Genomic DNA, 95,939 nt, shown 5'->3' with positions numbered 1-95,939 from the left:
AAGGTCACCGAAGGGCCGAAAAACCACTCAATGTGGTGAGTAGGTTCTCCAGTGGTGGTCGCGCTTGAGTTCAGGCAATCTGAAAATCCGACTTTTTCAACAGAATCGGCCGACTGCTGCCCTTCGAGGTAGGCAGCTTAGGATCCCATACGACCGCAGGGAAGCCAGCTAAAGGATCCGTCCGATAATGGATTGGACGTAGTCCTCCCCAAAGCCGCCACTAGCCCTGCTTTCGAGGCATTGAGCGGCCACTCTCGTAGCAATTTCTAAGCAAGCACCAATTTACTAGGCCGCTGCTATGCTTAGACCATTTAGGGCTGGGTGACACACATGGCAGGGGAATACTCACTCCCAGATTTGCTTGAACGAATGTACGAGAATCAGCTGGCGTTGGAAGCAGCTCTGATGGAGTTGGCTCTCCAAAGCGAAAAGAAAGGCATGGATGAGGTTGATGACAACGTCCGTGGTGCGCTATTCGTGATCGGCGAAAATGCTGGGCAAATCAAGCAGGGATTGGCGAAGCTACGAACTAATCGTCTCTGACAAAGCACACCCCGATTGTGTAGGAGTATGTGTGAGATTTTGGGGGATAGGCCCGTGGTTACTGGCTGTGACGCTCGCTAAAGGCAGGTTGCATAAATGCATAATGGGCATTGGATGGCATAGATTGGCGTATGGTTTGCCCAATTTTTGCCCCATTTCTTTCGATCTTCAATCATCTTAATACTGCGCAGGTAAGCCCGATGGCGCGCATTTCGGAACAATTTTAAGGGCATTCTCACAATGCTCACGCCAAAATTCAGAACCTAAAATCTTAGCTGCCCACTTGCTTTCAGATTTCTAGAAGCTGAGCAGACCCGATTTACCATACCTAACGTAATGTTTGTCAGCACAACTAATTCAGCTCTATCCTAGCCTTACGATCAAGATCAAGTAAGGAGCGCTGACGTGGAAGATAGAGAACATCTGTATACGCTGTTGGCCCAGAAGGACTGGGAAGCGATAGGTAAAATCATCTACAAAAATAAAAAAGCCAGAACTCAAGATCCCTTTCTGGCGCAAGTGACTACCTTCTTTGAAGCTGAATTTTTTGCCTTCGCAGACCCCTTGCCTGCTGCCGAGCGCGCTAAACAGTTTGAATTTACAAACTTGATTATCGAGCTAGGTCAGCACGGATTTAGCCATGCCTTTGTGGATCGTTTTGTGGATGAACGTTTGAAGCTAATGCAAGAAACTAACCACTCTGCTCTCCTCAACTACGCACAGTCGTACCAAAACCGTCCCCTGGCGAAGCAGATTATTCAGTCTTTTCTGCACAAAAAACCAGAGATGGTTGCAGCTAGCCTGCGTGAAAACTTAACGATTCGGGCAACAGACGTGGTGGCGGGTAACGCGAAAACTATTCGCCTATTCAAATCTAAACAAGAAGAACACTTCTATGAAGCAGTGCGTCGTGTATTTCCGACTTATCACCCCTACCCTAACGTCGCCCTAAGCTGCGTATTAGATTATTCGGCCATCAAGAATCAGTTGACCTCAAATGCTAGGACATACTTCTTCCAGGCTATCATTGACAGTGTGGTGTTTGATGTGGGTAGCGGCTATGAACCGAGATACTTTATTGAGCTGGATAGCAGCTTTCATGACACGCCTCAGGCCCAAGCTAATGACCATCTTAAGGACTCAATTTTTAGGGCAGCAAACGCCAAGCTCATTCGGATTCGACCTCTGAATTCCAGCGCCTCGTCGGTTGAGGAGTTTGAAAGGCTGGTACGGGAAGTGATGCGTCAATTTTAAAAAAATCACTTGATTATCACAGCGCCGTAAGTCAACAGGTAAACTAAACCGAGGTTGACGCCGACTGCGCTTTATAGTTATAGATCGGCGCTGATCCTTGACCAACTTAGGTCATAAGCGGAGCACTCACAATTCACTTATTGGGTGAACATAAATCCCTCCGCTCGTTTTTAATAACACTGAAGACGTTTTTTAATACAAGTTCGTTCTGCCTAGCTGTAGATGAGTTTTCCCCGTACAGCCCGGTCGCAAGCAGCGGTGGTAAGCATCATCGACTAGACTGCTGATTCGATTCATCAACTATTAGTGATTGACGTAAGCCGTCGAGCACCGTATTGGTGGCATTTCGCCATGAAAAAAGGAAGTTTTGGGATGAGCCAACAAGACGATTTTGAAGGTGACAAAGATCAGGATGTTGCGAATCTAGCCACCAAAGCACGCAATGAAGCCGAGAAAATACGCATCTTATCTGCAATCGCGGGCAATAGCCCTGACCGGGCAATTGATAGGGTCGCTTGGATACTGAACCATTATCCGCAAGCACGAGACTCTGACATTAAATGCCAGCTTCTCTATTGGAAAACATTCCAACAAGACTTGTATAGCGGGGGTGATATTTCAATTGACAATTACCCCAGCCTCGAGCGTCTTCCGTCAATCGCTCGTGCTCGTGCCTTTATTCAAAATACCCATGGATTATTCATTGCGTCCCCTGAAGTTAGGCGATCTCGAGGCAAGCTTGAGGAAGAAGAAAAGCAACGAATTCTTGACGCTAGACCAGCTCATCCCGTGTATTGCATTTATGCAGATGAGAGTGGCAAAACAAGTAAATACCTTCTAGTTGGAAGTTTATGGGTTCTTCGCAGCTATGACACCATGAAAATAACCCGCGCCATCAACCAGAGAAAAGAAGAGTTAAATTTCAAAGGAGAAATGCACTTCAAGGATATTAACAATGGAAACATTGAGGTATACCTCGAGCTACTCGGCTCCATTGTAAAAAACTCCGAAGCAGTTTCCTTCAAGGGTCTCGCCACCGAGCGCCGCGGACTTAAAAACATTGACGACACCCTAGACAAATTATTTTATCACATGACGATTCAGGGTATTCAAGAAGAAAACAAGTCAGGAAGAGCCGTTCTTCCTAGGAATCTTCAGTTTCGGAAGGACTCAGAGGAAGCTTCTAAGGATAAGTTATCTATCATGGAGATTGAGTTGCAACTCAGGAATGCCGCAAAAAATCTTTTCAATGACAATGTTTATATTGACCTTGTTGAATCCGAAGACTCTTCGATATCTCCCTTAATGCAAATCGCCGACTTATTCGTCAGTTCCATTTCGCGCATACTAAATAAGGAGGAAGGAAAACTGGGACCTAAAGACATTTTTGCTAAGAAATTTCTGGAATCTTTCGGAGTGCGAACATCAAACGCAGACCTGGATATTTTTGGTGACTGCGTTCGTTTCTCTTGAGTACAATGTGGTCCAACACTCACGACTTTCACTCCACATACCCCAATAATTTTGAGGTGTGTGGAAGATTATAAAATTCAGCGTAAGACTTCCGCATAATAGATCGCATAACACAGATCGCTCTTAAATGGCGTATCACCTCACTCTCTGCTCAGCGGAGATTATTTTGTTCCCGCTGCTCGCGCTTGCCACCTACTTTTGTTTACAAAAATAGAAATACCATCTTTTTTTCTTCTTCTTTGCTTTTTTCTGAAAGCCAGAAGTCCAAGCCTCATAATCTTTGGCTGCTGGAATAAGCCCTTGATCGTGTGCCTTTGACAAATCAAACTCAATAAAATCCGGCGTCTTCCCTCCCAACCTTTTACATTTATAGTCCTTAATAAGCTCCTTCGCATGCTCACGTAAATCGAAGCAAAGCTCACTACCAAAAAAGATTATATCATTGCTATAGAAATCAATACCCTTAATTGAATCACCATACTCTTCATTTGTCTCTCCATTGCCATACGGCAACCCGAAGCAGAAATGCTCTTTTCTAGCTCCAGCCGGAAAGTCATTTTTTTTGAACATGGATATGAGTTCATTTCTACGCTTAAGGGCCGCATTCAGATTAAACACAGCATCAGTAAGTTCCGTCACTGCCGCTAATGCTCTGCCCGTGGTCGAAAGACGACTTAAAACAATTTCCTGTAAATGATTAACGGGGGGAGCCACCTCTTGCAGCTCTAGAAGATTGATTAGCGGGACTTCTGGCTGCGCTTGCCCTTTTTCCATTAAGGCAATCATCTCCCTACATTTCGCTCGCTGTTCAATATAGTTTTCTACGAGAGCCTTAACATGCTGCCTTTTTAAGCCTATACCAAGATTCATCATACCTAAGGCAAGTACAATTGCCGCATTCGTATCGCGGATTTCTTTAGTCAATTGCTCCCGGAGTTTATTTCTTTCTGAGATGTAGCCAGCAGCCCAAGCACCAATACCTGCTCCTGCCAGCGCACCTACGACTGCGGTAATTATATCGCTGAATTCTACTGTCCAACCAATGTGCGGCAACAGTGGAGCATTGCGCCAGAACACACCAGCTACTGGTTCCCATAGATCTGCCATTGCATTCCCTTTCGTTCACGCCACGACGCTTTCGTGACGATTAGTTGGCGACCATAGCAATATTTTGCTATCTACATGCAACCGCCCACAGCTCATTAAGCTTGGTCGTATAGCTCTGGCTCATCATCTCACGACGCATGCACCAATCAGGGCTTTCTGGGACGCTAGCAGAGCGTAAAGTTCCCCTGCCCCATCGTTCGTTGATCTCGTCTAGCACGGTCATTAGCCGAGTTACCTCAACCGGCTGCGATGTTGCGAATAGATCACCCGTATATTCGCCAGGTTGGCATAGACTCAGCAACATTACTTCAGCCTTGCTGTACTTGAAACCCTGTCGAAAGATGCGATCTAGTGCGCTTAACGCTGCCTGAGTAAGAACGCGCACGTCGTCAGTGGGATAGGGCATATCAACCACTACCCCATTGCCGTACTTTGCCTCTTGAGGATTGAACATACCGGTACGGATGCTCACGCGCACCTTCTTGCACAGCGAGTTCTGGGCGCGGAGCTTTTCAGAAGCACGCATCATGTAGGTCGCCACCGCCTCCTTGATGGGCTGCAGCTCCGTCAACCGCTTACCAAACATGCGACTGCAGCAAATCTCTTGCTTTGGCGGATCGGGCTCATCCAATTCCAGACAAGGCGTGCCGCCCAGCTCCCTAGCCGTCTTCTCCATCACCACACTGAACTTCTTACGGAGCGTCCATGGGTCCGCCTTAGCCAGATCCATGGCCGACTTGATGCCCATCGCTCCGAGGTGGAGTTTCATCTTGCGGCCAACACCCCACACTTCCGCCACGTCCGTATTGCGCAGCACCCAGTCCCGCTTAACCGGGTCGGTGATATTGACCACACCACCGGTCTGCGATTGCAGTCGCTTCGCAGTGTAGTTTGCCAGCTTCGCCAGTGTCTTCGTATGAGCGATACCAACACCGACAGGAATGCCGGTGCAACGAAGTACCTGGGCGCGAATCTGTCGGCCCAAGGCATCCAGTCCACCGATACCAGTCAGGTCGGCAAATGCCTCGTCGATGCTATACACCTCAACTGCCGGCACCATCGCCTCGATCAGACTCATCACGCGCTCGCTCATGTCGCCGTACAGCGCATAGTTGGAGGAGAACGCGACAATGCCGTGCTGCCTGAGCTTGTGCTTGATCTGGAAATACGGCTCGCCCATCTTGATGAAGGGCTTAGCGTCGTAACTGCGTGCGATGACACAACCATCGTTATTGCTCAGCACCACGATGGGCACCTTCGCTAGGTCCGGCCGGAACACCCGCTCGCAACTGGCATAGAAGCTGTTGCAGTCGATCAGCGCAAAGGTCGGTTCTTGCTTAGACATGGCTGCGCACTGTGCTGGTAATCACGCCCCAGATTGACAGCTCATCCCCTTCAAGAACGTAACGCGCCGGGTATTTGGGATTCTCTGATAGAAGGATCACCTCCCGGCCGCGCTTGCATAGGCGCTTGCAGACGGGCTCATTGTTCAGCAGCGCCACCACTACATGTCCGTGAGCAGGCTCAATGGCACGATCCACCACCGCGAGGTCACCTTCGAAGATACCAATCCCTTGCATGCTTTCCCCGGTGATTGCTACCAGGTACACATGCGGTGCGCGGATAATCCCATCTAAAGACAAACGCTCAGTGCACCAGAGAGCCGTGGTGGTCGCCCATTGGTCGGACGCATGTACGCTCGCATGAAGCTTGGCATGACCAATCCAACGTCTGCAGAGCAGCTCACACCGCCGCCGCGACCAGCTTGGACACCTGACTTCTGCAGGGTGAACTGAGATGCGACCTCGAAACACTGAGAACAGAGACTTACCGCCGGGAATGGTGCGAAGAAAGCGCCCTCGCAAGAACGGTAAAGTGTGGGTTGGTTATTACTACAGAGACTCAACGGGTAAGGAAATCCCGCTTGGGGGAGACTTGAGCAAAGCCCGATTGAAGTGGGCAGAGCTTGAGTCCAAGGAAAAACCAGCCGATCTGACGATGATGAAGGGGATCTTTGATCGATACGTTCGCGACGTCATTCCGAAAAAAGGCGAGCGTACCCAGAAGGACAACCTAGCCGAGCTCAAACAATTGCGGCCCATGTTCGACGGGGCGCCCATCGACTCAATCACACCAGCCAATATCGCCGGATACCGCGACGCTCGTACAGCCAAGGTACGGGCCAATAGGGAGATCGCCCTTCTCTCCCACGTGTTCAACATGGCGCGGGAATGGGGCCTGACCGAGCGGGAGAATCCGTGCCAGGGCATCCGCAAGAACAAGGAAACGCCACGTGATTACTATGCCAACGCCGCGGTTTGGGATGCGGTCTACGGGATGGCTGAGCCGGAACTCAAGGAAGCCATGGACCTGGGCTACCTGACAGGCCAGCGGCCAGCAGACGTGATCGTCATGCGCAGGGACGACGTTGAGGGCGATTACTTCTTGGTCACGCAAGGCAAGACAGGGCTGAAGCTTAGGATCCTGATGTGCACAGAGGAGGGAGAAAACAGCTTGGGCAGGTTGATTCGGGAAATTACGGAGAGGAATGCCGGCCACGTCTCAAAGTACCTGCTGATAAACAGGCACGGAAAGCGAATGACGAAGGGAATGCTGCGCTTGCGCTGGGACAAGGCGCGGGAGAAGGCTTGTGCGAAAGCAATCGAAGAAGGCGATCCGCTCCTCGCCGCGAAGATTGGCGGTTTTCAGTTTCGCGACATCCGACCGAAAGCAGCATCGGAAATCATCGATATTGGCGACGCGAGTCTCCTGTTGGGACATAGCAAACAGGAGATCACCAAGCGGGTTTACAGACGGATTGGCGCCACCGCTAAACCCTCCAAATAGGCAAAGTTTCGGAACGCCTACCCGTAAGTTTCGGAACCCCTCTTAGAAACCGCCTCTGCCTATCCAAACCCCGAAAACGCAAAAGCCCCGCAATCGCGGGGCTTTTGTGTAAATCTTGGCGGGAAACCAGGGATTCGAACCCTGGAGACGCTATTAACGTCCGCCGGTTTTCAAGACCGGTGCATTCAACCACTCTGCCAATTTCCCTTGTGCATCACAGGATTATAGTAGCCCATCCCGTGTCAGCGGGCGCCATAATACCCGAATGAAACACACTGTCAAACTCTCTGCATCGCTTGTTACAGAGCGTCTGTTATGATCTTTGCGACTGAACGTTTCAAAACTGAAGGAGTGTCGCCATGCGCGAACAGAATTACGCAGTGAATGGCAACGCGCAGGCTGAGCAGCTTGAAGTCAGCCGCGTGTTGCGCAATACGTACGGCTTGCTCGCCTTGACGCTCGCATTCAGCGGCGTGATGGCGTATGTGGCCCAACAGATGCGCGTTGGTTATCCGAATATCTTTGTCGTGCTGATCGGCTTCTATGGTCTGTTCTTACTGACCAACAAGCTGCGCGATTCGGCCTGGGGCCTGGTGTCGGCGTTTGCCTTGACCGGTTTCATGGGCTTTATCCTCGGCCCGATCCTCAACCGTTACCTCGGCATGGCCGGCGGTGCGGAAGTGGTCAGTTCGGCGTTTGCCATGACGGCGCTGGTATTTGGTGGCCTGTCGGCCTACGTGCTTATCAGCCGTAAGGACATGAGCTTCCTGGGTGGCTTCATCACCGCAGGCTTCTTCGTGTTGCTGGCGGCGGTGGTGGCCAGCATGTTCTTCCAGATCAGCGGCCTGCAACTGGCGATCAGCGCAGGTTTTGTGCTGTTTTCCTCGGTGTGCATCCTGTTCCAGACCAGCGCCATCATCCACGGTGGTGAGCGTAACTACATCATGGCCACCATCAGCCTGTATGTATCGATCTACAACCTGTTTATCAGCCTGTTGCAGATCTTCGGCATCATGAGCCGCGACGACTGATCAACCAACGCAATAAAAAATGCCCCGTATCACAAGATACGGGGCATTTTCATTTCCAGGCCTGAAAGATCAGTACTGGTTGGGTTCCATCTCCAGCTCAACCTTGAAACGCTTGAAGATATCCTGCTGGATACGTAACGCCAGGTTGGCAATCTCGCGCCCTGTGGCTGCGCCGTAGTTGACCAGCACCAGCGCCTGCATCTTGTGTACCCCCGCATCGCCGTCTCGAAAGCCCTTCCACCCTGCCTTGTCGATCAGCCAGCCGGCGGCGAGTTTCATTTGCCCGTCGGCCTGAGGGTATGCGACCAAGTCCGGGTATTGGCTTTGCAGTTCGGCAGCGAGGGCCTGGGACACCAGTGGGTTCTTGAAGAAGCTGCCGGCATTGCCCAACTCTGCCGGGTCCGGCAGTTTCTCGCGGCGAATGCTGCAAATCGCCCGGCTCACATCGCTTGGTGTAGCGTGGGTGATGCCCTGCGCGGTCAGGCGCTGTTGCACCGGGCCGTAGTCGAGTTTCAGGTGAGTGGTGCGGCTGAGGGCAAAGCGTACCCGCAGGATCAACCACCGCCCGACTTCATGCTTGAACAGGCTGTCACGGTAAGCAAAGTTGCATTCGTCCAGGCTGAAATCCCGCAGTTCGCCTGTCTGGCGATCCAGGGCGGTGAGGCCGGCGAAGACATCCTTGATCTCCACGCCATAGGCCCCGATGTTCTGCATGGGTGCGGCCCCGACTGTGCCGGGGATCAGGCTAAGGTTTTCCAGACCGCAGAAGCCGTGCTCAAGGGTCCACAAAACGAACGGGTGCCAGGCTTCGCCCGCTTCGGCTTCGACCACCACGTGCACGCCATCGTCCTGCAGCACGCGAATGCCTTGGGTTGCCATGCGCAACACCAACGCCGGGACATCCTGGGTCAACAGCAAATTGCTGCCGCCACCGATCACCAGCAACGGCACCGCGTGTGCAGCGGCATAGGCGATGGCCTCGCGAACCTCGGCATCGCTGTGGGCCTCGGCGAATAATTGAGCGCGCACATCAATGCCGAAGCTGTTGAATGGCTTGAGCGATACCTGCGCAAGCACTTGCAAGGTCATAACCGCCCCTTCAATTCGATCACCAATAAATCACAGGCGCGCTCGATCAGGTCCAGGACCCGCTCGAAACCTTGTTCACCTTCGTAGTAAGGGTCTGGCACTTCGTCCACTTCGCCGTCAAAGCGGCGCAGGAACAAGTCCAGTTCCGCCTTGCCCTGACCCGGCTGCATGGCCTTGAGGTTGCGCAGGTTGCTGTGATCCATGGCCAGGATCAGGTCATAGCGCGCAAAATCGGCGCGGGAAACCTGCTGGGCACGCTGGGACGACAGGTCGTAACCACGCACCAGCGCCGCACGCTGGCTGCGCTGGTCCGGCGGGTTGCCGACATGCCATTCACCGGTGCCGGCAGACGCCACCTCGATCTGGCCGGCCAAGCCCGCCTCGCGCAATTTATGGCGCAGGACGCCTTCAGCGGTTGGCGAGCGGCAGATATTGCCCAGGCATACAAACAGAACTTCCATCAGGCGCCCAGCAGGCGACGGACGCGTTCGAGGTCTTCCTGAGTGTCGACACCCGCCGGCGGCGCTTCCAACGCATCGCCCACATGGATCCGCACGCCGTGCCACAGGGCACGCAGTTGTTCCAGGGATTCGGTGTTTTCCAGCCAGCACGGGCCCCAGCTGACAAAATCATGCAGGAAACCCGCGCGGTAGGCGTAGATGCCGATATGGCGGCGATACGGCACGCCTTCCGGCAACACGTCGCGACTCCTGGCAAAGGCATCCCTCGCCCACGGCAAGGTAGAGCGACTGAAGGTCAGTGCCAGGCCGTTGATGTCGCTGACCACTTTCACCACGTTCGGGTTGAACAGCGTCTCGATGTCTTCGATCGGTTCGGCCAGGGTCGCCATACGCGCCTCGCCATGGGCCGCGAGGTTGGCGGCGACCTGGTCGATGACACCCGGCGGTATCAATGGCTCGTCACCTTGCACGTTGACCACGATGGCGTCGGGCGCCAGGCCAAGCTTGGTCGCCACCTCGGCCAGACGATCAGTGCCGGAGTTATGGTCTTCGCGGGTCAGGACGGCTTCGGCACCGAACCCTTTGCACGCCTCGATGATACGCGGGTCATCGGTGGCCACCACTACCCGCTCGGCGCTGCTCTTGCACGCTTGTTCCCACACCAGCTGGATCATCGGCTTGGTGCCGATCATTTGCAGCGGTTTGCCCGGCAGGCGCGTCGAGGCATAGCGCGAGGGAATGACGACGGTAAAGGCGGTGGTCATTTATCCAGGCGCTCATCGGTGGTCAGGGTACGGGCTTCGCTTTCAAGCATCACCGGGATGCCATCACGTATCGGGTAAGCCAGGCCGGCACCTTTGCTGATCAGCTCGGTTTTGTCGGCGCTGAGCTTGAGCGGGCCTTTGCAGATCGGGCAAGCGAGGATGTCGAGCAGTTTGGTGTCCATGAGTGATTCCTGGAAAGAAGCGTTAAGGCAATAGACGGTTGGGCAGCAGACGCATCAGCTGCGTGTCGAACCAGGCGACAAACGCCGGCGACGGCACCGCATCCACCGCAAGGTACCACCAGTCGGGCTGGGCAAAGGCGCGGCACTTCACCGCGTCCTTTTCGGTCATGACCAGCGGCAATGACGGGGTAAAATTCAAGACCTCAGCGCTGTACGGCGCGTGGTCGGCAAAAGCATGGGGCAGCGGCTGCCAGTGTAGCGTTTCAAGGGTATTGAAGAAACGTTGCGGATTGCCGATACCGGCGACCGCATGCACCTGTTGGCCCGGCGCAAAGTGCGTGACGGGCTGGCGCTCGCCGCTGTGCAGGTTGACCAGCGCGGTGGGCTGCAGCCGGAAGGCAAAACCATCCTTACGGTCCGAACCGGCACCGTTATAGAGCAACGCATCCACACTTTGCAGGCGCTCCACCGGCTCGCGCAACGGCCCGGCCGGCAGGCAGCGACGATTGCCGAGGCCACGGGCAGCGTCGATCAGCACCAGTTCGAGATCGCGGGCCAGGCGGTAATGCTGCAGGCCGTCGTCGGAAAGGATCAAGTCCAGGGGTTCACTGGCCAAGAGGGCCTTTACCGCGCGGCTGCGGTCGGGGTCGATCATCAGCGCTACGCCGCTGCGCTGCACGATCAGCAAGGGCTCGTCGCCGGCCACCTCGGCACTGTGGCTGGCCTCGACCCGCCACGGCAACTGCGGCGGCTTGGCACCGTAGCCACGGCTGACCACGCCCACGCGCAAACCGCTACGACGGCAATGCTCGATCAACCACAGGATCAGCGGCGTCTTGCCGGTGCCTCCCACGGTGATATTGCCGACCACCACCACCGGCACCGGCGATTGATAAATCTCGCCCTCACCTGCCACGAAGCGCGCACGCTTGCGTTGCACCACCCGGCGATACAGTGACTCCAGCGGCCGCAACAGCACCAGTGCCGGATGGCCCTCATACCAGGCCTTGAGCAAACGATCGGACATGGCCATCAGGGCGGGCTCGCCGCCTCGACGGTGGTCATGCGCAAATGGCTGAAGCCGAGCTTGCCGGCCGCGTCCATGGCGGTGATCACCGCTTGGTGCTGGGTCTTGCCATCAGCACTGATCGACAGCGGTAGCTGGGTGTCGCCACCGGACTCTTTCTGCAAGGCCTCCATCAGGCTGGCGAGATCGTTTTTCTGCAGCAATTGGTTATTCACTGAAAATACGCCGTCTGCGCTGATGGCGATATCCAGTTGCTTGACCTGCTGGTCTTCGGCAGGTGAACCGCTCACCGCCTCCGGCAAGTCGACACGCAGCTGGGTTTCCCGGGTGAAGGTGGTGGTCACGACAAAGAACAGCAGCAGGATGAACACCACGTCGATCAATGACGCGAGGTTGATATCGACATTTTCCCGTTGCTTGCGGCGAAATTTCACGCTTTGCCCTCGACCAGATCTACGTCACGATCGCCCTGCACCACTTCCACCAGCTTGATGGCCTCCTGTTCCATGCCAACCACCAGTTCGTCGATGCGACGCTGCAGGAAGCGGTGGAAGAACACCGAAGGAATCCCCACCATCAGGCCGGCGGCGGTGGTGATCAATGCCTTGGAAATCCCCCCGGCCAATACTGCCGCGTTGGTGGTCATGCCCGAGCCCATGAACGAGCTGAAGATATCGATCATGCCCAGTACCGTGCCGAGCAAACCGAGCAGCGGTGCCATGGCGGCAATGGTGCCGAGGGCATTGATGTAGCGCTCCAGTTCATGGATAACCCGGGCAGCCGCTTCTTCGATGCACTCTTTCATGATCTCGCGACCATGCTTGGAGTTGGCCAGGCCGGCAGCGAGGATTTCACCCAGCGGCGAATTGGCGCGCAGCTCCTTGAGTTTTTGCTTGTCGAGCTGTTTGTTCTTGATCCAGCCCCAGACCTGCCCCAGCAGGTGTTCAGGGGTTACGCGACTGGCGCGCAGGGTCCACAGGCGTTCGGCGACGATGCCGAGTGCGGCGATGGAGCTCAGAATGATCGGCAACATCATCCAGCCGCCGGATTTGACCAATTCCCACACAGTGAATGTCCCCTCGAAAAAGTGCGCCACTTTACCATATAGGTTCGGCAGCGGGGTTCGTCGGCAACAGGCCCGCCTGTCGCGCCCCTGAGTCTTTGGTAACGCTGGGTTACGGTAACGGTTCGCGCCAGAAACGACGTTGACTGCGCGCAACCGTTGGTGGCGTGAATGCCCCCAGGCGCAGCTGTACAGCGCCTTGCTCGGCACTGTCATATACCCGGCTACCCAGCGCCTGATAGCGCTCCAGCACCTGCGGATGCGGATGACCGAACGCGTTGCCGCGCCCCCGGGAAATCAGCACCGCGGTTGGCGCCAGCCGCTGCAGGAAAGGCCAGGACGAAGAACTGCGGCTGCCATGGTGCGGGGCTTGCAGCCAGTCGGTCGGAACCGCCAGCGGCGAGGCCAGAAATGCTTGCTCGGCGGCGCGATCAATATCACCGGTGAGCAGCAAGCGTTCACCGTTGGCCTGGACCTGCAATACACAGGATTTCGGATTGCCCTCGATAGCACCAGGCCATTGCCACAGTTCGAATGCCACGCCGTCCCACTCCCAATGTTCACCGCTCCTGCAGGGTTGCGTAGCAAGAAACGCTGGCAGCCCTTCGGTTTCACCGCCTACTACACGCTTTATGGGCAGGCCACGGCCCACCGCCGTCGCACCTCCGGCATGATCGGCATCGGCATGACTGAGCAGCATCATGTCCAACCGCCCTACCCCGAGCTTCTGCAACGACGGCAAGACCACGCGCGCGCCCAGATCGACAGGCCCCGAGCGCGGGCCGGCATCGTAGAGCAAGGTGTGATGGCGGGTACGCAGGATCAGTGCCTGGCCCTGGCCGACATCCAGTTGCAACACCTCCACCTGGCCATGGGGCACCCCATCCCTGGGTGGAAACACTGCCACCAACAGCATGGGCCAACCCAGCACTCGGAACGGCAGCCCCTTGGGCAACAACACAATCACTGCGCCCGCCAGGCTCACCAGCCAATACCTCAAAGGTACCTCAGCCGGTACCCAGGCCGGCAGTTGTGCAGCGAGCAGCGCCAGGCCCTTGAACAATCCGTCCAGTGCGCCACCGGCCAGCCACAACACGCCCTCGCCGACCAACGGCACCCACAGCAGCGCCGTGCCCAGCAGCGCCAAAGGCAGTACCACCAGGCTGATCCAGGGCACGGCGACCAGATTGGCCACGGGGGCACTGAGGCTGATGGGCAACCCCAACACCAGCAGGACCGGAAACAAGCCAATTGCGATCAACCACTGTGGACGGGTCCAGATTTGCCAGACGCTCCACGGTCCCAGGCGCCCGCTGAATGCCAACACCAACACCGCGACCGCCGCAAACGACAACCAGAACCCCGGCTGTAGACTGGCCAAGGGCTCGATGAGCAACACGCCATTCAATGCCAGCAACAACGGCCACCACACCCCCAAATGGCGAAAACGCAAACGCCACAGCAGCACCAGGCCCACCATCACACAAGCCCGCTGCACCGGCACGCCGAACCCTGCCAGCAGGCCATAGCCCAACGCCCCGGCAAACGCCAAGCCGCACGCCCATGGCAGCCATGGCCAGCCTCGCGGCCAGCAGCCATAGCGCGCCAACATAGAGATCAAGCCGTAGATCAACCCCGCCAACAAACCAATGTGCTGTCCGGAAATCACCAGCAGATGCACCGTGCCGGTGTTCTGCAACACCTGCCAATCCTCAGGTGCAAGCCCGGAACCGTCGCCCAGCACCAACGCCGCCAGGCCCGCCTCGCGGCCGTGCGCTTCCACGGCCATCAGGCGCTGGCGAACGGCATCGCGCCAGGCATTGCGCGCCGGCGCCAGGCGCTCACCATCCTTCACCGTCGCGCTGGCGCCGATACGCTGGGCCAGCAGCCAGGCTTCGTGGTCAAAGCCATGAAAATTGAGCAGGCCGGCGGGCCGCTTGAGCGTCAGTGCCAGACGCCAGTACTCGCCGCTGTTTACGGTCGGCCCGCCGTGCCAGGACACCCGGATACGTTTGGGCAGCCGTGCATTGCGCGACCGACTGTCGGCCAACTCGAATCGCACGCCCGTGCCGGTCTGCTGCGGCAAGCCGATGACACGCCCTTGTACCCAGCGCGTCTGCCCGTCCAGCGTCGGTTGCAATCGATCATCCAGCGCCCACTGTGCGCTGATGCAGGCCCAACTCAGGCCGACCAGAAAAAACGCCACGGGATAGGTGCGAAAAGGCAGCAGCATCAAGGCCAGTATCAGCATGGCCAGCAACCCGGCGCCAGACGGCAATGCGGGTAACCAGCGCAACACCAGCAACCCCAGCGCCAGCGCGAACATCCCTGTTTTCATGAATCATCCTTTTCCAGTGATCCATTCAGTCTTAGCCGGCTGACCGAGAGCGCCTATGATGTTTTGTCACAAAGTCTGAATTTTCTGTTTATAGAATCCGGGCATACTTGCCCTTCAAATTGACCTGGACCCCTTATGCCCCGGCGCTTATTCAAACGGTACATGCCCGATCCCAGCAGCATCAGGGAACACAAGTCATTACAGTTTCTTGGCACCCTGCTGCATGATCCGAACCTCTGGCACCTGAACCGGCATTCGGTGGCTCGCGCCATGGCGGTGGGTTTATTTGCGGCGTTTATACCGATTCCGTTGCAGATGCTGCTTGCGGCGATCCTGGCGATCACCGTGCGCGGCAATATGCCGATAGCGGTCAGCCTGGTGTGGCTGACCAATCCGGTCACCATGCCGGTGGTATTCGTCTGTACCTACCTGACCGGCGCCTGGCTGATGAATGTGCCGCCACGCAGCCTGCCCGACGACCTGACATGGGAATGGATCAGCGGCCAGTTGAGCACACTCTGGCAACCGTTTCTGCTGGGTTCGGTGGTACTGGGGCTGGTGCTGGGGGCGCTGGCTTATTGCTTGACCATGGCCTACTGGCGCTGGTGGGTCGCGCACCAGTGGAAGAAACGCAAGCTGCGTCGCCGTTGACGGTTAACGGGCCGGCAAGCGTATATGTACGCGCAAACCCGGCCCGCAGTTCTGCGCCCATAAGCGCCCGCCCTGACGCTGCACGGCGTTGCGGGCAATGCTCAAGCCCAGGCCGAACCCGCCATCGCCGGGCCGCGAGCCGTCCAACCGGGTAAAGGGCGCGAAGATAGTTTCCAAATCCTGCTCATCAATACCGCCGCCCTGGTCCTGCAGCCAGATATGCCAATAGTCTCCTTCGCGGCAGCCGTCGAGTAGCACGGTGCCCTCGGCTGGCGAGTGGCGTATGGCGTTGCGCAGGATATTCTCCAGGGCCTGGGCCAGTGCATTCAGGTTGCCGCGCACCCAACTGTCCGGCGGTAATAAGCACGGCAAGCGCGACGCCGGCCAGTGGCTTTCGAAACAGGCGTTTTCCCGCAACATGTCCCACAGCGCCTGGAGCTGAATGTCTTCCTGGGGCAGCGGCGCTGTTTCACTGTCGAGCCAGGCCAGTTGCAGGCTGTCTTCCACCAGGCGCTGCATGGCGTCGATTTCCCGACCCAGGCGCTCACGCAGCCTGGCCGGGTCTTGCTCGCTGTCGCAGGCCACCCGCAGGCGACTCAAAGGCGTGCGCAATTCATGGGACATGTCGCGCAGCAACTGCTGTTGCAAGCGCACCGTACCCTGCAAGCGTTCAGACATATGGTCAAAGGCGCGCCCCAGCTCCCCGAGCTCATCCTGTCGACTGGTCGCATCCCGGGACATACGCGTATTCAACTGATCTGCACGCCAGGCATTGGCCTGCTCGCGCAATTGATTGAGGGGCATGATCAGCAGCCGATAGAGGCCGATGCACAGCAACAAGGTAAACAGCCCCGGGATGACGCCATTGGTCACCACCCGCCAGAACAGTTGATAACGCCCCGGCATAAAGCGCTGCGGCAACTCGATCACCAGCGACCCCATCCCAGGATCAACCGGAAACGGTACCTTCATCCACGGCAAACCGATGACATGTCGGCTGACCGGCCAATCCAACCCGCGTAAGAAGGTCAGGCGCTGGCTTTCCTTGTCGCTAAGCGGCGTGCTGCCCAGGGATTGCAAATCGTTGCCGATCACACCCACCCAGGTGGTTTCACGCTTGGCCATCAGTTGCAACCAGGCATCCACGCCGGCGCGGCCTTGTGTACTCCACGCCAGTTCGGCACCTGCGGCGTAACCGCTGAGGATCTCCCGCGACTTGTCGGACAGGTAAGCACTCTGCTGCTCCATGTAGCGGCCCCACGACCAACTAAGCCAGATCATCAGCAAACAGAAGGCGATCAACAGGCAGGCCAGCTTCCAGAACAACGAGTGTTTGCCAGGCAGCCGCTCAAAGCCCTTCATCATGACCGCTCAGCACATAGCCTTTGCCCCACACTGTGCGTACTTCTCGCTCGGCGTAGCCGATGGCCTTGAGTTTGCGGCGAATCTGACTGACGTGCATGTCGAGGCTGCGGTCATGGGGTGCATAACCGCGCTGCAGCACGTGTTGATACAGGAAGGCTTTGCTGAGCACTTCTTCAACATTGCGCTGCAGGGTTTCCAGCAGCCGGTATTCGCTGCGCGTCAACCCGGCCCAGTGTTGCTGGCAGGCCACATCACAGCGCTCATCGTCAAACTGCAACACCCGGGCATCCTCACGCATCACCGGGCGCGGCGGCTCGGGTCGGCGATCCAGGGCCACGCGGCGCAGGATGGCTTCAATGCGCACACGCAGCTCTACCATGCTGAACGGTTTGGGCAGGTAGTCGTCCGCCCCCAGGCGAAAACCGCTGATGCGATCGGCTTCAGCGCCCAGGGCCGACATCAGGATCACCGGCATGGCATGGCTCTTGCGCAAATGGGTGAGGATCGACAAGCCGTCGAGCCCCGGCAGCAGGATGTCCATCAACACCAGGTCGAACGCCTGCTCGCAAGCCATTTGCAGGCCCTGTTGGCCGTTGCGGCACCACGTCACCTGAAAACCACTGCGGCCAAGTTGCTCATGCACGTAGGCACCCAGCACAGGGTCATCTTCGATGGTCAGGATTGTGGGTAGGCCAACTGCTGCGGGAGTCATTAGCGTCTGCAAGTCATTCTCAATCACTGATTATTCAAGATTAAACGTTCACAGGCAATCGCCACCCGGCGCCGAATGGCCCGAAGATTGCCGCATGTCATTAATTTGCAAGATTCCAGGCCGTGCAAATGGCTACACTGCGCAGGTGGCGCGGGCCGGATGCCTGTGTGGATAATGGATAACAACGTGGTAGCAGGAGAGTGGCGTGCTTAGAAGAATGGGGATAAAAGGCCGCGTACTGTTGCTGACCTTATTACCGACCAGCCTGATGGCTCTGTTGTTGGGAGGCTATTTCACCTGGATGCAACTTTCGGAGTTGCAGAGCCAGTTGCTGCAGCGCGGCGAAATGATTGCCGAGCAATTGGCGCCATTGGTAGCGCCGGCCCTGGGCCACAAGAACGCCGAGCTGCTGGAGCGCATCGCCACCCAGTCCCTGGAGCAACCGGACGTGCGCGCAGTGTCGTTCCTGGCGCCAGACCGTTCGTCCCTGGCCCACGCCGGCCCGACCATGCTCAACCCACCACCCACCGGCAACAGTTCGCGCCTGTTGCAGCGCACCGGCAACGATGCCACCCGCTATCTGCTGCCGGTATTCGGCCGTCATCGCAACCTCGCCGGCGACGTGATCCCGGATGAGGCAGACCGCCTGCTGGGCTGGGTCGAAGTGGAGCTGTCCCACAATGGCATGTTGCTGCGCGGCTACCGCAGCCTGTTCGCCAGCCTGTTGTTGATCGCCATCGGCCTGATGTTCACCGCAGCGCTCGCCCTGCGGATCAGCCGCACCATCAATTCGCCGATTGGCCAGATCAAGCAAGCCGTGGCCCAGCTCAAGGACGGCAACCTGGAAACACGCCTGCCGCCCCTGGGCAGCCAGGAACTGGACCAGCTCGCATCGGGCATCAACCGCATGGCCGAAACCCTGCAAAACGCCCAGGAAGAACTGCAACACAGCATCGACCAGGCCACCGAGGACGTACGCCAGAACCTGGAGACCATCGAGATCCAGAACATCGAGCTGGACCTGGCGCGCAAGGAGGCCCTGGAGGCCAGTCGCATCAAGTCCGAGTTCCTGGCCAATATGAGCCATGAGATCCGCACGCCGCTCAACGGCATCCTCGGTTTTACTCATCTGCTGCAAAAAAGCGAGCTGTCGCCGCGCCAGCTGGATTACCTGGGCACTATTGAAAAATCCGCCGATAACCTGCTGGGCATCATCAACGAAATCCTCGACTTCTCAAAGATCGAGGCCGGCAAGCTGGTGCTCGACAGCGTGCCCTTCAACCTGCGGGACTTGCTGCAAGACACCCTGACCATCCTCGCCCCCGCCGCCCATGCCAAGCAACTCGAATTGGTGAGCCTGGTGTACCGCGATACGCCGCTGGCGTTGGTGGGCGACCCGCTGCGGCTCAAGCAGATCCTGACCAACCTGATCAGCAACGCGATCAAGTTCACCCGCGAAGGCACCATCGTCGCCCGGGCGATGGTCGAGGACGAACAGGAGGACAGCGTGCAATTGCGCATCAGCGTGCAAGACACCGGCATAGGCCTGTCCAACCAGGATGTGCGCGCGCTGTTCCAGGCGTTCAGCCAGGCCGACAACTCGCTGTCGCGCCAACCTGGCGGCACCGGCCTGGGCCTGGTGATTTCCAAGCGTTTGATCGAGCAGATGGGCGGTGAAATCGGCGTCGACAGCACGCCGGGTGAAGGCTCGGAATTCTGGATCAGCCTGAACCTGCCCAAGACCCGCGACGACGTCGAAGACCTGCCCGCCCCGCCGCTGCTGGGTCGCCGCGTGGCCGTACTGGAAAACCACGAGCTGGCGCGCCAGGCCCTGCAACACCAACTGGAAGACTGCGGCCTGGAAGTCACACCCTTCAATACCCTGGAAAGCCTGACCAACGGCATCACCAGTGCGCACCAGACCGAGCAGGCCATCAGCCTGGCGGTGCTCGGCGTGACGGCCAATGACATTCCGCCCGAGCGTCTCAACCAGCACTTGTGGGACCTTGAACACCTGGGTTGCAAAGTGCTGGTGCTGTGCCCGACCACCGAACAGATGCTGTTCAACCAATCGGTACCCAACCCCAACAGCCAATTGCAGGCCAAGCCGGCCTGTACACGCAAGCTGCGCCGCTCCCTGGCCGACCTGATCAGCCCCCGCCCTTCACGCAGCGAGCCGGGTGAGCCGCTGTCCAGCCGTGCGCCGCGTGTGCTGTGCGTGGACGACAACCCGGCGAACCTGTTGCTGGTACAAACCCTGCTGGAAGACATGGGCGCCAAGGTGCAGGCGGTGGAGAGCGGTTACGCGGCCATTGATGCGGTGAAGCAGGAAACCTTCGATCTGGTATTGATGGATGTACAAATGCCCGGCATGGACGGCCGCCAAAGCACTGAGGCGATCCGCCAGTGGGAAAGCGAGCGCCACGGCACGCCGCTGCCGGTGGTGGCCCTCACGGCACACGCCATGGCCAATGAAAAACGCGCCCTGCTGCAGAGCGGCATGGACGACTACCTGACCAAGCCCATCAGCGAGCGGCAACTGGCCCAGGTGGTGTTGAAGTGGACCGGCCTGGCCCTGCGTAACCAGGGCCCGGAACGCGTCAACGACGGCCCGGCTCAAGGTGTGCAACTGCTGGTGCTCGACCACGAGGAGGGTCTGCGCCTGGCCGCCAACAAGGCCGACCTCGCCGCAGACATGCTCGCCATGCTGCTGGCCTCCCTGGAAGCCGACCGCCTGGCGATTACCGTCGCCCGCGAAGCCAATGACAATCACGCCTTGATCGAGCGCGTGCACCGACTGCACGGCGCCACGCGCTACTGTGGCGTGCCGCAATTGCGCGCGGCGTGCCAACGCGCTGAAACCCTGCTCAAGCAGGACGATGCCAAGGCCATGGCCGCACTGGATGAACTGGACATGGCGATTGCGCGGCTGGCCAGTGAAGCCAGAGTCAGCGCCTGAAGCAATTTTATGGACAACACCAGTCAAAATATGGGAGCAAGCCCCCTCCCACATTTAGTCAGCATCTCCAACGTGTACATTGCAGGGAGCCTTTTTAATGCGCGTCATTCTTTTCAGCAGCCAGACCTACGACCGTGACAGTTTTCTCGGTGAACCGCTCCCCTCGGGCCTGGAACTGCAATTCCAACCCGCCCGCCTCAACCTCGACACCGTAGCCCTGGCCGAACACCATGAGGTGGTCTGCGCCTTTATCAATGACGACCTCAGCGCCCCGGTGCTGGAGCAACTGGCCAAGGGCGGTACACGCCTGATTGCCCTGCGTTCGGCCGGCTACAACCATGTCGATTTGGTCGCCGCCAAACGCCTGGGCCTGAGCATCGTGCGCGTGCCCGCCTATTCGCCCCACGCCGTGGCCGAACACGCCGTGGCGCTGATCCTGGCTCTCAACCGCCGCCTGCACCGTGCCTATAACCGTACCCGTGATGGCGACTTCAGCCTGCATGGGCTCACCGGTTTCGATCTGGTCGGCAAAACCGTCGGCGTGGTTGGCACCGGGCAGATCGGCGCGACCTTCGCCAAGATCATGGCCGGCTTCGGCTGCCAATTACTGGCTTATGACCCCTTCCCCAACCCACACGTCCAGGCCCTGGGCGCTCGCTACGTCAGCCTGCCCGACTTGCTGGCCGAGGCGCAGATCATCAGCCTGCACTGCCCGTTGACTGCCGACAGCAAACACCTGATCAACGCCCGTTCCCTGGCGCACATGCAGCCCGGTGCAATGCTGATCAACACCGGCCGCGGTGGCTTGGTCGATACGCCCGCGCTGATCGAAGCCCTCAAGGAGGGCCAATTGGGCTACCTGGGGCTGGACGTTTATGAAGAAGAAGCCCAGCTGTTTTTCGAGGACCGCTCGGACCTGCCCCTGCAAGACGACGTACTCGCGCGTCTGCTGACCTTCCCCAACGTGATCATCACTGCGCACCAGGCATTTCTCACTCGTGAAGCCCTGGCGGCGATCGCCGGTACGACGCTGGCCAACATTGTGGCGTGGGCCGATGGTCGGCCACAGAACCTGGTCGAGGGTTGATCAGCGGTCACATACCAGGCTCATGATGGGCCGGCACCCGTGATAGGATGCCGCGCCTATTTGGAGGATCCATGGCCGAACACGATTTCCGCTTCAGCTTGCTGAGCCCGCAACACACCCTGATCGAATGCCGCGCCCTTGTGCCGGGCCGTTACCAGGTCACCGGCAACGGTGGTTCGATCAAGCACGGTGACGTGCTGATCGTCACCCTGCGCGGCAGTAAAACCCTGTCGATGCGCCTGACCGTCGAAGGTGACGCACGCTACTCCATACGCCCGGCGGGCCAATGGGTCGCCATGGCCCAGGGGCCGAAGTTCGGCGAACTGGAAATTCACACCTGGAAGGTCAACTGCGACAGCTGCGACACCGTGCTGGAGTTTGAATTTGCGGTGGAAACCAAGCTGACCAAGGAGCCACTGCAGCCGGCTGCCAACGCACGCATCAAAGAACTCGGCTGGGCCAGCGAAGGCGACAAGCACCGCTGCCCGAAATGCCAGCAGGCCGCACAATGAAGGGCCCGCTGCTGCTCGCCGCAATCGGCGCGGCTCTGACGGGTTGTGCTGCCGACGGCCCGAAGCTCGAACGCGACCACAGCTACGTGGTGGAGTGGATCGGTGAGCGCCCGCTGATGGACTACGCGCACCTGACCGTCACCCTTGGCGCTGATGGCCGCGCCTACGGCAACGGCGGCTGCAATCACTGGTTTGCACCGTATACCGTCGAGGGTGACAAGCTCAGCTTCGGACCTATCGGCAGCACCCGCAAAATGTGCGCCGAGGCGTTGATGGAGCAGGAGCACCGCTTCTTCCAGGCCTTGCAAGGCGTGCAGCGCTGGGACATCTCGCCGATCGAACAGACGCGGTTCTGGCCGGCCGAGGGCAAGCCGATTCGTTTGTGGCTTGAAGAGGGCTGATATCCCCAGTCTTTGGATTGATGGGATCTCAATGTGGGAGGGGGCTTGCTCCCGATAGCAGTGTGTCAGTCAATACATCAATTGACTGTTACACCGCTATCGGGAGCAAGCCCCCTCCCACACTTTCTCTGAGGTGTTGCTTTAACCGCGCAGGGCCTTGAGCTTGGCCAGCACCCCTTCTGCAGTCTGCTCACCCATCAACTGCTCACGCACCTTGCCCTTGTCGTCGATGATGTAGGTCACCGGCAACGCCTCGCTGCGTGGAATTTCGAAGATCCCGTCCGGGTTCTGGGCCAGGACCGTGAACTTGATCCCCAGCTTGTCGCTGGCGGCCTTCAGTTCCTCACCCTGCACGTTGTCGAAGTTAACACCGAATACCTCCACACCCTGCCCTTTCAGTTGCTCGGCCAAGGCATTGAGCTCGGGGATTTCCGTGCGGCACGGGCCACACCATTCGGCCCAGTAATTGACCACCAGCCACTGTTTGTCCAGGCGTTCGGCCGCCACTTTCTGGCCATATTGGTCAACGCCGTAATCGTTACCGCAGCCGCTGAGCAGCAGGGTTGTGATGATCGCCAATGCACCGATCAGTCGCCTTGTCATGGGGTATTCCTTCGCAAAAATGAACGTTGGCTGCGACCTATCGCCTCTTACGGTTTAAGGACAGGCGCCAGCGCAGGTAGAATACCCGCCACCTTACGCAAGATGCGACCCGCACATGACCGATCTGACGCTTTATCACAACCCGCGCTGCTCGAAATCCCGCGGTGCGCTCGAACTGCTTGAAGCTCGCGGCCTCAACCCGACCGTGGTGCGCTACCTGGAAACCCCGCTGGACGCCGCGCAAATCCAGGCCCTGCTCAAAAAACTGGGGATCAGCGCGCGCCAACTGCTGCGCACCGGCGAAGAGGAATACAAAACCCTCAACCTGGCCGATGCCAACTTGAGCGAAGCGCAATTGATCGCCGCTATCGCCGGGCACCCCAAGCTGATGGAACGCCCGATCCTGGCAACTGCCGACAAAGCCATCATTGGCCGCCCACCCGAGAACGTATTGGAGATTCTGCCGTGACCACGCCCTATGTGCTGGTGCTGTATTACAGCCGCAACGGCTCGGTAAGCGAAATGGCCCGGCAGATTGCCCGGGGGATCGAGCAAGGCGGCATGGAAGCACGTCTGCGCACCGTGCCGGCGATTTCCACCGAGTGCGAAGCGGTGGCGCCGAGCATTCCCGAGGAAGGCGCGCTGTATGCCAGCCTGGATGATCTGAAGCACTGTTCAGGCCTGGCCCTGGGCAGCCCGACACGCTTTGGCAACATGGCTGCACCGCTCAAGTACTTCCTCGACGGCACCAGCAACCTGTGGCTCACCGGTGCTCTGGTCGGCAAGCCCGCCGGCGTGTTCACCTCTACCGCCAGCCTGCATGGCGGCCAGGAAACCACGCTGATGTCGATGTTGCTGCCGCTGCTGCACCACGGCATGTTGATCACCGGCCTGCCTTACAGCGAACAGGCACTGCTTGATACCCAGGGCGGCGGCACGCCATACGGCGCCAGCCACCATTCCGGGCCTGACGGCAAGCGGATGCTCGATCAACATGAAATCACCCTGTGCCGGGCCCTGGGCCTGCGCCTGGCCAAGACCGCCACGCTGCTGGAGCACGGCCGTGGCCAGGAAGCCTAAAGTCCTGCCGCCCCAGGCGTGGCTGGAACCGCGGGTAAACATTGCACGCGCACTGAGCCTGCTGGCGTTTTTTGCCCTGGTGGGCTTGTTGTGCGTGTACTACCTGTTCATCGCCGACCTGCATGGGGCGCGCCCATGGGTGATCCTGCTGATCGAACTGGTGCCGCTGCTGGTACTGGCGCCAGGGATGATGATCGGCAGTGCGCGCGGGCATTCGTGGATGTGCTTTGTGGTGAATCTGTATTTCATCAAGGGCGCGCTGGCGGCGTACGACCCGAACCGCCAGTGGTTCGGGGTGTTGGAGATGCTGGCGAGCCTGGCGGTGTTTTGCACGGCGCTGTTGTATGTGCGTTGGCGGCATCAGTTGAATCGGCGGTTGGCTGCAGAACCTGTATCGGCCTGAAGTCCGCTATCGCAGGCAAGCCAGCTCCCACATGTTGATAGGCGGCGCGGTCAAAATGTGCGGGCTGGCTTGCTCGCGAAGGCGTCACCTGGGTCTCAATGGTTGACGGTGTACGCCAACATCATCGACAACTGGCACATCGGCCGCCCACTCTCGGCATGCCACTGGTTGAAGGCGCCCTGTACTGTGGCCAAATCCCGCAGGCTGGTCGGCGCCTTGTCGACGATCTTCTGCGCATTCAACGCCGCCACCACGTCATAGCTCGGCACAAACGTATCCTTGCCCACCATGCGCAGGAAACGCGGTGCCGACAGCCCGCCCAGTTGGTGGCCATGCTTGCTCAGGTATTTCCATAGCCCGACGATATCGGTTACCGGCCAATCGGCGACAAACGCACCGAAGCTGCCCTTTTCCTGCTCTATATCCAGGATCATCTGCGCATTGCGCGGCACACTCTTGAGCTTGCCCAGGTGGCGGATGATGCGGGTGTCCTGCATCAGGCGTTCCAAGTGCTCGGCGCCCATCAGCACGACTTTTTCCGGATCGAAGCCGAAAAACACCTGTTCAAACGCCGGCCATTTCGCGTCGACCACACTGTGCTTCAAGCCCGCACGGAAGACCCGCAGCGCCAGGGTCGACAGGTAACGGTCATCGGTGATCTTGCGCAATTGCGCCGGGGTCTTGGGCACAGGCAGGTGGGCTTCCAGCTCGGCCGCCGAACCGAAGCGGTTCAGACAATATTCGTGCAGCCACTTGTAATCGCGCATGCCCTCTCCTGGCAGTTGAATTGAAAACGGCGCCCGCAAGCGCCGTTTACTAGAGCCTCGACGAGGCTTAGAGGTTCACTACATTGACGAAACGCGAAGCAGCCGTCTCATCGATTTTCAAGCTGGTGAAATCGAACAGGTTGCGATCAGCCAGTTGAGACGGGATCACATTTTGCAGGCTGCGGAAGATGCTCTCGGTACGCCCGGGGGTCTTGCGCTCCCAGTCCAGCAGCATTTCCTTGACCACCTGGCGCTGCAGGTTTTCCTGGGAGCCGCACAGGTTGCAGGGGATGATCGGGAATTGCTTGAAGTCGGAGTACGCTTGGATGTCCTTCTCGTTGCAATACGCCAGCGGGCGGATTACCACATTGCGCCCGTCATCGGCGCGCAGCTTGGGCGGCATGGCCTTGAGCGAGCCATTGAAGAACATATTCAGGAAGAAGGTCTCGACGATGTCATCGCGGTGATGACCCAGGGCCATCTTGGTCGCGCCGATCTCGTCGGCAAAGGTGTAGAGCGTGCCACGGCGCAGGCGCGAGCACAGCGAGCAGGTGGTCTTGCCTTCCGGGATCAGCTCCTTGACCACCGAGTAGGTGTCTTTCTCGACGATGTGGTATTCAACGCCCAATTCCTTGAGGTAGGCCGGCAATACGTGCTCGGGGAAGCCGGGTTGCTTCTGGTCCATGTTCACCGCCACGATCTCAAACTTGATCGGCGCGACCTTTTGCAGGTGCAGCAATACGTCGAGCATGGTGTAGCTGTCTTTGCCACCAGAGAGGCAGACCATGACCTTGTCGCCGTCCTCGATCATGTTGAAATCGGCGACCGCTTCACCGGCCAGGCGACGCAGGCGTTTTTGCAGTTTGTTCTGGTTGACCGTAAGAGTGCCCATGGCGCTTGGATCCGCTGAAGGTGTGTGACGAAAAGCGCAGCATTTTACCGATATGAGCGGCCGAGTTCCAATGTGGGAAGGGGCTTGCTCCCACATTTGACAGACCCCACCGCGATTAAGCGCCCTGTTTACAGCGCAATTTGCTCTAAAGGCCCTACAGTTATTCCGGTCATCCCTTCCTATACTGCGACTTGAGGTCGCACACATATCCAGACCTTTCAGGCCATCTGGCCGGTGGGCGCTCCGATGGGGGGCGATGGTAATAACGACAGGAGTGACTGGCATGATCCATCACGTCGTGGGGCTTTTTACCCATCCCGACCAGGAATGGCGGGAAATCCGTGGCGATAAAGAAGAAAGTATCGGCCACATGTACCTCACTCACACCCTGATTCTCGCGGCGATCCCCGCCGTGTCCGCCTTTATCGGCACCACCCAGGTTGGCTGGGTCATCGGCAACCGGGCGCCGGTGATGTTGACCCAGGAAAGCGCACTGTGGATGACGCTCATGTCGTACGCGGCCATGCTTGGCGGCGTGGCGGTGATGGGCGCGTTCATTCACTGGATGGCCCGCACCTACGACGCCAGCCCCAGCATGGCACGCTGCGTGGCCTTCGCCACCTATACCGCAACGCCACTGTTTGTCGGCGGGCTGGCGGCACTCTACCCGCATATGTGGCTGGGCATGGTGGTCGGCACGGCGGCCATTTGCTACACGGTGTACCTGCTGTATGTGGGGCTGCCGACCTTCATGAGTATCGACCCGGACGAAGGCTTCCTGTTTTCCAGTTCGGTATTGGCCGTGGGCCTGGTGGTACTGGTGGCGATCATGGCGTTTACCGTGATTGTTTGGGGCCTGGGCGTAGGGCCCATCTACACCAACTAGGCAACTCAACCCGCAGGCAAGGCCACCGCAAGGTGGCTTTGTGCGTTATGCATGACCATTCGGCGCCTGACAGATTCGGAAACACCCTGCTTTGCGGCATACTGGGCGTCTCTGGAGATTTGTACAGCATGCCCGAGCAACTCAATACCCGCGTCGAAGATTGTTTCCTGCAAGCCGAATCCTTTTTCAAACGAAGCTTCAAACGCCCCCAGGTCAGCCTCAAGCTGCGGGGCCAGAAAGCCGGTGTCGCGCATTTGCACGAGAACCTGCTGCGCTTCAACCCTCAGTTGTACCGTGAAAACAGCCAGCATTTTCTCAAGCAAACCGTGGCCCACGAAGTGGCGCACCTGATTGCCCACCAGTTGTTTGGCGAGCGTATACAGCCCCATGGCGAGGAATGGCAGTTGATCATGCGTGGGGTTTACGAATTGCCGCCGGACCGCTGCCATACCTATGAGGTCAAGCGCCGCCAGGTGACCCGTTATATCTACCGCTGCCCGTGCGCGGACAGTGACTTCCCGTTCTCGCCGCAGCGCCATGGCCTGGTGAACCAGGGGCGGCGGTATTTGTGTCGGCGGTGTCGGCAGACTCTGGTGTTCACCGGGGAAACTCGGGTGGAATGAGGGCCTCTTCGCAGGCAAGCCAGCTCCCACATCTGGATCTGTGAACGCAATCAAAATGTGGGAGCTGGCTTGCCTGCGAAAGCGTCGGCTCAGTCAACCTACAACCTTGGCCTGACGCAATTCATCTATCCGCTGAGCACTGATCCCCAACTCCACCAACACCTCGTCACTATGCGCCCCCACCGCCACCCCAATATGCCTGGGCGCCGGCAACCCTTCTGAGAACTTCAGCGGGCAAGCCAATTGCGCTTGTGTCGAGCCATCCCCCCGGGGCACATGGCTGACCAACTCCCGCGCCTTCAACTGCGGATGCTCAACAGCCTCCGCCAGGCTCAACACCGGTTCCACACACGCATCCACCCCGGCAAACAACTCACACAATTCTTCAAAACTGCGCTTCTCGAATTCCACCTGCAGGGCCTGCTTGAGCACTGCCTGCTGCTCTGGCTTCACGCTGTGGGCCGCCAGCTCCGGCCTGCCCAGTGCCTCGCACAACTGCTGCATAAAGGCCGGCTCCAAACTCCCCACCGACATCCAGCGCCCATCGCGAGTGCGATAGTAATCGTAAAAACTGCCACCATTGAGTACATGGTTCTCCCACTCCGGCTCCACTCCGCAGGCTAGATAGCCAGCCCCGACCATGGCGTTCAGGCTGAACGAACAATCGGTCATGCTCACATCCAGGTATTGCCCCACTCCGCTCTGCTGCCTGGCAATCACCGCCGCCAGCAAGCCCACCACCGCATGCAGCGAACCACCTGCCACGTCCGCCAGTTGCACGCCCAGCGGCAACGGCCCGCTGTCCCGCCGCCCGGTGTGACTGGCCACACCGGCCAACGCCAGGTAATTGATATCGTGCCCGGCGCGGTCCTTGTAAGGGCCGGTCTGGCCGTAGCCGGTAATCGACACATAAATCAACCCGGGATTGATCGCCTTCAGCGCCTCATAACCCAGCCCCAGGCGCTCCATAACCCCAGGGCGAAACTGTTCGAGCAGGATGTCATGACTCTTGACCAGCTCACGCACGATCTCCACCGCCTCGGCCTGCTTGAGGTCCAGGGCCAGGCTGCGCTTGTTGCGGTTCAAATACGCGTGGCTCGCCGAGGTACCGCGGTCATGGGGCGGCAACACCCGCAACAGGTCCATGCGCGTGGGCGATTCGATACGCAGCACCTCGGCGCCCATGTCCGCCAGCATCAACGAGGCAAACGGGCCGGGCAGCAAGGTGGAAAAATCCAGCACTTTAAGGGACGCCAAGGGACCAGACATAGAGACTCCATTCGGGTTGCGATCACCCACAGACTAGGCAGCCTGGCGGCTGCCGGCAATCGTCAGAACGATCAGCGACAGTGACCGTTTTGATCACGGCGGGCTTTTTCGCGGCGGCGGCTTTATCATTGGCCGACGTTTGTTGGCAGAGTCTCCCATGAAGTTCGCGATTGCACTGTATAGCGCCGCCCACGCGCCCTCCTCGCGCCGCGCCCTGCTGTTCGCACAAGCAGCGCTGGCGGGCGGGCATGAGATTGTGCGGCTGTTTTTTTATCAGGATGGCGTGTACAGCGCGTCCAATAACATCGTAGCGCCCCAGGACGAGCCAGACATTGCGCGCCAATGGCGCGAGTTTGTCAGCCAGCACCAGCTCGACGGCGTGGTGTGCATCGCCGCCGCCTTGCGCCGTGGTGTGCTGAACGCCGAGGAGGCCGCACGCTATCAACGCAGCGCGGTCAATCTGCAGGCGCCATGGGCGTTATCGGGCCTTGGGCAATTGCATGACGCGATCCAGGATGCCGACCGCCTGATCTGTTTTGGAGGGCCGTGAGATGTCCAAATCCTTATTGGTGATCAGCCGACAGGCGCCGTGGTCCGGGCCAAGTGCGCGGGAAGCACTGGATATCGTGCTGGCTGGTGGCGCGTTTGATCTGCCCATTGGTCTGCTGTTTCTGGATGACGGTGTGTTCCAGCTGGCGCCGCATCAGGCCGCCAAGGCCGTGCAACAAAAAGACCTGAGCGCCAACCTGCAGGCATTGGGCCTGTTCGGCATTGATGACGTGTTCGCCTGCGGCCACAGCCTGTCCGCACGCGGGTTGCTGCCGCCCGCCAATGCGCAGACGCTGCACAGCCAAGCCATTTGCGAGCTGATTGATCGTTACGACCAGGTGATTACCCTCTGATGTCGACTCTACATGTGGTGTCTCACTCTCCCTTTACCGACAGCCGCCTCGACAGCTGCCTGCGCATCTGCGGCGCTCAGGACGCAATCCTGCTGTGTGGCGACGGTGCCTACGCGCTGCACACGCCCGCCCTGCAAAGCAAAGGCGTGAAGGTCTTTGTACTGGCCGAAGACATGCAGGCGCGCAACCTGCCGCTTCCCGACTGGGCTGACAGCGTGGATTATCCAGGTTTCGTGCAACTGTCGATCGACTACGACAAGGTCAACACCTGGCTATGAACACCCTGACCGTCGGCACACGCAGCCTCGAACTGGACAAGGACGGTTACCTCGTCGACCTCAATGACTGGTCCGATGAGGTGGCGCACGCCCTGGCCGCTGCCGAAGCCCTGGAGCTGACCGCGGATCACTGGGAAATCCTCAAGCTGCTGCGCCAGTTCTATACCGAATTCCAGCTGTCCCCTGCCACACGCCCGCTGATCAAGTACACCGCCTTGAAACTGGGCCCGGAAAAGGGCAACAGCCTGCATCTAAACAAACTGTTCAACGGCACTCCCGCCAAACTCGCCGCCAAGCTGGCGGGCCTGCCCAGGCCGACGAATTGCTTATGACCGACTTCGCCCCCTTGACCCTCAACACGCCCGAAGAGCACCCTTTTGCCCAGTTCGTACGCATCCTCGGCAAAGGCAAGCGCGGCGCACGCAACCTCACCCGCGAAGAAGCGCGGCAAGCCATGGGCATGTTGCTCGACGAAAAGATCGAAGACACCCAGCTCGGCGCCTTTTTGATGCTGCTGCGTCACAAAGAAGAGAGCCCGGAAGAACTCGCCGGTTTCACCGAAGCGGTACGTGAACGCCTGGATGCACCGGCGTTGAACGTGGATATCGACTGGCCGACTTACGCCGGCAAAAAGCGCCATCTGCCCTGGTTTCTGCTGGCGGCCAAGTGCCTGGCGCAAAACGGTGTGCGCATTCTGATGCACGGCGGCGGTGCCCACACGGCGGGCCGGCTGTACACCGAGCAACTGCTGGAGACGCTGCAGATCCCGCTGTGCCGCAATTGGCAGCAGGTGGGAAGCGCCTTCGAGCAGGGCAACCTGGCCTTTATCCCGTTGGGCGACTGGGCGCCGCAATTGCAACGCATGATCGACCTGCGCAACACCCTCGGCCTGCGCTCGCCCATTCATTCCCTGGCGCGGCTGCTTAACCCGCTGAATGCGCGCTGCGGCCTGCAAAGCATCTTCCACCCGGGCTACCAGGGCGTACACCGCGATGCCAGCGGCCTGCTCGGGGACAATGTGATCGTGGTCAAGGGCGACGGCGGCGAGATTGAAATCAACCCCGACACCCTCAGTCACCTGTATGGCACCACCGGCGGCCAGAGTTGGGACGAAGAGTGGCCCGCGCTCTCCGCCCAGCGTCACGTCAAACCGGCGACGCTTGAGCCTGAACAGTTGAAAGCGTTGTGGCGTGGCGAAGTCGAGGACAGCTACCCGCAACTGGCGCTGATCGCCACCATGGCCCTGGCGTTGCGCGGTCTCGGCCACCCGCGGCAACAGGCCTTCGAACTGGCCCAGCAATACTGGGATGCACGGGATAAATCGATTTAGTCGATCATTCACCCCCGGTCTTTGCGCTTTTAGTTCGAACTCATCCCTTTAGACTGGACTCCAACGTTTAACAGCCAAGGAGCCAGTCATGGGTTTGCTGATTGAAGGACAGTGGAAAGACCAGTGGTATGAAAGTAGCGCAGATGGCGCTTTCCAACGGGAACAGGCACAACGCCGCAACTGGGTGACCGCCGATGGCGCGCCCGGCCCGAGTGGCGAAGGTGGCTTCAAGGCTGAGGCTGGCCGCTATCACCTCTATGTGTCACTGGCCTGCCCCTGGGCGCACCGCACCTTGATCCTGCGCAAACTCAAAGGCCTGGAAAGCCTGATCGACGTGTCAGTGGTCAGCTGGTTGATGCTGGAAAACGGCTGGACCTTCGACAAGGCCCACGGCTCCAGCGGTGACAAACTGGACGATCTGGCCTTCATGCACCAGCGCTACACCGCCGATACGACCGACTACACCGGGCGCGTCACCGTGCCGGTGCTGTGGGACAAAAAACTCAAGCGCATCGTCAGCAATGAATCGGCGGAAATCATCCGCATGTTTAATAACGCGTTCAACGGGCTGACCGGCAATACCCTGGATTTTTATCCCGACACGCTGCGTCCGACCATCGACGCCCTGAACGAACGTATCTACCCGGCCGTGAACAACGGCGTATACCGCGCAGGTTTTGCCACGTCACAACAGGCGTATGAACGTGCGTTTGATGATGTGTTTGCCGAGCTGGATCATTTGGAACAACACCTGGGCCAGCATCGTTATCTAGCCGGTGAGTACCTGACAGAGGCGGATGTGCGGCTGTTTACCACGTTGATTCGCTTTGACGCGGTGTATTACAGCCACTTCAAGTGCAACCTGCGGCGGATTGCCGATTATGCGAATTTGTCGAATTGGCTAAGGGAGATGTATCAGTGGCCGGGCGTGGCCGAGACGGTGGACTTTGCCCATATCAAGGGGCATTACTATGCCAGCCATCGCACGATCAACCCGACGGGGATTGTGCCGAAGGGGCCGTTGCAAGAGTTTGACAACAGCCATGATCGGGCGCGACTTTCAGGTAAAGGTGTCTTTAGCTGATCTGGATTATCGGTTGTATTTGATGGCCTCATCGGGAGCAAGCCCCCTCCCACATTTTGACTGTGTTCACAAACCAAAATGTGGGAGGGGGCTTGCTCCCGATGCTTTTAAGGCTCAGACCTGAGACTGAGCCCCTTCGAACCATTTGAGCTTCTCGCGCAACACCACCACCTCACCCACGATCACCAGCGTCGGCGCATGTACTTCATGCTCCGCCACCATGCGCGGCAAGTCCGCCAGGGTGCCGGTAAACACACGCTGGTTGGAAGTGGTGCCCTGCTGGATCAAAGCCGCCGGTGTGTCCGCCGAGCGCCCGTGCTTGATCAACTGCTCACAAATGATCGGCAAGCCAATCAAGCCCATGTAGAACACCAGGGTCTGCGACGGCCCGACAAGGTCCTGCCAGGGCAGATCCGACGTATTGTTCTTCAGGTGCCCGGTGATGAAGCGCACCGATTGCGCATAGTCACGGTGCGTCAGCGGAATCCCGGCATACGCGGCACAACCACTGGCCGCCGTGATCCCTGGCACCACCTGGAACGGGATGCCATGGGCCGCCAATTCCTCGATTTCTTCGCCACCGCGCCCAAAAATGAACGGATCACCGCCCTTGAGGCGCAGCACGCGCTTGCCTTGCTTGGCCAGGTCGACCAGTTGCTGGTTGATCTTATCCTGAGGCACAGCGTGGTCAGCACGCCGCTTGCCGACGTAAACTCGCTCGGCATCACGACGGCACAGTTCCAGGATCGCCGGCGCCACCAGACGGTCGTACAGCACCACGTCGGCCTGCTGCATCAGGCGCAAGGCACGAAAGGTGAGCAAGTCCGGGTCACCCGGGCCTGCACCCACCAGGTACACCTCGCCGGGTGCATAAGGTGGCGCGCCATTGACCTTTTCGATCAACAGGCGCTCAGCTTCATCGCCCTGCCCGGCCAGTTGACGGTCGGCAATCGGCCCTTGGAACACCTCTTCCCAGAACGCACGGCGCTGCTGCACATCCGGGTACAAACCTTTGACCTGGGCGCGAAAACGCGCGGCCAAACCGGCCAATTGGCCGTAGGTGGACGGAATCCAGGTTTCCAGCTTGGCGCGGATCAAGCGCGCCAGCACCGGCGCGTCGCCGCCGCTGGACACCGCAATTACCAACGGCGAACGGTCGACAATCGCCGGGAAGATCACGCTGCACAAGGCCGGCGCATCTACAACATTGACCGGCACGCAACGGCGCTTGGCCTCACTGGACACTTGCGCGTTCAGCGGCTCGTCGTCCGTTGCCGCGATGATCAGGGTGCAACCCTCCAGGTCAGCCTCCTGATAACCGCGCAAAATCAGTTCCCCGCCACTGCCCAGTACCAGTTCACGCAACTGGTCTTCGATCTGGGGAGCAACCACCCGCAGCAACGCACCGGCGTCGGCCAGCAGCCGGGATTTGCGCAAGGCAATCTCCCCGCCACCGACGACCAACACTCGACTGCCGCGCAGGTTATGAAACAGCGGCAGAAATTCCATTTAGGCGATGACCTCAACGCCGCCCATGTACGGCTTGAGCACCTCAGGTACACGGATCGAACCGTCAGCCTGCTGGTAGTTTTCCAGCACGGCCACCAAGGTACGGCCTACGGCCAGGCCAGAACCGTTAAGGGTGTGCACCAACTCCGGCTTGCCGGTTTCCGGGTTGCGGAAACGCGCCTGCATACGACGGGCCTGGAAATCACCGCAGTTGGAGCACGACGAAATTTCGCGATACTTGTCCTGGCTCGGTACCCACACTTCCAAATCGTAGGTCTTCACAGCGCTGAAGCCCATGTCGCCGGTGCACAGCGCCAGTACGCGGTACGGCAGCTCCAACAGTTGCAGAACGCGTTCGGCATTGGCGGTCAGGCCTTCCAGGGCTTCCATGGAAGTCGACGGCTCGACCACCTGCACCATCTCGACCTTGTCGAACTGGTGTTGGCGGATCATGCCGCGCGTATCGCGACCCGATGCGCCGGCTTCACTGCGAAAGCACGGGCTGTGGGCAACCAGCTTCAACGGCAGTTGCTTGGCATCGAGGATTTCGCCGGCGACGATATTGGTCAGCGACACCTCGGCGGTCGGGATCAGGTACAGATCGGCTTCGCCGTCGCGAGTGATCTTGAACAGGTCTTCTTCGAATTTCGGCAACTGGCTGGTACCCATCAGCGCCGGCGCCTGGACCAGGTACGGGGTGTAGGCTTCTTCGTAGCCATGCTCACCGGTGTGCAGGTTGATCATGAACTGCGCCAGCGCACGGTGCATACGGGCGATCGGGCCACGCAGCAAAGCGAAACGGGCACCGGACATTTTTGCCGCGGTCTCGAAATCCAGGCCACCGGTCAATTCGCCCAGGGCCACATGATCCTTGATCTCGAAATCGAAGGCTTTGGGCGTGCCCCAGCGGCGTACTTCAACGTTGCCGTCTTCATCTTCGCCTACCGGCACGGATTCGTGGGGCAGGTTCGGAATGCCCAGCAGGATCGAGTCCAGCTCGGTCTGGATGCCTTCCAGCTCGGTTTTGCCGTTGGACAGCTCAGTGCCCATACGCTCGACATCCGCCATCAGCGGTGCGATGTCTTCGCCGCGCTGTTTGGCCTGGCCAATGGACTTGGAACGCGCATTACGCTCAGCCTGCAGTGCTTCGGTGCGGGTCTGGACGGTCTTGCGCTGTTCTTCCAGCGCTTCGATGCGCGCAACATCCAAGGCAAAGCCACGGGATGCCAGGCGGTCCGCTACGTCCTGAAGGTTGCTACGTAACAGTTTGGAATCGAGCATGTCGGTCTCTCGTTATCAAAGTTTGGTCAAGGACAGGCCGGCCCAGGTGGCGAGCAGCCCGCCGAATACGCTGATGCCCAGGTACCCGAAGGCGACCAGGGCCTGCCCGCTTTCCAGCAGCCGCAGCGTATCCAGTGAAAAGGATGAAAAGGTCGTCAGACCGCCTACAAAACCGACAATCAAGCCGGCGCGAATTTCAATCGGCACTTCCGGGCGCAACAGGAACCAGCCGTACAACAGCCCGATAATCAAACAGCCCACCAGGTTGACTGCCAGGGTCGCCGCATAAAAATGCTTCGGCCACTGGGCGCTGACCCAGGTGCTGGTGGCGAAACGCAATAATGTACCAGCGATGCCGGCTGCGGACACGGCAAGAATCGTCTTGAGCACTACTTTCTCCGCTGACGGGGGCTGAGACGGTCGAGTTGGGCCAGATGGTTGAGCTTTTCGCCGATCTTCAGCTCCAGCCCACGGGGCACTGGCTGGTAGAGCGGCAACGGTTCCAGAGCATCGGGGAAGTAGTCTTCGCCGGCTGCATAGGCATCCGGTTCGTCATGAGCGTAGCGATATTCGTCACCGTAACCCAGCTGCTTCATCAGTTTGGTCGGCGCGTTGCGCAAGTGCATCGGCACTTCCAGCGAACCATGTTCAGCCGCCGCTCGCAGCGCCGACTTGAAGCCCATGTACACCGCGTTGCTTTTCGGTGCGCAGGCCAGGTAGGTGATGGCCTGGGCCACCGCCAACTCGCCTTCCGGGCTGCCGAGGCGCTCCTGCACCTCCCAGGCCGCCAGGCACAGGCTCAGGGCTCGCGGGTCGGCATTGCCGATGTCTTCGCTGGCCATGCGCACCACGCGACGGGCCAGGTACAACGGATCGCAACCGCCGTCGATCATGCGTGCGAACCAGTACAGCGCACCGTCCGGGTTGGAGCCGCGCACGGACTTGTGCAGCGCGGAAATCTGGTCGTAGAAAGCTTCACCGCCCTTGTCGAAGCGCCGGCGCGTATCACCCAGCAGGCTTTGCAGCAGATCGACGCCAATTTCACCGCCGTCTTCAGCCAGGTCCGAAGCGTTTTCCAGCAGGTTGAGAAAACGCCTGCCATCGCCATCTGCGGCGGTGAGCAGGATCTTGAAGCCTTCTTCACTGACGCTCAGATGGCGCTTGCCCAGGCCCTTGTCTTCACTCAAGGCCCGCTGCAGCAGCTTTTGCATCGCCGCCTCGTCCAGGCTTTTGAGCACGTAGACACGCGCTCGCGACAACAAGGCGTTGTTGAGTTCAAACGAAGGGTTTTCAGTGGTGGCGCCGATAAAGATCAAGGTGCCGTCTTCAACATACGGCAGGAACGCATCCTGCTGCGACTTGTTGAAGCGATGCACTTCGTCGACAAACAGGATGGTGCGCTTGCCGTACTGGCCGGCCTGCTGCTTGGCGACTTCCACCGCCTGGCGGATTTCCTTGACCCCGGCAAGCACCGCCGAGACCGTTTCAAAGTGGGCATCCGAGACTTTCGCCAGCAGCCGCGCCAGGGTGGTCTTGCCCACGCCCGGCGGGCCCCAGAAAATCATCGAGTGCAGCGCGCCCTGCTCCAGCGCTTCGCGCAAGGGCTTGCCGCGAGCGAGCAGGTGTTCCTGACCGACGTACTCATCCAGGTTGGTCGAACGCAAGCGTGCGGCGAGGGGCTGGGCAATCGGGTCACTTCGAAACAGATCCATGGGCAGCGCTTGAAACCTCTCGGCAGGTTATTCCTGGATCACGTCGGCACCCTTGGGGATGGCGAACTTGAACTTGGACGCGGGCACCGGCTGGTTGGCCTTGACCCCGGAAAACAGGATATCGGTGCGCTGGCCAACGCTGTCGACCAGGCGCATGTTATTGATCACACCGTTGCCGAACGACAGGGACAGCGTGTCAAACAGCGTGTCCTTGGATTTTGGCTTGAGGGTGAACTCGATCACGTTGCTGGTCTGTTTGGAAGTGATGTCGAAGCTGTCGTTGATTTTCGACACGTCACCCGACAGCAGCAGTGCGGGTGTCTGGTTCAGGCGTGGATCGAGCTTCTTGATGGTCGCCTGTTCCAGGTCCGGGTCCCACAGGGTGACCTTCTGGCCATCGGAAACGATGGTCTGCTCAGCCTTGCCTTCGGTATGCCAGTAGAACAACCCAGGGCGCTGCACAGCCATCTCACCGGCGGTTTCCTGCAACTGGGTGCCACCGGCATCCAGGGTCAGTTGGGAGAAGCGCGCGGTCAGGGTCTGGGATTTGTCCAACAGATTCTTCAGGCTGGCGACGGAAGCCGGGTCAGCGTGAGCCGAAACAGCGGTCAGGGCCAGTGCCGGCAACAACAGCATGCGGATAAAGCGCATGGGAGTCCTCATTGAGTAGTCAGGGCGGTGCCGCGTGTTACCACGCGGCACCGGGGTCAGTCGCGCATCTGCCCGGGGGCGATGATTTCACGCGAGCCGTTGGTGTTCATTGCAGTGACGACGCCGGCGTGTTCCATGGCTTCGATCATGCGGGCAGCGCGGTTGTAGCCGATTTTCAACTTGCGTTGCACTGCGGAGATAGAGGCGCGACGGCTTTCCAGCACGAAGGCCACGGCCTCATCGTACAGCGCGTCGGTTTCGGCATCATCGTCGCCACCGCCGCTGCCACCGTCAAAACCGCTGCCGGCCTCTTCGACGCCTGCGAGGATGTCGTCGTTGTATTCCGGGGCGCCGCGCAGTTTCCAGGCTTCGACCACGCGGTGTACTTCGTCATCGGACACAAAGGCACCGTGAACGCGAATCGGCAGGCTGGTGCCCGGCGGCATGTAGAGCATGTCACCGTGGCCCAGCAGTTGCTCGGCGCCACCCTGGTCGATGATGGTCCGTGAGTCGATCTTGCTCGATACCTGGAACGCCATGCGTGTCGGGATGTTGGCCTTGATCAGGCCGGTGATCACATCCACCGACGGGCGCTGAGTCGCGAGGATCAAGTGAATCCCGGCGGCACGTGCCTTCTGGGCAATACGCGCGATCAGTTCTTCGACCTTCTTGCCGACGATCATCATCATGTCGGCGAATTCGTCGACCACCACCACGATGGTCGGCAGCTTGGTCAGCAGCGGTGCCTCATCGTGAATGTTTTCGCGCTTGTACAGCGGGTCGGTCAGCGGTTCGCCGGCGTCCTGGGCTTCCTTGACCTTGGCGTTGAAGCCCGACAGGTTACGTACGCCCATCTTGGCCATCAGCTTGTAGCGGCGCTCCATCTCGGCAACGCTCCAACGCAGGGCGTTGGCGGCGTCCTTCATGTCGGTAACCACTGGGCAGAGAAGGTGCGGAATACCTTCGTAGATCGACAGCTCCAACATCTTCGGGTCGATCATGATCAGCTTGGCGTCATCCGGCCCGGACTTGAACAGGATCGACAGGATCATTGCGTTCACACCCACCGACTTACCGGAACCGGTGGTACCGGCTACCAGCAGGTGAGGCATTTTCGCCAGGTCGGTGATCACCGGCTTGCCGCCGATGTCATGGCCGAGGGCCAGGGTGACCGGCGATTTGAAATTGTCGTACTCGGGGGTCGACAGCACTTCGGAGAAACGCACGATCTGGCGGTCTTCGTTGGGAATCTCGATACCCACGGTGGTCTTGCCCGGGATCACTTCCACCACGCGAACGCTGGTCACGGCCAGGGAACGGGCCAAGTCTTTGGCCAGGTTGGAAATGCGGCTGACTTTGACACCGGCGGCCGGCTGGATTTCGTAACGGGTAATCACCGGGCCGGGATGGATCGAATCCACCGACACTTCGACGCCGAACTCCTTGAGCTTGATTTCCAGCAGATGGCCAACGGCCGCCAGGGATTCGGGGGAATAATTGAGCTGTTTCTTTTCTGCCGGGTCGAGAATCGAGATCGGCGGCAAGGTGCCTTCGACGGCGCTGTCGATAAACAGCGGGGCCTGTTTCTCTTTCTGTACGCGATGGCTGGGTTCCGGCGCCTTGGGCGGTGCCGGCGCGATCACCGGCGGCACCTGCTTCTCGCGGTCCGACATGTGCTTGCTCAGGGCTTGCTCACGCTCGATCAAGCGCTCCTTGACCTTGGCCTGCTCGCGCCGGTCCGGGGTGCTTGGGGCCACCACCTCGTTGACACGAGTGTCCACCTCGCGAAGCTGCGCAACCATCTGCTTGCGCTCCACACGGGCAGCCCACCAGCGGTTGGCGGCGCCTTGGAACAATTCGAACAGATCAAGGGTGATCTTGCCGGTCACGTCCATCACCTTGAACCATGACAGGTCGGTAAAGACCGTGAGGCCGAACAGGAACAGCGCGATGAACATCAAGGTGCTGCCCTGGATATTCAGCGTGCGCCGCGCCAGGTCACCGAGGCTCTCGCCCAGCGCCCCGCCCGCACCCGCCGGCAGGCCGGTGGGTGCATGGAAGTGAATATGCGCCAGCGCCGCGCCGGACAGCACCAGGAACACCAGGCCGATCAGGCGCCAGGAAAACAGCCAGCCGCTCCACTGCCACGGCTCGTGACGCTGGCGGAAGATCTGCCAGGTCTTGATCGCCAGCAGCAGCGGGAAAATGTACGCGAAATAACCCAGGATCATGAACAGGATATCGGCGCTGTAGGACCCTACCGGCCCACCGAAATTCTGCACGTCGTCGATCTTGCTGTTATGGCTCCAGCCTGGATCGTCCTTGCCATAGGTGAGCAAGGCCATCATCAGGAACAGGCACAGGGCACCGATGGCAATCAGTGCGCCTTCCTTGAGTCGGTAATGCAGGTGCTGGCGCCAGGCCGGTACGACTGCTGCTTTGGGTGCTGCGGCGGATTTCTTCAAAACGGGTCTTTTCCTGCGCCTTTAGCGCGTCCATCTGTTGAATGACTACACATGACTGCCCTATCCCGAGCAGCTGAAAAATGAACGTATGTTGCTGAATCTACTTTTAACACCAGGTCACGGATAGGTGAAATGGCGATAACGCCACAATGGGCGCATTGTACGGGTTTGCGTGCGCGATGCCACACACTTGCCCTCCACCTGGCAGCCTTGGCAATCGAAGTGTCAAAGCCTGTTCAATTTGAGCATGCATTGCCTTTGCTGACAAAGGCTTATGAGCTGTATCTGGCAATCCAGGCAAACTTGGCAAATGGCTGGCATGTGCCAGCCCCGATTACGACCGCGCCTTATGCGCAGAGTTGCAGAAACACCCGCTCATGCTAATCCGGCCTCACGGCTTAATCGGGCTGGCCCCTTGGCGCCGGGTCGACAATAATCAACGCTTATGCGGCAGATGCCTTGTCTGCCACTCCCCTCCCCTTCCGTAAGCCTGGATGCCATGCTGACCTGGTTACAACGCGACAACCTGACTTTCCCGCCCCTGGCCAAGGCCATGCGCGAACCCAATGGCCTGCTCGCCGCCGGTGGCGACCTGTCGGCCGAACGCCTGATCCAGGCCTATCGCCATGGCTGCTTTCCGTGGTTCTCCGAAGGCCAGCCTATCCTCTGGTGGTCACCCGACCCACGCACGGTGATCTTCCCCGACGAACTGCATGTGTCCCGCAGCCTCGGCAAACTGCTGCGCCAACAGCGTTATACCGTGACGTTCGACCAGGATTTCGCCGCCGTCATCCAGGCCTGCGCTGCACCGCGCGCCTACGCGGACGGCACCTGGATCACCGAGGGCATCCAGAACGCCTACCTGGCGCTGCACAAGCGCGGCTACGCCCACTCCGTGGAAGTGTGGGACCAGGGCGAACTGGTAGGTGGCCTGTATGGCCTGGCGATGGGCCAGCTGTTTTTTGGCGAATCCATGTTCAGCCGCGCCGACAACGCCTCGAAATTCGGTTTCGCCACATTGACCCGTCAATTGCAGGCGTGGGGCTTCGTGCTGATCGACTGCCAGATGCCCAATGACCACCTGCACAGCCTGGGCGCCCGCGCCATACCGCGCAGCGACTTCGCTGACTTGCTGCGCAAGCATTTGGACCAACCCAGCTCTGGACCGTGGGTTTCGTAGGCGACTTTCGCCTACCTGGCTTACACTTATTCCAAAGCTTATCCCGAGGGTTGATCATGACCGAGCTGGCGCGCTTGAAGTTCTATGCCACTCAAGCCCACTCTTGCAGCTATCTGCCCGATGAGCAGGCCACCACGCTGTTCCTCGATCCCAGCCAGCCGATGGACGTGCATGTGTACGCCGACCTCTCGGAGATGGGGTTTCGGCGCAGCGGCGATCATCTGTACCGACCTCACTGCCAGAATTGCAACGCGTGTGTGCCGGCGCGCATCCCTGCCGCGCAATTTTTGCCCGATCGCAATCAGAAACGCATCCTCAAACGCAACGCCGACCTGACGGTAAACGCGGTCAAGCCGCAGTACAGCGAAGAGTATTTCGATCTTTATCAGCGCTACATCGAGCAACGCCATGCCGATGGCGACATGTTCCCGCCCAGCCGTGATCAGTTTTCCACCTTCCTGGTACGTGACCTGCCGTTCTCGCGCTTCTACGAGTTCCGCCTCGATGGACGGCTGCTGGCCGTGGCGGTGACCGACCTGCTGCCCAACGGCCTGTCGGCGGTGTACACCTTCTATGAACCCGAAGAGGAACGCCGCAGCCTCGGGCGCTTTGCGATCCTCTGGCAAATAGGTGAAGCGCTGCGCCTGGAACTGGAAGCGGTGTACCTCGGATACTGGATCAAGAACTGCAAAAAGATGAACTACAAGACCCAATATCGGCCCATTGAGCTGCTGATTAATCAAAGATGGGTCACACTTAACTAGAACCCCTTGGCTTGAACCCTCTTTTTCGGGCACAATGCACGCCGCTTTTGCCTGGCGCAGTTGCACCGGGCCATTCACTGGATACCGAGGGCTTTACTGCATGTCGAAAGAAGACAGCTTCGAAATGGAAGGCACTGTCGTCGACACCCTGCCCAACACCATGTTTCGTGTGGAGTTGGAAAATGGGCACGTCGTAACCGCGCATATCTCCGGCAAGATGCGCAAGAACTACATTCGTATTCTTACCGGTGACAAAGTGCGCGTCGAGCTGACGCCCTATGACTTGAGCAAAGGGCGCATCACTTACCGCGCTCGCTAAGCAAGTCAATACAAAACGCCCGGTTATGCCGGGCGTTTTTGTGTGTGCGCCATTTGCCCCAACAACACAAATCCCTGTGGGAGGGGGCTTGCTCCCGATAGCAGTGGGCCAAGCAACTAAGCTGTTGCTGAACCACTGCTATCGGGAGCAAGCCCCCTCCCGCATTGGATCTCGATTGTTCTGAGAATTGCATTTCAAGTCAGCAAAAAGGCGCCTTTCGGCGCCTTTTTGTGTTGCTGCACAGCGATCAGGCCATTTCTGCCGTGGTCTCGAACTCGAAGGTCAGCTCGCCGTCCTTCAGGTCGATATGCACCACGCCGCCATGGTCGGAGAGTTCGCCGAACAGGATCTCTTCGGCCAGCGGCCGCTTGATCTTGTCCTGGATCAGACGCGCCATTGGGCGAGCGCCCATTGCCGCATCGTAGCCGCCCTCTGCGATCCAACTGCGAGCCGCTTCCGTCACATCCAGCTGCACGCGCTTGTCTTCCAACTGCGCCTGAAGCTCGGTGAGGAACTTGTCCACCACGCTCTTGATAACCTCATGGCTGAGGCGACCAAATTGGATAATGGTGTCCAGACGGTTGCGGAACTCCGGCGTGAAGCTCTTCTTGATCACTTCCATTGCATCGGAAGAGTGATCCTGATGCGTGAAGCCGATAGACGCTCGCGCAGCAGTTTCAGCACCGGCGTTGGTGGTCATGATCACGATCACATTACGGAAGTCCGCCTTGCGCCCGTTGTTATCGGTCAGCGTCCCGTGATCCATGACCTGCAACAGCAGGTTGAAGACTTCCGGGTGAGCCTTTTCGATTTCATCGAGCAGCAGTACGCAATGCGGCTGCTTGGTGATCGCTTCGGTCAACAAGCCGCCCTGATCGAAACCGACATAGCCCGGCGGCGCACCGATCAGGCGCGACACGGTGTGACGCTCCATGTACTCGGACATGTCGAAACGGACCAGCTCGATACCCATGGCCTTGGCCAACTGCCGCGCCGCCTCGGTCTTGCCGACGCCGGTAGGCCCTGCGAACAGGAACGAACCGACCGGTTTGTCCGGCGACTTGAGGCCCGCGCGGGACAATTTGATAGCCGTGGACAGCGAGTCGATCGCCGCATCCTGACCGAACACAGTGAGCTTGAGATCGCGCTCCAGGTTACGCAGCAGCTCCTTGTCGGAACTGGTGACGTGCTTTGGCGGAATCCGCGCGATCTTCGCCACGATGTCCTCGACCTGAGGCACATCGATACGCTTCACACGCTTCTCGACCGGCTGCAGGCGCTGGTAGGCGCCCGCCTCGTCGATCACGTCGATGGCTTTGTCCGGCATGTGCCGGTCATTGATGTAGCGCGACGCCAGCTCGGCCGCCGCACGCAGGGCCTCATCGGTGTACTCGATGCCGTGGTGCGCTTCAAAACGCCCCTTGAGCCCACGCAGGATGCCAATGGTGTCTTCAACCGAAGGCTCGGACACGTCGACTTTCTGGAAGCGTCGCGCCAGGGCACGGTCTTTTTCGAAAATGCCGCGAAACTCCTGGAAGGTGGTTGAGCCGATGCAGCGGATATCACCCGAAGACAGCAATGGCTTGAGCAGGTTGGAGGCGTCCATCACCCCACCGGAGGCCGCACCGGCACCAATGATGGTGTGGATCTCGTCGATGAACAGGATCGCCTGCGGGCGTTTTTTCAGCTCGCCGAGCAGCGCCTTGAAGCGCTTCTCGAAATCGCCACGGTACTTGGTCCCGGCGAGCAATGCGCCCAGGTCAAGAGAGTAGACGACGCTGTTTGCCAGCAGGTCCGGCACCTGGTTGTCGACAATGCGCTTGGCCAGGCCTTCGGCAATCGCGGTTTTACCCACGCCCGCCTCACCCACCAGCAACGGGTTGTTCTTGCGACGCCGCGCGAGAATCTGCGCTACACGCTCGACCTCGCTCTCACGCCCGACCAGCGGATCGATCCGCCCCTGTCGCGCCATCTCATTGAGATTGCTGGCATAGGCATCCAGCGGGTTGCTTGAAGAAGAAGACTCACCGCCCTCGTCGTCCTGCATATCCTGCTCACCCTCGGAATGATCGCCGTGCCCGGGCACCTTGGAGATACCGTGGGCGATGTAATTGACGACATCAATACGGGCAACGCTCTGCTGCTTGAGCAGAAACACGGCCTGGCTTTCCTGTTCGCTGAAAATTGCCACCAGCACGTTTGCGCCTGTGACCTCACGCTTACCGGAGCTCTGTACGTGGAAGACAGCACGCTGCAATACCCGCTGGAAGCCCAGGGTTGGCTGGGTCTCGCGGTCCTCGTCATGCACGGGGATCAGTGGCGTGGTGGAGTCGATAAACTCCTGCAGATCATGCTTGAGTTTGTCGAGGTTGGCGCCGCACGCACGCAGAACGGTGGCGGCAGCTTCATTATCCAAAAGTGCCAGCAAAAGGTGCTCGACGGTCATGAACTCATGACGCTTCGAACGAGCCTCCTTGAAGGCAAGATTGAGGGTGACTTCGAGCTCGCGGTTTAACATAGCTTCACCTCATACCCAAGTGGTCGGCGTTAACCGTCCTTCTCGATTTCACAGAGTAGCGGATGCTGGCTTTCCCTGGCGTACTGGTTGACCTGCATGGCCTTTGTCTCGGCGATGTCGCGGGTAAACACTCCACATACTGCCCGTCCTTCTGTGTGAACGGCCAGCATTACCTTGGTCGCCAACTCGCGGTTCAGGTTAAAAAACACCTCGAGCACTTCGACGACGAAATCCATCGGTGTGTAGTCATCATTGAACAAAACCACCTTGTACATCGGCGGTGCCTGTAAAGCAGGCTTGGCCTCCTGAACAGCAATGCCTGCAGAACCGTCGTCGTCATGTTCCTGATCCGGGCGATCCTGATTGAATGTTAGTCGAATCTGGCTATTTGCATGCATGGAAAGAAAGGTTCGTCAGTGGTTCAATTACAGTGGTGGGGGCGAGCTGTCAGAATTTCAACTCTGACCGACTGGTCGCCTTGACTATCGGCAAATCGGTGTTACAACCAATAGAGCCCACAGTGGGTAAAAAAGGTCCGCGCAGTCAACCTTATTTATTCGGGTTAGGACGGATAAACTGGATGATACTCCAGTGATGGAGTCTGGTGCAGAGGGATATGGGAATGGCTAGTGGTAAGGTCAAGTGGTTCAACAATGCCAAGGGGTACGGCTTCATCAATGAAGACGGCAAGACTGAAGACCTTTTTGCGCATTATTCGGCGATTCAAGTGGAAGGCTACAAAACGGTGAAAGCGAATCAGCCTGTCACCTTTGATATCGTTCAAGGCCCAAAGGGTATGCAGGCCACGAATATCGTTCTCGTTGATACGCCTGCCACTACGAACGTCGAAAAGAAAAGCAGAAACACCGACTTACATTCAAAAAAGCAACACGCCTGATCAATTATTGAACAAAGCATTGAAAGCAAACCGGCCACCCCGAATCATCAGGGCGGCCGGTTTTCTCTGCCTGCTTACATATGCTTGATCAGCGCATCACCAAAGCCCGACGACGACACCAACGTAGCGCCATCCATCAGGCGCTCAAAGTCATAGGTCACGGTCTTGGCAGAAATCGCACCATTGGTGCCCTTGATGATCAAGTCAGCCGCCTCGACCCAGCCCATATGACGCAGCATCATTTCTGCCGACAGAATCAATGAACCCGGGTTGACCTGGTCCTTGCCCGCATACTTGGGCGCAGTACCGTGAGTGGCTTCGAACATCGCCACGGTGTCCGACAGGTTGGCTCCCGGCGCGATACCAATACCACCAACCTCCGCCGCCAAGGCATCGGACAAGTAGTCACCATTGAGGTTGAGCGTGGCAATCACATCATACTCAGCCGGACGCAGCAGGATCTGCTGGAGCATGGCATCGGCAATCGCATCCTTGACCACCACATTCTTGCCGGTCTTGGGGTTCTTGAACTGCATCCACGGGCCGCCATCGAGCAGCGTCGCGCCGAATTCTTCAGCCGCCACTTCGTAGGCCCACTCCTTGAAGGCACCTTCGGTGAACTTCATGATGTTGCCTTTATGCACGATGGTCAGCGAGTCGCGGTCGTTATCGACTACATACTGCAGGGCCTTGCGCGCCAGGCGCTTGGTACCCTCTTTCGACACCGGCTTGACGCCAATCCCGCAATCCTGGTCGAAACGGATCTTGGTAACGCCCATTTCCTCCTTGAGGAACTTGATCACCTTGATCGCCTCAGGCGAACCGGCTTTCCACTCGATACCCGCGTAAATATCCTCGGAGTTCTCACGGAAGATGGTCATGTCCACATCGCCTGGCTTCTTGACCGGGCTGGGCACGCCTTCAAACCAGCGCACCGGGCGCAGACACACATACAGGTCGAGCTGCTGACGCAGAGCCACGTTCAGCGAGCGAATACCACCCCCGACCGGCGTGGTCAGCGGGCCCTTGATGGACACCACGTAATCCTTGACCGCGTCCAGGGTTTCCTGGGGCAACCAGGTGTCCTGGTCGTAGACCTGGGTCGCCTTTTCGCCGGCATACACCTCCATCCACGAGATTTTGCGCTTGCCGCCGTAAGCCTTTTCAACAGCTGCGTCGACTACCTTGATCATCACCGGGCTGATGTCGACGCCAATACCGTCACCTTCGATATAGGGGATGATCGGTTGGTCAGGAACATTGAGAGAATGGTCTGCATTGACGGTGATTTTGTCGCCGACTGCCGGAACCTGAATCTTCTTGTATCCCATGCTGAACTCCATCTATGGATTGAACATCTGGCTGCGTTCGAGCCTACTCCAGATAAATGGCGACCGAAACCTCGCGCCATGCTCATTTGCATCGAAAACAGCATAAATTGTCGCCTACAAGCCTGAAAGCAAAGGGAAAAGTGCCAATCTTGAGCACATCATTCAACTTTCGGCGCAACCCCGCCCCTGCGACCTTTAGACCAATGGACGACACACCTTTTGTATGAAGGCTCTGCGTAAGCATAGCGACCTATGTATAATGCCGCCGCTGACCAAAGAGTCACGACGGTTGACCGCTCTAGACAGTAGCCTTCAGCCAGAAAGCAGGACTATTACAATAGTCCAAACGCTTGACGCTCGACTGATGCAACCCAACATCACCGCGAAGAAACCTCGACATTTCGCTCATGGATGACTTTGAACGAACGCGCTCCACCCGGCGCATCTCGAGTTTCTGCGCACGCTTTCAGCAAAGAAGAGAGTTAATCCGAATATGCCCACCCGCTCGAAGATCATCTACACCTTCACCGACGAAGCTCCAGCCCTCGCCACCTATTCACTGTTGCCTATCGTAGAGGCCTTCACGGCTTCCGCTGATATTGCCGTTGAAACCCGCGACATCTCCCTCGCAGGGCGCATCCTCGCAAGCTTCCCCGAGCAACTGGGCACCAAGGCTATCCCGGACCACCTCGCCGAACTGGGCGACCTGGCCGTAACCCCTGAAGCCAACATCATCAAGCTGCCTAACATCAGTGCCTCGACCCCGCAGCTGCAAGCCGCGATCAAGGAACTGCAGGCCCAGGGCTACGCCCTGCCGGACTACCCGGAAACCGTAACCACCGACGCGGAAAAAGAAACCCGTGCACGTTACGACAAGGTCAAGGGCAGCGCCGTGAACCCGGTACTGCGCGAAGGCAACTCCGACCGCCGCGCGCCGCTGTCGGTCAAGAACTACGCACGCAAGCACCCGCACAAGATGGGCGCCTGGGCTGCCGACTCCAAGTCGCACATTGCCCACATGAGCAATGGTGACTTCTACGGCAGCGAAAAAGCCGTACAGATCGAAGCCGCCGATGCTGTCAAAATTGCGCTGGTTGCTCAGGACGGCACCACCACCGTCCTGAAAGAAAAGACCAGCGTCCAGGCCGGCGAGATCATCGACACCGCCGTGCTGAGCAAGAAAGCGCTGCGCAGCTTCATCGCTGCTGAAATCGAAGACGCCAAGAAGCAAGGCGTGCTGCTGTCGGTTCACCTCAAAGCCACCATGATGAAGGTCTCCGACCCGATCATGTTCGGCCAGATCGTTGCCGAGTTCTATAAAGATGCCCTGGCCAAGCACGCTACCGTGCTTGAGCAGATCGGCTTCAACCTGAACAACGGCATCGGCGACCTGTATGCCCGCATCAAGGCCCTGCCGGCCGACCAGCAAGCGCAGATCGAAGCCGACATCCAGGCCGTCTACGCCGCTCGTCCTGCCCTGGCGATGGTCAACTCCGACAAAGGCATCACCAACCTGCACGTGCCGAGCGACGTGATCGTCGACGCCTCGATGCCGGCCATGATCCGTGACTCCGGCAAGATGTGGGGCACCGACGGCCAGTTGCACGACACCAAGGCTGTGATCCCGGATCGCTGCTACGCCACCATCTACCAGGCGGTCATCGAAGACTGCAAGGCCAATGGCGCCTTCGACCCGACCACCATGGGCAGCGTGCCAAACGTTGGCCTGATGGCCAAGAAAGCCGAAGAGTACGGCTCCCACGACAAGACCTTCCAGATCAAGGCTGACGGCGTTGTTCGCGTCACCGACAGCCAGGGCAACCTGCTGATGGAACAGAAAGTCGAGGCCGGCGACATCTTCCGCATGTGCCAGACCAAAGACGCGCCGATCCAGGACTGGGTCAAGCTCGCCGTCAACCGTGCCCGTGCCAGCAACACCCCGGCTATTTTCTGGCTGGACCCCAAGCGCGCTCACGATGGCGTAGTGGTCGAGAAAGTTCAGGCGTACCTGAAAGACCACAACACCGAAGGCCTGGACATCCGCATCATGGCCCCGGTCGATGCGATGAAGTTCACCCTGGAGCGCACCCGCAAGGGCCTGGACACCATTTCGGTGACCGGCAACGTGCTGCGCGACTACCTGACCGACCTGTTCCCGATCATGGAACTGGGCACCAGCGCCAAGATGCTGTCGATCGTGCCGCTGATGAACGGCGGCGGCCTGTTCGAAACCGGCGCTGGCGGTTCGGCTCCCAAGCACGTTCAGCAGCTGCTGGAAGAAAACTTCCTGCGTTGGGACTCCCTGGGCGAGTTCCTGGCCCTGGCCGCTTCCCTTGAGCACCTGGGCGTGACCTACAACAACCCCAAAGCCTTGGTACTGTCCAAGACCCTGGACCAGGCTACCGGCCAGTTCCTGGACAACAACAAGTCGCCATCGCGCAAAGTCGGCAACATCGACAACCGCGGCAGCCACTTCTACCTGGCGCTGTACTGGGCCCAAGCCCTGGCCGCCCAGACCGAAGACGCTGCACTGCAAGCGCAGTTCGGCGAACTGGCAAAAACCCTGGCTGAGAACGAAGCAACCATCGTTGCCGAGCTCAACGCGGTACAGGGCAAGCCTGTGGACATCGGCGGCTACTACGCGCCGAACCCCGAGCTGACCAGCAAGGCCATGCGCCCAAGCAACACCCTCAATGCGGCAATTGCCAAGTTGAAGTAAGGTTGTAAGGATGCAAAGAAGCCCCGGCCCAGTGCCGGGGTTTCTGTTTGTAGGGACTTCATTGAAGAAACCCAATCAAATGTGGGAGCTGGCTTGCCTGCGATTACAGTCTGTCAGTTCATACAGGTGCAGCTGACCCACCGCCATCACAGGCAAGCCAGCTCCCACATTGACCGAGTCACCTTCCCGATACCGAGGTTTGCAATGACCTGGCTCCCCCACATCACCGTCGCCACCATCGTCGAAGACAACGGCCGCTTCCTGATGGTTGAAGAACTCAAGAGCGGCCGCGCCGTACTCAATCAGCCCGCCGGCCACCTGGACCCGAACGAAACCCTCACCGAGGCCGCGGTGCGTGAAACCCTCGAAGAAACCGGCTGGGATGTCGAGCCCACTGGCATCGTCGGCATTTACCTGTACACCGCACCGAGCAATGGCGTGACCTATCAGCGCGTATGCTTTATCGCCAAGGCGCTGAAACATCACCCGGACTATCAACTCGACGAAGGCATCCTGCGCGCCCGCTGGCTGACCCGTGACGAGCTGATGACCGTGCGCGATGACTGGCGCAGCGAGCTGATCATCCGCTGTATCGATGATTATCTGGCCGGCCACCGGCACAGTCTCGAATTGATCCGCCCTTCTCTTTAGCCTTAGCGGCTCGGGCCTGATAGAATCGCGTCCTTTTTCAAGACACCCGTTGAAACCCTATGCGTGATCCAGCCCCTTCTGACACACAAAAGAAGCGCGTCATCGTCGGCATGTCCGGCGGCGTGGATTCTTCCGTTTCCGCCGTTCTGCTCATGGAGCAGGGTTATGAGGTGGAAGGCCTGTTCATGAAGAACTGGGAAGAAGACGATGGAACCGAATACTGCACCGCCATGGACGACCTGGCGGACGCCCAGGCCGTGTGCGACAAGATCGGCATCAAGCTGCACACTGCCAACTTCGCCGCCGAGTACTGGGACAACGTGTTCGAGCACTTCCTGGCCGAATACAAGGCCGGCCGCACGCCGAACCCGGACATCCTGTGCAACCGCGAAATCAAGTTCAAGGCGTTCCTCGACTACGCCATGATGCTTGGCGCCGACCTGATTGCCACGGGCCACTACGTGCGCCGTCGCGATATCGATGGCCGCACCGAATTGCTCAAGGGCCTGGACCCGAACAAGGACCAGAGCTACTTCCTGCACGCCGTCGGCGGTGAACAGATTGCCAAGACCCTGTTCCCGGTCGGCGAACTGGAAAAGCCCGAAGTGCGCAAGATCGCCGAGCAACACGGCCTGGCCACCGCCAAGAAGAAAGACTCCACCGGGATCTGCTTTATCGGCGAGCGCCGCTTCAGCGATTTCCTCAAGCAGTACCTGCCGGCGCAGCCGGGCGAGATCAAGACCACTGACGGCGAAGTGATCGGCCGTCACCATGGCCTGATGTACCACACCATTGGCCAGCGCCAGGGCCTGGGCATCGGCGGCCTGAAAGACGCAGGTGAAGAGCCTTGGTACGTGCTGGTCAAGGATCTGCAAAACAACGTGCTTGTGGTCGGCCAGGGCAACGAACATCCGCTGCTGTTCTCCGGCGCCCTGCTCGCTTCCGAGATCTACTGGGTCAACCCGATCGACTTGAGCACGCCACGCCGCCTGACCGCCAAAGTGCGCTATCGCCAGAGCGACCAGCCGTGCACCCTGGAAAAAACCGCCACAGGTTACCGCGCGACCTTCGACGACCCGCAACGTGCGGTCACCCCAGGCCAATCCGTGGTGTTCTACGACGGCGAAATCTGCCTGGGCGGCGGCGTGATTGAAGTTGCGCAAGCCTGGAGCCATCCGGCATGAGCCCGACCCAGGAGCAATTGACGGCGCTTGGCGGGGTATTCCTGGCCGCCGTACTGGTGGACAAGATCGCCAAGACCGGCCAGGTCACCGAGGCAGGCCTGACCTGTATGCTCGGCAGCCTGCTGATCCGCGACCCCAAGGACACTCTGGAAGTCTACGGTGGCGACGACCTGGCCCTGCGTGAAGGTTATCGCGCCCTGATCGGCGCCCTCGAACGCGACCCAAGCACCCTGCAGCGCGAGCCGTTGCGCTACGCCCTGTCGATGCTCGGCCTGGAACGGCAGCTAGCCAAGCGCGACGACCTGCTGGAAACCATCGGCAAGCGCCTGCCGCAAATCCAGTCCCAGGTTGAGCACTTCGGCCCGGCCCACGAGAACGTAATCGCGGCCTGCGGGGCGCTTTACCAGGACACCTTGAGCACCTTGCGCCAGCGCATCCAGGTGCACGGCGACATGCGCAACCTGCAGCAACCCAATAACGCCTCGAAGATCCGCGCGTTGCTCCTGGCCGGCATTCGTTCGGCGCGGTTGTGGCGGCAGTTGGGCGGACATCGCTGGCAACTGGTGATCAGCCGACGCAAATTGCTCAAAGAGCTTTACCCGTTGATGCGCAACGAATAAGTCGCATCAGCAGGCCATTTTCAAGCCGTTACGCGTAATACGCCGGTCAGTTGGCAACGGACCGGCGGATTTTTTCATGTATGATACGCGCCCCATTTCGTTGCCCGACTGTCCGAGAACACCCCATGCAGCTCTCTTCGCTCACTGCGGTTTCCCCTGTTGACGGCCGCTACGCCGGCAAAACCCAGGCCCTGCGCCCTATTTTCAGCGAATACGGTTTGATCCGTGCGCGTGTACTGGTTGAAGTGCGCTGGCTCCAGCGCCTGGCCGCTCACCCTGCCATCGGCGAAGTGCCGGCGTTTTCCGCCGAGGCCAACGCTGTATTGAACACCCTGGCGGAAAACTTCTCCCTGGAGCACGCCGAGCGTGTGAAAGAGATCGAGCGCACCACCAACCACGACGTCAAAGCCATCGAGTACCTGCTCAAAGAGCAAGCGGCCAAGCTGCCGGAACTGGCCCAGGTCAGCGAATTCATCCACTTTGCCTGCACCAGCGAGGACATCAACAACCTGTCCCACGCCCTGATGCTGCGCGAAGGCCGTGATGACGTGATGCTGCCGCTGATGCGCCAGACCGCCAACGCTATCCGTGAACTGGCGATCCGTTTCGCTGATGTGCCGATGCTCTCGCGCACCCACGGCCAGCCGGCTTCGCCGACCACCCTGGGCAAAGAGCTGGCCAACGTGGTGTACCGCCTGGAGCGCCAGATCGCTCAAGTGGCCGCCGTGCCATTGCTGGGCAAGATCAACGGCGCCGTGGGCAACTACAACGCCCACCTGTCGGCCTACCCCGAGATCGACTGGGAAGCCAACGCCCGCGCCTTCATCGAAGACGAACTGGGCCTGGGTTTCAACCCTTACACCACGCAGATCGAACCCCACGACTACATTGCCGAGCTGTTCGACGCGATTGCGCGCTTCAACACCATCCTGATCGACTTCGATCGCGATATCTGGGGCTACATCTCCCTGGGCTACTTCAAGCAGCGCACCATTGCCGGTGAAATCGGCTCGTCGACCATGCCGCACAAGGTCAACCCGATCGACTTCGAGAACTCCGAAGGCAACCTCGGCATCGCCAACGCGCTGTTCCAGCACCTGGCCAGCAAGTTGCCGATCTCTCGCTGGCAGCGCGACCTGACCGACTCCACCGTACTGCGCAACCTCGGTGTAGGCTTTGCCCACAGCGTGATCGCGTACGAAGCCAGCCTCAAAGGCATCAGCAAGCTTGAGCTCAACGAGCAGAAAATCGCCGCTGACCTGGATGCATGCTGGGAAGTCCTGGCCGAGCCGATCCAGACCGTGATGCGTCGCTACAACATCGAAAACCCGTACGAAAAACTCAAAGAACTGACACGCGGCAAGGGGATCACCTCTGAAGCGCTGCAGACTTTCATCGACGGCCTGGACATGCCAGCTGCCGCCAAGGCCGAGCTGAAACTGCTGACCCCGGCCAACTACATCGGTAACGCTGTAGAGCAAGCCAAGCGCATCTGATTACCGCAAGACCCTTGAGACGCCCGGCCGCGCCGGGCGTTTTTATTCCAGTCTTAAAAGTGCTTTTTTTCAATAGGTTACACATGAATCCTGATATCCCTCTTCAACTTCTGGGCGGCATCACGGCACGGGAATTCCTGCGCGACTACTGGCAGAAGAAACCCCTGCTGATCCGTCAGGCCATCCCTGACTTCGAAAGCCCGATCGACGCCGACGAACTGGCAGGCCTGGCCCTGGAAGAAGAAGTCGAATCGCGCCTGGTGATCGAACACGGCGAGCGCCCGTGGGAACTGCGTCGCGGCCCATTCGCCGAAGATGCCTTCAGCGCCCTGCCAGAGCGTGAGTGGACCCTGCTGGTGCAGGCGGTCGACCAGTTCGTGCCGGAAGTCGCCGAACTGCTGGAGCACTTCCGTTTCCTCCCAAGCTGGCGTATCGACGATGTGATGATCAGCTTCGCCGCGCCCGGCGGCAGCGTCGGTCCGCACTTCGATAACTACGATGTGTTCCTGCTGCAAGCCCAGGGCAAGCGCAACTGGAAGATCGGCCAGATGTGCAGCTCCGAAAGCCCGCTGCTGCAACACGCTGACCTGCGCATCCTCGCCGAATTCGAAGAAAGCGCCGAATGGGTGCTGGAGCCAGGCGACATGCTCTACCTGCCACCGCGCCTGGCGCACTTCGGCATTGCCGAAGACGATTGCATGACCTACTCGGTGGGTTTCCGCGCCCCGAGCGCCGCCGAAGTGCTGACCCACTTCACCGACTTCCTCAGCCAGTACCTGACTGACGAAGAGCGCTACACCGACGCCGACGCCCAGCCGGTCAGCGACCCACACCAGATTCAGGTCGACGCTCTGGATCGCCTCAAGGGTCTGCTGGCTGAGCACATGAGCGACGAGCGCATGTTGCTGACCTGGTTCGGCCAGTTCATGACCGAGCCGCGCTACCCGGAACTGGTCGCTGGTGAAGAGCTGGGCGAAGAAGACTTCATCAACAGCCTGCAAGATGGCGCGATTCTGGTACGCAACCCAAGCGCGCGCCTGGCCTGGTCTGAAGTCGACGACGATGTATTGCTGTTCGCCAGCGGCCAGAGCCGTTACCTGCCCGGCAAGCTGCGTGAACTGCTGAAGCTGGTGTGCTCGGCCGACGCACTGCACAGCGAAAACCTCAGCGTATGGCTGGCCGACGAAGACGGCCGCGACCTGCTGTGCGAACTGGTCAAGCAAGGCAGCCTGGGGTTCGCGGATGAATAAGATTCACGTAAGTGTCGCGGACTGGCGAAAGGATATCGACGAGATTCGGCGCATTCGTGAAGCGGTATTTATCGCCGAGCAATCGGTTCCAGCCGAGCTCGAGTGGGATGCGGACGACGCTGGCGCCATGCATTTCCTCGCATTCGAAGGCGACTTTCCGATTGGTACCGCACGCCTGCTGCCCAGCGGCGAGATTGGTCGCGTGTCGGTGCTCAAGGACTGGCGCGGGCTGAAGGTGGGCGACAAGCTGATGGAAGCGGTGATTGGAGTGGCTGAAAAGCGCGGCCAGACCCGGCAGTTCCTCAGTGCGCAGGTGTATGCGGCGCCGTTTTATGAGCGGTTGGGTTTCAAGATCGTCAGCGATGAGTTTCTTGAAGTCGGGATTCCGCATGTGGATATGGTGCGCGGGGGCTGACTCAAGACCGAGTCGCCTATATCGGGAGCAAGCCCCCTCCCACATTTGACTGAGTCCATCCGTTGAAATGCGGTCAAAATGTGGGAGGGGGCTTGCTCCCGATAGCCATATCAGCAACACCTCAAAATGCCCTGCCTGCCAGGGCATTTTGCCGTCTACGATTCAACTTGCGCCCCGCCAGGCCGACAAACTGGCACTATCAAGCCAAATGACTCGCAGAGATAACGGACATGTCCCTACGCACCCTGCTCACCGCCCTGCTCCTGACCGCCAGTGTTTCGGCCCTGGCTGCCACCGAGGTCGTCAACCTGAGCAACCGCACCAGCGCCGACCTACTGCCCGTGGCGCAGAACTTCATCGGCAAGGACGGCACCGTCAGCGCCTACGGCAACCAGCTTATTGTTAACGCCGACCCTGCGAAGATCGAGGGCTTGCGTACCCTGCTCTCCCAACTGGACACGCCGGCCAAGCGCCTGCTGATCACCGTCGACACCAACGAAACCAACCAGCAGAACAGCGGCGACAGCCAGACCCGCATCATCAGCTATGGCACCGTCAGCCGCGATGGCGGCATCCAGCAGATCCAGGCCAGCGAAGGCGTGCCGGCGCTTATTCAGATCGGCCAGAGCGTACCGCTGACCACCACGCACCAGGATGGCTATGGCCGCCTGCAGAACCAGACCCAGTATCGCAACGTCACCCAGGGCTTTTACGTCACCGCCAGCGTCACCGGCGAGACCGTACACCTGGCTATCAGTACCAACCGTGACCGTATGAGCCAGGAACGTCCTGATGTAGTGAACGTGCAGAGCACCGACACAACCGTCAGCGGACGCTTGGGCGAATGGATTACCCTGGCAGGCATCAATGGCGAAACCCAGGCCGACAAATCTTCTACAACCCGCAGCTACTCTACTCAGGGCCGCGATGACCTGACGGTGCGGGTCAAGGTCGACACCCTGAACTGAAGCACCAAAAACTGACTGGCGAGTCGTATTAGACCAAAGATGTAGTGCCTTGAAAAAAGCACTACAAAACATTTGACGATCCAAAAAAGCATGGGCATGATGGCCTCGCTCCCGCTAATCAGGGGCCCTGGCAAGGGCCTTCGGATCGCCGCTCCAAGTTACCCACCTGAGCCGATTCGTGTCTGTACCGCCCACAAGGCACGTTGGACGAGGTTGCGACTGGAACGAAGTTGTCCCGAGGGACGGAAGCTAACCAGGTAACCCGGCTACGCACTGATGAATCGTACAAAGGCCCACGACGCCCGAAGACCGTTTGCAGTTTGCCCTTACCTGCTCAACTCCGCCTTGAGCCAATCGTTCATCCCGTCGCCTACCCCGCCGAACTTGACTTGAACACCCAAGCTTCTGGTCAGCGAGCAGCCATCACCACGCACTTTCTACGTGGCTGGCAAATGGAATTTTCCACCTAGACCTATGCGACGAGGTTTTTCCCCATGGCACTGACACGCGAACAGCAAATTGCAGCCCTTGAAAAAGATTGGGCTGAAAACCCACGCTGGAAAGGCGTGACCCGCGCTTATTCCGCTGCTGACGTCGTCCGCCTGCGTGGCTCGGTCCAACCTGAGCACACCTTTGCAAAACTCGGCGCCGAGAAGCTGTGGAACCTGGTCACCCAAGGTGCCAAGCCGTCCTTCCGTCCCGACAAAGATTTCGTCAACTGCATGGGCGCCCTCACTGGCGGCCAGGCAGTCCAACAGGTAAAAGCCGGCATCCAGGCGATCTACCTGTCCGGCTGGCAAGTGGCAGCGGACAACAACTCCGCTGAATCCATGTACCCCGACCAGTCGCTGTACCCGGTGGACTCGGTTCCAACCGTGGTCAAGCGCATCAACAACTCGTTCCGTCGTGCCGACCAGATCCAGTGGAAAGCCGGCAAGAACCCGGGTGACGAAGGCTACATCGACTACTTCGCGCCAATCGTGGCTGATGCCGAAGCCGGTTTCGGCGGCGTACTCAACGCCTACGAGCTGATGAAGAGCATGATCGAGGCAGGCGCTGCCGGCGTGCACTTCGAAGACCAGCTTGCGTCAGTGAAGAAATGCGGCCACATGGGTGGCAAGGTACTGGTACCGACCCAGGAAGCCGTACAGAAGCTGACCGCTGCGCGTTTGGCCGCTGACGTTGCCGGTACACCGACCATCATCCTGGCCCGTACCGACGCCAACGCGGCAGACTTGCTGACCTCGGACTGCGACCCGTACGACCAGCCGTTCGTGACTGGCGAGCGTACTCAGGAAGGTTTCTATAAAGTCCGCGCCGGCCTCGACCAGGCCATTGCCCGCGGCCTGGCCTACGCGCCGTACGCCGACCTGATCTGGTGCGAGACCGCCAAGCCGGACCTGGACGAAGCTCGTCGCTTCGCCGAAGCGATCAAGAAGGAATACCCGGACCAACTGCTGTCCTACAACTGCTCGCCTTCCTTCAACTGGAAGAAGAACCTGGACGACGCGACCATCGCCAAGTTCCAGCGTGAACTGTCGGCAATGGGCTACAAGCACCAGTTCATCACCCTGGCCGGCATTCACAACATGTGGCACAGCATGTTCAACCTGGCGCATGACTACGCCCGCAACGACATGACTGCCTATGTGAAGCTGCAGGAGCAGGAATTCGCTGACGCCGCCAAAGGCTACACCTTCGTGGCGCACCAGCAGGAAGTGGGTACCGGCTACTTCGACGACATGACCACCGTGATCCAGGGCGGCACCTCGTCCGTGACCGCGCTGACCGGTTCGACCGAAGAAGAGCAGTTCCACTGATCCACTGAGTACACGGCCACTGCGGCCCCAGGGAAGACCTAACCGCAGTGCCGCACAACAATCACGCCCCGACTGGTTCGGGGCGTTTTTTTGCCTGCACAAAACCTACCGATGCACTGCGGACCAAATGTGGGAGGGGGCTTGCTCCCGATAGCGGTGGATCAGCAACAGTTGGGTTGGCTGATACTCAGCTATCGGGAGCAAGCCCCCTCCCACAAGGAATTTTGCGCAAAACATTGATCCAGAGCGGTATTCGCACACATCCAATCGGTTAAAAGAACCGTTGCGACAACTAAGCGACACTCAAGCAAGTAACGGCAACTTCCCCCGCCACATGAGAAACAATCGCTTAAACCCCACGCAAACAATATTCATTATCATTTGGCGCCTGAAAACTTCGTTGCAGCTTAAACAAAACATAATTGATGAAAAGCCCGCTAATGCCCACGGTACAAGGGCTACAGCCCCAAGAAGGTGCACTATGTGCTTATTCCACCGAATAATTTCGCCCTGGGAATTTTACTTGCCCGGTGTTTAGCCATAAAATCACCGCGATTGATTGCAGTGCGACATATCGTCACTGCATCGTTACTTTTTCGAGCTCAGAGACCTTTGCTCTCTGTTAAGGATTTCCAGCATGACCGACGCGACAGGACTCATGGCCCACAACTGGGGCTTTGCCATTTTCCTCCTCGGTGTTGTGGGCCTTTGCGCCTTCATGCTTGGCGTCTCCAGCCTACTCGGGTCAAAAGCCTGGGGCCGCAGCAAAAACGAACCGTTCGAGTCCGGCATGCTACCTACAGGTGGCGCCCGCTTGCGGCTCTCAGCCAAATTCTATCTGGTCGCGATGCTCTTCGTGATCTTCGATATCGAAGCCCTCTTTCTCTTTGCATGGTCTGTGTCCGTCCGCGAAAGCGGCTGGACCGGATTCGTCGAAGCTCTCGTTTTCATAGCAATTCTGTTGGCAGGTCTTGTCTACCTGTTCCGAGTGGGCGCCCTTGACTGGGCTCCGGAAGCTCGTCGCAAGCGGCAGGCGAAGCTGAAACAATGAGGCTTTGGCAATGCAATACAATCTCACCAGGATCGACCCGGATGCTCCTAACGAGCAGTACCCCATCGGCGAACGGGAAACCGTTTCCGACCCGTTAGAAGACCAAGTCCACAAAAACATCTACATGGGCAAGCTGGAAGACGTGCTGAGTGGCGCGGTCAACTGGGGGCGTAAAAACTCCCTGTGGCCGTACAACTTCGGCCTTTCGTGCTGCTACGTGGAAATGACCACCGCCTTCACGGCGCCCCATGACATCGCCCGCTTTGGCGCCGAAGTTATCCGGGCATCACCGCGCCAGGCGGATTTCATGGTTATCGCCGGTACCTGCTTCATCAAGATGGCGCCGATCATCCAGCGTCTCTATGAGCAAATGCTCGAACCGAAGTGGGTCATCTCCATGGGTTCGTGCGCCAACTCCGGTGGCATGTACGACATCTACTCGGTCGTTCAAGGGGTGGACAAGTTCCTGCCCGTGGACGTCTACGTGCCTGGCTGCCCGCCCCGCCCCGAAGCATTCCTGCAAGGCTTGATGCTGTTGCAGGAATCGATTGGCAAGGAGCGTCGCCCACTGTCCTGGGTCGTCGGTGATCAAGGCGTGTACCGCGCCGAGATGCCGTCCCAAAAGGAACAGCGCCGCGAACAGCGAATCGCAGTCACCAACCTGCGCAGCCCCGACGAAGTCTGATCCAGCCCGCTTCTTTATATAGAACGAAAACCTGGCTTCATTCTTTACGTTGACCGAAAGCGATAAAAAACCATGACTACAGGCAGTGCTCTGTATATCCCGCCTTACAAGGCAGACGACCAGGATGTGGTTGTCGAACTCAATAACCGTTTTGGCCCTGACGCCTTCACCGCCCAGGCCACACGCACCGGTATGCCGGTGCTGTGGGTGGCGCGCGCCAGGCTCGTCGAAGTCCTGACCTTCCTGCGCAACCTGCCCAAGCCGTACGTCATGCTCTATGACCTGCATGGCGTGGACGAGCGACTGCGCACCAAGCGCCAGGGGCTGCCGAGCGGCGCCGATTTCACCGTGTTCTACCACTTGATGTCGCTGGAACGTAACAGTGACGTGATGATCAAGGTCGCCCTGAGCGAGAGCGACCTGAGCATCCCGACCGTCACCGGTATCTGGCCGAACGCCAGCTGGTACGAGCGTGAAGTCTGGGACATGTTCGGCATCGACTTCCCTGGCCACCCACACCTGACGCGCATCATGATGCCGCCGACCTGGGAAGGTCACCCACTGCGCAAGGACTTCCCTGCCCGCGCCACCGAATTCGACCCGTACAGCCTCAACCTCGCCAAGCAGCAGCTTGAAGAAGAAGCGGCGCGCTTCCGTCCGGAAGACTGGGGCATGAAACGCTCCGGCACCAACGAGGACTACATGTTCCTCAACCTGGGCCCGAACCACCCTTCGGCTCACGGTGCCTTCCGTATCATCCTGCAACTGGACGGCGAAGAAATCGTCGACTGCGTCCCGGACATCGGCTACCACCACCGTGGCGCCGAGAAGATGGCCGAGCGTCAGTCCTGGCACAGCTTCATCCCGTACACCGACCGTATCGACTACCTCGGCGGCGTGATGAACAACCTGCCGTACGTGCTCTCGGTCGAGAAGCTGGCCGGCATTAAAGTGCCGGACCGCGTCGACACCATCCGCATCATGATGGCCGAGTTCTTCCGCATCACCAGCCACCTGCTGTTCCTGGGTACCTATATCCAGGACGTCGGCGCCATGACTCCGGTGTTCTTCACTTTCACCGACCGTCAGCGCGCCTACAAGGTCATCGAAGCCATCACCGGTTTCCGCCTGCACCCGGCCTGGTACCGCATCGGCGGCGTGGCCCACGACCTGCCGAACGGCTGGGAGCGCCTGGTCAAGGAATTCATCGACTGGATGCCCAAGCGTCTGGACGAGTACCAGAAAGCCGCGCTGGACAACAGCATCCTCAAAGGTCGTACCATCGGCGTCGCCCAGTACAACACCAAAGAGGCCCTGGAATGGGGCGTCACCGGTGCCGGCCTGCGTTCCACCGGTTGCGACTTCGACCTGCGCAAGGCGCGCCCGTACTCCGGCTACGAGAACTTCGAGTTCGAAGTACCGCTGGCGGCCAATGGCGATGCCTACGACCGTTGCATCGTGCGCGTCGAAGAAATGCGCCAGAGCCTGAAGATCATCGAGCAGTGCATGCGCAACATGCCGGCCGGCCCGTACAAGGCGGATCACCCGCTGACCACGCCGCCGCCCAAAGAGCGCACGCTGCAGCACATCGAAACCCTGATCACGCACTTCCTGCAAGTTTCGTGGGGCCCGGTCATGCCGGCCAACGAATCCTTCCAGATGATCGAAGCGACCAAGGGTATCAACAGTTATTACCTGACGAGCGATGGCGGCACCATGAGCTACCGCACCCGGATTCGTACCCCAAGTTTTGCCCACTTGCAGCAGATCCCTTCGGTGATCAAAGGCGAGATGGTCGCGGACTTGATTGCGTACCTGGGTAGTATCGATTTCGTTATGGCCGACGTGGACCGCTAAGCATGAACAGCACGCTTATCCAGACAGACCGTTTCACCTTGAGTGAAACCGAGCGCTCGGCCATCGAGCACGAGCTGCATCACTACGAAGATCCGCGCGCGGCGTCGATCGAAGCCCTGAAGATCGTTCAGAAGGAACGTGGCTGGGTGCCCGACGGCGCCCTCTACGCCATCGGCGAGATCCTCGGCATCCCTGCCAGCGACGTTGAAGGGGTGGCCACGTTCTACAGCCAGATCTTCCGTCAGCCAGTCGGCCGTCACATCATTCGCGTGTGCGACAGCATGGTCTGCTACATCGGCGGCCATGAGTCCGTGGTCAGCGAAATCCAGGCCAAGCTCGGCATCGGCCTCGGCCAGACCACCGCCGACGGCCGCTTCACGCTGCTGCCGGTGTGCTGCCTGGGCAACTGCGACAAGGCGCCGGCGTTGATGATCGACGACGACACATTCGGTGACGTACAGCCTGCTGGCGTGACCCAATTGCTCGAGGGCTACCCATGACCCTGACTTCCTTCGGCCCGGCCAACCTGATCAAGCGTTCGGCCGAGACCCACCCGCTGACCTGGCGCCTGCGTGACGACGGCGAGCCGGTATGGCTTGACGAATACCAGGCCAAGAACGGTTACGCCGCAGCGCGCAAAGCCTTCGCCGATATGGCCCAGGACGATATCGTCCAGACCGTGAAGGACGCCGGCCTCAAGGGCCGCGGCGGCGCAGGCTTCCCCACGGGTGTGAAGTGGGGCCTGATGCCCAAAGACGAATCCATCAACATCCGCTACCTGCTGTGCAACGCGGATGAGATGGAGCCCAACACCTGGAAAGACCGCATGTTGATGGAGCAACTGCCCCATCTGCTGATCGAAGGCATGTTGATCAGCGCCCGTGCGCTCAAGACCTACCGTGGCTACATCTTCCTGCGTGGCGAGTACACCACCGCCGCCAAGCACCTCAACCGTGCAGTGGCAGAAGCCAAGGCCGCGGGCCTGCTGGGCAAGAACATCCTCGGTTCCGGCTTCGATTTCGAACTGTTCGTGCACACCGGCGCCGGGCGTTATATCTGCGGTGAAGAAACCGCACTGATCAACTCCCTCGAAGGTCGCCGCGCCAACCCGCGCTCCAAGCCGCCCTTCCCCGCCGCCGTAGGCGTGTGGGGCAAGCCGACCTGCGTGAACAACGTCGAGACCCTGTGCAACGTGCCGGCGATCATCGCCGACGGCGTGGACTGGTACAAATCGTTGGCTCGCGAGGGCAGCGAAGACATGGGCACCAAGCTCATGGGCTTCTCCGGCAAGGTCAAGAACCCGGGTCTGTGGGAGCTGCCGTTCGGCGTGACCGCACGCGAGCTGTTCGAGGACTACGCCGGCGGTATGCGCGACGGCTACACCTTGAAAGCCTGGCAGCCAGGCGGCGCCGGCACCGGTTTCCTGCTTCCTGAGCACCTGGACGCACAAATGTATGCCGGCGGCATCGGCAAGGTGGGCACCCGGATGGGTACCGGCCTGGCAATGGCGGTCGACAACACCGTGAACATGGTCTCGCTGCTGCGCAACATGGAGCAGTTCTTTGCCCGTGAATCCTGCGGATTCTGCACCCCATGCCGCGACGGCCTGCCGTGGAGCGTCAAGCTGCTGATGGCCCTGGAAAACGGCGAAGGCCGCGAGGGTGATATCGAAACCCTGCTGGGCCTGGTCGGCTTCCTCGGCCCAGGCAAGACCTTCTGTGCTCACGCACCGGGCGCCGTAGAGCCATTGGGCAGCGCAATCAAATACTTCCGCTCGGAGTTCGAAGCCGGCATCGCGCCCACCAGCGCCGCCGTCCCGCCTCTGGCGAAGCCGATCGTAGTCGGCGCGTAACGCTTAAACAGGCGAAGGGTCCGTGCCCTTCGCCTGCTCATGTGCTGACGCCGTAAAGGCTGTGTAGATGCACATGAATAACAAGATTCCATTAGCCACGCCCGCTGACAACGGGCCAACGAAGAACTTTGAACCATGGCCACTATCCACGTAGACGGCAAAGCGCTCGAAGTCGATGGGGCGGACAACCTGTTACAGGCGTGTCTGTCACTCGGCCTCGATATTCCGTATTTCTGCTGGCACCCCGCGCTCGGTAGCGTCGGTGCCTGTCGCCAGTGTGCGGTCAAGCAATACACCGACGAGAACGACACCCGTGGTCGTATCGTCATGTCCTGCATGACCCCAGCCACCGACAACACCTGGATCTCCATCGACGATGAAGAGTCCAAGGCGTTCCGCGCCAGCGTTGTCGAATGGCTGATGACCAACCACCCCCACGACTGCCCGGTCTGTGAGGAAGGCGGTCACTGCCACCTGCAAGACATGACGGTGATGACCGGCCACAACGAGCGCCGTTATCGCTTCACCAAGCGTACCCACCAGAACCAGGACCTCGGCCCGTTCATTTCCCACGAAATGAACCGCTGCATCGCCTGCTACCGCTGCGTGCGCTTCTATAAAGACTACGCCGGCGGCACCGACCTGGGCGTCTTCGGCGCCCACGACAACGTGTACTTCGGTCGCGTTGAAGACGGCGTGCTTGAGAGCGAGTTTTCCGGCAACCTCACCGAGGTCTGCCCGACCGGTGTGTTTACCGACAAGACTCACTCCGAGCGCTACAACCGTAAGTGGGACATGCAATTTGCGCCGAGCATCTGCCATGGCTGCTCCAGCGGTTGCAACATCTCCCCGGGCGAGCGCTACGGCGAACTGCGTCGCATCGAAAACCGCTTCAACGGTTCGGTCAACCAGTACTTCCTGTGCGACCGTGGCCGTTTCGGCTATGGCTACGTCAACCGCGAAGACCGCCCACGCCAGCCGCTGCTGGCCGATGGCGCCAAGCTGAGCCTGGACGCCGCGCTGGATAAAGCCGCCGACCTGCTGCGCGGGCGCAATATCGTCGGTATCGGTTCGCCGCGTGCCAGCCTCGAAAGCAACTTCGCGTTGCGCGAGCTGGTCGGTGCCGAGCACTTCTACTGCGGTATCGAAGCCGGCGAGCTGGAGCGCATCCGCCTGGTCCTGCAAGTGCTGAATGACAGCCCGCTGCCAGTACCGAACATGCGCGACATCGAAGACCACGATGCGATCTTCGTGCTCGGTGAAGACCTGACCCAGACCGCTGCGCGCATTGCCCTGTCGCTGCGCCAGTCGGTCAAAGGCAAGGCCGAAGAAATGGCCGACGCCATGCGCGTACAGCCGTGGCTCGACGCCGCGGTGAAAAACATCGGTCAGCACGCGCTGAACCCGCTGTTTATCGCCTCGCTGGCTGAAACCAAGCTCGACGACATCGCCGAAGAATGCGTGCACGCCGCACCGGACGACCTGGCCCGCCTCGGTTTCGCCGTGGCCCACGCCCTCGACGCCAGCGCGCCTGCCGTCGATGGTCTGGACACCGAAGCCGTCGAACTGGCCCAGCGCATTGCCGACGCACTGCTGGCGGCCAAGCGCCCATTGATCATCGCCGGCACCTCCCTGGGTTCCAAGGCGCTGATCGAAGCCGCTGCCAACATCGCCAAAGCCCTGAAGCTGCGCGACAAGAACGGCTCCATCAGCCTGGTGGTGCCGGAAGCCAACAGCCTGGGCCTGGCCATGCTCGGTGGCGAGTCCCTGGACGCCGCCCTGCAAGCAGTGACCGACGGCAACGCCGACGCCATTGTGGTATTGGAAAACGACCTGTACACCCGCACCGCTGCCGCTAAGGTTGACGCTGCGCTGGACGCTGCCAAAGTCCTGATCGTGGCCGACCACCAGAAGACCGCCACCAGCGAGCGTGCCGACCTGGTGCTGCCAGCCGCCACCTTCGCCGAAGGCGACGGTACCCTGGTCAGCCAGGAAGGCCGCGCCCAGCGCTTCTTCCAGGTGTTCGATCCGAAGTACATGGACGCCAGCATCCTGGTGCACGAAGGCTGGCGCTGGCTGCATGCCCTGCGTGCCACCCTGCTGAACCAGCCGATAGACTGGACCCAGCTCGACCACGTGACCGCTGGCACCGCCGCCAGCGCGCCGCAGCTGGCTCGTATTGTCGATGCCGCGCCGTCTGCCGCGTTCCGTATCAAGGGCCTGAAACTGGCCCGTGAACCGCTGCGCTACTCCGGTCGTACCGCCATGCGCGCCGACATCAGCGTGCACGAACCGCGTACCCCGCAAGACATCGACACTGCGTTCGCCTTCTCCATGGAAGGTTACTCGGGCTCGGCCGAGCCGCGTCAGCAGGTGCCGTTTGCCTGGTCGCCGGGCTGGAACTCGCCGCAGGCCTGGAACAAGTTCCAGGATGAAGTCGGTGGTCACATCCGTGCTGGCGACCCGGGCACCCGCCTGATCGAAAGCACCGGTGACGCGCTGAACTGGTTCACTGCGGTACCGCGTCCGTTCAACCCGGCTCCGGGTACCTGGCAGGTCGTGCCGTTCTTCCACCTGTTCGGCAGCGAAGAAACCTCTTCCAAGGCCGCGCCGGTTCAAGAGCGCATTCCTGCCGCTTACGTGTCCGTGGCCAAGTCCGAAGCCGACCGCCTGGGCGTCAACGACGGCGCGCTGCTCAGCCTCAACGTCGCCGGCCAGACCTTGCGTCTGCCGCTGCGTATCAATGACGAGCTGGGTGCCGGCCTGGTTGCACTGCCTAAAGGCATCGCCGGTATTCCGCCTGCCATTTTCGGCAAAACCGTTGACGGTCTGCAGGAGGCAGCGCAATGACTTGGTTCACGCCGGAAGTAATTGACGTGATCATCTCGGTGGTCAAGGCCATCGTGATCCTGTTGGCCGTGGTCGTCGCGGGCGCGCTGCTCAGCTTCGTCGAACGTCGCCTGCTGGGCTGGTGGCAGGACCGTTACGGTCCGAACCGCGTTGGCCCATTCGGCATGTTCCAGATCGCGGCCGACATGCTGAAAATGTTCTTCAAGGAAGACTGGACCCCGCCGTTCGCCGACAAGGTGATCTTCACCCTGGCACCGGTGGTAGCCATGAGCGCCTTGCTGATCGCCTTCGCGATCATCCCGATCACCCCGACCTGGGGCGTGGCGGACCTGAACATCGGCTTGCTGTTCTTCTTCGCCATGGCCGGTCTGTCGGTGTATGCGGTGCTGTTCGCCGGTTGGGCCAGTAACAACAAGTTCGCCCTGCTGGGCAGCTTGCGGGCCTCGGCCCAGACCGTGTCCTACGAAGTGTTCATGGGCCTGGCCCTGATGGGCATCGTGGTGCAGGTCGGCTCGTTCAACATGCGCGATATCGTCGAGTACCAGGCACAGAACCTGTGGTTCATCATTCCGCAGTTCTTTGGCTTCTGCACCTTCTTCATCGCTGGCGTGGCCGTGACTCACCGTCACCCGTTCGACCAGCCGGAAGCGGAGCAGGAACTGGCCGACGGTTACCACATTGAATATGCCGGCATGAAGTGGGGCATGTTCTTCGTCGGTGAGTACATCGGCATCATCTTGATCTCGGCCCTGCTGGTCACGCTGTTCTTCGGCGGCTGGCACGGTCCGTTCGGCATCCTGCCGCAGTTGGCCTTCTTCTGGTTCTTCTTGAAGACCGCGTTCTTCATCATGCTGTTCATCCTGCTGCGCGCCTCGATTCCGCGCCCACGCTATGACCAGGTGATGGATTTCAGCTGGAGATTCTGCCTGCCGCTGACCCTGATCAATTTGCTGGTGACGGCTGCCGTCGTGTTGTTGAACACGCCAGCTGCCGCGGTTCAGTGAGGATTTGACCCATGTTCAAATATATTGGCGACATCGTTAAGGGTACCGGTACCCAGTTGCGAAGCCTGGTGATGGTGTTCGGTCACGGCTTTCGCAAACGCGACACCCTGCAATACCCCGAAGAAGCGGTGTACCTGCCGCCGCGCTATCGCGGCCGCATCGTACTGACCCGCGACCCCGATGGCGAAGAGCGTTGCGTAGCCTGCAACCTGTGCGCCGTGGCGTGCCCGGTGGGTTGCATCTCCCTGCAGAAAGCTGAAACCGAAGACGGTCGCTGGTACCCGGACTTCTTCCGTATCAACTTCTCGCGCTGCATTTTCTGCGGCCTCTGCGAGGAAGCTTGCCCGACCACCGCGATCCAGCTCACACCGGATTTCGAGATGGCCGAGTTCAAACGTCAGGACCTGGTGTACGAGAAAGAAGATCTTTTGATCTCTGGTCCCGGTAAAAACCCTGATTACAACTTCTATCGTGTTGCAGGTATGGCCGTTGCCGGTAAGCCGAAGGGCGCCGCACAAAACGAAGCCGAGCCGATCAACGTGAAGAGCTTGCTGCCTTAAGGAAGAAAGATGGAATTCGCTTTCTATTTCGCATCGGGTATTGCAGTGGTGTCCACGCTTCGCGTGATCACCAACACCAACCCCGTGCACGCCCTGCTCTACCTGATCATTTCGTTGATCGCCGTGGCCATGACCTTTTTCAGCCTCGGCGCACCGTTCGCCGGTGTACTGGAAGTGATCGCCTACGCCGGCGCCATCATGGTGCTGTTCGTGTTTGTGGTGATGATGCTCAACCTGGGGCCGGCTTCGGTCGCCCAGGAGCGCGTCTGGCTCAAGCCCGGCATCTGGCTCGGCCCGGTTGTCCTCGCAGCATTGCTGCTGGGTGAACTGCTGTATGTACTATTCGCTCACCAGAGCGGCCAGGCCATCGGCCACACCACCGTAGACGCCAAAGCCGTGGGCATCAGCCTGTTCGGCCCGTACCTGCTGGTGGTCGAACTGGCTTCGATGCTGCTGCTCGCCGCAGCCATCACCGCCTTCCACTTGGGCCGCAACGAAGCCAAGGAGCAATGACGATGCCTGCTATCCCTTTGGAGCATGGTCTGGCGGTCGCCGGCATCCTGTTCTGCCTTGGCCTGGTCGGCCTGATGGTGCGCCGTAACATTCTGTTCGTGTTGATGAGCCTGGAAATCATGATGAACGCCGCGGCACTGGCGTTCATCGTGGCGGGCGCACGTTGGGGCCAGCCGGATGGACAAGTCATGTTCATCCTGGTGATCAGCCTTGCAGCCGCCGAAGCCAGTATTGGCCTGGCGATCCTGCTGCAGCTGTATCGTCGCTTCCACACGCTTGATATCGACGCTGCCAGTGAGATGCGCGGATGAACATGATCTTTCTGACTTTCGTATTCCCCCTGATCGGTTTCCTGCTGCTGTCGTTCTCTCGCGGGCGCTGGTCGGAAAACCTCTCGGCCTTGATCGGCGTGGGTTCCATCGGCCTGTCGGCCATCGTGGCCGCCTACGTCATCTGGCAATTCAACGTGGCGCCGCCAGAAGGCGGTCACTACACCCTGGTGCTGTGGCAGTGGATGTCGGTGGAAGGCTTCAAGCCCAACTTCGCCCTCTACGTCGACGGCCTGTCGATCACCATGCTCGGCGTGGTGGTCGGTGTAGGCTTTTTGATCCACCTGTTCGCGTCCTGGTACATGCGCGGTGAAGCGGGCTACTCGCGCTTCTTCTCGTACACCAACCTGTTTATCGCCAGCATGTTGTTCCTGGTGCTCGGCGATAACCTGTTGTTCCTGTACTTCGGCTGGGAAGGCGTGGGCCTGTGCTCGTACCTGTTGATCGGTTTCTACTACAGCAACCGCAACAACGGCAATGCGGCACTCAAGGCATTTATCGTCACCCGTATCGGCGACGTGTTCATGGCCATTGGCTTGTTCATCCTGTTCCAACAGGTGGGCACGCTGAACATCCAGGAACTGCTGGTGCTGGCACCGCAGAAATTCCAGGTCGGCGACTTCTGGATCACCTTGGCGACCCTGATGCTGCTGGGCGGCGCCGTGGGTAAATCCGCGCAACTGCCGCTGCAAACCTGGCTGGCGGATGCGATGGCTGGCCCTACACCGGTTTCGGCACTGATCCACGCCGCAACCATGGTGACCGCCGGTGTCTACCTGATCGCCCGTACCCACGGCCTGTTCACCCTGGCACCGGACATCCTGCACCTGGTAGGCATCGTCGGTGGCGTGACCCTGGTACTGGCCGGCTTCGCCGCGCTGGTGCAAACCGACATCAAGCGTATCCTCGCCTACTCGACCATGAGCCAGATCGGCTACATGTTCCTGGCCCTGGGCGTTGGCGCCTGGGACGCGGCGATCTTCCACCTGATGACCCACGCGTTCTTCAAGGCGTTGCTGTTCCTCGCCTCCGGTGCGGTGATCGTCGCCTGCCACCACGAGCAGAACATCTTCAAGATGGGCGGCCTGTGGAAGAAACTGCCACTGGCCTACGCCAGCTTCATCGTCGGTGGTGCCGCACTCGCAGCCCTGCCGTTGGTGACCGCCGGTTTCTACTCCAAGGACGAAATCCTCTGGGAAGCGTTTGCCAGCGGTAACCAGAACCTGCTCTACGCAGGCCTGGTGGGTGCGTTCATGACCTCGCTGTACACCTTCCGCCTGATCTTCATCACCTTCCACGGTGAAGCCAAGACCGAAGCACACGCAGGCCATGGCATCTCCCACTGGCTGCCACTGTCGGTGCTGATCATCCTGTCGACCTTCATCGGCGCCATGATCACTCCACCACTGGCCGGCGTATTGCCAGAAAGCGTCGGCCATGCCGGCGGCGCAGACAAGCACAGCCTGGAAATCGCCTCGGGCGCCATTGCCATCGCCGGTATCCTGCTGGCCGCCCTGCTGTTCCTCGGCAAGCGTCGCTTCGTGACCGCCGTGGCCAACAGTGGCATCGGGCGCTTCCTGTCGGCCTGGTGGTTCGCTGCCTGGGGCTTCGATTGGCTCTACGACAAACTGTTCGTCAAGCCATACCTCGCCATCAGCCATGTACTGCGCAAAGACCCACTCGACCAGACCATCGGTTTGATCCCGCGCGCCGCCAAGGCCGGTCACACCGCCCTGAGCCGCAGCGAGACTGGCCAACTGCGTTGGTATGCAGCGTCCATGGCGGCCGGTGCCGTGCTGGTGATCGGCGCCATCGTCGTGGTAGCGGTCTGACTATGTTTAAGTGCACTGCGTACTTTGCAAACTTGCGAAAGGAAACGAGCCCGTCATGATTCTGCCCTGGCTAATCCTGATCCCCTTTATCGGCGGCCTGCTCTGCTGGATGGGTGAACGCTTCGGCGCCACCCTCCCCCGCTGGATTGCGTTGCTGACCATGTCCCTGGAACTCGCACTCGGCCTCTGGCTGTGGGCCCATGGTGACTATTCATTCGCTCCGGCACCGGGTGTCGATCCGACCTTCGCGCTTGAATTCAAGCACGTGTGGATCCAGCGCTTCGGCATCAATGTGCACCTGGCCCTCGACGGCCTGTCGCTGTTGATGATCCTGCTGACCGGCCTGCTGGGTATCCTCTCGGTACTCTGCTCCTGGAAAGAGATCCAGCGTCACGTGGGCTTCTTCCACCTGAACCTGATGTGGATCCTGGGCGGCGTGGTCGGCGTGTTCCTGGCGCTGGACCTGTTCATGTTCTTCTTCTTCTGGGAAATGATGCTGGTGCCGATGTACTTCCTCATCGCGCTCTGGGGTCACAGTTCTTCGGACGGCAAGAAAACCCGGATCTACGCGGCGACCAAGTTCTTCATCTTCACCCAGGCTTCCGGCCTGATCATGTTGGTGGCGATCCTGGGCCTGGTCCTGGTCAACTTCAACAGCACCGGCGTGATTACGTTCAACTACGCCGACCTGTTGAAAACCAAGATGTCGCTGACCACCGAGTACATCCTGATGCTCGGCTTCTTCATCGCCTTCGCGGTGAAGCTGCCAGTGGTGCCGTTTCACTCCTGGTTGCCTGACGCTCACGCCCAGGCGCCGACTGCCGGTTCCGTGGACCTGGCCGGTATCCTGTTGAAGACGGCGGCCTACGGCCTGCTGCGTTTCGCCCTGCCGCTGTTCCCGAATGCCTCGGCCGAGTTCGCGCCGATCGCCATGACCCTGGGTCTGATCGGGATCTTCTACGGTGCGTTCCTGGCCTTCGCGCAAACCGACATCAAGCGCCTGATTGCCTTCTCGTCCGTTTCCCACATGGGTTTCGTACTGATCGGCATCTACTCCGGCAGCCAACTGGCGCTGCAAGGCGCAGTGATCCAGATGTTGGCCCACGGTGTTTCGGCCGCTGCCCTGTTTATCCTCAGTGGTCAGTTGTACGAGCGCCTGCACACCCGTGACATGCGTGAAATGGGTGGCGTGTGGTCGCGCATTGCTTATCTGCCGGCGATCAGCCTGTTCTTCGCCGCTGCATCCCTGGGCTTGCCGGGGACCGGTAACTTCATCGGCGAATTCCTGATCCTGATGGGTGCCTTTGTACAGACGCCGTGGATCAGCGCCATTGCTACCTCCGGCCTGGTGTTCGGTTCGGTGTACTCGCTGATCATGATCCACCGCGCCTACTTCGGCCCGGCCAAGTCCGACACCGTCCTGCAAGGGATGGATGCGCGCGAACTGATCATGGTGCTCGGCCTTGCGGTGTTGCTGATCTTCATCGGCGTGTACCCGCAACCGTTCCTGGACACTTCTGCCGCAACGATGCATGGCGTGCAGCAGTGGTTCGGCACCGCCTTCTCTCAACTCGCTTCGGCCCGGTAAGAGCGCTATGGAATTCACGATCCAACACTTTATCGCGCTTGCGCCGCTGCTGATTACCAGCCTCACCATCGTGGTGGTGATGCTGGCAATCGCCTGGCGCCGCAATCACTCGCAAACGTTCCTGCTGTCCTGCGCCGGGTTGAACCTGGCCCTGCTGTCGATCATCCCGGCCCTCAAGGTCGCGCCACTGGCGGTCACGCCATTGATGATGGTCGATGACTTCGCGTTGCTGTACATCGCCCTGATCCTGGTGGCGACCCTGGCCTGCGTCACCCTCGCCCACGCCTACCTCGGCGAAGGCGGCACCGGCTACCCGGGTAACAAGGAAGAGCTGTACCTGCTGATCCTGCTGGCTGCGGCCGGCGGTATCGTGCTGGTCAGCGCGCAGCACCTGGCCGGCTTGTTCATCGGCCTGGAACTGCTGTCGATCCCGACCTACGGCCTGGTGGCCTACGCCTTCTTCAACAAGCGCTCCCTGGAAGCCGGTATCAAGTACATGGTGCTGTCGGCCGCCGGTTCCGCGTTCCTGTTGTTCGGTATGGCCCTGCTCTACGCCGAAGCCGGCAGCCTGAGCTTCACCGGTATCGGCCACGCCCTGGCCGCCACCAACAGCCCGGCGCCAATCGCCCAGCTTGGCCTGGCGATGATGCTGATCGGCCTGGCGTTCAAGCTGTCGCTGGTACCCTTCCACCTGTGGACCCCGGACGTGTACGAAGGCGCCCCGGCGCCGGTGGCCGCGTTCCTGGCGACTGCGTCGAAGGTAGCGGTATTTGCGGTAATGGTGCGTCTGTTCCAGATCTCCCCTGCCGCCAACACCGGCGTGCTGAGCAACGTGCTGACCGTAATCGCCATTGCGTCGATCCTGTTCGGTAACCTGCTGGCGCTGACCCAGAACAACCTCAAGCGCCTGCTGGGTTACTCGTCCATCGCCCACTTCGGCTACCTGCTGATCGCCCTGGTGGCGAGCAAAGGCCTGGCCGTGGAAGCCATTGGCGTGTACTTGGTCACTTACGTGATCACCAGCCTCGGCGCATTCGGCGTGATCACGCTGATGTCCTCGCCTTACAAAGGCCGTGACGCCGATGCCCTGTACGAATACCGCGGCCTGTTCTGGCGCCGTCCGTACCTGACCGCCGTACTCACCGTAATGATGCTGTCGCTGGCCGGCATTCCGCTGACCGCGGGCTTTATCGGCAAGTTCTACATTGTCGCAACCGGTGTTGAAGCCCACGAGTGGTGGTTGGTAGCGTCCCTGGTACTGGGCAGCGCCATCGGCGTGTTCTACTACCTGCGCGTGATGGTCACCCTGTACCTGATCGAGCCAAACCTGCGCCGTGTGGATGCCGAGCTGCATTGGGAACAGAAAGCCGGTGGCGTGATGCTGCTGGCCATCGCCCTGCTCGCGTTCTTCCTGGGCGTGTACCCGCAACCGTTGCTCACCCTGGTGCAGCATGCGGTGCTGGGCGTTTGATCGCTTAGGTTGATGCAGTCAACAGAACGGCGCCTTTGGGCGCCGTTTTGCGTTTCCCAGGATCTGCTTTTCCCCTCCCCTGCTCGCTGAATTTTCCTCCTCGATCTGCCTCTTCATCCGGCATCTACCCGATGAAGCCGGCCGTATGGTGTTTGCGTTTTAAGAAAGTTCCCACAGCGCGGTCACTTGACCTAACGCGAGTGGGCCACCAAACTCTACGCAGGCTACGTACAGAACATGGATGCTCTATTTATCGAACTGCCGGCATTCGAGCGGCATCGCAAGGACTATCTGAGTGAGGAGCTTTTCCAGGGTTTTCAACAGGAGTTAATGAAAAACCCCGAAGCAGGAGATGTGATCGAAGGAACGGGCGGGTTGAGAAAGGTTCGCTTCGTTGATGAAAGGCGAAACAAAGGCAAGCGTGGTGGCCTGCGAGTCATTTACTACTGGTGGTCAGGCGGCACGCAATTCTGGTTATTCACCTTGTACGGCAAGCACGAACAGAGCGACCTGACACCCCACCACAAGAAAGCTCTTAAACACATGCTGGACAGGGAAATCAAAGCGAGAACACATTATGAAACGTGACATCTTTTCCGAACTGGTCGAAGGCTTCGACGCCCTGGCCGATGAGCGCCAGGGTAAAATCACCCTGCGCAACCACAAGGTCCACCTTAACAAGCTGGCGCCGCTCACCGCTGATGAGGTGATCGCCGTGCGCCAGCAACTCAACCTTTCCCGGTCGGTATTCGCCATGTACCTGCGTACCAACACCCGCACCCTGGAGAACTGGGAACAAGGCCGGGCCAAGCCCAACGCCCAGGCCGTCACCCTGATCCGTCTGGTAGCGCGTTTTCCTGAAACCGTGGCGCAACTTGCCGCATTGGGCTGACCTGCGAAAGCAAAAAAAAACGCCCCGATTATCGAGGCGTTTTTTGCAGTACAACAGCGTCAGAATGCAATACCGACCTTGAAGCCGTATTCGTCACGCTTGAGCTTGGTGTTGTCGGCCACATAGGAGTCGTCGTCGAGCTTGTACTCGGTGCGGGTGTAGTACAGGCCCGCCATCACTGGCAGGTCGCCCTTCTGGTTCATCAGTAGGCTGACTTCAGCATAGGGGTTGGTGCGGTCCTTGAGGTCCACGCTGTCGCTGCCAACGCCGTCTACCTTGAGTTTGGCACGGCCATCGATGGTGTGACGGGCGCCGGCTTCAACGCGCAGCGTCATGTCATCGAACTGGTGGTTGTAGCCCAGCGCAGCCTTGGCGAACGGCGACTTGTTGGTCAGCTTCATATCGTAGCCATTGGTGTCCGGCTCATAGCGGGTCCAGGTGTAGCCACCGCCTACGATCACGTCGACGAAGTTGCGCGCATCCAGCGCGGCACGCCAGCCGAGGTCAAGGTCGGCCTGGCCTTCCTTGAGCTTGTTGTCGCTTTTTTCGCCGTACTTGGCTTCGATACCGGCCTGGTAGATGAAGCCGGACTCGGCGGTGAGCTTGTTGCCGAAGTTATAGAACAGGCCCGCTTCAGGCATGTGGTCCTTGTCGCTTTCGCTACCGCCTTCCAGCTTGAAGTCGTTGTAGCTGCCCAGGATCCCGAACGTGGAGATCGGGTCGGTGGAAGGTGCAGCGAACACCACGCCAGGCGCAGCGACCAGGGCCAGCAACGAGGTGTTCTTGAGAAATTTTCCGAATAGTTTGGACATCGTTTTACATCTCCATTTTAAGGTGGGCAAAGTATTCAGGAATCGGTTCGAACCTTGGCGTTTGCAAAAAGTTCGAACGGATTTGCACCAAAATGGAGAAAAAACGGTTCAGCGAAGGCTCTATCTCAATATTCTTCAGGATTCGTGCGGATAAGGCTTTCAACGGCTTCGCGAAGTCGAGGCTGATCCGGCAGCTGAATCCCGAACGTGTCGTGCAATAGCGCCAGCAACTCGTCGGCGCTTTGAAGCGTGCGCTTTTCAATGGGCCGATCCAGGTAATGAAGCGCATAGTGGGCGTTGGCCAAGGTATGACGTTTACCGGGGGCAAGCAGCGCAGCCTTCAACTGCCCAACGAACGGCGACCCCGGGTGCGTGGAGACGTACCAGTTGCCGATTTCGTAGTCGATATCTGCCTGCACTTGCAGATCGAACACGTACAAGCCGCGCCACTCTTCACCGACCTGGGCCCACAATGTGTAGCTGCCCTGATTGCATGTCAGGCGAAAAGGCTCATGGGCAGTGGCTTGGGGCGCTTCGTTGTCCAGTTGCAACGGGCTGCTGGGGACCATGCCACCGAAGCCGACATCGGTGATATAGCGCACGCCGTCGAGGGTCACCAGGCTCAGACGATGAGTACGGCCGGTGTGGGCGTCCGGTGGCCCGCCAATCACCACACGACCGGTAATGCCGCGAGCCTCATAGCCCAGCTCCTGCAACAAGGCCAGGAACAGCTGGTTCAACTCATAGCAATAGCCGCCGCGTCCTTGGTGCAACACCTTCTGTGTGACGCTTTTCAGGTCAATCGGCACCGGCGCGTGCATCAGGGTCGACAGGCTTTCAAAGGCAAAGGTGCAGACATGGCGCAGCTGCAAGTCCCGCAGGGTCTGCAAGGTGGGTGCCGGTGGCGAGGCATAGCCCAGGCGTTGCAGGTACAGGCGGCTATCCGTGGGTGTGAGCATGGCGCGATCCTCGGGCGCAGGGCAAGAGCGTCACTATGCCGCGCCACTGCGTACGTTGTCATTTTGAATGAACCTTTTAGAACGCTGGCCTATCCATCTATAACAAGACAGGGAGGCAACATGAGTACCGCAAAAATCTACACCATCCACTATCAGCTACACGGTAAACCCAAGTCTTTCGTGGTGCGCGCCGAGGTGATGAATAACGCCGAAGCCTGGCACTGGGCGGCCGTTGATGCCGACATTGCCCATGTCAGCCGCATCGGCCGCGTCGGTCACGAGCAAGTGAAAAAAACCACCCGGCCCTGGGCGGAAAAATACGGCATCACCGACGTCAGTTGGACCCCACCCAAATAAACAAAGCCCCGCACGACGGCGGGGCTCGATTCACTTCTTCAAGTCGCCCAACGGATCGTAGGGCGGCTTTTTCTCAGATGACTTTTTCTCATCCAGCGGCGCAATAGCCGGACCTACCGGGTCGACCTGAGGGTCGGCCACATCTGGCGAGTCCGGGTCGAAACCCAGCTCATCCTTGCCACTGGCGTGCTCGTTGGAGTGGGGACCATCGGTACGTTTGTTCATCACAGACTCCTGCTAAAGCGGGCGCGCTTTGTCGTGGAGGTTTTCCAGGTCTTGTTCGACGTGCTCGACATCGTTGTCGGGGCCACGCTCTTTGGGATCGTTGGGGCGCAAAGCATTGTTGTCGCGCTCCTCCTCACCCGGCGTGCGGTTCGGATCCGGTGTACCTGGCGGTGGCTGCTTGTGTTCAGACATGATGGCTTACCTCATGAGGGGCTTCACAGGTTTAGAGAAACCGTGCGCAGTCATCGTTCAACTTCATTGCTGCAAGCATGAGAAGATGACCGCCCTTTCTGGAGACCTGACCCGGATGTTCGAGCTCAAACCCTGCGACCCTGTCACCTACCGTCAACAGACCCGCCGCAGCACGCTGATAGTGGCCGTGCTGTTCCTGGCCCTGGCCATGCTGCTGTCGAGCCTCGCGGTGATGCTGTTCGGTGAGCCTGGGGGGGACAACTTTCGCTTCAATGTCGGCGGTGTATTTGCCGGGGTGTTGATCACCGTCGCACTGGTGCGTGGCCCGTTCTGGTCCCAGCCCTGGCTGGCGCCGGCGGTGTATGGCTGGCAACTCAAGCGCAGCCTGATGAGCGTGACCAACGTAATGCACAAGGTCACCGAGCGGGTACAAGCCAACGACCCGGCCGCCATCAAACTGTTGCGTTTCTATCACATGGGGCTGACGCAAATGCATGAGCTGGATGCCAACTCCAGCGCCCAGGCGCAACTGGTCGGCGAGATCGACGCACACAAGACCAAGATGCACGCACTGGGGATCGATACCGAACAAACCCGGCTTGACCCCGCGTGGCTGGAAACGCTCAAAAGCGCTTGAGGCGTACGTCAGGGAGCAGGCAAAGGTCGTTAAAAAACCAAACTCAGGTCCAGACGCCCTTCCCTGACCGGGGGACACCAGTAATAGCCACCAGTCAATGGCTTACTGATGCGATACAAACCATCGACAATCCCATCCTCCAACCCGCTCATACGCCGAAGCTGCGCCTCAAACGCATCGAAGGAATGGCCAAACGCGAGGAACATCAATCCTGCCTGGCCATTCTCGGCCCAAGGCATCGAGCGTCGCACCACGAAGGCTTCCGGGGTGAAGCTTTCCTGGGCTGTGCGCTTGGTGTGGGCCGATTCCGGAGCGTCGTCGAGCTCTTCGTTGTCGCCATGGCGTCGGCCGATGATGTGATCACGCTCCTGGGCAGGCAACGCGGCGAACCCGTCGAGGTCGTGCTGCCATTGCTGGATAGCGGCAAAGCTGGCACCGCTGTCGGTCAAGGCGGCCTCCACGGCGGCATCGTCGTGAGGGTTTTCGGTGCCGTCTTCGTAGTCGGTCAGGTCAAAACCGGTCTTGTAGCGGAAGCCTTCAGTCGATTGCACCAGGCGAAACGCCGGGGCCAGGGCTTTCTCGATGGCACGACTACGCAGCAGCAACTCGCCACGATCCACCCCATGCAGCCATACCCACAGCGCCTGTTGAGTCGAAGGGTTGTCAGCGCCAGGGCCGCTGACGGCGGGGAATGCACGCAGCCCTTCAATTTCGGCGCCCAGCGCCTTTACCAGCGGTTCACCGAAACCGACCACGGCCGCCGCATCCGTCAACTGCACCAGCGCGTCCAGCGCCGCGGGCACGGCTTGCAGGGAATCGAGGGCGAAAAACAGATGGCGGGCCTGCAAAGGCACCGGTGCGGCAAGAATGCCCGGCTGATACTGACTCATGTGAACTCCTTCTGAAAAGCCGCGCAGTTTACCCGGCGCGCACCGCGCTGCGAACAACAATGCGCGTAAGCCTTGCCTTAGAGCCGCTAGTTGGGTGACTCTCTAGTCATGTTTTGCAACTATTCCAGGGGTAGCGACATGACCACCAGCAACCTGCTCGCCCAGCTGTTTCCCACTTCCGTCACCCAGATTCCCGAGCAATTTCGCCTGGCGGCGCCCATTGAGCAGCGTGATTACCTGGTCGATGGCCAGCTGCGGGTGTGGAACGGCCCGCTCGCTCGCGTGCAAAGCCCGGTGCAACTGGGCGACGAACGCGTGCATATCGGCAGCACGCCATTGCTGGACGCCGACACCGCCCTCACCGCCCTGGATGCCGCCGTGCGTGCCTATGACCGCGGCCAGGGTGAGTGGCCGACAATGCGCGTTGTCGAACGTATCCAGCACGTCGAGGCATTTTTGCGGCGTATGCGCGAACAGCGCGATGCGGTGGTGAAGCTGCTGATGTGGGAAATCGGCAAGAACCTCAAGGACTCGCAGAAAGAATTCGACCGCACCTGCGACTACATCACCGACACCATCAACGCCCTCAAGGAACTCGACCGCCGCAGCAGCCGCTTCGAGCTGGAACAGGACACACTCGGGCAAATCCGCCGTGTACCGCTGGGCGTGGCGCTGTGCATGGGGCCTTACAACTACCCGTTGAACGAGACCTTCACCACGCTGATCCCGGCGTTGATCATGGGCAATACCGTGGTGTTCAAGCCGGCCAAACTTGGTGTGCTGTTGATCCGCCCCTTGCTGGAGGCGTTCCGCGACAGCTTCCCGGCCGGGGTGATCAACGTGATCTACGGCAGCGGCCGCGAAACCGTGAGCGCGCTGATGGCCAGCGGCAAGATCGATATCTTCGCGTTTATCGGCACCAACAAGGCTGCCAGCGACCTGAAAAAACTGCACCCCAAGCCACACCGCTTGCGTGCTGCGCTGGGGCTGGATGCGAAGAACCCCGGGATCGTGCTGCCCGAGGTGGATCTGGATAACGCGGTGAGTGAAGCGGTCACCGGTTCGCTGTCATTTAACGGCCAGCGTTGCACTGCATTGAAGATCCTGTTCGTGCATGAAGATGTCGTCGATAGCTTTATCGAGAAATTCAACACCAAACTCGCGACGCTCAAGCCCGGTATGCCCTGGGAAGACGGCGTGGCGCTGACGCCACTGCCGGAAGTGGGCAAGGTGGATTACCTCAACGAACTGGTGGCCGATGCCGCCCGACACGGCGCTCAGGTGGTCAATAGCGAGGGCGGCAGCAGCCGTGGTTCGTTCTTCTATCCGGCGGTGCTGTACCCGGTGAACCCGCAGATGCGCGTGTACCACGAAGAGCAATTCGGCCCGGTGGTGCCGATCGTGCCCTACCGCGACCTGGAGACCGTGATCGACTACGTGCTGGACTCGGACTTCGGCCAGCAGTTGAGCATTTTCGGTACCAACCCCGTCGAGGTCGGGCGCCTGGTAGACACCTTCGCCAACCAGGTCGGCCGTATCAATATCAACGCCCAGTGCCAGCGCGGGCCGGACACCTTTCCGTTCAACGGGCGCAAGAACTCGGCCGAAGGCACGCTGTCGGTGCATGACGCCTTGCGCGTGTTTTCGATCCGCACCCTGGTGGCGACCAAGTTCCAGGAGAGTAACAAGGCGTTGGTCAGCGATATCCTGCGCAACCGTGACTCGAGCTTCCTGACGACCGACTACATTTTCTGAAGCCAACCCCGTTCCAATGTGCAGACAGGTCAGTGTGGGAGCTGGCTTGCCTGCGATGCCGGCGCCTCGGTCTTTCAGTCAGGTCGCGGTGATGCTATCGCAGGCAAGCCAGCTCCCACATTGAGTCGAGCACATTCATACATTTGAGGCCACTTCAATACCGATGAACCTGCCCATTTTTGCCCGGCGCCTGCTGCGCCCCCTGCTCGACCCGTACCGGCGCTTTCGCCACGCCAAGCTGATCCACGCCGCGCGCGTATCCGTCGGTTTGCTGGCGACCATCCTGCTCACCAGCGGCCTGAACCTGCCCCACGGCGAATGGGCATCGGTGACCATGCTGATCGTGATCGGCGGCTTGCAGCACCATGGCAATATCGGCAAAAAAGCCGTGGAGCGCGCTTACGGCACCTTGATCGGCGCCAGCGTCGGTTTACTGCTGGTGGTGCAACAGGCTTACTTCGGCCTGCCGCTGTTGACCTATCTGTTGATGTCGGTGGTGTGCGGGTTCTTTTCCTACCATGCCATCGGTAAGGGCGGTTACATCGCGCTGCTGTCGGCGATCACGGTGTTTATCGTTGCCGGCCACGGGGACAATCCGATCTCTGATGGCTTGTGGCGCACCGTCGATATCCTGATCGGCATCGTACTGGCCCTGGCCTTCTCCTTCGCCCTGCCACTGTATGCGGTGTACTCATGGCGCTACAACCTGGCCAGTGCATTGCGTGATTGCGCGCAGATCTACAGCCGCATCATCGGTGGCCAATCGGTGACCGATGATGAACACCTCAAGTTGCTCAACCGCCTGAATGCAGCAATGTTGCAACTGCGCTCATTGATGCCATCGGTGTCCAAGGAAGTGCGGATCTCCATGACCGAACTGGACGCGATCCAGCGTCACCTGCGCATGTGCATCAGTACCCTGGAGATTCTCGGCAATACCCGGCCAGACCCGCGCGACAAGCAGGCCACGGCGCGGATGCAGGTGATGCTCAAGGCCGAGCACCGGCAGATTCGAGTGCAGTTGGTGGGAATGGCGCGGGCGTTGAAGTCGGGGGTGACGGAGCGGTTGGAGCGTAGCAGTTACGCCACAGGCAGTGAGCCTGCGCTGGATGCGCCGGTTTACAGTGCGTTGGATGGGTATCGACTATTGACCTTGCAACTGGCGGCGAACGTGGATCAGATGCGTCAACGGCTTGCCAAAGGTGCCGCACGCTGGAAGATTTAGCGACAGCTGGACGGGAGCTTTACGCACATCGACACATTCACACTTTCTCTTACATATTTTTCACGATTTGTTCACATCCCAGAACGTAGGGTAAAGCCTCATCCGTTACAAACGTTGCATATCAAGCCCGCCGCCCCAGCGGGCTTTTTTTTGCCTGGGTTTTGCCTAGGCCACCCGAGTCGGTAGGAGCGAGCTTGCTCGCTCCTGCAAGGGGTCGGGGATTGGCTTCAGCGTGTGGCCTGTTCGCGAATGGCGCGCTGAGTCTCCAGCACCTTGGCCAGCGCCGTCTCAGCCTCGGCACTCTGCTGTGGCACTCGAATCGCCGCCGACACCAAGGTAATCAACTTCGCCATCACCTCCGCATCCGTCGCCGGGCGGCCCAGGCTCATGGAGTTCATCAGCAGGCGCAGTTCGGTGCCGGCCATGACCCCGGAAATCGCCTTGAGGGCAAATTGCAGGCGTACGCCCAGCTCATTGCGCGGCAGGTCTGGCAGTGCCAGGGCGAAGGCTTCGAAGAAGCGCTGGAACACCGGCTGGTAATGCACCTTGAGGTATTCCTGGATAAACGGCGAGGTGTCGCTGTAAACCCGGCCAAGGAAGCGAATGAACGAGCGCCCTTCCCCGCTGGCCGGGTCGCTGCGTTCCAGGCCCATGGCCGGGGCGAACAGCACGCCGAGCAGCGTGTCGCAATCCAGCGGGCCTTCGGATTCGGCTTCACAGCGCGCCAGCAGTTCCAGGCGCTGCTCGTTGAGCGGCTCCAGGCGTTGCATCAGCAGGGTTTTCATCAGGGAGTCCTTGTCCCCGAAGTGGTAGTTCACCGCCGCCAGATTGACCTGGGCGCGTTCGGTTATCTGGCGTAGCAACACGGCGTCGTAGCCGTACTTGATGAAGAGGGCCTCTGTCGCATCCAGCAATCGAGTCTTGGTAACGTTTGGAGCGCTGAGTTTCTTCGCGACCATAAGGGTTCCACGGCGGAAATATTGTTTTAAAAAATAATTTGATTTTTTATACCGGGGCGGCCCGGCGAAAGCAAGTAGTGACACTCCGCCATATCACTAAAAGCCTGTATAACCGGGCTATCGAGACCGATTGAAAGCATTTCTACCGGTCCGAAACCTGCATTCGGCAGAACGTTTCAAAGGGTAAAACCGCTCTACATCCATGGCTGGCGAAGCAGATTGAACGCAGGTACTATTCAAACAATATTTTAAAAACAAGAAATAAAACCAGTCCGTGACGCGTACAGGCAGCTCCCGAACTTGTTACAAGGATTTTCCGGGGGCATGGCAGTACCGTCGTGACTGCAGGCGTAGTCATGATGACAGACACCCCCACGCAACCCGGCTTGATCTCCCTGCAAGGCATCGGCAAGCGTTATCAGCTCGCCGGGCAGGAACTGAGCATTCTCAATGACGTGTGCCTGTCCATCGCTCGCGGTGACAGCTGCGGCATCCTCGGTGCCTCCGGTTCCGGCAAGAGCACCCTGCTCAATATCCTCGGCCTGCTGGACCTGCCCAACTGCGGCCAGTACCACTTTGCCGGTCACGATATTTTCAATGCCACGCCCGACGAACTGGCCGCGACCCGCAACCAGCAGATCGGTTTTGTGTTCCAGAGCTTCAACCTGCTGCCCCGCCTGAGCGCCCTGGACAACGTCGCGCTGCCCTTAAGTTATCGCGGCGTATCGCGGCATGAATCGGTGGAACAGGCCCAGCGTATGCTCGATCAAGTCGGCCTGGCCGAGCGCGCCCACCATCGCCCGGCCGACCTCTCCGGCGGCCAGCGTCAGCGCGTCGCCATTGCCCGCGCACTGGTCGGCAAACCCTCGGTGATCCTCGCCGACGAACCCACCGGCAACCTCGACAGCACCACCGCACAGGAAATCATGGACCTGCTGCTGAGCCTCAACCGTGAGCAGCAGGTGACGCTGATCATCGTCACCCACGACGCCCACATTGCCGAGCGCCTGGAGCGCAAGATCCTGGTGCGCAACGGTGTGGTGCACGAGGCCGAGCGCCCATGAGCCTGCGGGTCGAGCAGAGCCTCAGCCAACTGCTGCATGAAGCCTTGATCAGCCTGCGCACCCTGGGCAAACGTTCGATCCTGGCGCTGCTGGGCATTGTGATCGGCAGCTCCTCGGTAGTGGCGCTGATCAATATCGGCCACAACGCGGCAGTGGATGCCGCGATGATCTTCAAGGACATGGGCACCGATACCCTCATCGCCCAGTTCCCGCCCAAGGGCAGCAGCAATGTGCCGATGCGTACCCAACTCGACCTCGACGCCGTACGCCTGGCCGTACCGGGCATTGCCCATATCGGCGCGCTCAGCCTGTTCAGCGGGCCCATCGTGTTTCATGGGCGCACCACCAATGCCAACCTGGTCGGCAGCACGCCGGGTATACAGGCCGCCATGCGCCTGGCCGTGCGCGAGGGGCGCTTCCTGTCGGCCTTCGACGCCAGCGAAACTTTCGCTGTGATTGGTGACCCACTTGCCCAGGCCCTCAGTGCGCCGGGCGACCCACTGCAACTGGGCGACCGCGTGCGCATCAACGACTACCTGTTTCTGATCGTGGGCATCCTGCACGACCAGCCCCGGGCCATGCTGATGCCAGTGCAGGCCAACGAGTCGTTGTTTATTCCGGCCGAAGGTATGCGCCGCATCTATGCCACCCCGCAGATCAGCAATGTGATCATCCGTGCGGCGCCAGGGCAGGACATGGAGCGTATCGCGAGGGACGCCACCGCTGCGCTGCAACCCCAACTCAGCGACCACGACGTCAATATCACGGTGCCCCAGCAGATGATCGACGGCATGACGCGCCAAAGTCGCACCTTCGCCTACCTGCTGTTGGCCCTTGGCGCAATTTCCCTGGTGGGCGGCGGTGTCGGGGTGATGAACGTGATGCTGATGAATGTCTCGGAGCGCCGCCGCGAGATCGGCATACGCATGGCCCTGGGCGCACGCCAGCGCGATATCCGCAACCTGTTCCTGCTCGAAGCCGTCACGCTCACCGCCGTGGGTGCGCTGTGCGGTGCGGTGCTGGGCATGACCGCCGCCTGGCTGTATGCGTGGCTGTCGGGCTGGGCATTTGCCCTGGCGGTGGCCGCCCTGCCCCTGGGGGTGGGCAGTACGTTACTGGTAGGTTTGTTCTTTGGCATCTACCCGGCGGTCTCGGCCTCGCGGTTACAGCCGGTGGAGGCCCTGCGCGATGAATAAGTGCGGGCTGCTCCTTCTGCTGATCAGCCTGCCGGGCATGACTGCCGAGATGGTTATCAACCCTTCGGCGCCCAGCAGTACCCGCAGCGGTTACGAGCGCGGCGTGTCGCTGAATGCCCAGGCCACCACCATGACCCTGGGTGACGCGGTGTACCTGGGCCTGCGCAACAACCCGGCGATACGTAGCGCCTACCTGCAACGGGTGGCGCAGAAGTTTGACCTGCGTGTCGCCGAGGACGTGTTCAACCCCAAGCTGACCCTCAACAGTAACTACCGTACCTCCCGTGGCTCCCAGGACAACGTGCGCAACGCCAATCTGGCGCCGACCAGCAGCCTGCTCGGCGAATACGGCACGCGCTTGAGCATGGCCTGGACCCAGCAGTTGAACAACGCCAACCGCGCCGGCCGTTACCGCAGCGACGGGCTCGACCTGGCGATCATCCAACCGCTGATGCGCGGCGCCGGCTGGGACGCCACCACCGCGCCGCTGCGCCTGTCGCGCCTGGCCGAGCAGGCCAACCGCCTGAACCTCAAGGCCACCGTGGCGCAAACCATCAGCCAGATCATCGCCACCTACCGCGAACTGCTGCGTGCCCAGGAACAACTGGTGATCGTGCAGGACGCGCTCAAGCGCTCCAACACCTTGCTGGACGTGAACAAGGCACTGATCAGCGCCGGGCGCATGGCCGAGTTCGAGATAGTGCAAACCGAAGCCGACATCGCCACCCAGCAGTTGGGCGTGGAAGAAGCTCGCAATCAACTGGACACCAGCCGCCTGGCCTTGCTGCGCCTGCTGGCGCTGGACCTGTCGACACCAGTGCGCGCCACCGAAGCCCTGGAGGCCAACCCCATGGAAATTGACCAACGCCAAGCCTTCAACCTGGCGCAAAACCAGCAACCGGAATACCTCGCCGCCCTGCTCGGTAGCCAACAGGCCGACCTCAACCTGGTGATCGCCAAGGACTCCGGGCGCTGGCAAGTGGACCTGGTCGCCGGCGCCAACCAGGTGCGCGCCGCCACCGACAACAACAACGGCCATGACAATAACCGTACCTGGGACAGCTACGCCGGGGTGCAGGTGCAGATCCCCATTGGCGACATCAGCACGCGCCAGGCCGAAGTACGTGCGCGAGTGAACGTCGAGGACCAGGAAATCCGCATTACCGATGCGCGCCAGGAGCTGGAGCGCAACGTCAACAACGTGGTGCGTGACCTCGGCACCCGCTGGCGCCAATATGAAATTTCCAAGCGTGCCGTGGAGTTGTCACGGCGCAAGATCGAAATCGAACGGGAAAAACTCAGTGCCGGGCGCTCCACCAACTTCCAGGTGTTGAGCTTCGAAACCGACCTGCGCAACGCCGAAAATGCCCAGCTCAACGCGCTGATCGCTTATTTGAACGCCCAGACTCAACTCGACCTGACCCTGGGCATGACGCTGGAAAGTTGGGAAATCGCCCTCAATGACTACTAATCAAAAACGCTTGCTCGCCGTTGCCCTAATCGTGTTGTTAGCCGGCGCGGCCATCGGTCTGCTCAGCCAGCGCAGCGGTGCCGAGCAGGCTGGCACCGCCGAGCAGTGGCTGGCGGTGAAGCCTGACCCGCTGGTGCACCAGATCGGCCTGGTGGGCAAGATCGAGCCCGACACTACCGTCACCCTCACGGCGCCGTTCGACGGCAACGTGTTGGCCAACCTGGTCGAACAAGGCCAGCGCGTCGAGGCCGGCCAGGTGCTGTTGCGCATGGACCCGGCGACTCTTGAAGTGCAACTGCGCGATGCCCTCTCCGCCCAGCTCAAGGCCCGGCGCACTGTGCAGGAAATGCAGGACTGGGACAGCAGCCCCGCCGTCAGCCGCGCTCGTCGTAGTTTACGCACCGCCGAAATGACCGCCGGCAATACCCAGCGCAAACTTACCGAGAGTGAAAACCTGTTCAAACGCGGCATCATTCCGCGCAACGAACTGGACGATCTCAAGCAGCAAACCCAACAGCAGCAACTCGACCTGGCAGCGGCGCGCGGCGAACTGCAACAGGCCCAGGACCAAGGCAGAGGCGAATACCGACAGATTGCCGAAATGGAGCTGACCAATGCCACGGTGAAATACGAAGCCTTGCAAAAACTCCTTGAAGGCAAGGAGGTCAAGGCACCGTTCTCCGGCATCGTAGTGCCCGCGCCCGGCAGCAGCAACAACGCCCAAGGGGGTGGCAACAACAACGCGCCGGTGCAGGCCGGCAGCAAGGTCAGCCAGGGCCAAGTGCTGTTTGGCCTGGCCAATATCGAGCGGCTGAAAATCGTCGCCAAGGTCTCCGAGCTGGACATCAACCAGTTGCACCAGGGCCAGGCGGTGGAAGTAATGGGCGATGGCTTCGACGGCGAACGGCTGACCGGCTCGGTCAGCGTGGTCAGTGGCTTGGCCATCGCCAGCGACAACCAGGGCAGCGCGCAATTTCCGGTGACCCTGTCGATCCCCAAGCTGACGCCGCAGCAGCTGCAACGGGTGCGCCTGGGTATGAGTGCGCGGCTGACCATCGTCACCTACAACAATGACCAGGCGCTCGTGATTCCCAGTCAGGCGATCCAGGCCGACATGACAGTGGAGTATCGGCCAGCGATGGATAAACCGGTCGAGCGGGTGAAAGTCACCACCGGGCAATCGACGCCCCAGGGCGTTGAGGTATTCGGACTCAAGCCAGGCTTCGTGAAAACCTCAAGATAAGCGCAGATCAACCTGTGGGAGGGGGCTTGCTCCCGATAGCGGTGCATCAGCCACAAATGTATTTACTGACACGCCCTCATCGGGAGCAAGCCCCCTCCCACATTTGATTTTCGTTGCTTTGAGCATTGACGTTCACTTCGCGGATCAGGGCTTGCTCACCTCCCCCATTTAGATCTGTGTGAGCTTGGTTGCCAGTGCCTTGGCCTGGAGCGCCACATCCGTCACCGCCGTACTCTCCCACCACATGCCCCGCAACGGCGGCCCCATGGCAAACAGTCGCTGGCTGGCATGGCCCTGGGCATCCAGCACCGCGCCGGCTGCATCCGCCGCAATCCCCAACGCCAAAGGCCCAGGCCGGATCAACCCACGCTTGAGCAGTTGTTGCGGCAATGGCCGGGCGACACGACGCCAGTCGTACTCGATGCCGCTGGAGTTGATCAGCGCCGCTCCCGAAACCTGTGTGACCTCCTGCCCGCCACGATAGCGCACCGCAATGGCAACGCCCTCATCCGACGGCACCAAACCCTTGAACGACACTGCGCGAATCCGCAGCCGCTCTTCTGCCTGCAAGCGCGTCACCAACTGCGCACTCAACGGTGGCGAGCGGTGGTGATGGCTTTCCCACCATGGCCGCACATGTCGTACGAACTGGCGCTTCTGAGGCTCACTGGCCTGACTCCACAAGCGTGCGATGTGCCCGCGCACGGTGTCCAACGGCGCCTGCCAGTCGATGCCTTGCGCCAGCGCGAACTGACATTGGCGTCGCACCTCACGCAGCAATTGCCGAGGGCTGCGCAGGTTGTAATCGGCGGCCAGGAAGTCATCCCAACTTGGCGGCTGTCTGCGCACATGGGGCAACAGGCCGTGGCGCGAAAAGATCTCGATGGGACCGCGATGCCCGGCCTGTTCCAGCGACACCACGGCATCGACCATGGTCAACCCGGAGCCGATGATCAGTACCGTTGATTGCGGGTCGAGTTGGGTCATCGCTTGCACGTCCCATGGGTCCATGGCTGCGGCGTTCAAACCGCTGGACTCGGTTAGGGGCGTGCGCGCTGCCGGGAACATGCCGGTGGCCAATACCGCAAAAGTGCCACGCAGTTGCTCCCCATTATCGAGGGTCAACAGCGTGGAGGCTGCGTCGACTTGCAGGTCCACCCCTTCGGCGCGGATATGCTCGACGGTCGACGTAGACAACGCCTTGGCCTCGGCCAAGCGCTGTTGCGCGTACAGCCCGAAAATCCCGCGTGGCGGGAACAGTTCGCTGATGGGCACATGCTGCTGATCCGACTCCGGCCAACCACCGCCAGCGATGTAGTCAGTGAGCCATTGGGTCAGGTCGTCGGGGTTGTCCGGATCGACGCTCATGCGCGCCGCATTGCCGTTCAAGGTATGACCCAGCTCGACCGCGCTATAGGCCTCGCCCCGCCCCAGCTCAGCACGCGGCTCAATCACCAGGATGCGCCGCGTGCCCGGCAGGCGCAGCAGTTGCACGGCCAGCATCGTACCGCTCAGGCCGCCGCCGATGATCAGTACATCGGCAACGCGGGTGGATTCACTCATGCCAGTTCGCCCTTATTGTTGCTCAAATCACCACATTTCGAACAAACCGTACCGCCGCGTTCCCATCATTGCGATAAGCATGGGGCTGGTGGCTGGCGAACATAAAGAACTCTCCAGCCTCGATGACATTTTCCTGATCACCTATCACCAGCGTCAGGCTGCCCTCGAACACGAACAGTTGTTCGCTCCACCCTTCCAAATCAGGGTCCGGGCAATAACGATCACCGGGTTCAAGCCGCCACTCCCACAATTCGACTTCACGCCGTGCCGTGGCCTTGGCCAGCAGCACCGCCTTACTGCCGACAATCTCGCCCGCCCAGGCCAGCTCGTTGATACGGCTATGGTCCCGCACATCCGGCGCCTGAATCAGATCACTGAACGCCACGTCCAACGCTTCAGCCACACGATCCAAAGTGGACAAGCTGACGTTCTTCTCCCCCGCTTCAATCGCCACCAGCATGCGCCGGCTGACCCCGGACTTTTCCGAGAGCGCAGTCTGGCTCAGGTCGGCGGCGTGGCGCAGGCGACGGACGTTCTGGCTGACGTGCTGCAGGACCGAGGCCCGTTGCGGATTTTCTTTGTGCACTATATTGCTCAATAGGTGGGTGTGCGCAGTATACTGCCCAGCGTGCGGCGCATTGTGCGGTCCGTGCCTTTCCCTTGCAAGACCGAGCCGCCATGACAGCCCCGACCTCCCCTTCGCGATTCAACCGCTTCAGCAAAGCCGAATGCATCCTGGTGGTGATCACCATGATCTGGGGCGGTACCTTTTTGCTGGTGCAACATGCCATGACCGTCAGCGGGCCGATGTTTTTTGTGGGGCTGCGCTTCGCGGCGGCGACAATTGTGGTGGGGTTCTTTTCCTTGCGCACCCTGCGCGACCTGACCCTGTTCGAATTGAAGGCCGGGGTGTTTATCGGGGTGGCGATCATGTTTGGCTACGGTTTGCAGACGATTGGCTTGCAGACCATCCTGAGCAGCCAGTCGGCGTTTATCACCGCGTTGTATGTACCGTTCGTGCCGCTGTTGCAGTGGCTGGTGCTGGGCCGTCGCCCCGGGTTGATGCCCAGCATCGGCATCATGCTGGCGTTTGCCGGGTTGATGCTGTTGACTGGCCCGGCGGGGGCTTCACTGAACTTCAGCCCAGGTGAAATCGCTACGCTGATCGGTGCCGTGGCAATAGCGGCCGAGATCATCTTGATCAGTGCATTTGCCGGCCAGGTAGATATTCGCCGGGTGACCGTGGTGCAACTGGCCACCGCTTCGGTGCTGTCGTTCATGATGGTGGTGCCCATGGGCGAGGCGTTGCCGGGCTTTTCTTGGCTGTTGCTGTTCAGCGCCGTGGGCCTGGGCTTGACCAGTGCGGTGATCCAGGTCGCGATGAATTGGGCGCAGCAGAGTGTGTCGCCAACCCGGGCTACCTTGATCTATGCCGGCGAGCCGGTGTGGGCAGGCGTGGTCGGGCGAATTGCCGGAGAGCGCTTCCCGCCGATTGCAATGGTCGGGGCGGTGTTGATTGTGGTAGCGGTGATTGTGAGTGAGATGAAGACGAAGGGGCAGAAGGCAATTGAACTCGCAGATGCCTTGGAACAGGAGCGTCAGGGATAACCTGCAAACCCCGTGGTGCCCGCTCTATCGTCATCGCGGGCAAGCCCGGCTCCCACAGGGGTTAGCGTTTCAATTCAAGGGTTTTGAACCAGTGCTGAATGAGAGGTTTCGGCCTACCTTGTAGGATCCTGCCACATCTTGCCGTTTGGTGATCGTGAAAGCGGCACGTATGATGCATCCCAAACTCCCGCAGATTAGAAGCCTATGTCCCTGATAGTTCTACTGCTTCTGCCATTCATTGGCAGCTGTCTGGCGGCCTTGCTGCCGCACAACGCACGTAATACCGAATCCCTGCTGGCCGGCCTGGTGGCATTGGTCGGCACTATTCAAGTCGCACTGCTCTACCCCCAGATCGCCCATGGTGGCGTGATACGCGAAGAATTCATGTGGTTGCCCAGTCTTGGGCTTAACTTCGTGTTGCGCATGGACGGCTTTGCCTGGCTGTTCTCGATGCTGGTGCTCGGCATCGGCACGCTGGTGTCGTTGTATGCGCGTTATTACATGTCGCCGGACGATCCGGTGCCGCGCTTCTTTGCGTTCTTCCTCGCGTTCATGGGCGCCATGCTTGGCCTGGTGATTTCCGGCAACCTGATTCAGATCGTGTTCTTCTGGGAACTGACCAGCCTGTTCTCGTTCCTGCTGATCGGCTATTGGCACCACCGCGCCGATGCGCGGCGTGGTGCGTACATGGCGCTGATGGTCACTGGCGCCGGCGGCTTGTGCCTACTGGCCGGGGTGATGCTGCTGGGGCATATCGTCGGCAGCTATGACCTGGACCAGGTGCTGGCGGCGGGCGACCAGATTCGCGCGCACTCGCTGTACCCGGTCATGCTGGCCCTGGTGCTGATCGGCGCCTTGAGCAAAAGCGCGCAGTTCCCGTTCCACTTCTGGCTGCCCCATGCCATGGCGGCACCGACCCCGGTTTCGGCGTATCTGCATTCGGCGACGATGGTGAAGGCCGGCGTGTTCCTGCTGGCCCGCCTGTGGCCGTCGCTGTCCGGCAGCGAAGAATGGTTCTGGATCGTCGGCGGTGCCGGCGCCCTCACCCTCCTCCTCGGCGCTTACTGCGCCATGTTCCAAAACGATCTCAAGGGCCTGCTGGCCTACTCCACCATCAGTCACCTAGGGCTGATCACCCTGCTGCTGGGCCTCAACAGCCCGCTGGCCGCGGTCGCCGCAGTGTTCCATATCCTCAACCACGCCACTTTCAAGGCCTCGCTGTTCATGGCGGCGGGCATCATCGACCACGAAAGCGGCACGCGGGATATCCGCAAGCTCAGTGGCCTGGTGCGTCTGATCCCGTTTACCGCGACCCTGGCCATGGTAGCCAGCGCCTCCATGGCCGGTGTGCCGTTGCTCAATGGCTTCCTGTCCAAAGAGATGTTCTTTGCCGAAACCGTATTCATCTCGTCGACCCAATGGGTGGAAATCGCCCTGCCGGTGATTGCGACCATCGCCGGTACGTTCAGCGTGGCCTACGCCCTGCGCTTTACCGTGGATGTGTTCTTCGGCCCACCGGCTACCGACTTGCCGCACACGCCTCACGAGCCACCGCGCTGGATGCGTGCGCCGGTGGAATTGCTGGTGTTCACCTGCCTGCTGGTGGGGATTTTCCCGGCCCAGGTGGTCGGCTCGATCCTTGCCGCTGCGGCGTTGCCCGTGGTCGGTGGTGTGCTGCCCGAGTACAGCCTGGCGATCTGGCACGGCTGGAACGCGCCAATGATTATGAGCCTGGTGGCAATGACCGGCGGCGTGGTGCTGTACCTGATGCTGCGCAAGCAACTCAAGCGTGGCCGCTTCGAATACCCGCCGCTGATCGGCTATTTCAACGGCAAGCGTGGCTTCGAGCGCTGCCTGGTGGTGATGATGCGCGGTGTGCGCAGGATCGAAAAACGCATCAGCACCAAGCGCCTGCAAACCCAATTGTTCCTGCTGGTGATCGTCGCGGTGATCGGGGCCATGATCCCCATGATCAACAGTGGCCTCACCTGGGGCGACCGGCCGAAGATTGCGGGCTCCATCGTGTTCGTCACCCTGTGGTTGCTGGCGATTGCCTGCGCGCTGGGCGCCGCCTGGCAAGCCAAGTATCACCGGTTGGCGGCCCTGACCATGGTCAGCGTGTGCGGCCTGATGACGTGCGTGACCTTCGTGTGGTTCTCGGCGCCGGACCTGGCCCTGACCCAATTGGTGGTGGAAGTGGTGACCACCGTGCTGATCCTGCTCGGCCTGCGCTGGCTGCCACGGCGTATCGAGGAGGTTTGGCCATTACCCAACACCTTGCGCAAGGCGCGCATTCGCCGGGTGCGCGACTTGTTGCTGTCCACTGTAGTGGGCGGCGGCATGGCGCTGTTGTCCTACGCGATGCTGACCCGCCAGACACCCAACGATATCTCCTCGTTCTACTTGAGCCGCGCCCTGCCCGAAGGCGGCGGCAGCAATGTGGTGAACGTGATGCTCGTGGACTTCCGGGGCTTCGATACGCTGGGCGAAATCACCGTGCTGGGTGCCGTGGCCTTGACCGTATATGCCTTGCTGCGACGCTTCCGCCCGTCCAAGGAAAGCATGGAGTTGCCGGCGCAACAGCGCCAATTGGCACCGGACGTGGCCACCGACCTGGTCAACCCGCGCCAGGCCAGTGACACCGCGCTGGGCTTTATGATGGTGCCGGCGGTGCTGGTGCGCCTGCTGTTGCCGATTGCGCTGGTGGTGTCGTTCTACCTGTTCCTGCGCGGTCACAACCAACCAGGCGGCGGGTTTGTCGCCGGGCTGGTGATGTCGGTAGCGTTTATCCTGCAATACATGGTGGCGGGCACCCAATGGGTCGAAGCGCAGATGAGCCTGCGGCCCATGCGCTGGATGGGCTTCGGCCTGCTGTCGGCGACCTTGACCGGCCTTGGCGCGCTGTTCGCCGGATACCCGTTCCTGACCACCCATACCTGGCATTTCCACGTGCCACTGCTCGGCGATATCCATATCGCCAGTGCGTTGTTCTTCGACATTGGCGTGTACGCCATGGTCGTGGGCTCGACGCTGCTGATGCTGACCGCCCTCGGCCACCAATCTGTGCGAGCACATAAACCGAGCAACCAGCCCAAAGTCGTTGCTGCAACCGAAGGAGCCGCCTGATGGAAGAAGTCATCGCAATTGCCATTGGGGTCCTGGCGGCCTCCGGCGTCTGGCTGGTGCTGCGGCCACGGACATTCCAGGTGGTGATGGGCCTGTGCCTGTTGTCGTACGGGGTCAATCTGTTCATTTTCAGCATGGGCAGCCTGTTTATCGGCAAGGAACCGATCATCAAGGACGGCGTGCCCCAAGACCTGCTCAACTACACCGACCCCCTGCCCCAGGCCCTGGTACTTACAGCCATCGTGATCAGCTTCGCCATGACCGCGTTGTTCCTGGTGGTGCTGCTGGCATCCCGGGGCCTGACCGGCACTGACCATGTGGATGGCCGGGAGCCGAAGGAATGAATTGGGTCAATCAACTGATCGTTGCGCCGATTCTGCTGCCGTTGTTCACGGCGGCGCTGATGCTGATGCTCGGCGAGAAACGCCGGCCGCTGAAGGCCAAAATCAACCTGGTCTCCAGCTTGATCGGCCTGGGCGTGGCCGTCCTGTTGCTGTACTGGACACAAAAAGGCGGGCCCGGCTCGATCGGCGTGTACCTGCCGGGTAACTGGCAAGTACCGTTCGGCATCGTGTTGGTGGTGGACCAGCTCTCGGCGCTGATGCTGGTGCTCACCGGGGTTATCGGCGTAAGCGCATTGCTCTTCGCCATGGCCCGCTGGGACCGTGCGGGCACTAGCTTCCATGCGCTGTTCCAGATCCAGCTGATGGGTCTGTACGGCGCATTTCTCACCGCGGACTTGTTCAACTTGTTCGTGTTCTTCGAGGTGCTGCTGGCGGCGTCCTACGGCCTGATGCTGCATGGTTCGGGTCGTGCTCGGGTGTCGTCCGGCCTGCATTACATTGCGATCAACCTGCTGGCGTCGTCGCTGTTCCTGATTGGCGCGGCGATGATCTACGGCGTCACCGGCACGCTGAATTTCGCTGACCTGGCGCTGAAAATCCCGCTGGTGCCGGAGGCTGATCGCGGCCTGCTGCACGCTGGCGCAGCGATCCTGGCGACCGCGTTTCTGGCCAAGGCCGGCATGTGGCCGCTGAACTTCTGGCTGGCGCCCGCCTACTCCTCGGCCAGTGCGCCGGTGGCGGCGATGTTTGCGATCATGACCAAGGTTGGCGTGTACACCGTGCTACGCCTGTGGACCCTGCTGTTTTCCGGCCAGGCCGGCGCTTCGGCGCTGTTTGGCGGCGACTGGCTGGTGTATGGCGGCATGGCGACCATCGTGTGCGCGGCGCTGGCGATGGTGGCGGCGCAACGCCTGGAGCGCATGGCGAGCCTGAGCATTCTGGTCTCGGCCGGGATCCTGCTGTCGGCGGTAGGGTTTGCCCAGCCAAGCCTGACCGCTGGGGCATTGTTCTATCTGGTCAGCTCCACCCTGGCATTGAGTGCGCTGTTCCTGCTGGCTGAATTGATCGAGCGTTCGCGCTCGGCCAACGACCTGC

The 95,939-nt window shown here is 59.9% G+C and carries 94 protein-coding genes, 1 tRNA gene and 1 pseudogene (1 of these 96 cut by a window edge); 61 read left to right on the top strand and 35 right to left on the bottom strand.

Translation table 11 applies throughout. From position 1 onward, the window contains the following. Positions 1 to 330: 330 nt before the first annotated feature. From J1G33_RS18355 to J1G33_RS18345, 3 genes are all read left to right on the top strand, one after another. Positions 331 to 543: a hypothetical protein gene (locus tag J1G33_RS18355; protein WP_223018513.1), complete on the top strand. Its 213-nt coding sequence runs from the start codon at positions 331 to 333 to the stop codon at positions 541 to 543. A gap of 405 nt (positions 544 to 948) precedes the next feature. Continuing rightward, positions 949 to 1,797, top strand: coding sequence for a DUF2726 domain-containing protein (locus J1G33_RS18350; RefSeq protein WP_223018512.1), 849 nt, complete (start codon positions 949 to 951; stop codon positions 1,795 to 1,797). Between the two features lie 372 nt (positions 1,798 to 2,169). Beyond that, complete coding sequence (locus J1G33_RS18345; protein WP_223018511.1) at positions 2,170 to 3,270, top strand: DUF3800 domain-containing protein; 1,101 nt, start codon at positions 2,170 to 2,172, stop codon at positions 3,268 to 3,270. Positions 3,271 to 3,462: 192 nt separating this feature from the next. Here J1G33_RS18345 and J1G33_RS18340 read toward each other — a convergent pair whose 3' ends face one another. The 3 genes and pseudogenes from J1G33_RS18340 to J1G33_RS18330 form a co-directional block, all read right to left on the bottom strand. Continuing rightward, positions 3,463 to 4,377, bottom strand: a complete 915-nt coding sequence (locus J1G33_RS18340; protein ID WP_223018510.1) for a hypothetical protein — start codon at positions 4,375 to 4,377, stop codon at positions 3,463 to 3,465. A gap of 67 nt (positions 4,378 to 4,444) precedes the next feature. Continuing rightward, a complete protein-coding gene (gene umuC / locus J1G33_RS18335) occupies positions 4,445 to 5,722 on the bottom strand; it encodes a translesion error-prone DNA polymerase V subunit UmuC (protein ID WP_223018509.1) in 1,278 nt (425 codons plus the stop codon). After that, a pseudogene (locus J1G33_RS18330) lies at positions 5,715 to 6,020 on the bottom strand (S24 family peptidase); the annotation flags it as partial. The gene umuC and the pseudogene J1G33_RS18330, both read right to left, overlap by 8 nt. Positions 6,021 to 6,174: 154 nt before the next feature. On the opposite strand from J1G33_RS18330, the gene J1G33_RS18325 reads away from it, so the two are divergent. After that, positions 6,175 to 7,224, top strand: a complete 1,050-nt coding sequence (locus J1G33_RS18325) for a tyrosine-type recombinase/integrase (RefSeq protein WP_223018508.1) — start codon at positions 6,175 to 6,177, stop codon at positions 7,222 to 7,224. A 116-nt stretch (positions 7,225 to 7,340) separates the two neighbouring features. Here J1G33_RS18325 and J1G33_RS18320 read toward each other — a convergent pair. Next, positions 7,341 to 7,431: transfer RNA gene (locus J1G33_RS18320), tRNA-Ser, on the bottom strand. Between the two features lie 152 nt (positions 7,432 to 7,583). On the opposite strand from J1G33_RS18320, the gene J1G33_RS18315 reads away from it, so the two are divergent. Next, positions 7,584 to 8,255: a Bax inhibitor-1/YccA family protein gene (locus tag J1G33_RS18315; protein WP_223018507.1), complete on the top strand. Its 672-nt coding sequence runs from the start codon at positions 7,584 to 7,586 to the stop codon at positions 8,253 to 8,255. Between the two features lie 69 nt (positions 8,256 to 8,324). On the opposite strand, the gene murB is transcribed toward J1G33_RS18315, so the two are convergent. The 8 genes from murB to J1G33_RS18275 form a co-directional block, all read right to left on the bottom strand. Beyond that, positions 8,325 to 9,344 (bottom strand): UDP-N-acetylmuramate dehydrogenase, encoded by a 1,020-nt coding sequence (murB, locus tag J1G33_RS18310; protein ID WP_223018506.1) that lies wholly within the window; start codon positions 9,342 to 9,344, stop codon positions 8,325 to 8,327. Beyond that, a complete protein-coding gene (locus J1G33_RS18305) occupies positions 9,341 to 9,805 on the bottom strand; it encodes a low molecular weight protein-tyrosine-phosphatase (RefSeq protein ID WP_223018505.1) in 465 nt (154 codons plus the stop codon). The genes murB and J1G33_RS18305 overlap by 4 nt, the downstream gene beginning before the upstream one ends. Further along, positions 9,805 to 10,569, bottom strand: a complete 765-nt coding sequence (gene kdsB, locus J1G33_RS18300; protein ID WP_032880648.1) for a 3-deoxy-manno-octulosonate cytidylyltransferase — start codon at positions 10,567 to 10,569, stop codon at positions 9,805 to 9,807. Before kdsB ends, J1G33_RS18305 begins: the two co-directional genes overlap by 1 nt. Then, positions 10,566 to 10,751, bottom strand: coding sequence for a Trm112 family protein (locus J1G33_RS18295; RefSeq protein ID WP_003174668.1), 186 nt, complete (start codon positions 10,749 to 10,751; stop codon positions 10,566 to 10,568). Before J1G33_RS18295 ends, kdsB begins: the two co-directional genes overlap by 4 nt. A gap of 22 nt (positions 10,752 to 10,773) precedes the next feature. Next, positions 10,774 to 11,784 (bottom strand): tetraacyldisaccharide 4'-kinase, encoded by a 1,011-nt coding sequence (gene lpxK / locus J1G33_RS18290; RefSeq protein WP_032880646.1) that lies wholly within the window; start codon positions 11,782 to 11,784, stop codon positions 10,774 to 10,776. After that, positions 11,784 to 12,212 carry a biopolymer transporter ExbD gene (locus J1G33_RS18285; RefSeq protein ID WP_032880645.1) on the bottom strand — a complete coding sequence of 143 codons (429 nt, stop codon included), beginning with the start codon at positions 12,210 to 12,212 and terminating at the stop codon, positions 11,784 to 11,786. The genes lpxK and J1G33_RS18285 overlap by 1 nt, the downstream gene beginning before the upstream one ends. After that, a complete protein-coding gene (locus J1G33_RS18280; protein ID WP_005789055.1) occupies positions 12,209 to 12,844 on the bottom strand; it encodes a MotA/TolQ/ExbB proton channel family protein in 636 nt (211 codons plus the stop codon). Before J1G33_RS18280 ends, J1G33_RS18285 begins: the two co-directional genes overlap by 4 nt. A 109-nt stretch (positions 12,845 to 12,953) precedes the next feature. Continuing rightward, positions 12,954 to 15,179: a DNA internalization-related competence protein ComEC/Rec2 gene (locus J1G33_RS18275; protein WP_223018504.1), complete on the bottom strand. Its 2,226-nt coding sequence runs from the start codon at positions 15,177 to 15,179 to the stop codon at positions 12,954 to 12,956. A gap of 135 nt (positions 15,180 to 15,314) precedes the next feature. Here J1G33_RS18275 and J1G33_RS18270 point away from each other — a divergent pair, with 135 nt between their 5' ends. Next, the gene (locus J1G33_RS18270; RefSeq protein ID WP_005789057.1) at positions 15,315 to 15,830 is read left to right on the top strand and encodes a DUF2062 domain-containing protein; all 516 of its coding nucleotides are present in this window, start codon (positions 15,315 to 15,317) and stop codon (positions 15,828 to 15,830) included. Positions 15,831 to 15,833: 3 nt separating this feature from the next. Here the strand turns inward: J1G33_RS18270 and J1G33_RS18265 are convergent, their stop codons facing one another. Further along, on the bottom strand, positions 15,834 to 17,192 hold the full coding sequence (locus tag J1G33_RS18265; RefSeq protein ID WP_078821650.1) for a sensor histidine kinase: 1,359 nt from the start codon (positions 17,190 to 17,192) through the stop codon (positions 15,834 to 15,836). Continuing rightward, a complete protein-coding gene (locus tag J1G33_RS18260; RefSeq protein WP_005789059.1) occupies positions 17,179 to 17,907 on the bottom strand; it encodes a response regulator transcription factor in 729 nt (242 codons plus the stop codon). Before J1G33_RS18260 ends, J1G33_RS18265 begins: the two co-directional genes overlap by 14 nt. A 205-nt stretch (positions 17,908 to 18,112) precedes the next feature. On the opposite strand from J1G33_RS18260, the gene J1G33_RS18255 reads away from it, so the two are divergent. The 4 genes from J1G33_RS18255 to J1G33_RS18240 all read left to right on the top strand — a co-directional run bounded on the left by J1G33_RS18255 (position 18,113) and on the right by J1G33_RS18240 (position 22,866). Further along, complete coding sequence (locus J1G33_RS18255) at positions 18,113 to 20,866, top strand: response regulator (protein ID WP_032880641.1); 2,754 nt, start codon at positions 18,113 to 18,115, stop codon at positions 20,864 to 20,866. A 97-nt stretch (positions 20,867 to 20,963) separates the two neighbouring features. Continuing rightward, on the top strand, positions 20,964 to 21,953 hold the full coding sequence (locus tag J1G33_RS18250; protein WP_148853502.1) for a 2-hydroxyacid dehydrogenase: 990 nt from the start codon (positions 20,964 to 20,966) through the stop codon (positions 21,951 to 21,953). 71 nt (positions 21,954 to 22,024) lie between these two features. Then, positions 22,025 to 22,465 (top strand): hypothetical protein, encoded by a 441-nt coding sequence (locus J1G33_RS18245; protein ID WP_043046633.1) that lies wholly within the window; start codon positions 22,025 to 22,027, stop codon positions 22,463 to 22,465. Then, positions 22,462 to 22,866: an META domain-containing protein gene (locus tag J1G33_RS18240; protein ID WP_032880638.1), complete on the top strand. Its 405-nt coding sequence runs from the start codon at positions 22,462 to 22,464 to the stop codon at positions 22,864 to 22,866. Before J1G33_RS18245 ends, J1G33_RS18240 begins: the two co-directional genes overlap by 4 nt. A gap of 141 nt (positions 22,867 to 23,007) precedes the next feature. On the opposite strand, the gene J1G33_RS18235 is transcribed toward J1G33_RS18240, so the two are convergent. Then, on the bottom strand, positions 23,008 to 23,469 hold the full coding sequence (locus tag J1G33_RS18235; protein ID WP_005789064.1) for a TlpA disulfide reductase family protein: 462 nt from the start codon (positions 23,467 to 23,469) through the stop codon (positions 23,008 to 23,010). 115 nt (positions 23,470 to 23,584) lie between these two features. Between J1G33_RS18235 and arsC the strand changes: the two genes are divergently transcribed. The 3 genes from arsC to J1G33_RS18220 are packed head-to-tail and all read left to right on the top strand — an operon-like array spanning position 23,585 to position 24,952. Further along, the gene (gene arsC, locus J1G33_RS18230; RefSeq protein WP_078821654.1) at positions 23,585 to 23,938 is read left to right on the top strand and encodes an arsenate reductase (glutaredoxin); all 354 of its coding nucleotides are present in this window, start codon (positions 23,585 to 23,587) and stop codon (positions 23,936 to 23,938) included. Further along, positions 23,935 to 24,549, top strand: a complete 615-nt coding sequence (gene wrbA / locus J1G33_RS18225) for an NAD(P)H:quinone oxidoreductase (RefSeq protein WP_032880636.1) — start codon at positions 23,935 to 23,937, stop codon at positions 24,547 to 24,549. Before arsC ends, wrbA begins: the two co-directional genes overlap by 4 nt. Continuing rightward, positions 24,533 to 24,952 (top strand): DUF2069 domain-containing protein, encoded by a 420-nt coding sequence (locus J1G33_RS18220; RefSeq protein WP_032880635.1) that lies wholly within the window; start codon positions 24,533 to 24,535, stop codon positions 24,950 to 24,952. The genes wrbA and J1G33_RS18220 overlap by 17 nt, the downstream gene beginning before the upstream one ends. 95 nt (positions 24,953 to 25,047) lie before the next feature. On the opposite strand, the gene J1G33_RS18215 is transcribed toward J1G33_RS18220, so the two are convergent. Both J1G33_RS18215 and ttcA read right to left on the bottom strand, forming a co-directional pair. After that, the gene (locus J1G33_RS18215; RefSeq protein WP_034120216.1) at positions 25,048 to 25,719 is read right to left on the bottom strand and encodes a DNA-3-methyladenine glycosylase I; all 672 of its coding nucleotides are present in this window, start codon (positions 25,717 to 25,719) and stop codon (positions 25,048 to 25,050) included. Between the two features lie 67 nt (positions 25,720 to 25,786). Further along, complete coding sequence (gene ttcA / locus J1G33_RS18210; RefSeq protein WP_044274647.1) at positions 25,787 to 26,611, bottom strand: tRNA 2-thiocytidine(32) synthetase TtcA; 825 nt, start codon at positions 26,609 to 26,611, stop codon at positions 25,787 to 25,789. 283 nt (positions 26,612 to 26,894) lie between these two features. Between ttcA and J1G33_RS18205 the strand changes: the two genes are divergently transcribed. Both J1G33_RS18205 and J1G33_RS18200 read left to right on the top strand, forming a co-directional pair. Then, on the top strand, positions 26,895 to 27,497 hold the full coding sequence (locus J1G33_RS18205; protein WP_005789070.1) for a Yip1 family protein: 603 nt from the start codon (positions 26,895 to 26,897) through the stop codon (positions 27,495 to 27,497). Positions 27,498 to 27,625: 128 nt separating this feature from the next. After that, positions 27,626 to 28,120, top strand: a complete 495-nt coding sequence (locus J1G33_RS18200; RefSeq protein WP_003192067.1) for a SprT family zinc-dependent metalloprotease — start codon at positions 27,626 to 27,628, stop codon at positions 28,118 to 28,120. A gap of 93 nt (positions 28,121 to 28,213) precedes the next feature. Here J1G33_RS18200 and J1G33_RS18195 read toward each other — a convergent pair whose 3' ends face one another. Next, positions 28,214 to 29,389, bottom strand: coding sequence for a CaiB/BaiF CoA-transferase family protein (locus J1G33_RS18195; protein ID WP_223018503.1), 1,176 nt, complete (start codon positions 29,387 to 29,389; stop codon positions 28,214 to 28,216). A 157-nt stretch (positions 29,390 to 29,546) separates the two neighbouring features. Here J1G33_RS18195 and tusD point away from each other — a divergent pair, with 157 nt between their 5' ends. The 6 genes from tusD to J1G33_RS18165 all read left to right on the top strand — a co-directional run bounded on the left by tusD (position 29,547) and on the right by J1G33_RS18165 (position 32,983). Next, positions 29,547 to 29,939 carry a sulfurtransferase complex subunit TusD gene (tusD, locus tag J1G33_RS18190; RefSeq protein ID WP_005789072.1) on the top strand — a complete coding sequence of 131 codons (393 nt, stop codon included), beginning with the start codon at positions 29,547 to 29,549 and terminating at the stop codon, positions 29,937 to 29,939. A 1-nt stretch (position 29,940) separates the two neighbouring features. Beyond that, positions 29,941 to 30,291: a sulfurtransferase complex subunit TusC gene (gene tusC / locus J1G33_RS18185; RefSeq protein ID WP_032880631.1), complete on the top strand. Its 351-nt coding sequence runs from the start codon at positions 29,941 to 29,943 to the stop codon at positions 30,289 to 30,291. Beyond that, positions 30,291 to 30,569 (top strand): sulfurtransferase complex subunit TusB, encoded by a 279-nt coding sequence (tusB, locus tag J1G33_RS18180; RefSeq protein ID WP_005789074.1) that lies wholly within the window; start codon positions 30,291 to 30,293, stop codon positions 30,567 to 30,569. The genes tusC and tusB overlap by 1 nt, the downstream gene beginning before the upstream one ends. Next, on the top strand, positions 30,566 to 30,901 hold the full coding sequence (locus J1G33_RS18175) for a TusE/DsrC/DsvC family sulfur relay protein (RefSeq protein WP_032880630.1): 336 nt from the start codon (positions 30,566 to 30,568) through the stop codon (positions 30,899 to 30,901). Before tusB ends, J1G33_RS18175 begins: the two co-directional genes overlap by 4 nt. Then, entirely contained in the window at positions 30,898 to 31,899 is a 1,002-nt protein-coding gene (locus J1G33_RS18170; RefSeq protein ID WP_223018502.1) for a glycosyl transferase family protein, read from the top strand. The genes J1G33_RS18175 and J1G33_RS18170 overlap by 4 nt, the downstream gene beginning before the upstream one ends. 88 nt (positions 31,900 to 31,987) lie before the next feature. Further along, a complete protein-coding gene (locus J1G33_RS18165; protein ID WP_032880628.1) occupies positions 31,988 to 32,983 on the top strand; it encodes a glutathione S-transferase family protein in 996 nt (331 codons plus the stop codon). A gap of 114 nt (positions 32,984 to 33,097) precedes the next feature. Here the strand turns inward: J1G33_RS18165 and cysG are convergent, their stop codons facing one another. The 6 genes from cysG to J1G33_RS18135 are packed head-to-tail and all read right to left on the bottom strand — an operon-like array spanning position 33,098 to position 40,601. Beyond that, entirely contained in the window at positions 33,098 to 34,492 is a 1,395-nt protein-coding gene (gene cysG / locus J1G33_RS18160) for a siroheme synthase CysG (RefSeq protein ID WP_032880627.1), read from the bottom strand. Then, entirely contained in the window at positions 34,493 to 35,773 is a 1,281-nt protein-coding gene (gene serS, locus J1G33_RS18155; RefSeq protein ID WP_005789081.1) for a serine--tRNA ligase, read from the bottom strand. A gap of 15 nt (positions 35,774 to 35,788) precedes the next feature. Beyond that, entirely contained in the window at positions 35,789 to 36,163 is a 375-nt protein-coding gene (gene crcB / locus J1G33_RS18150; protein ID WP_005789082.1) for a fluoride efflux transporter CrcB, read from the bottom strand. Beyond that, positions 36,163 to 37,485 carry a replication-associated recombination protein A gene (locus J1G33_RS18145; protein WP_124412556.1) on the bottom strand — a complete coding sequence of 441 codons (1,323 nt, stop codon included), beginning with the start codon at positions 37,483 to 37,485 and terminating at the stop codon, positions 36,163 to 36,165. The genes crcB and J1G33_RS18145 overlap by 1 nt, the downstream gene beginning before the upstream one ends. 27 nt (positions 37,486 to 37,512) lie before the next feature. Beyond that, positions 37,513 to 38,136, bottom strand: a complete 624-nt coding sequence (gene lolA, locus J1G33_RS18140; RefSeq protein ID WP_223018501.1) for an outer membrane lipoprotein chaperone LolA — start codon at positions 38,134 to 38,136, stop codon at positions 37,513 to 37,515. Positions 38,137 to 38,192: 56 nt separating this feature from the next. Continuing rightward, positions 38,193 to 40,601 carry a DNA translocase FtsK gene (locus J1G33_RS18135; protein ID WP_005789085.1) on the bottom strand — a complete coding sequence of 803 codons (2,409 nt, stop codon included), beginning with the start codon at positions 40,599 to 40,601 and terminating at the stop codon, positions 38,193 to 38,195. 499 nt (positions 40,602 to 41,100) lie between these two features. On the opposite strand from J1G33_RS18135, the gene aat reads away from it, so the two are divergent. The 3 genes from aat to infA all read left to right on the top strand — a co-directional run bounded on the left by aat (position 41,101) and on the right by infA (position 42,864). Next, complete coding sequence (gene aat / locus J1G33_RS18130; RefSeq protein WP_005789086.1) at positions 41,101 to 41,781, top strand: leucyl/phenylalanyl-tRNA--protein transferase; 681 nt, start codon at positions 41,101 to 41,103, stop codon at positions 41,779 to 41,781. Between the two features lie 56 nt (positions 41,782 to 41,837). Then, positions 41,838 to 42,545, top strand: a complete 708-nt coding sequence (locus J1G33_RS18125; RefSeq protein WP_005789087.1) for an arginyltransferase — start codon at positions 41,838 to 41,840, stop codon at positions 42,543 to 42,545. 100 nt (positions 42,546 to 42,645) lie between these two features. Next, the gene (infA, locus tag J1G33_RS18120) at positions 42,646 to 42,864 is read left to right on the top strand and encodes a translation initiation factor IF-1 (RefSeq protein WP_002553999.1); all 219 of its coding nucleotides are present in this window, start codon (positions 42,646 to 42,648) and stop codon (positions 42,862 to 42,864) included. 247 nt (positions 42,865 to 43,111) lie between these two features. On the opposite strand, the gene clpA is transcribed toward infA, so the two are convergent. Together clpA and clpS are read right to left on the bottom strand one after the other, a co-directional pair. Then, complete coding sequence (clpA, locus tag J1G33_RS18115) at positions 43,112 to 45,382, bottom strand: ATP-dependent Clp protease ATP-binding subunit ClpA (protein WP_032880624.1); 2,271 nt, start codon at positions 45,380 to 45,382, stop codon at positions 43,112 to 43,114. 29 nt (positions 45,383 to 45,411) lie between these two features. Continuing rightward, positions 45,412 to 45,780 carry an ATP-dependent Clp protease adapter ClpS gene (clpS, locus tag J1G33_RS18110; protein ID WP_005789091.1) on the bottom strand — a complete coding sequence of 123 codons (369 nt, stop codon included), beginning with the start codon at positions 45,778 to 45,780 and terminating at the stop codon, positions 45,412 to 45,414. A 218-nt stretch (positions 45,781 to 45,998) separates the two neighbouring features. On the opposite strand from clpS, the gene J1G33_RS18105 reads away from it, so the two are divergent. Next, complete coding sequence (locus tag J1G33_RS18105; protein WP_050549411.1) at positions 45,999 to 46,280, top strand: cold shock domain-containing protein; 282 nt, start codon at positions 45,999 to 46,001, stop codon at positions 46,278 to 46,280. A 74-nt stretch (positions 46,281 to 46,354) separates the two neighbouring features. Here the strand turns inward: J1G33_RS18105 and icd are convergent, their stop codons facing one another. Next, positions 46,355 to 47,611: an NADP-dependent isocitrate dehydrogenase gene (gene icd / locus J1G33_RS18100; RefSeq protein WP_005789095.1), complete on the bottom strand. Its 1,257-nt coding sequence runs from the start codon at positions 47,609 to 47,611 to the stop codon at positions 46,355 to 46,357. Between the two features lie 493 nt (positions 47,612 to 48,104). Here icd and J1G33_RS18095 point away from each other — a divergent pair, with 493 nt between their 5' ends. The 24 genes from J1G33_RS18095 to J1G33_RS17980 all read left to right on the top strand — a co-directional run bounded on the left by J1G33_RS18095 (position 48,105) and on the right by J1G33_RS17980 (position 75,218). After that, positions 48,105 to 50,330, top strand: a complete 2,226-nt coding sequence (locus J1G33_RS18095; RefSeq protein ID WP_005789097.1) for an NADP-dependent isocitrate dehydrogenase — start codon at positions 48,105 to 48,107, stop codon at positions 50,328 to 50,330. A 204-nt stretch (positions 50,331 to 50,534) separates the two neighbouring features. Then, positions 50,535 to 50,981 carry an NUDIX hydrolase gene (locus tag J1G33_RS18090; protein WP_223018500.1) on the top strand — a complete coding sequence of 149 codons (447 nt, stop codon included), beginning with the start codon at positions 50,535 to 50,537 and terminating at the stop codon, positions 50,979 to 50,981. Positions 50,982 to 51,040: 59 nt separating this feature from the next. After that, the gene (mnmA, locus tag J1G33_RS18085; RefSeq protein ID WP_223018499.1) at positions 51,041 to 52,165 is read left to right on the top strand and encodes a tRNA 2-thiouridine(34) synthase MnmA; all 1,125 of its coding nucleotides are present in this window, start codon (positions 51,041 to 51,043) and stop codon (positions 52,163 to 52,165) included. Next, positions 52,162 to 52,785 carry a high frequency lysogenization protein HflD gene (hflD, locus tag J1G33_RS18080; protein WP_017137510.1) on the top strand — a complete coding sequence of 208 codons (624 nt, stop codon included), beginning with the start codon at positions 52,162 to 52,164 and terminating at the stop codon, positions 52,783 to 52,785. Before mnmA ends, hflD begins: the two co-directional genes overlap by 4 nt. A gap of 125 nt (positions 52,786 to 52,910) precedes the next feature. Then, entirely contained in the window at positions 52,911 to 54,281 is a 1,371-nt protein-coding gene (gene purB / locus J1G33_RS18075; protein WP_005789106.1) for an adenylosuccinate lyase, read from the top strand. 83 nt (positions 54,282 to 54,364) lie between these two features. Then, a complete protein-coding gene (locus J1G33_RS18070) occupies positions 54,365 to 55,531 on the top strand; it encodes a cupin domain-containing protein (RefSeq protein ID WP_005789108.1) in 1,167 nt (388 codons plus the stop codon). Continuing rightward, entirely contained in the window at positions 55,524 to 55,946 is a 423-nt protein-coding gene (locus tag J1G33_RS18065; RefSeq protein ID WP_032880619.1) for a GNAT family N-acetyltransferase, read from the top strand. The genes J1G33_RS18070 and J1G33_RS18065 overlap by 8 nt, the downstream gene beginning before the upstream one ends. A 230-nt stretch (positions 55,947 to 56,176) precedes the next feature. Then, a complete protein-coding gene (locus tag J1G33_RS18060) occupies positions 56,177 to 56,914 on the top strand; it encodes a secretin N-terminal domain-containing protein (protein WP_223018498.1) in 738 nt (245 codons plus the stop codon). A 494-nt stretch (positions 56,915 to 57,408) separates the two neighbouring features. Beyond that, positions 57,409 to 58,734, top strand: a complete 1,326-nt coding sequence (gene aceA, locus J1G33_RS18055) for an isocitrate lyase (RefSeq protein ID WP_003174717.1) — start codon at positions 57,409 to 57,411, stop codon at positions 58,732 to 58,734. Positions 58,735 to 59,371: 637 nt separating this feature from the next. After that, positions 59,372 to 59,785, top strand: coding sequence for an NADH-quinone oxidoreductase subunit A (locus J1G33_RS18050; protein WP_003192109.1), 414 nt, complete (start codon positions 59,372 to 59,374; stop codon positions 59,783 to 59,785). Between the two features lie 10 nt (positions 59,786 to 59,795). Continuing rightward, positions 59,796 to 60,470: an NADH-quinone oxidoreductase subunit B gene (locus J1G33_RS18045; RefSeq protein WP_003174719.1), complete on the top strand. Its 675-nt coding sequence runs from the start codon at positions 59,796 to 59,798 to the stop codon at positions 60,468 to 60,470. 72 nt (positions 60,471 to 60,542) lie between these two features. Then, positions 60,543 to 62,327 carry an NADH-quinone oxidoreductase subunit C/D gene (nuoC, locus tag J1G33_RS18040; RefSeq protein WP_005789116.1) on the top strand — a complete coding sequence of 595 codons (1,785 nt, stop codon included), beginning with the start codon at positions 60,543 to 60,545 and terminating at the stop codon, positions 62,325 to 62,327. Between the two features lie 2 nt (positions 62,328 to 62,329). After that, positions 62,330 to 62,827 carry an NADH-quinone oxidoreductase subunit NuoE gene (gene nuoE, locus J1G33_RS18035; RefSeq protein WP_003232080.1) on the top strand — a complete coding sequence of 166 codons (498 nt, stop codon included), beginning with the start codon at positions 62,330 to 62,332 and terminating at the stop codon, positions 62,825 to 62,827. Further along, positions 62,824 to 64,179 carry an NADH-quinone oxidoreductase subunit NuoF gene (nuoF, locus tag J1G33_RS18030; RefSeq protein ID WP_005789119.1) on the top strand — a complete coding sequence of 452 codons (1,356 nt, stop codon included), beginning with the start codon at positions 62,824 to 62,826 and terminating at the stop codon, positions 64,177 to 64,179. The genes nuoE and nuoF overlap by 4 nt, the downstream gene beginning before the upstream one ends. A 135-nt stretch (positions 64,180 to 64,314) precedes the next feature. After that, positions 64,315 to 67,029 carry an NADH-quinone oxidoreductase subunit NuoG gene (nuoG, locus tag J1G33_RS18025; RefSeq protein ID WP_223018497.1) on the top strand — a complete coding sequence of 905 codons (2,715 nt, stop codon included), beginning with the start codon at positions 64,315 to 64,317 and terminating at the stop codon, positions 67,027 to 67,029. Beyond that, positions 67,026 to 68,033, top strand: a complete 1,008-nt coding sequence (nuoH, locus tag J1G33_RS18020) for an NADH-quinone oxidoreductase subunit NuoH (RefSeq protein ID WP_003192116.1) — start codon at positions 67,026 to 67,028, stop codon at positions 68,031 to 68,033. The genes nuoG and nuoH overlap by 4 nt, the downstream gene beginning before the upstream one ends. Positions 68,034 to 68,044: 11 nt before the next feature. Beyond that, entirely contained in the window at positions 68,045 to 68,593 is a 549-nt protein-coding gene (nuoI, locus tag J1G33_RS18015) for an NADH-quinone oxidoreductase subunit NuoI (protein WP_003174725.1), read from the top strand. 9 nt (positions 68,594 to 68,602) lie between these two features. Then, entirely contained in the window at positions 68,603 to 69,106 is a 504-nt protein-coding gene (gene nuoJ / locus J1G33_RS18010) for an NADH-quinone oxidoreductase subunit J (RefSeq protein ID WP_003174726.1), read from the top strand. A gap of 2 nt (positions 69,107 to 69,108) precedes the next feature. Beyond that, positions 69,109 to 69,417: an NADH-quinone oxidoreductase subunit NuoK gene (gene nuoK / locus J1G33_RS18005; RefSeq protein WP_003174727.1), complete on the top strand. Its 309-nt coding sequence runs from the start codon at positions 69,109 to 69,111 to the stop codon at positions 69,415 to 69,417. Then, complete coding sequence (nuoL, locus tag J1G33_RS18000; protein ID WP_046068643.1) at positions 69,414 to 71,267, top strand: NADH-quinone oxidoreductase subunit L; 1,854 nt, start codon at positions 69,414 to 69,416, stop codon at positions 71,265 to 71,267. Before nuoK ends, nuoL begins: the two co-directional genes overlap by 4 nt. 55 nt (positions 71,268 to 71,322) lie before the next feature. Further along, a complete protein-coding gene (gene nuoM / locus J1G33_RS17995) occupies positions 71,323 to 72,855 on the top strand; it encodes an NADH-quinone oxidoreductase subunit M (protein WP_103734497.1) in 1,533 nt (510 codons plus the stop codon). Positions 72,856 to 72,862: 7 nt separating this feature from the next. Continuing rightward, the gene (nuoN, locus tag J1G33_RS17990) at positions 72,863 to 74,326 is read left to right on the top strand and encodes an NADH-quinone oxidoreductase subunit NuoN (protein ID WP_003192122.1); all 1,464 of its coding nucleotides are present in this window, start codon (positions 72,863 to 72,865) and stop codon (positions 74,324 to 74,326) included. A gap of 237 nt (positions 74,327 to 74,563) precedes the next feature. Next, positions 74,564 to 74,914 (top strand): type II toxin-antitoxin system RelE/ParE family toxin, encoded by a 351-nt coding sequence (locus tag J1G33_RS17985; protein ID WP_223018496.1) that lies wholly within the window; start codon positions 74,564 to 74,566, stop codon positions 74,912 to 74,914. Next, a complete protein-coding gene (locus J1G33_RS17980; RefSeq protein WP_014718915.1) occupies positions 74,904 to 75,218 on the top strand; it encodes an XRE family transcriptional regulator in 315 nt (104 codons plus the stop codon). Before J1G33_RS17985 ends, J1G33_RS17980 begins: the two co-directional genes overlap by 11 nt. A gap of 59 nt (positions 75,219 to 75,277) precedes the next feature. Here the strand turns inward: J1G33_RS17980 and J1G33_RS17975 are convergent, their stop codons facing one another. Both J1G33_RS17975 and J1G33_RS17970 read right to left on the bottom strand, forming a co-directional pair. Further along, entirely contained in the window at positions 75,278 to 76,030 is a 753-nt protein-coding gene (locus J1G33_RS17975) for an outer membrane beta-barrel protein (protein ID WP_032880612.1), read from the bottom strand. Between the two features lie 125 nt (positions 76,031 to 76,155). Further along, the gene (locus J1G33_RS17970) at positions 76,156 to 76,989 is read right to left on the bottom strand and encodes an arylamine N-acetyltransferase (RefSeq protein ID WP_223018495.1); all 834 of its coding nucleotides are present in this window, start codon (positions 76,987 to 76,989) and stop codon (positions 76,156 to 76,158) included. A gap of 120 nt (positions 76,990 to 77,109) precedes the next feature. On the opposite strand from J1G33_RS17970, the gene J1G33_RS17965 reads away from it, so the two are divergent. Then, positions 77,110 to 77,346, top strand: a complete 237-nt coding sequence (locus J1G33_RS17965; protein WP_005789137.1) for a DUF6555 family protein — start codon at positions 77,110 to 77,112, stop codon at positions 77,344 to 77,346. 30 nt (positions 77,347 to 77,376) lie between these two features. On the opposite strand, the gene J1G33_RS17960 is transcribed toward J1G33_RS17965, so the two are convergent. Both J1G33_RS17960 and J1G33_RS17955 read right to left on the bottom strand, forming a co-directional pair. Further along, positions 77,377 to 77,571 carry a DUF6021 family protein gene (locus J1G33_RS17960; RefSeq protein WP_005789138.1) on the bottom strand — a complete coding sequence of 65 codons (195 nt, stop codon included), beginning with the start codon at positions 77,569 to 77,571 and terminating at the stop codon, positions 77,377 to 77,379. Between the two features lie 12 nt (positions 77,572 to 77,583). After that, positions 77,584 to 77,763, bottom strand: a complete 180-nt coding sequence (locus tag J1G33_RS17955; RefSeq protein ID WP_103734494.1) for a hypothetical protein — start codon at positions 77,761 to 77,763, stop codon at positions 77,584 to 77,586. Between the two features lie 115 nt (positions 77,764 to 77,878). Between J1G33_RS17955 and J1G33_RS17950 the strand changes: the two genes are divergently transcribed. Further along, positions 77,879 to 78,400: a DUF3087 family protein gene (locus J1G33_RS17950; protein ID WP_032880610.1), complete on the top strand. Its 522-nt coding sequence runs from the start codon at positions 77,879 to 77,881 to the stop codon at positions 78,398 to 78,400. Positions 78,401 to 78,429: 29 nt separating this feature from the next. Here the strand turns inward: J1G33_RS17950 and J1G33_RS17945 are convergent, their stop codons facing one another. Beyond that, the gene (locus tag J1G33_RS17945) at positions 78,430 to 79,290 is read right to left on the bottom strand and encodes a Dyp-type peroxidase (protein ID WP_032880609.1); all 861 of its coding nucleotides are present in this window, start codon (positions 79,288 to 79,290) and stop codon (positions 78,430 to 78,432) included. 138 nt (positions 79,291 to 79,428) lie between these two features. Here J1G33_RS17945 and J1G33_RS17940 point away from each other — a divergent pair, with 138 nt between their 5' ends. Further along, positions 79,429 to 81,045: an NADP-dependent glyceraldehyde-3-phosphate dehydrogenase gene (locus tag J1G33_RS17940; RefSeq protein WP_103734491.1), complete on the top strand. Its 1,617-nt coding sequence runs from the start codon at positions 79,429 to 79,431 to the stop codon at positions 81,043 to 81,045. A 163-nt stretch (positions 81,046 to 81,208) separates the two neighbouring features. Continuing rightward, on the top strand, positions 81,209 to 82,270 hold the full coding sequence (locus J1G33_RS17935) for an FUSC family protein (protein ID WP_032880607.1): 1,062 nt from the start codon (positions 81,209 to 81,211) through the stop codon (positions 82,268 to 82,270). Positions 82,271 to 82,497: 227 nt separating this feature from the next. Here the strand turns inward: J1G33_RS17935 and J1G33_RS17930 are convergent, their stop codons facing one another. Beyond that, positions 82,498 to 83,229, bottom strand: a complete 732-nt coding sequence (locus J1G33_RS17930) for a TetR/AcrR family transcriptional regulator (RefSeq protein ID WP_223018494.1) — start codon at positions 83,227 to 83,229, stop codon at positions 82,498 to 82,500. Between the two features lie 356 nt (positions 83,230 to 83,585). On the opposite strand from J1G33_RS17930, the gene J1G33_RS17925 reads away from it, so the two are divergent. The 4 genes from J1G33_RS17925 to J1G33_RS17910 are packed head-to-tail and all read left to right on the top strand — an operon-like array spanning position 83,586 to position 88,203. Beyond that, entirely contained in the window at positions 83,586 to 84,293 is a 708-nt protein-coding gene (locus tag J1G33_RS17925) for an ABC transporter ATP-binding protein (RefSeq protein ID WP_223018493.1), read from the top strand. Next, positions 84,290 to 85,489 carry an ABC transporter permease gene (locus tag J1G33_RS17920; RefSeq protein WP_032880604.1) on the top strand — a complete coding sequence of 400 codons (1,200 nt, stop codon included), beginning with the start codon at positions 84,290 to 84,292 and terminating at the stop codon, positions 85,487 to 85,489. Before J1G33_RS17925 ends, J1G33_RS17920 begins: the two co-directional genes overlap by 4 nt. Beyond that, a complete protein-coding gene (locus J1G33_RS17915; RefSeq protein WP_223018492.1) occupies positions 85,482 to 86,960 on the top strand; it encodes a TolC family protein in 1,479 nt (492 codons plus the stop codon). Before J1G33_RS17920 ends, J1G33_RS17915 begins: the two co-directional genes overlap by 8 nt. Next, entirely contained in the window at positions 86,950 to 88,203 is a 1,254-nt protein-coding gene (locus J1G33_RS17910) for an HlyD family efflux transporter periplasmic adaptor subunit (RefSeq protein WP_148853517.1), read from the top strand. Before J1G33_RS17915 ends, J1G33_RS17910 begins: the two co-directional genes overlap by 11 nt. A gap of 168 nt (positions 88,204 to 88,371) precedes the next feature. Here J1G33_RS17910 and J1G33_RS17905 read toward each other — a convergent pair whose 3' ends face one another. Next, entirely contained in the window at positions 88,372 to 89,766 is a 1,395-nt protein-coding gene (locus tag J1G33_RS17905; protein WP_148853518.1) for an FAD/NAD(P)-binding protein, read from the bottom strand. 22 nt (positions 89,767 to 89,788) lie between these two features. After that, positions 89,789 to 90,352 (bottom strand): XRE family transcriptional regulator, encoded by a 564-nt coding sequence (locus tag J1G33_RS17900; RefSeq protein WP_032880600.1) that lies wholly within the window; start codon positions 90,350 to 90,352, stop codon positions 89,789 to 89,791. A 92-nt stretch (positions 90,353 to 90,444) separates the two neighbouring features. Between J1G33_RS17900 and J1G33_RS17895 the strand changes: the two genes are divergently transcribed. The 4 genes from J1G33_RS17895 to J1G33_RS17880 form a co-directional block, all read left to right on the top strand. Next, positions 90,445 to 91,374, top strand: a complete 930-nt coding sequence (locus J1G33_RS17895; RefSeq protein WP_032880599.1) for a DMT family transporter — start codon at positions 90,445 to 90,447, stop codon at positions 91,372 to 91,374. A 204-nt stretch (positions 91,375 to 91,578) separates the two neighbouring features. Then, a complete protein-coding gene (locus J1G33_RS17890; protein ID WP_032880597.1) occupies positions 91,579 to 94,500 on the top strand; it encodes a monovalent cation/H+ antiporter subunit A in 2,922 nt (973 codons plus the stop codon). Next, the gene (locus J1G33_RS17885) at positions 94,500 to 94,844 is read left to right on the top strand and encodes a Na+/H+ antiporter subunit C (RefSeq protein WP_005789164.1); all 345 of its coding nucleotides are present in this window, start codon (positions 94,500 to 94,502) and stop codon (positions 94,842 to 94,844) included. The genes J1G33_RS17890 and J1G33_RS17885 overlap by 1 nt, the downstream gene beginning before the upstream one ends. After that, positions 94,841 to 95,939, top strand: the 5' portion of a protein-coding gene (locus J1G33_RS17880) for a monovalent cation/H+ antiporter subunit D (protein WP_032880595.1). Its footprint extends 584 nt past the window's final position; the window shows 1,099 of its 1,683 coding nt (coding positions 1–1,099); the start codon lies at positions 94,841 to 94,843; its stop codon lies off the right edge, out of view. The genes J1G33_RS17885 and J1G33_RS17880 overlap by 4 nt, the downstream gene beginning before the upstream one ends.

It is taken from the genome of Pseudomonas sp. P867 (assembly GCF_019891455.1).
GTDB classification, from domain to species: domain Bacteria; phylum Pseudomonadota; class Gammaproteobacteria; order Pseudomonadales; family Pseudomonadaceae; genus Aquipseudomonas; species Aquipseudomonas synxantha_A.
This window is presented reverse-complemented; position numbering and strand designations above follow the sequence as displayed.

What these genes read in the sequence shown, in the direction of transcription:
- J1G33_RS18355 (WP_223018513.1), top strand. Translation starts at nt 331, where the DNA reads ATGGCAGGGGAATACTCACTCCCAGATTTGCTTGAACGAATGTACGAG.
- J1G33_RS18345 (WP_223018511.1), top strand. Translation starts at nt 2,170, where the DNA reads ATGAGCCAACAAGACGATTTTGAAGGTGACAAAGATCAGGATGTTGCG.
- J1G33_RS18340 (WP_223018510.1), bottom strand. Translation starts at nt 4,377, where the DNA reads ATGGCAGATCTATGGGAACCAGTAGCTGGTGTGTTCTGGCGCAATGCT.
- umuC (WP_223018509.1), bottom strand. Translation starts at nt 5,722, where the DNA reads ATGTCTAAGCAAGAACCGACCTTTGCGCTGATCGACTGCAACAGCTTC.
- J1G33_RS18325 (WP_223018508.1), top strand. Translation starts at nt 6,175, where the DNA reads ATGCGACCTCGAAACACTGAGAACAGAGACTTACCGCCGGGAATGGTG.
- J1G33_RS18315 (WP_223018507.1), top strand. Translation starts at nt 7,584, where the DNA reads ATGCGCGAACAGAATTACGCAGTGAATGGCAACGCGCAGGCTGAGCAG.
- murB (WP_223018506.1), bottom strand. Translation starts at nt 9,344, where the DNA reads ATGACCTTGCAAGTGCTTGCGCAGGTATCGCTCAAGCCATTCAACAGC.
- J1G33_RS18305 (WP_223018505.1), bottom strand. Translation starts at nt 9,805, where the DNA reads ATGGAAGTTCTGTTTGTATGCCTGGGCAATATCTGCCGCTCGCCAACC.
- kdsB (WP_032880648.1), bottom strand. Translation starts at nt 10,569, where the DNA reads ATGACCACCGCCTTTACCGTCGTCATTCCCTCGCGCTATGCCTCGACG.
- J1G33_RS18295 (WP_003174668.1), bottom strand. Translation starts at nt 10,751, where the DNA reads ATGGACACCAAACTGCTCGACATCCTCGCTTGCCCGATCTGCAAAGGC.
- lpxK (WP_032880646.1), bottom strand. Translation starts at nt 11,784, where the DNA reads ATGGCCATGTCCGATCGTTTGCTCAAGGCCTGGTATGAGGGCCATCCG.
- J1G33_RS18275 (WP_223018504.1), bottom strand. Translation starts at nt 15,179, where the DNA reads ATGAAAACAGGGATGTTCGCGCTGGCGCTGGGGTTGCTGGTGTTGCGC.
- J1G33_RS18270 (WP_005789057.1), top strand. Translation starts at nt 15,315, where the DNA reads ATGCCCCGGCGCTTATTCAAACGGTACATGCCCGATCCCAGCAGCATC.
- J1G33_RS18265 (WP_078821650.1), bottom strand. Translation starts at nt 17,192, where the DNA reads ATGAAGGGCTTTGAGCGGCTGCCTGGCAAACACTCGTTGTTCTGGAAG.
- J1G33_RS18260 (WP_005789059.1), bottom strand. Translation starts at nt 17,907, where the DNA reads ATGACTCCCGCAGCAGTTGGCCTACCCACAATCCTGACCATCGAAGAT.
- J1G33_RS18250 (WP_148853502.1), top strand. Translation starts at nt 20,964, where the DNA reads ATGCGCGTCATTCTTTTCAGCAGCCAGACCTACGACCGTGACAGTTTT.
- J1G33_RS18245 (WP_043046633.1), top strand. Translation starts at nt 22,025, where the DNA reads ATGGCCGAACACGATTTCCGCTTCAGCTTGCTGAGCCCGCAACACACC.
- J1G33_RS18240 (WP_032880638.1), top strand. Translation starts at nt 22,462, where the DNA reads ATGAAGGGCCCGCTGCTGCTCGCCGCAATCGGCGCGGCTCTGACGGGT.
- J1G33_RS18235 (WP_005789064.1), bottom strand. Translation starts at nt 23,469, where the DNA reads ATGACAAGGCGACTGATCGGTGCATTGGCGATCATCACAACCCTGCTG.
- arsC (WP_078821654.1), top strand. Translation starts at nt 23,585, where the DNA reads ATGACCGATCTGACGCTTTATCACAACCCGCGCTGCTCGAAATCCCGC.
- J1G33_RS18215 (WP_034120216.1), bottom strand. Translation starts at nt 25,719, where the DNA reads ATGCGCGATTACAAGTGGCTGCACGAATATTGTCTGAACCGCTTCGGT.
- ttcA (WP_044274647.1), bottom strand. Translation starts at nt 26,611, where the DNA reads ATGGGCACTCTTACGGTCAACCAGAACAAACTGCAAAAACGCCTGCGT.
- J1G33_RS18205 (WP_005789070.1), top strand. Translation starts at nt 26,895, where the DNA reads ATGATCCATCACGTCGTGGGGCTTTTTACCCATCCCGACCAGGAATGG.
- J1G33_RS18200 (WP_003192067.1), top strand. Translation starts at nt 27,626, where the DNA reads ATGCCCGAGCAACTCAATACCCGCGTCGAAGATTGTTTCCTGCAAGCC.
- J1G33_RS18195 (WP_223018503.1), bottom strand. Translation starts at nt 29,389, where the DNA reads ATGTCTGGTCCCTTGGCGTCCCTTAAAGTGCTGGATTTTTCCACCTTG.
- tusD (WP_005789072.1), top strand. Translation starts at nt 29,547, where the DNA reads ATGAAGTTCGCGATTGCACTGTATAGCGCCGCCCACGCGCCCTCCTCG.
- tusC (WP_032880631.1), top strand. Translation starts at nt 29,941, where the DNA reads ATGTCCAAATCCTTATTGGTGATCAGCCGACAGGCGCCGTGGTCCGGG.
- tusB (WP_005789074.1), top strand. Translation starts at nt 30,291, where the DNA reads ATGTCGACTCTACATGTGGTGTCTCACTCTCCCTTTACCGACAGCCGC.
- J1G33_RS18175 (WP_032880630.1), top strand. Translation starts at nt 30,566, where the DNA reads ATGAACACCCTGACCGTCGGCACACGCAGCCTCGAACTGGACAAGGAC.
- J1G33_RS18170 (WP_223018502.1), top strand. Translation starts at nt 30,898, where the DNA reads ATGACCGACTTCGCCCCCTTGACCCTCAACACGCCCGAAGAGCACCCT.
- J1G33_RS18165 (WP_032880628.1), top strand. Translation starts at nt 31,988, where the DNA reads ATGGGTTTGCTGATTGAAGGACAGTGGAAAGACCAGTGGTATGAAAGT.
- cysG (WP_032880627.1), bottom strand. Translation starts at nt 34,492, where the DNA reads ATGGAATTTCTGCCGCTGTTTCATAACCTGCGCGGCAGTCGAGTGTTG.
- serS (WP_005789081.1), bottom strand. Translation starts at nt 35,773, where the DNA reads ATGCTCGATTCCAAACTGTTACGTAGCAACCTTCAGGACGTAGCGGAC.
- J1G33_RS18145 (WP_124412556.1), bottom strand. Translation starts at nt 37,485, where the DNA reads ATGGATCTGTTTCGAAGTGACCCGATTGCCCAGCCCCTCGCCGCACGC.
- lolA (WP_223018501.1), bottom strand. Translation starts at nt 38,136, where the DNA reads ATGCGCTTTATCCGCATGCTGTTGTTGCCGGCACTGGCCCTGACCGCT.
- aat (WP_005789086.1), top strand. Translation starts at nt 41,101, where the DNA reads ATGCTGACCTGGTTACAACGCGACAACCTGACTTTCCCGCCCCTGGCC.
- J1G33_RS18125 (WP_005789087.1), top strand. Translation starts at nt 41,838, where the DNA reads ATGACCGAGCTGGCGCGCTTGAAGTTCTATGCCACTCAAGCCCACTCT.
- infA (WP_002553999.1), top strand. Translation starts at nt 42,646, where the DNA reads ATGTCGAAAGAAGACAGCTTCGAAATGGAAGGCACTGTCGTCGACACC.
- clpA (WP_032880624.1), bottom strand. Translation starts at nt 45,382, where the DNA reads ATGTTAAACCGCGAGCTCGAAGTCACCCTCAATCTTGCCTTCAAGGAG.
- clpS (WP_005789091.1), bottom strand. Translation starts at nt 45,780, where the DNA reads ATGCATGCAAATAGCCAGATTCGACTAACATTCAATCAGGATCGCCCG.
- J1G33_RS18105 (WP_050549411.1), top strand. Translation starts at nt 45,999, where the DNA reads ATGGGAATGGCTAGTGGTAAGGTCAAGTGGTTCAACAATGCCAAGGGG.
- icd (WP_005789095.1), bottom strand. Translation starts at nt 47,611, where the DNA reads ATGGGATACAAGAAGATTCAGGTTCCGGCAGTCGGCGACAAAATCACC.
- J1G33_RS18095 (WP_005789097.1), top strand. Translation starts at nt 48,105, where the DNA reads ATGCCCACCCGCTCGAAGATCATCTACACCTTCACCGACGAAGCTCCA.
- J1G33_RS18090 (WP_223018500.1), top strand. Translation starts at nt 50,535, where the DNA reads ATGACCTGGCTCCCCCACATCACCGTCGCCACCATCGTCGAAGACAAC.
- mnmA (WP_223018499.1), top strand. Translation starts at nt 51,041, where the DNA reads ATGCGTGATCCAGCCCCTTCTGACACACAAAAGAAGCGCGTCATCGTC.
- hflD (WP_017137510.1), top strand. Translation starts at nt 52,162, where the DNA reads ATGAGCCCGACCCAGGAGCAATTGACGGCGCTTGGCGGGGTATTCCTG.
- purB (WP_005789106.1), top strand. Translation starts at nt 52,911, where the DNA reads ATGCAGCTCTCTTCGCTCACTGCGGTTTCCCCTGTTGACGGCCGCTAC.
- J1G33_RS18070 (WP_005789108.1), top strand. Translation starts at nt 54,365, where the DNA reads ATGAATCCTGATATCCCTCTTCAACTTCTGGGCGGCATCACGGCACGG.
- J1G33_RS18065 (WP_032880619.1), top strand. Translation starts at nt 55,524, where the DNA reads ATGAATAAGATTCACGTAAGTGTCGCGGACTGGCGAAAGGATATCGAC.
- J1G33_RS18060 (WP_223018498.1), top strand. Translation starts at nt 56,177, where the DNA reads ATGTCCCTACGCACCCTGCTCACCGCCCTGCTCCTGACCGCCAGTGTT.
- aceA (WP_003174717.1), top strand. Translation starts at nt 57,409, where the DNA reads ATGGCACTGACACGCGAACAGCAAATTGCAGCCCTTGAAAAAGATTGG.
- J1G33_RS18050 (WP_003192109.1), top strand. Translation starts at nt 59,372, where the DNA reads ATGACCGACGCGACAGGACTCATGGCCCACAACTGGGGCTTTGCCATT.
- J1G33_RS18045 (WP_003174719.1), top strand. Translation starts at nt 59,796, where the DNA reads ATGCAATACAATCTCACCAGGATCGACCCGGATGCTCCTAACGAGCAG.
- nuoC (WP_005789116.1), top strand. Translation starts at nt 60,543, where the DNA reads ATGACTACAGGCAGTGCTCTGTATATCCCGCCTTACAAGGCAGACGAC.
- nuoE (WP_003232080.1), top strand. Translation starts at nt 62,330, where the DNA reads ATGAACAGCACGCTTATCCAGACAGACCGTTTCACCTTGAGTGAAACC.
- nuoF (WP_005789119.1), top strand. Translation starts at nt 62,824, where the DNA reads ATGACCCTGACTTCCTTCGGCCCGGCCAACCTGATCAAGCGTTCGGCC.
- nuoG (WP_223018497.1), top strand. Translation starts at nt 64,315, where the DNA reads ATGGCCACTATCCACGTAGACGGCAAAGCGCTCGAAGTCGATGGGGCG.
- nuoH (WP_003192116.1), top strand. Translation starts at nt 67,026, where the DNA reads ATGACTTGGTTCACGCCGGAAGTAATTGACGTGATCATCTCGGTGGTC.
- nuoI (WP_003174725.1), top strand. Translation starts at nt 68,045, where the DNA reads ATGTTCAAATATATTGGCGACATCGTTAAGGGTACCGGTACCCAGTTG.
- nuoJ (WP_003174726.1), top strand. Translation starts at nt 68,603, where the DNA reads ATGGAATTCGCTTTCTATTTCGCATCGGGTATTGCAGTGGTGTCCACG.
- nuoK (WP_003174727.1), top strand. Translation starts at nt 69,109, where the DNA reads ATGCCTGCTATCCCTTTGGAGCATGGTCTGGCGGTCGCCGGCATCCTG.
- nuoL (WP_046068643.1), top strand. Translation starts at nt 69,414, where the DNA reads ATGAACATGATCTTTCTGACTTTCGTATTCCCCCTGATCGGTTTCCTG.
- nuoM (WP_103734497.1), top strand. Translation starts at nt 71,323, where the DNA reads ATGATTCTGCCCTGGCTAATCCTGATCCCCTTTATCGGCGGCCTGCTC.
- nuoN (WP_003192122.1), top strand. Translation starts at nt 72,863, where the DNA reads ATGGAATTCACGATCCAACACTTTATCGCGCTTGCGCCGCTGCTGATT.
- J1G33_RS17985 (WP_223018496.1), top strand. Translation starts at nt 74,564, where the DNA reads ATGGATGCTCTATTTATCGAACTGCCGGCATTCGAGCGGCATCGCAAG.
- J1G33_RS17980 (WP_014718915.1), top strand. Translation starts at nt 74,904, where the DNA reads ATGAAACGTGACATCTTTTCCGAACTGGTCGAAGGCTTCGACGCCCTG.
- J1G33_RS17975 (WP_032880612.1), bottom strand. Translation starts at nt 76,030, where the DNA reads ATGTCCAAACTATTCGGAAAATTTCTCAAGAACACCTCGTTGCTGGCC.
- J1G33_RS17970 (WP_223018495.1), bottom strand. Translation starts at nt 76,989, where the DNA reads ATGCTCACACCCACGGATAGCCGCCTGTACCTGCAACGCCTGGGCTAT.
- J1G33_RS17965 (WP_005789137.1), top strand. Translation starts at nt 77,110, where the DNA reads ATGAGTACCGCAAAAATCTACACCATCCACTATCAGCTACACGGTAAA.
- J1G33_RS17960 (WP_005789138.1), bottom strand. Translation starts at nt 77,571, where the DNA reads ATGAACAAACGTACCGATGGTCCCCACTCCAACGAGCACGCCAGTGGC.
- J1G33_RS17955 (WP_103734494.1), bottom strand. Translation starts at nt 77,763, where the DNA reads ATGTCTGAACACAAGCAGCCACCGCCAGGTACACCGGATCCGAACCGC.
- J1G33_RS17950 (WP_032880610.1), top strand. Translation starts at nt 77,879, where the DNA reads ATGTTCGAGCTCAAACCCTGCGACCCTGTCACCTACCGTCAACAGACC.
- J1G33_RS17945 (WP_032880609.1), bottom strand. Translation starts at nt 79,290, where the DNA reads ATGAGTCAGTATCAGCCGGGCATTCTTGCCGCACCGGTGCCTTTGCAG.
- J1G33_RS17940 (WP_103734491.1), top strand. Translation starts at nt 79,429, where the DNA reads ATGACCACCAGCAACCTGCTCGCCCAGCTGTTTCCCACTTCCGTCACC.
- J1G33_RS17935 (WP_032880607.1), top strand. Translation starts at nt 81,209, where the DNA reads ATGAACCTGCCCATTTTTGCCCGGCGCCTGCTGCGCCCCCTGCTCGAC.
- J1G33_RS17930 (WP_223018494.1), bottom strand. Translation starts at nt 83,229, where the DNA reads ATGGTCGCGAAGAAACTCAGCGCTCCAAACGTTACCAAGACTCGATTG.
- J1G33_RS17925 (WP_223018493.1), top strand. Translation starts at nt 83,586, where the DNA reads ATGATGACAGACACCCCCACGCAACCCGGCTTGATCTCCCTGCAAGGC.
- J1G33_RS17920 (WP_032880604.1), top strand. Translation starts at nt 84,290, where the DNA reads ATGAGCCTGCGGGTCGAGCAGAGCCTCAGCCAACTGCTGCATGAAGCC.
- J1G33_RS17915 (WP_223018492.1), top strand. Translation starts at nt 85,482, where the DNA reads ATGAATAAGTGCGGGCTGCTCCTTCTGCTGATCAGCCTGCCGGGCATG.
- J1G33_RS17910 (WP_148853517.1), top strand. Translation starts at nt 86,950, where the DNA reads ATGACTACTAATCAAAAACGCTTGCTCGCCGTTGCCCTAATCGTGTTG.
- J1G33_RS17905 (WP_148853518.1), bottom strand. Translation starts at nt 89,766, where the DNA reads ATGAGTGAATCCACCCGCGTTGCCGATGTACTGATCATCGGCGGCGGC.
- J1G33_RS17895 (WP_032880599.1), top strand. Translation starts at nt 90,445, where the DNA reads ATGACAGCCCCGACCTCCCCTTCGCGATTCAACCGCTTCAGCAAAGCC.
- J1G33_RS17890 (WP_032880597.1), top strand. Translation starts at nt 91,579, where the DNA reads ATGTCCCTGATAGTTCTACTGCTTCTGCCATTCATTGGCAGCTGTCTG.
- J1G33_RS17885 (WP_005789164.1), top strand. Translation starts at nt 94,500, where the DNA reads ATGGAAGAAGTCATCGCAATTGCCATTGGGGTCCTGGCGGCCTCCGGC.